The sequence below is a fragment of the Rhodopseudomonas infernalis genome, from assembly GCF_022271405.1.
GTDB classification, from domain to species: Bacteria; Pseudomonadota; Alphaproteobacteria; order Rhizobiales; family Xanthobacteraceae; genus Rhodopseudomonas; species Rhodopseudomonas infernalis.
In genome coordinates, this window is the sequence record NZ_JAJNAL010000007.1 from 55,601 (window position 1) to 162,994 (window position 107,394).

106 protein-coding genes, 1 tRNA gene and 1 pseudogene (1 of these 108 running past the window's edge) are annotated in these 107,394 nt (G+C 65.3%); 43 read left to right on the plus strand and 65 right to left on the minus strand.

From position 1 onward, the window contains the following. A protein-coding gene (locus tag LPW26_RS06980) for an alpha/beta fold hydrolase (RefSeq protein ID WP_238733756.1) crosses the window boundary here: on the plus strand, positions 1-61 show its final stretch. Its footprint begins 887 nt before the window's first position; 61 of the gene's 948 nt are visible here — the last part of the coding sequence; its start codon lies off the left edge, out of view; the stop codon is at positions 59-61. A 201-nt stretch (positions 62-262) separates the two neighbouring features. Here the strand turns inward: LPW26_RS06980 and LPW26_RS06985 are convergent, their stop codons facing one another. Continuing rightward, positions 263-1,207: a septal ring lytic transglycosylase RlpA family protein gene (locus LPW26_RS06985; RefSeq protein ID WP_238733758.1), complete on the minus strand. Its 945-nt coding sequence runs from the start codon at positions 1,205-1,207 to the stop codon at positions 263-265. A 245-nt stretch (positions 1,208-1,452) separates the two neighbouring features. On the opposite strand from LPW26_RS06985, the gene LPW26_RS06990 reads away from it, so the two are divergent. After that, positions 1,453-2,631, plus strand: coding sequence for an AI-2E family transporter (locus tag LPW26_RS06990; protein WP_238733760.1), 1,179 nt, complete (start codon positions 1,453-1,455; stop codon positions 2,629-2,631). Here the strand turns inward: LPW26_RS06990 and LPW26_RS06995 are convergent. The 5 genes from LPW26_RS06995 to LPW26_RS07015 all read right to left on the minus strand — a co-directional run bounded on the left by LPW26_RS06995 (position 2,615) and on the right by LPW26_RS07015 (position 6,093). Next, the gene (locus LPW26_RS06995) at positions 2,615-2,917 is read right to left on the minus strand and encodes an antibiotic biosynthesis monooxygenase family protein (protein WP_238733762.1); all 303 of its coding nucleotides are present in this window, start codon (positions 2,915-2,917) and stop codon (positions 2,615-2,617) included. The genes LPW26_RS06990 and LPW26_RS06995 overlap by 17 nt on opposite strands. Positions 2,918-3,081: 164 nt before the next feature. Next, entirely contained in the window at positions 3,082-4,317 is a 1,236-nt protein-coding gene (locus LPW26_RS07000) for a GGDEF domain-containing protein (RefSeq protein ID WP_238733764.1), read from the minus strand. Between the two features lie 250 nt (positions 4,318-4,567). Further along, positions 4,568-5,044 carry a 30S ribosomal protein S9 gene (gene rpsI / locus LPW26_RS07005; RefSeq protein WP_238733766.1) on the minus strand — a complete coding sequence of 159 codons (477 nt, stop codon included), beginning with the start codon at positions 5,042-5,044 and terminating at the stop codon, positions 4,568-4,570. Between the two features lies 1 nt (position 5,045). Beyond that, positions 5,046-5,510 carry a 50S ribosomal protein L13 gene (gene rplM, locus LPW26_RS07010; protein ID WP_238733767.1) on the minus strand — a complete coding sequence of 155 codons (465 nt, stop codon included), beginning with the start codon at positions 5,508-5,510 and terminating at the stop codon, positions 5,046-5,048. Between the two features lie 154 nt (positions 5,511-5,664). Next, complete coding sequence (locus tag LPW26_RS07015) at positions 5,665-6,093, minus strand: PaaI family thioesterase (protein ID WP_238733922.1); 429 nt, start codon at positions 6,091-6,093, stop codon at positions 5,665-5,667. A gap of 88 nt (positions 6,094-6,181) precedes the next feature. Here LPW26_RS07015 and LPW26_RS07020 point away from each other — a divergent pair, with 88 nt between their 5' ends. From LPW26_RS07020 to LPW26_RS07035, 4 genes are all read left to right on the plus strand, one after another. Beyond that, entirely contained in the window at positions 6,182-7,009 is an 828-nt protein-coding gene (locus LPW26_RS07020; protein WP_238733768.1) for an enoyl-CoA hydratase, read from the plus strand. A gap of 128 nt (positions 7,010-7,137) precedes the next feature. Beyond that, positions 7,138-7,722 (plus strand): CoA-binding protein, encoded by a 585-nt coding sequence (locus tag LPW26_RS07025; protein WP_238733924.1) that lies wholly within the window; start codon positions 7,138-7,140, stop codon positions 7,720-7,722. A 91-nt stretch (positions 7,723-7,813) separates the two neighbouring features. After that, positions 7,814-9,094, plus strand: a complete 1,281-nt coding sequence (locus LPW26_RS07030) for an O-acetylhomoserine aminocarboxypropyltransferase (RefSeq protein WP_238733769.1) — start codon at positions 7,814-7,816, stop codon at positions 9,092-9,094. Positions 9,095-9,129: 35 nt separating this feature from the next. Continuing rightward, positions 9,130-9,735 carry a TMEM175 family protein gene (locus LPW26_RS07035; protein WP_238733770.1) on the plus strand — a complete coding sequence of 202 codons (606 nt, stop codon included), beginning with the start codon at positions 9,130-9,132 and terminating at the stop codon, positions 9,733-9,735. On the opposite strand, the gene LPW26_RS07040 is transcribed toward LPW26_RS07035, so the two are convergent. Beyond that, positions 9,723-10,811, minus strand: a complete 1,089-nt coding sequence (locus tag LPW26_RS07040) for a COX15/CtaA family protein (RefSeq protein ID WP_238733772.1) — start codon at positions 10,809-10,811, stop codon at positions 9,723-9,725. The two genes, LPW26_RS07035 and LPW26_RS07040, sit on opposite strands and share 13 nt — an antisense overlap. A gap of 108 nt (positions 10,812-10,919) precedes the next feature. Here LPW26_RS07040 and LPW26_RS07045 point away from each other — a divergent pair, with 108 nt between their 5' ends. Continuing rightward, a complete protein-coding gene (locus LPW26_RS07045) occupies positions 10,920-11,129 on the plus strand; it encodes a DUF2842 domain-containing protein (RefSeq protein ID WP_238733774.1) in 210 nt (69 codons plus the stop codon). Here the strand turns inward: LPW26_RS07045 and LPW26_RS07050 are convergent. After that, positions 11,123-12,166 (minus strand): polysaccharide deacetylase family protein, encoded by a 1,044-nt coding sequence (locus LPW26_RS07050; RefSeq protein ID WP_406677178.1) that lies wholly within the window; start codon positions 12,164-12,166, stop codon positions 11,123-11,125. The genes LPW26_RS07045 and LPW26_RS07050 overlap by 7 nt on opposite strands. Before the next feature lie 125 nt (positions 12,167-12,291). Here LPW26_RS07050 and LPW26_RS07055 point away from each other — a divergent pair, with 125 nt between their 5' ends. Further along, complete coding sequence (locus tag LPW26_RS07055) at positions 12,292-13,530, plus strand: GNAT family N-acetyltransferase (RefSeq protein WP_238733779.1); 1,239 nt, start codon at positions 12,292-12,294, stop codon at positions 13,528-13,530. Positions 13,531-13,630: 100 nt separating this feature from the next. Here the strand turns inward: LPW26_RS07055 and LPW26_RS07060 are convergent, their stop codons facing one another. Beyond that, positions 13,631-15,955, minus strand: coding sequence for a GumC family protein (locus LPW26_RS07060; RefSeq protein WP_238733781.1), 2,325 nt, complete (start codon positions 15,953-15,955; stop codon positions 13,631-13,633). A 293-nt stretch (positions 15,956-16,248) separates the two neighbouring features. Between LPW26_RS07060 and LPW26_RS07065 the strand changes: the two genes are divergently transcribed. Together LPW26_RS07065 and LPW26_RS07070 are read left to right on the plus strand one after the other, a co-directional pair. After that, positions 16,249-17,385 (plus strand): glycosyltransferase family 4 protein, encoded by a 1,137-nt coding sequence (locus LPW26_RS07065; protein WP_238733783.1) that lies wholly within the window; start codon positions 16,249-16,251, stop codon positions 17,383-17,385. Positions 17,386-17,486: 101 nt separating this feature from the next. Beyond that, positions 17,487-19,040 (plus strand): undecaprenyl-phosphate glucose phosphotransferase, encoded by a 1,554-nt coding sequence (locus tag LPW26_RS07070; RefSeq protein WP_238733784.1) that lies wholly within the window; start codon positions 17,487-17,489, stop codon positions 19,038-19,040. Positions 19,041-19,226: 186 nt separating this feature from the next. Here LPW26_RS07070 and LPW26_RS07075 read toward each other — a convergent pair whose 3' ends face one another. The 3 genes from LPW26_RS07075 to LPW26_RS07085 all read right to left on the minus strand — a co-directional run bounded on the left by LPW26_RS07075 (position 19,227) and on the right by LPW26_RS07085 (position 21,220). Continuing rightward, positions 19,227-20,021: a DUF169 domain-containing protein gene (locus LPW26_RS07075; protein ID WP_406677149.1), complete on the minus strand. Its 795-nt coding sequence runs from the start codon at positions 20,019-20,021 to the stop codon at positions 19,227-19,229. Positions 20,022-20,025: 4 nt separating this feature from the next. Further along, positions 20,026-20,163 (minus strand): hypothetical protein, encoded by a 138-nt coding sequence (locus tag LPW26_RS07080; RefSeq protein ID WP_238733785.1) that lies wholly within the window; start codon positions 20,161-20,163, stop codon positions 20,026-20,028. Between the two features lie 88 nt (positions 20,164-20,251). Further along, positions 20,252-21,220, minus strand: a complete 969-nt coding sequence (locus LPW26_RS07085) for an SDR family NAD(P)-dependent oxidoreductase (protein WP_238733786.1) — start codon at positions 21,218-21,220, stop codon at positions 20,252-20,254. A gap of 221 nt (positions 21,221-21,441) precedes the next feature. On the opposite strand from LPW26_RS07085, the gene LPW26_RS07090 reads away from it, so the two are divergent. Then, a complete protein-coding gene (locus LPW26_RS07090; protein WP_238733787.1) occupies positions 21,442-21,759 on the plus strand; it encodes a hypothetical protein in 318 nt (105 codons plus the stop codon). 125 nt (positions 21,760-21,884) lie between these two features. Here LPW26_RS07090 and LPW26_RS07095 read toward each other — a convergent pair whose 3' ends face one another. The 3 genes and pseudogenes from LPW26_RS07095 to LPW26_RS07105 form a co-directional block, all read right to left on the minus strand. After that, the gene (locus LPW26_RS07095) at positions 21,885-23,531 is read right to left on the minus strand and encodes a tetratricopeptide repeat protein (RefSeq protein WP_238733788.1); all 1,647 of its coding nucleotides are present in this window, start codon (positions 23,529-23,531) and stop codon (positions 21,885-21,887) included. Positions 23,532-23,740: 209 nt separating this feature from the next. Further along, complete coding sequence (locus tag LPW26_RS07100) at positions 23,741-24,172, minus strand: hypothetical protein (protein ID WP_238733790.1); 432 nt, start codon at positions 24,170-24,172, stop codon at positions 23,741-23,743. A gap of 233 nt (positions 24,173-24,405) precedes the next feature. Continuing rightward, positions 24,406-24,633, minus strand: a pseudogene (locus tag LPW26_RS07105) (hypothetical protein); the annotation flags it as partial. A gap of 347 nt (positions 24,634-24,980) precedes the next feature. Here LPW26_RS07105 and LPW26_RS07110 point away from each other — a divergent pair. The 3 genes from LPW26_RS07110 to LPW26_RS07120 all read left to right on the plus strand — a co-directional run bounded on the left by LPW26_RS07110 (position 24,981) and on the right by LPW26_RS07120 (position 27,337). Continuing rightward, positions 24,981-25,793 (plus strand): amino acid kinase family protein, encoded by an 813-nt coding sequence (locus tag LPW26_RS07110; protein ID WP_238733792.1) that lies wholly within the window; start codon positions 24,981-24,983, stop codon positions 25,791-25,793. A gap of 9 nt (positions 25,794-25,802) precedes the next feature. Beyond that, positions 25,803-26,633, plus strand: coding sequence for an amino acid kinase family protein (locus tag LPW26_RS07115; protein ID WP_238733794.1), 831 nt, complete (start codon positions 25,803-25,805; stop codon positions 26,631-26,633). Between the two features lie 170 nt (positions 26,634-26,803). Then, a complete protein-coding gene (locus tag LPW26_RS07120; protein WP_238733796.1) occupies positions 26,804-27,337 on the plus strand; it encodes a hypothetical protein in 534 nt (177 codons plus the stop codon). 95 nt (positions 27,338-27,432) lie between these two features. Here LPW26_RS07120 and LPW26_RS07125 read toward each other — a convergent pair whose 3' ends face one another. From LPW26_RS07125 to LPW26_RS07135, 3 genes are all read right to left on the minus strand, one after another. Next, complete coding sequence (locus LPW26_RS07125) at positions 27,433-29,709, minus strand: TonB-dependent siderophore receptor (RefSeq protein WP_238733798.1); 2,277 nt, start codon at positions 29,707-29,709, stop codon at positions 27,433-27,435. A gap of 225 nt (positions 29,710-29,934) precedes the next feature. Next, entirely contained in the window at positions 29,935-33,177 is a 3,243-nt protein-coding gene (locus LPW26_RS07130) for an efflux RND transporter permease subunit (protein ID WP_238733799.1), read from the minus strand. A 125-nt stretch (positions 33,178-33,302) separates the two neighbouring features. Then, positions 33,303-34,502, minus strand: a complete 1,200-nt coding sequence (locus tag LPW26_RS07135) for an efflux RND transporter periplasmic adaptor subunit (protein ID WP_238733800.1) — start codon at positions 34,500-34,502, stop codon at positions 33,303-33,305. 201 nt (positions 34,503-34,703) lie between these two features. Here LPW26_RS07135 and LPW26_RS07140 point away from each other — a divergent pair, with 201 nt between their 5' ends. The 3 genes from LPW26_RS07140 to yghU all read left to right on the plus strand — a co-directional run bounded on the left by LPW26_RS07140 (position 34,704) and on the right by yghU (position 37,709). Then, positions 34,704-35,291: a TetR/AcrR family transcriptional regulator gene (locus LPW26_RS07140; RefSeq protein WP_238733801.1), complete on the plus strand. Its 588-nt coding sequence runs from the start codon at positions 34,704-34,706 to the stop codon at positions 35,289-35,291. A gap of 267 nt (positions 35,292-35,558) precedes the next feature. After that, positions 35,559-36,719 carry a GGDEF domain-containing protein gene (locus tag LPW26_RS07145; RefSeq protein ID WP_238733802.1) on the plus strand — a complete coding sequence of 387 codons (1,161 nt, stop codon included), beginning with the start codon at positions 35,559-35,561 and terminating at the stop codon, positions 36,717-36,719. A gap of 117 nt (positions 36,720-36,836) precedes the next feature. Beyond that, positions 36,837-37,709 (plus strand): glutathione-dependent disulfide-bond oxidoreductase, encoded by an 873-nt coding sequence (gene yghU / locus LPW26_RS07150; protein ID WP_238733804.1) that lies wholly within the window; start codon positions 36,837-36,839, stop codon positions 37,707-37,709. A 245-nt stretch (positions 37,710-37,954) separates the two neighbouring features. On the opposite strand, the gene LPW26_RS07155 is transcribed toward yghU, so the two are convergent. The 4 genes from LPW26_RS07155 to LPW26_RS07170 are packed head-to-tail and all read right to left on the minus strand — an operon-like array spanning position 37,955 to position 39,966. Next, positions 37,955-38,341: a group III truncated hemoglobin gene (locus LPW26_RS07155; protein WP_238733806.1), complete on the minus strand. Its 387-nt coding sequence runs from the start codon at positions 38,339-38,341 to the stop codon at positions 37,955-37,957. A 31-nt stretch (positions 38,342-38,372) separates the two neighbouring features. Further along, positions 38,373-38,963, minus strand: a complete 591-nt coding sequence (locus tag LPW26_RS07160) for an NADPH-dependent FMN reductase (RefSeq protein ID WP_238733807.1) — start codon at positions 38,961-38,963, stop codon at positions 38,373-38,375. A 55-nt stretch (positions 38,964-39,018) separates the two neighbouring features. Further along, complete coding sequence (locus LPW26_RS07165) at positions 39,019-39,516, minus strand: MOSC domain-containing protein (RefSeq protein WP_238733809.1); 498 nt, start codon at positions 39,514-39,516, stop codon at positions 39,019-39,021. A 54-nt stretch (positions 39,517-39,570) separates the two neighbouring features. Beyond that, a complete protein-coding gene (locus LPW26_RS07170; RefSeq protein ID WP_238733811.1) occupies positions 39,571-39,966 on the minus strand; it encodes a hypothetical protein in 396 nt (131 codons plus the stop codon). Here LPW26_RS07170 and LPW26_RS07175 point away from each other — a divergent pair. Beyond that, positions 39,947-40,420, plus strand: a complete 474-nt coding sequence (locus LPW26_RS07175) for a hypothetical protein (RefSeq protein WP_238733813.1) — start codon at positions 39,947-39,949, stop codon at positions 40,418-40,420. The genes LPW26_RS07170 and LPW26_RS07175 overlap by 20 nt on opposite strands. A 76-nt stretch (positions 40,421-40,496) precedes the next feature. Continuing rightward, a complete protein-coding gene (locus LPW26_RS07180) occupies positions 40,497-41,138 on the plus strand; it encodes a CPBP family intramembrane glutamic endopeptidase (protein ID WP_238733815.1) in 642 nt (213 codons plus the stop codon). 177 nt (positions 41,139-41,315) lie between these two features. On the opposite strand, the gene LPW26_RS07185 is transcribed toward LPW26_RS07180, so the two are convergent. Further along, positions 41,316-43,178 (minus strand): potassium transporter Kup, encoded by a 1,863-nt coding sequence (locus tag LPW26_RS07185; RefSeq protein ID WP_238733817.1) that lies wholly within the window; start codon positions 43,176-43,178, stop codon positions 41,316-41,318. Between the two features lie 283 nt (positions 43,179-43,461). Beyond that, a complete protein-coding gene (locus LPW26_RS07190; protein WP_238733926.1) occupies positions 43,462-44,259 on the minus strand; it encodes a tetratricopeptide repeat protein in 798 nt (265 codons plus the stop codon). A 216-nt stretch (positions 44,260-44,475) separates the two neighbouring features. Here LPW26_RS07190 and LPW26_RS07195 point away from each other — a divergent pair, with 216 nt between their 5' ends. Next, positions 44,476-44,649 carry a DUF1328 domain-containing protein gene (locus LPW26_RS07195; RefSeq protein ID WP_238733819.1) on the plus strand — a complete coding sequence of 58 codons (174 nt, stop codon included), beginning with the start codon at positions 44,476-44,478 and terminating at the stop codon, positions 44,647-44,649. 237 nt (positions 44,650-44,886) lie between these two features. Continuing rightward, a complete protein-coding gene (locus LPW26_RS07200) occupies positions 44,887-45,186 on the plus strand; it encodes a hypothetical protein (RefSeq protein WP_238733821.1) in 300 nt (99 codons plus the stop codon). A gap of 121 nt (positions 45,187-45,307) precedes the next feature. Here the strand turns inward: LPW26_RS07200 and LPW26_RS07205 are convergent, their stop codons facing one another. The 3 genes from LPW26_RS07205 to LPW26_RS07215 form a co-directional block, all read right to left on the minus strand. Then, positions 45,308-45,928, minus strand: coding sequence for a GNAT family N-acetyltransferase (locus LPW26_RS07205; RefSeq protein WP_238733823.1), 621 nt, complete (start codon positions 45,926-45,928; stop codon positions 45,308-45,310). 261 nt (positions 45,929-46,189) lie between these two features. Next, positions 46,190-46,588 carry a PaaI family thioesterase gene (locus LPW26_RS07210; RefSeq protein WP_238733825.1) on the minus strand — a complete coding sequence of 133 codons (399 nt, stop codon included), beginning with the start codon at positions 46,586-46,588 and terminating at the stop codon, positions 46,190-46,192. A 103-nt stretch (positions 46,589-46,691) separates the two neighbouring features. Continuing rightward, on the minus strand, positions 46,692-47,975 hold the full coding sequence (locus tag LPW26_RS07215) for an ArgE/DapE family deacylase (protein WP_238733827.1): 1,284 nt from the start codon (positions 47,973-47,975) through the stop codon (positions 46,692-46,694). A 125-nt stretch (positions 47,976-48,100) separates the two neighbouring features. Here LPW26_RS07215 and LPW26_RS07220 point away from each other — a divergent pair, with 125 nt between their 5' ends. Beyond that, positions 48,101-48,361 (plus strand): DUF6719 family protein, encoded by a 261-nt coding sequence (locus LPW26_RS07220; RefSeq protein WP_238733829.1) that lies wholly within the window; start codon positions 48,101-48,103, stop codon positions 48,359-48,361. A 36-nt stretch (positions 48,362-48,397) separates the two neighbouring features. Here LPW26_RS07220 and LPW26_RS07225 read toward each other — a convergent pair whose 3' ends face one another. Further along, a complete protein-coding gene (locus LPW26_RS07225) occupies positions 48,398-48,814 on the minus strand; it encodes a hypothetical protein (protein ID WP_249785086.1) in 417 nt (138 codons plus the stop codon). A gap of 22 nt (positions 48,815-48,836) precedes the next feature. Next, positions 48,837-49,010, minus strand: coding sequence for a hypothetical protein (locus tag LPW26_RS07230; RefSeq protein WP_238733832.1), 174 nt, complete (start codon positions 49,008-49,010; stop codon positions 48,837-48,839). A gap of 558 nt (positions 49,011-49,568) precedes the next feature. On the opposite strand from LPW26_RS07230, the gene LPW26_RS07235 reads away from it, so the two are divergent. Further along, on the plus strand, positions 49,569-49,790 hold the full coding sequence (locus tag LPW26_RS07235) for a hypothetical protein (protein ID WP_238733834.1): 222 nt from the start codon (positions 49,569-49,571) through the stop codon (positions 49,788-49,790). Between the two features lie 106 nt (positions 49,791-49,896). On the opposite strand, the gene LPW26_RS07240 is transcribed toward LPW26_RS07235, so the two are convergent. Continuing rightward, positions 49,897-50,445 (minus strand): CreA family protein, encoded by a 549-nt coding sequence (locus LPW26_RS07240; protein ID WP_238733836.1) that lies wholly within the window; start codon positions 50,443-50,445, stop codon positions 49,897-49,899. Positions 50,446-50,758: 313 nt separating this feature from the next. On the opposite strand from LPW26_RS07240, the gene LPW26_RS07245 reads away from it, so the two are divergent. The 3 genes from LPW26_RS07245 to LPW26_RS07255 all read left to right on the plus strand — a co-directional run bounded on the left by LPW26_RS07245 (position 50,759) and on the right by LPW26_RS07255 (position 54,094). Next, complete coding sequence (locus tag LPW26_RS07245; RefSeq protein WP_238733838.1) at positions 50,759-52,318, plus strand: L,D-transpeptidase family protein; 1,560 nt, start codon at positions 50,759-50,761, stop codon at positions 52,316-52,318. Positions 52,319-52,523: 205 nt separating this feature from the next. Beyond that, the gene (locus tag LPW26_RS07250; protein WP_238733840.1) at positions 52,524-53,486 is read left to right on the plus strand and encodes a polysaccharide deacetylase family protein; all 963 of its coding nucleotides are present in this window, start codon (positions 52,524-52,526) and stop codon (positions 53,484-53,486) included. 38 nt (positions 53,487-53,524) lie between these two features. Next, entirely contained in the window at positions 53,525-54,094 is a 570-nt protein-coding gene (locus LPW26_RS07255) for a dihydrofolate reductase (RefSeq protein ID WP_238733842.1), read from the plus strand. Here the strand turns inward: LPW26_RS07255 and LPW26_RS07260 are convergent. The 3 genes from LPW26_RS07260 to aspS all read right to left on the minus strand — a co-directional run bounded on the left by LPW26_RS07260 (position 54,091) and on the right by aspS (position 59,161). Continuing rightward, positions 54,091-54,537 carry a DoxX family protein gene (locus tag LPW26_RS07260; protein ID WP_238733844.1) on the minus strand — a complete coding sequence of 149 codons (447 nt, stop codon included), beginning with the start codon at positions 54,535-54,537 and terminating at the stop codon, positions 54,091-54,093. The genes LPW26_RS07255 and LPW26_RS07260 overlap by 4 nt on opposite strands. 324 nt (positions 54,538-54,861) lie before the next feature. Next, positions 54,862-57,171, minus strand: coding sequence for an NADP-dependent malic enzyme (locus tag LPW26_RS07265; protein WP_238733846.1), 2,310 nt, complete (start codon positions 57,169-57,171; stop codon positions 54,862-54,864). 217 nt (positions 57,172-57,388) lie between these two features. Beyond that, a complete protein-coding gene (aspS, locus tag LPW26_RS07270; RefSeq protein WP_238733848.1) occupies positions 57,389-59,161 on the minus strand; it encodes an aspartate--tRNA ligase in 1,773 nt (590 codons plus the stop codon). 259 nt (positions 59,162-59,420) lie between these two features. Here aspS and LPW26_RS07275 point away from each other — a divergent pair, with 259 nt between their 5' ends. The 3 genes from LPW26_RS07275 (at position 59,421) to LPW26_RS07285 (ending at position 63,109) form a co-directional block, all read left to right on the plus strand. After that, a complete protein-coding gene (locus LPW26_RS07275) occupies positions 59,421-60,899 on the plus strand; it encodes a protein adenylyltransferase SelO (RefSeq protein ID WP_238733850.1) in 1,479 nt (492 codons plus the stop codon). A gap of 111 nt (positions 60,900-61,010) precedes the next feature. Continuing rightward, entirely contained in the window at positions 61,011-62,189 is a 1,179-nt protein-coding gene (gene rnd / locus LPW26_RS07280; protein WP_238733851.1) for a ribonuclease D, read from the plus strand. Next, on the plus strand, positions 62,186-63,109 hold the full coding sequence (locus LPW26_RS07285; RefSeq protein ID WP_238733852.1) for a bestrophin family protein: 924 nt from the start codon (positions 62,186-62,188) through the stop codon (positions 63,107-63,109). Before rnd ends, LPW26_RS07285 begins: the two co-directional genes overlap by 4 nt. Positions 63,110-63,124: 15 nt before the next feature. On the opposite strand, the gene ppx is transcribed toward LPW26_RS07285, so the two are convergent. The 4 genes from ppx to LPW26_RS07305 all read right to left on the minus strand — a co-directional run bounded on the left by ppx (position 63,125) and on the right by LPW26_RS07305 (position 68,352). Next, a complete protein-coding gene (ppx, locus tag LPW26_RS07290) occupies positions 63,125-64,630 on the minus strand; it encodes an exopolyphosphatase (protein WP_238733854.1) in 1,506 nt (501 codons plus the stop codon). Between the two features lie 12 nt (positions 64,631-64,642). After that, positions 64,643-66,844, minus strand: coding sequence for an RNA degradosome polyphosphate kinase (locus LPW26_RS07295; RefSeq protein WP_238733856.1), 2,202 nt, complete (start codon positions 66,842-66,844; stop codon positions 64,643-64,645). Between the two features lie 157 nt (positions 66,845-67,001). Then, a complete protein-coding gene (locus LPW26_RS07300; protein WP_238733858.1) occupies positions 67,002-67,679 on the minus strand; it encodes a P-loop NTPase family protein in 678 nt (225 codons plus the stop codon). A gap of 43 nt (positions 67,680-67,722) precedes the next feature. Next, complete coding sequence (locus LPW26_RS07305) at positions 67,723-68,352, minus strand: CDP-alcohol phosphatidyltransferase family protein (protein WP_238733860.1); 630 nt, start codon at positions 68,350-68,352, stop codon at positions 67,723-67,725. Positions 68,353-68,532: 180 nt separating this feature from the next. On the opposite strand from LPW26_RS07305, the gene purM reads away from it, so the two are divergent. Together purM and purN are read left to right on the plus strand one after the other, a co-directional pair. Continuing rightward, positions 68,533-69,606, plus strand: a complete 1,074-nt coding sequence (gene purM / locus LPW26_RS07310) for a phosphoribosylformylglycinamidine cyclo-ligase (RefSeq protein WP_238733861.1) — start codon at positions 68,533-68,535, stop codon at positions 69,604-69,606. Positions 69,607-69,610: 4 nt separating this feature from the next. Next, a complete protein-coding gene (purN, locus tag LPW26_RS07315; RefSeq protein ID WP_319942165.1) occupies positions 69,611-70,261 on the plus strand; it encodes a phosphoribosylglycinamide formyltransferase in 651 nt (216 codons plus the stop codon). Positions 70,262-70,318: 57 nt separating this feature from the next. Here purN and LPW26_RS07320 read toward each other — a convergent pair whose 3' ends face one another. Then, complete coding sequence (locus LPW26_RS07320; RefSeq protein ID WP_238733862.1) at positions 70,319-70,522, minus strand: cold-shock protein; 204 nt, start codon at positions 70,520-70,522, stop codon at positions 70,319-70,321. A gap of 540 nt (positions 70,523-71,062) precedes the next feature. On the opposite strand from LPW26_RS07320, the gene LPW26_RS07325 reads away from it, so the two are divergent. Next, positions 71,063-71,842, plus strand: a complete 780-nt coding sequence (locus tag LPW26_RS07325; protein ID WP_238733864.1) for a Crp/Fnr family transcriptional regulator — start codon at positions 71,063-71,065, stop codon at positions 71,840-71,842. Between the two features lie 86 nt (positions 71,843-71,928). Here the strand turns inward: LPW26_RS07325 and LPW26_RS07330 are convergent, their stop codons facing one another. After that, the gene (locus tag LPW26_RS07330; RefSeq protein WP_238733866.1) at positions 71,929-72,759 is read right to left on the minus strand and encodes a TerC family protein; all 831 of its coding nucleotides are present in this window, start codon (positions 72,757-72,759) and stop codon (positions 71,929-71,931) included. A gap of 71 nt (positions 72,760-72,830) precedes the next feature. Continuing rightward, positions 72,831-73,253, minus strand: a complete 423-nt coding sequence (gene ndk / locus LPW26_RS07335) for a nucleoside-diphosphate kinase (protein WP_238733868.1) — start codon at positions 73,251-73,253, stop codon at positions 72,831-72,833. Positions 73,254-73,417: 164 nt separating this feature from the next. Between ndk and LPW26_RS07340 the strand changes: the two genes are divergently transcribed. Next, a complete protein-coding gene (locus tag LPW26_RS07340) occupies positions 73,418-75,295 on the plus strand; it encodes an ABC-F family ATP-binding cassette domain-containing protein (protein ID WP_238733869.1) in 1,878 nt (625 codons plus the stop codon). Positions 75,296-75,598: 303 nt separating this feature from the next. Here the strand turns inward: LPW26_RS07340 and LPW26_RS07345 are convergent. The 7 genes from LPW26_RS07345 to LPW26_RS07375 all read right to left on the minus strand — a co-directional run bounded on the left by LPW26_RS07345 (position 75,599) and on the right by LPW26_RS07375 (position 80,468). Further along, positions 75,599-75,676, minus strand: a tRNA-Pro gene (locus tag LPW26_RS07345). A 95-nt stretch (positions 75,677-75,771) separates the two neighbouring features. Beyond that, positions 75,772-76,569 carry a MerR family transcriptional regulator gene (locus tag LPW26_RS07350; RefSeq protein WP_238733870.1) on the minus strand — a complete coding sequence of 266 codons (798 nt, stop codon included), beginning with the start codon at positions 76,567-76,569 and terminating at the stop codon, positions 75,772-75,774. A 15-nt stretch (positions 76,570-76,584) separates the two neighbouring features. Next, positions 76,585-76,968 carry an integration host factor subunit alpha gene (locus tag LPW26_RS07355; protein WP_238733871.1) on the minus strand — a complete coding sequence of 128 codons (384 nt, stop codon included), beginning with the start codon at positions 76,966-76,968 and terminating at the stop codon, positions 76,585-76,587. Between the two features lie 135 nt (positions 76,969-77,103). Beyond that, positions 77,104-78,081: a beta-ketoacyl-ACP synthase III gene (locus LPW26_RS07360; RefSeq protein WP_238733873.1), complete on the minus strand. Its 978-nt coding sequence runs from the start codon at positions 78,079-78,081 to the stop codon at positions 77,104-77,106. Then, complete coding sequence (gene plsX, locus LPW26_RS07365; RefSeq protein WP_238733875.1) at positions 78,081-79,139, minus strand: phosphate acyltransferase PlsX; 1,059 nt, start codon at positions 79,137-79,139, stop codon at positions 78,081-78,083. Before plsX ends, LPW26_RS07360 begins: the two co-directional genes overlap by 1 nt. A gap of 220 nt (positions 79,140-79,359) precedes the next feature. Next, on the minus strand, positions 79,360-79,911 hold the full coding sequence (locus LPW26_RS07370; protein WP_238733876.1) for a YceD family protein: 552 nt from the start codon (positions 79,909-79,911) through the stop codon (positions 79,360-79,362). Positions 79,912-79,928: 17 nt separating this feature from the next. Next, on the minus strand, positions 79,929-80,468 hold the full coding sequence (locus LPW26_RS07375; RefSeq protein ID WP_238733877.1) for a ubiquinol-cytochrome C chaperone family protein: 540 nt from the start codon (positions 80,466-80,468) through the stop codon (positions 79,929-79,931). 99 nt (positions 80,469-80,567) lie between these two features. Between LPW26_RS07375 and LPW26_RS07380 the strand changes: the two genes are divergently transcribed. Further along, positions 80,568-81,044 (plus strand): outer membrane protein assembly factor BamE, encoded by a 477-nt coding sequence (locus LPW26_RS07380; RefSeq protein WP_238733878.1) that lies wholly within the window; start codon positions 80,568-80,570, stop codon positions 81,042-81,044. Positions 81,045-81,166: 122 nt separating this feature from the next. Beyond that, positions 81,167-82,162: a Bug family tripartite tricarboxylate transporter substrate binding protein gene (locus LPW26_RS07385; RefSeq protein WP_238733879.1), complete on the plus strand. Its 996-nt coding sequence runs from the start codon at positions 81,167-81,169 to the stop codon at positions 82,160-82,162. 191 nt (positions 82,163-82,353) lie between these two features. Here the strand turns inward: LPW26_RS07385 and LPW26_RS07390 are convergent, their stop codons facing one another. The 7 genes from LPW26_RS07390 to LPW26_RS07420 all read right to left on the minus strand — a co-directional run bounded on the left by LPW26_RS07390 (position 82,354) and on the right by LPW26_RS07420 (position 88,888). Beyond that, positions 82,354-83,223: an alpha/beta fold hydrolase gene (locus tag LPW26_RS07390; protein WP_238733881.1), complete on the minus strand. Its 870-nt coding sequence runs from the start codon at positions 83,221-83,223 to the stop codon at positions 82,354-82,356. A 3-nt stretch (positions 83,224-83,226) separates the two neighbouring features. Then, positions 83,227-83,382 carry a hypothetical protein gene (locus LPW26_RS07395; RefSeq protein WP_238733882.1) on the minus strand — a complete coding sequence of 52 codons (156 nt, stop codon included), beginning with the start codon at positions 83,380-83,382 and terminating at the stop codon, positions 83,227-83,229. A 65-nt stretch (positions 83,383-83,447) separates the two neighbouring features. After that, positions 83,448-83,981 (minus strand): REP-associated tyrosine transposase, encoded by a 534-nt coding sequence (locus LPW26_RS07400; RefSeq protein ID WP_238733883.1) that lies wholly within the window; start codon positions 83,979-83,981, stop codon positions 83,448-83,450. Between the two features lie 159 nt (positions 83,982-84,140). Next, positions 84,141-84,383, minus strand: a complete 243-nt coding sequence (locus LPW26_RS07405; RefSeq protein ID WP_238733884.1) for a DUF2171 domain-containing protein — start codon at positions 84,381-84,383, stop codon at positions 84,141-84,143. A gap of 239 nt (positions 84,384-84,622) precedes the next feature. Beyond that, on the minus strand, positions 84,623-86,743 hold the full coding sequence (locus LPW26_RS07410) for a sodium-translocating pyrophosphatase (RefSeq protein WP_238733886.1): 2,121 nt from the start codon (positions 86,741-86,743) through the stop codon (positions 84,623-84,625). A gap of 228 nt (positions 86,744-86,971) precedes the next feature. Continuing rightward, positions 86,972-87,943 carry a thiamine-phosphate kinase gene (gene thiL / locus LPW26_RS07415; protein ID WP_238733888.1) on the minus strand — a complete coding sequence of 324 codons (972 nt, stop codon included), beginning with the start codon at positions 87,941-87,943 and terminating at the stop codon, positions 86,972-86,974. 363 nt (positions 87,944-88,306) lie between these two features. Beyond that, on the minus strand, positions 88,307-88,888 hold the full coding sequence (locus tag LPW26_RS07420) for a TetR/AcrR family transcriptional regulator (protein ID WP_238733890.1): 582 nt from the start codon (positions 88,886-88,888) through the stop codon (positions 88,307-88,309). Between the two features lie 561 nt (positions 88,889-89,449). On the opposite strand from LPW26_RS07420, the gene LPW26_RS07425 reads away from it, so the two are divergent. Beyond that, complete coding sequence (locus tag LPW26_RS07425) at positions 89,450-90,034, plus strand: DUF308 domain-containing protein (RefSeq protein WP_238733891.1); 585 nt, start codon at positions 89,450-89,452, stop codon at positions 90,032-90,034. A gap of 253 nt (positions 90,035-90,287) precedes the next feature. Continuing rightward, on the plus strand, positions 90,288-91,076 hold the full coding sequence (locus tag LPW26_RS07430; RefSeq protein ID WP_238733892.1) for an alpha/beta fold hydrolase: 789 nt from the start codon (positions 90,288-90,290) through the stop codon (positions 91,074-91,076). Positions 91,077-91,201: 125 nt separating this feature from the next. On the opposite strand, the gene egtD is transcribed toward LPW26_RS07430, so the two are convergent. After that, positions 91,202-92,185, minus strand: coding sequence for an L-histidine N(alpha)-methyltransferase (egtD, locus tag LPW26_RS07435; protein ID WP_238733893.1), 984 nt, complete (start codon positions 92,183-92,185; stop codon positions 91,202-91,204). 45 nt (positions 92,186-92,230) lie between these two features. Continuing rightward, a complete protein-coding gene (gene egtB, locus LPW26_RS07440) occupies positions 92,231-93,484 on the minus strand; it encodes an ergothioneine biosynthesis protein EgtB (protein WP_238733894.1) in 1,254 nt (417 codons plus the stop codon). Between the two features lie 279 nt (positions 93,485-93,763). On the opposite strand from egtB, the gene grxD reads away from it, so the two are divergent. The 4 genes from grxD (at position 93,764) to LPW26_RS07460 (ending at position 96,582) form a co-directional block, all read left to right on the plus strand. Further along, positions 93,764-94,090 (plus strand): Grx4 family monothiol glutaredoxin, encoded by a 327-nt coding sequence (gene grxD, locus LPW26_RS07445; protein WP_238733896.1) that lies wholly within the window; start codon positions 93,764-93,766, stop codon positions 94,088-94,090. Further along, positions 94,087-94,629, plus strand: coding sequence for an O-acetyl-ADP-ribose deacetylase (locus LPW26_RS07450; protein ID WP_238733930.1), 543 nt, complete (start codon positions 94,087-94,089; stop codon positions 94,627-94,629). Before grxD ends, LPW26_RS07450 begins: the two co-directional genes overlap by 4 nt. 47 nt (positions 94,630-94,676) lie before the next feature. Further along, positions 94,677-95,957 (plus strand): serine hydrolase domain-containing protein, encoded by a 1,281-nt coding sequence (locus LPW26_RS07455; RefSeq protein ID WP_238733898.1) that lies wholly within the window; start codon positions 94,677-94,679, stop codon positions 95,955-95,957. A 325-nt stretch (positions 95,958-96,282) separates the two neighbouring features. Then, the gene (locus LPW26_RS07460; protein ID WP_238733900.1) at positions 96,283-96,582 is read left to right on the plus strand and encodes a hypothetical protein; all 300 of its coding nucleotides are present in this window, start codon (positions 96,283-96,285) and stop codon (positions 96,580-96,582) included. Between the two features lie 86 nt (positions 96,583-96,668). Here the strand turns inward: LPW26_RS07460 and LPW26_RS07465 are convergent, their stop codons facing one another. From LPW26_RS07465 to rpe, 8 genes are all read right to left on the minus strand, one after another. Continuing rightward, a complete protein-coding gene (locus LPW26_RS07465) occupies positions 96,669-97,736 on the minus strand; it encodes a threonine aldolase family protein (RefSeq protein ID WP_238733902.1) in 1,068 nt (355 codons plus the stop codon). 394 nt (positions 97,737-98,130) lie between these two features. Beyond that, complete coding sequence (locus LPW26_RS07470; RefSeq protein ID WP_238733904.1) at positions 98,131-98,349, minus strand: hypothetical protein; 219 nt, start codon at positions 98,347-98,349, stop codon at positions 98,131-98,133. Positions 98,350-98,691: 342 nt separating this feature from the next. After that, positions 98,692-99,309 (minus strand): 30S ribosomal protein S4, encoded by a 618-nt coding sequence (gene rpsD, locus LPW26_RS07475; RefSeq protein ID WP_238733906.1) that lies wholly within the window; start codon positions 99,307-99,309, stop codon positions 98,692-98,694. 246 nt (positions 99,310-99,555) lie between these two features. Then, on the minus strand, positions 99,556-100,338 hold the full coding sequence (locus LPW26_RS07480) for an acyltransferase (RefSeq protein ID WP_238733908.1): 783 nt from the start codon (positions 100,336-100,338) through the stop codon (positions 99,556-99,558). A 5-nt stretch (positions 100,339-100,343) separates the two neighbouring features. After that, positions 100,344-100,733: a cupin domain-containing protein gene (locus LPW26_RS07485; protein ID WP_238733910.1), complete on the minus strand. Its 390-nt coding sequence runs from the start codon at positions 100,731-100,733 to the stop codon at positions 100,344-100,346. A 53-nt stretch (positions 100,734-100,786) separates the two neighbouring features. Beyond that, positions 100,787-101,581 (minus strand): glutamate racemase, encoded by a 795-nt coding sequence (murI, locus tag LPW26_RS07490; protein ID WP_238733911.1) that lies wholly within the window; start codon positions 101,579-101,581, stop codon positions 100,787-100,789. A 394-nt stretch (positions 101,582-101,975) separates the two neighbouring features. Beyond that, a complete protein-coding gene (gene purB, locus LPW26_RS07495) occupies positions 101,976-103,283 on the minus strand; it encodes an adenylosuccinate lyase (protein WP_238733912.1) in 1,308 nt (435 codons plus the stop codon). 458 nt (positions 103,284-103,741) lie between these two features. Continuing rightward, complete coding sequence (gene rpe, locus LPW26_RS07500; RefSeq protein ID WP_238733913.1) at positions 103,742-104,440, minus strand: ribulose-phosphate 3-epimerase; 699 nt, start codon at positions 104,438-104,440, stop codon at positions 103,742-103,744. A 302-nt stretch (positions 104,441-104,742) separates the two neighbouring features. Here rpe and LPW26_RS07505 point away from each other — a divergent pair, with 302 nt between their 5' ends. Next, entirely contained in the window at positions 104,743-105,483 is a 741-nt protein-coding gene (locus LPW26_RS07505) for an EF-hand domain-containing protein (protein ID WP_238733914.1), read from the plus strand. On the opposite strand, the gene LPW26_RS07510 is transcribed toward LPW26_RS07505, so the two are convergent. After that, complete coding sequence (locus tag LPW26_RS07510; RefSeq protein WP_238733915.1) at positions 105,473-106,468, minus strand: P1 family peptidase; 996 nt, start codon at positions 106,466-106,468, stop codon at positions 105,473-105,475. The two genes, LPW26_RS07505 and LPW26_RS07510, sit on opposite strands and share 11 nt — an antisense overlap. A gap of 143 nt (positions 106,469-106,611) precedes the next feature. On the opposite strand from LPW26_RS07510, the gene LPW26_RS07515 reads away from it, so the two are divergent. After that, complete coding sequence (locus LPW26_RS07515) at positions 106,612-107,346, plus strand: cytochrome c biogenesis CcdA family protein (protein ID WP_238733916.1); 735 nt, start codon at positions 106,612-106,614, stop codon at positions 107,344-107,346. Positions 107,347-107,394: the final 48 nt, after the last annotated feature.

Consider the following 107,394-nt stretch of genomic DNA (forward strand, 5'->3'; position numbering starts at 1 on the left):
GCAGGAGAAACCGGCCGAAGTGAATGCGGCGCTGATCGAGTTCCTGAAGCAGGTGAGCTGAGCGCTCACCAACACGCAGCTGACGCGACGAGGCACGAGCCTCTCCCCCCGTCATGCCCGGGCTCGTCCCGGGCATCCACGCCTTGCTGGCGGAAATGCAGGACAGGCGTGGATGGCCGGGACAAGCCCGGCCATGACGAAGGCTTCAATGTGGCAGTGACTATCGAACGTCCTCAGACGTGACCAAATTTATCGAGGCGGTCTAGTACAAACCCCGGGCCGACAGCAGGCTGCCGATCTCGTCCTTGGCGCGCGGCGCGCTTGCGACCGGCTGCGGCTCGGCCGACGCGTAGTTGCCGTCCTGGTCGTAGGACACGGCGCGGGTATTGCGGGCCAGGGAGCGGCCGCTGCTGCGCGAGCGCGAGGCGGAGATTTCCGAGGTGGCGCTGACCGAGGCGACGTCGACCGCAGTGTTGCCGAGGGAGTAAGGGCGCCCTTCCGGCATCGGAACGTCGCCACGAATGGCGTGGCTTGCGACTCCGCCACCCTGCATGTCAGGCACGAAGGCGCGGGCCGAAGCGATCCGCACCGAGGATGGCGCCGGCGCCGGCTCGTTCATGCGCAGGGTCGCCAGAAGCTGGCGGTCGTCGGAGCCTTCGAGCGGTGCCCGGCCGACATATTCGACCCGCACGCGGGCTGTGCCTTTGTGTTTGAATTCAAGAAGTTCGGCGGCTTTGTTCGAAACGTCGATGAGCCGGTTGCCGTGATACGGACCGCGGTCATTGATACGCACGACCAGCGAGCGGCCGTTGCTCAGATTGGTGACGCGCGCATAGGACGGAATCGGAAGGGTCGGATGCGCCGCCGACAGCGACGCCATGTCGAACACTTCGCCATTGGCCGTCAGCCGGCCATGGAAGTCGTTGCCGTACCAGGACGCCAACCCTTCGGCACGGTAGTTGGCGTCTTCCTGCGGGACGTAGACCCGTCCGGCGACCGTATAAGGCTTGCCGACCCGATAGGTGCCGCCGCCTTTGGGTACCGGCTCGCCCGGGCCGACGACGCGCGGGCTCGACGAAACACCGTATTTCGGATCGACGCGGCTGAGCGTACCGTTCTGGGCGCAGTTGGCCAGAGCCAGACACGCGCCTGCAGCGGCAACCGCTCGTGCGGCGCGGCTCAACGAATCTCGCTCGCGAGTCCCCATAGATCCCCAAATATCATGATCATGGTCTGCTGCCCAATTCGGACCTGCACGAGCCACGAGATCGCCACCACCCCACAACGGCAGCGAAGCGTGACCATATCGCAGAGCGAACAAGGCGAAAATGGGGAGACCGGCGGTATGGTTAATGCGGTGATACGTTTCGCGGGCCTCGCGACGCGCACGGCTGTGCTTGCGTCGCAGGCGATTTGACGGAATGCTCGGGCGACCGTGCAGAGGAATCGTCCGTGACCATCCCCGTTCTCGATCGCGTCCAGAACCGCAACGACCTCGCATGGGCGATCGCCGTCGGCGGCATCAGTACCGTGGCGTTCGGCGCCCTGCTCTACGCGTCCTGGCATTTTGCCGGCACGTTGTTCCTGATCTTCGCCGGCATCCTGTTCGGGGTCTTCCTCAATGCGCTGACCGACCTGCTCGGCAAAGTCGTCGGCGGCCCGCACGGTGCGCGCCTCACTCTGGTGTGCTTCCTGCTGGCGGCGGTGTTTGTCGGTATCGCGGCGCTCGGCGGCAGCACGATCGCCCAGCAGGCGACCGCACTGTCGGGCACGATCAAGACCCAGATCGTCAACGTGAAGACCTTCCTCGAGCGCCAGGGCGTCGACACCAGCTTCATGGAACTCAGTCCGGCCATCAACGCTGCGAATACTGCCAATGCCGGCAGCACCGCGGCCGAGCCGCAGCCGGCGCCGCAGCCGCGCAACCTGCCGAGCGCCGGCGAGATCGCCTCGGGCGGCGGCGCCATCGTCAGCCAGACGCTGAAGCTGATCCTCGGCACCATCGGCGCTGTCGGCAATTTCTTTATCGTGCTGTTTCTCGGCCTCGCCTTCGCGGCGCAGCCGGATGTCTATCGCCGCGGCCTCGAACGCGTCGCTCCGTTGCGCTATCGCCCGCAGGCCAGCGCCATCGTCACCGACACCGGCGACATGCTCAAGCGCTGGCTGCTGGCGCAGCTGATCACGATGACGGCGGTGTTCGCGGTGACGGCGACCGGGCTGACACTGATCGGGATTCCCGGGGCCTTCATCCTCGGCATTCAGGCCGGACTGCTGGCGTTCATCCCGACTGTGGGCGCGATCCTCGGCGGGCTGATCATCGTGCTCGCGGCGATCGCCTCGGGGTGGTTTGCCGTGGTCAGCGCCTTCGTCCTGTTCCTGGGCGTGCACGCGCTGGAGAGTTACATCCTGACGCCGCTGATCCAGCGTCAGGCCATCGACATTCCGCCGGCGACGCTGTTCGCGATGCAGATCCTGCTCGGCATCATCTTCGGCCTGTGGGGCCTGGCGATGGCACTGCCGCTGATGGCCATCGGCAAGGTGGTGATCAATCACCTCCGTGCCGAGAGCCCGGGACAGGATGTCGTGACGGCCGCGCCGCCGATCGTGCTGGCGTCTAGCCCGGAATCGTAACCACCGTGCTGGTGTGCTCGACCTCCGGCGGCGCCGCGAAGTAAGCGCTGACCAGGCCGCGCCATTCGGCGAAGTTCTCCGAGCCGCGGAAGTCCACCGTGTGGTTCTCCAGCGTTTCCCATTTCACCATCAGCCGGTAGCGCTGCGGCTTCTCGATCGAGCGATGCAGCTCGAAGCCGTGAAAGCCCTTGGAGCGGCCGAACGCGGCGCCGGCTTTGGCGACGGCGGCCTCGAAGTCGGCTTCGCTGCCCGGCTTGATGTCGATCTGGGCGATTTCGGTGATCATGCGCGCTCCCTTGCGTTTCGTGAGGCACGAGCCTTATCGCACCCCGCGCCGCAAATGAAGCCGGCCCCCGTCATTGCGAGCGTAGCGAAGCAATCCATGCCACGGGCGGGGCGTTGGATTGCTTCGTCGCTGCGCTACTCGCAATGAAGGCGACTTTTCGCGCCTTACGCGCCCATGCTGATCGCGTTGCGGACCACCACCTGCTGACGCGACTCGGGTTGCTGCGCGGCGCGGCGGCGGCCCTGCTCCAGCGACAGCGGCTCTTTGGCCGTCGCCACGACGCGATTTCGGCCGCCGCGCTTGGCCTGGTACAACGCGGTGTCGGCAGCGGCGAGCAGCACGTCGATTTCGATATCGGCCGGCCCGCCGGCGACCCCAATGCTGACAGTGGTGGCGATGGGGGCGCCGTCGATCTCGAGGCCACAATTCTGGAAGGCTTCGCGCACCCGCTCGGCGGCGGTCATCGCTTCCTCGACCGAGCACGGCAGCAGCGCGGCGAATTCCTCGCCGCCGATCCGACCACAGAGATCCGACATCCGCAGCGACCCGGAGACGACGGTGGCGAACAACTTGATGACCTCGTCACCGGCCGGATGGCCGAAGCGATCGTTGATAGACTTGAAGTGATCGAGATCGAAAATCATCACCGTGACCGGCCGGCCCGCCGCCCCTTCGCGCTCGATCATCCGCGCGGTGGCTTCCGAGAAGCCGCGGCGATTGAACAGCCCGGTCAGCGGATCCAGCGACGCCGCGGTCTTGTGGGCCCGCACGGTGCGCTCCGAGACCAGCATGAAGATCACGAACACGGTGCCGACGGCGTACAACACCAATTCGATCGCGAAGATCAGCACCCAGACGTTGTTGACGGCGTCGCCCCCCTGCATCGGCAGCAGCTCGGCCAACACGATCGGCAGCATCAGCACGGCGCCGTGCAGCAATGGCACCAGCATCGCCGCCCACGGCCGCTTCATGGTCTTGCGGCGCTCGGCGAACAGCTGCTCAGCGGTGAGCGCCGCATAGATCGCAACGATACCGGCGCCGATAGCGACGCGCAGCCAGCCGGATTCCGCCGGCAGGCTGAACACGGTCGCGAGCCAGGCGACGGCCCCCAGTACCAGCCCCGGCCAGATCGGCTTCAGACCGTGGAATACGCGGGCGGCATTCCACACCATGCCGCAGGCGATGAAACCAGCGCTGGCAAGCGCCAGCACGACGACGTCCGGCGCGACCAGTCTAAGAATCTGCCACTGCGCGACCGCCGCTGCTCCGAGCAGATAAGCGTATCCCCACCAATTCAGCGCCGGCAGTTTTTCCTGTCGGCCAAAGTAGAGAAGCATTCCCCCGAGTAGCGTGCAGATCAGCGTTGCAACCAGGAATAACGTCGAAAAATCGAGCGACATGATGCGAAGTCCAGGCAAGTCCAGTGAGCAGGCTGCAACGCGGGAGTGTTGTCGAGATGCCCCGTAACTTCCGCAATCTCGCTGCACCGCATTGAAATCGCGTATGCGAAACACGTCGCTTTTGAAGGCCTAGTTTCCGCAAATCTGATGCAAATTGCAGTATCAGCCGGGGGAAGTGACTGCGTGGCGCATCACAAACAAAAAGGGCGCCCCGAAGGACGCCCTTTCCGCAAAATCGAATGAAGCCAGATCAGCGCTTCGAGAACTGGAAGGACCGGCGGGCCTTCGCCTTGCCGTACTTCTTACGCTCGACGACGCGCGAGTCGCGGGTCAGGAAGCCGCCCTTCTTGAGGACGCCGCGCAGCTCCGGCTCGAAATTGGTGAGCGCCTTGGAGATGCCGTGACGAACCGCACCGGCCTGGCCGGACAGACCGCCGCCGGCGACGGTGCAGACCACGTCGTACTGGCCAGCACGCGCCGCGGCGACCAGCGGCTGCTGGATCATCATGCGCAGCACCGGACGGGCGAAGTAGACTTCCACTTCACGCGCATTGACGGTGACCTTGCCGGCACCCGGCTTGATCCAGACGCGGGCGACCGCGTCCTTGCGCTTGCCGGTAGCATAGGCGCGGCCCTGCTTGTCGACCTTCTTGGTGTAGGTCGGCGCGTCCGGAGCCGAAACTTTCAGCGACGAGAGCTGATCGAGGGACTGCATGGTTTCGGACATCTTATGCGGCCCTCATGTTCTTGCGATTCATCGCGGCGATGTCGACGGTCTCCGGCTGCTGAGCTTCGTGCGGGTGCTCGGCGCCCGCGTAGACGCGCAGATTGCCCATCTGGACACGGCCGAGCGGGCCGCGCGGAATCATCCGCTCGATCGCCTTCTCAAGCACGCGCTCCGGGAAGCGACCTTCGAGGATCGCCTTCGCGGTGCGCTCCTTGATGCCGCCGATGAAGCCGGTGTGGTGATAATAGACCTTGTTGTCGCGCTTGCGACCGGTCAGCACCACCTTGGCAGCGTTGATGATAATGACGTTGTCGCCGCAGTCGACGTGCGGCGTGTAAGTCGGGAGGTGCTTGCCGCGCAGCCGCATCGCGACCAGCGTGGCGAGCCGGCCGACCACGAGACCAGTGGCGTCAATAATGACCCACTTCTTCGTGACTTCGGCGGGCTTGGCCGAAAACGTCTTCATGAGAATTGATCCATGACAGGGGGAAATTCGGCGCAGGACGCCGGACTTGCGCGCTTGTAGATAAGCAGGGCGTTCGCGTCAATCCCCCAACATCCGGAAAAACCCTTCGATATCAGAGGGTTCTAATTATGGTGCAATAATACCGCCAAAAAGGTCAAGTCATTGGAATGGAGTAGGTCGACGTGACATGGGCAATCGGATCGGGCGACGTGCCGGACAGCAGCGAGACCTCACCGACGGCGAGCCGCTTGCCGAGCTTGAGCAGCCGCGCCACGGCGACCACATCCTGAGCGGGCTGGCCTTTCCGCAGGAAATTGATGTTGAGATTGGTCGTGACGGCGAGCGCGACCGGACCGATCGCCGACAGCAGCACGACGTACATAGCGAAGTCCGCCAGGGCCATCAGCGTCGGGCCCGACACTGTTCCACCCGGCCGCAGCATGCGATCGCTGTAGCGCTGCCGTAACAGGGACGTGCGACCATCGGCCGACTCGATCGAAATATCGCCGTGGCTGAACGCCTGCGGGAACTCGCGCTGTAGAAATTCCTCGAGTTCGGCTACGCTCATTCTCGCATGTGTCATGTCGTTCCCGCCCTGCTCTCGCTTCGACGGTTTTGTTACAATAAGGTGACGCTCGTTCCCAGCGCTGGATTCTCGTTCGGATGATTTCATGACAGCCTTGCCGGTCATTGCGACGCCGACTTCGTCGCCCATTCTGCTGCGCGAAACGATCGACGGCGGTGTTGCGGTGCTGACGCTGAATCGTCCCGCCGCGCGAAATAGTCTGTCGCTCGAACTGATCGCCGATCTGCAGGCCGCGCTCGATCTGATCGCGCGCGACGATGGCGTCCGCGCCGTGGTGATCGCCGCGAACGGTCCAGCCTTTTGCGCCGGCCACGATCTGAAAGAACTCACCGCGCATCGCAATGACGCCGACCGCGGTCGCGCCAGCTTCAGCCGGATCATGACCGCCTGCAGCACGATGATGCAGGCGATCGTTTTGTCGCCGAAACCGGTCGTCGCCGCCGTGCAGGGCATCGCCACGGCCGCGGGTTGCCAACTGGTCGCGAGCTGCGATCTCGCGGTCGCCTCCGAGCAAGCCGGCTTTGCCACGCCGGGCGTCGATATCGGCCTGTTTTGCTCGACCCCGATGGTTGCGCTGTCGCGCAACGTTCCGCGCAAGCAGGCGATGCATATGCTGCTGACCGGCGAACCCGTGCCGGCCGCCGAGGCGCATGCAATCGGCCTCATCAACAGCGTCGTGCCCCACGGCACCGAGCGCGACGCTGCGATCGCGCTGGCGCAGAAGATCGCCCGTAAATCCTCGCACACCATCAAGATCGGCAAGGAAGCGTTCTACAAGCAGGCCGAACTCAGCCTGGCCGACGCCTATCACTACGCCGCGCAAGTGATGACCGAGAACATGATGGCGCAGGACGCCGAAGAAGGCATCGGCGCGTTTCTCGAGAAGCGCGAGCCGGAGTGGAAGGACAAGTAAGTCCTCCTCGGCTCGTCATGCCCGGCCTTGTGCCGGGCATCCACGCCTTCGGGCGTTGACGTAGGAAGAAGGGCGTGGATGGCCGGGACAAGCCCGGCCATGACGACGTCAAACAGAACGGCAACTTGATGAACCACGACACCTACGCCGACACTTACATCCGCCAGATCCTCAACGGCGTGAAGACGATCGCGATGGTGGGCGCGTCGCCGCAGAATGTGCGGCCGAGTTACTTCGCGTTCAAATATCTCGCCGAGCGCGGCTACGACATGATTCCGATCAACCCCGGCCAGGTCGGCAAGAGCCTGCTCGGCAAGCCCTTCGTCGCGTCGCTGCGCGACATCGACCGGCCGATCGACATGGTCGACATCTTCCGCGCCTCCGCGCATGTGATGCCTATCGTCGAGGAATCGCTGGCCTTGGTGCCGCAGCCGAAAGTGATCTGGATGCAGCTCGGCGTTCGCAACGACGAAGCCGCGGCGCTTGCCGAGGCCGCTGGCGTCAAGGTGGTGATGAACCGCTGCCCGAAGATCGAGTACGGCCGGCTGTCGTCGGAGATCTCGTGGATGGGCGTCAATTCGCGGACGCTCAGCTCCAAGCGTGCCCCTGCCCCGATCAAGGGCATGCGTCTGTCGCTCGATCGTGCAAGTCTTGCGGGAGCCGATACCGCCGCGTCCGACCGTGCCGTGCGCGAGCGCGGCGATGGCAGCTAAGGGAGCGATCGCCGCCGAGCTTGCTTGACCTTCCGCCGGGTTGCGCTCAGATAACGCGAAATCATCAGCCCAATCGACGGAGGGATCGACCATGACCGAACGAAGCCCGGGATTTGCCACGCTCGCGATCCACGCCGGCGCGCAGCCAGATCCGACCACCGGGGCACGGGCGACGCCTATCTATCAGACCACGTCCTTCGTCTTCAACGACGCCGACCACGCCGCGTCGCTGTTCGGGCTGCAGGCCTTCGGCAACATCTACACCCGCATCACCAACCCGACGACCTCGGTGCTCGAGGAGCGCGTCGCCGCGCTGGAAGGCGGCACCGCCGCGCTTGCCACGGCGTCCGGCCACGCCGCGCAACTCGTCGCCCTGCAGCAGCTGCTGCAGCCCGGCGACGAATTCATCGCCGCGTGCAAACTCTATGGCGGCTCGATCAACCAGTTCACCCACGCCTTCAAGAGCTTCGGCTGGAACGTGGTGTGGGCCGATCCGGACGATCTGCCGAGCTTCCAACGTGCAGTCAGCCCGAAGACCAAGGCGATCTTCATCGAGTCGATCGCCAACCCGGCCGGCAGCATCACCGACATCGAGGCGATCGCCGAGGTTGCCCGCAATGCTCACGTGCCGCTGATCGTCGACAACACGCTAGCGACGCCCTATCTGATCCGCCCGATCGACCACGGCGCCGACATCGTCGTGCATTCGCTCACCAAGTTTCTCGGCGGCCATGGCAATTCGCTCGGCGGCATCATTGTCGACGCCGGCACCTTCGACTGGTCGAAGGATGGCAAGTACCCGATGCTGAGCGAGCCGCGTCCGGAATATCACGGGCTGAAGATCCAGGAGACGTTCGGCAATTTCGCTTTCGCGATCGCCTGCCGCGTGCTCGGCCTGCGCGATCTCGGCCCGGCGCTGTCGCCATTCAACGCCTTCATGCTGATGACCGGCATCGAGACGCTGCCGTTGCGGATGCAGAAGCATTGCGAGAACGCCAAGGCGATCGCCGAATTCCTGTCGACGCATAAAGCGGTGTCGTCGGTGAACTATTCGGGCCTGCCGTCGAGCAAGTACAACGCGCTCGCCCGCAAATACGCGCCGAAGGGCGCCGGCGCGGTGTTCACCTTCGGCCTCAAGGGCGGCTATCAGGCAGGCGTCGATCTCGTCTCCAACCTGAAGCTGTTCTCGCATCTGGCCAATGTCGGCGACACCCGCTCGCTGATCATCCACCCGGCCTCGACCACGCACAGCCAGCTCGACGACGCGCAGAAGACCGCTGCGGGTGCTGCTCCCGACATGGTCCGCGTCTCGATCGGCATCGAGGACAAGGAAGACCTGATCGCGGATCTCGACGAGGCGCTCGGCGGCTGACGCCGGGCGATGGCCGAAGCGGCCGGGAGGCGGCAATGAGTATCGGCCATCTGGAAATGCGCAGGATCGAGCAGCTCAGCAACACCATTTTCGGTGTTGCCATGACGCTGCTGGCCTATCAGGCGCCGCGTGAGAAATTCACCGGCGCCGATCCGCAGTGGCGCGAGATCTGGCACGTCTACGGCGCCTACATCTCGACCCTGCTGCTCAGCTTCATCGTCGCGGGGATGTTCTGGTACAGCCACCAGCGCCGCCTCGCCTATGCGTCGCACGGCAACCGCGCCGAGGTTGTGTTCAACCTGTTCTTCCTGCTGTCCATCATCCTGCTGCCGGTGACCTGCGGGCTGTACGGTAACAACTACGACTCGCCGAACGTCACGATGCTGTACAGCATCAATCTTTTACTGATCGCGCTGTTCAACACCGTGCTGTGGGCGATCGCCGCCGCGAAGCGAAACGACTGGCCGACGTTGCTGGCGCCGTCGTTTTCGCTGGTGCTGTTCATCGTCGCGCTGGCGGTGTGTCTGATCGACCCGCATTGGCCGAAATTCGTCTGGCCGGTCGCGTTTCTCACGCCGATCCTCAGCGCCTGGGTCGAGCGGCGACGAGGCCGCGATATCGGCGCCGATCAGCTTGGCTGACCGACCGGCACCGGCGCCGCACGTGGCGAGGTGTGCAGCCGCGGCACGGTGAGCCGTTCGACCTGCAGCACTGCCAGCGTCAGCACGACGATGCCGACCGCCTGATGCCCGAGCGCGAGCCCGATCGGCACCTCATGCAGCAGCGTCAGAATGCCGAGCAGCGCCTGCAGCGACAGCGCGCCGAACAGCCACAACGCTCCCGTCGCCACGCGCCCGGCCCGCGCCCGCACCGCATCGATCGCGTGCCAGGCCGCCAGCGCCCACAGCGCATAGGCCATCATGCGGTGATCGAACTGCACGGTGAGATGGTTGTCGAACAGGTTCTTCCACCACGGCGTCTCGAACCACAGCCGGTCCGCCGACGGGATCAGCGCGCCATCGATCAGCGGCCAGGTGTTGAACGTCCGCCCTGCCCGCAGCCCCGCGACCAGCGCGCCGAAAAACAGCTGTATCAGCGTCATCGCTAGCAGCGCGGTCGCGGTGATCTTCAGCCGCGCCGCAGCGACGACCGGCGCGCGATGCGACAACCGCCGCAGCGTCCAGACGATCGACGCGAAGATCACCAGCGCCAATGTGAGATGGATCGCGAGCCGCACCTGCGACACTTCGGTCCGCTGCGACAGGCCGGACGCCACCATCCACCAGCCGACCCCACCCTGCAGCGCGCCGAGCCCGAAGATCGCCCACAACGCCCGCTTCCACTCCGGGGCGATCGCGCCGCGCCACAGGAACCACAGGAACGGCAGCAGATAGGCGATGCCGATCACGCGGCCGAGCAGCCGGTGGCTCCATTCCCACCAGAAGATGGTCTTGAACTCGCCCAGCGTCATGCCGGCGTTGAGCTCGCGATATTGCGGGATCTGCTTGTAGCCGTCGAACGCGGCGTGCCATTGCGCATCGGTGAGCGGCGGCAGCGTCCCGGTGATCGGTTTCCACTCGACGATCGACAGCCCCGATTCGGTGAGCCGCGTCGCGCCGCCGACCAGCACCATCACGGCGATCAGCGCGGCGACCAGCATCAGCCAGACACGGACGGCGCGAATACGGGGCGGACGGACTGCCGCGGCTGCGGTCATAAAGCATACCTTGAACAGATTTTGGCGGACCTTATAGTCCGGCCGCATTCGCGCGCAAAGCGCCGCGAGGCCGCATCAAGCGCGTGTGACCGGGACCTGCCGACCGCTATGAACATCCGCACCCGAAAACTGATCGGAACCATCGTGCTGCTGGTGATCGCGATCGTCTGGTCGCTGACCGCAATGGCGATCGCGCAGGCGCCGGTGATCGCCGAATCAAGATGGCTGCAACTGATCTATTACGTGGTCGCGGGTCTCGGCTGGGTGCTGCCGGCGTTGCCGGTCGTCAGCTGGATGTCGCGGCCCGATCCTCAGTAGCGGCGCCCGAGCTGCGCCGCCGCCCCCGGCATCAAGCCCGACAATACCACGCGTAGCCCACGTAGCGACCGACGTCGGCCGTCCCAGGCGATCCGCGGCAGCAGCAGCGCCGACGCTCCCGGCCCGATCACGCCCGGAATCGATGTCATGGCGGAGGCATAGCCGGCCTGTGCCACCAGTTGCTCGTCGCGGCGGGTGAAGCTGCCGCGCTCGCCATAGGGATAGGCGAAGTGATTGGCCTCCTGGCCGAGCGCCGCATGCAGCACGGCGCGGCCCATCGCGATCTCGCGCTGTGCGGCGGCGTCGCCGATATTGGCGAGCCGCGGATAGTTCACCGTTGCGCTGCCGATCGTCACCCTGGGATCGGCCGCGAGCCGTGACAAATCCTCCCAGCTCATCACCGCCTCGCGCGTCAGCCGGCCGACGTCGACGCTGTAGCGTTTACACAGATCGTGGATCGCGGCGCTGAGATCCGCAGGCGGCAGCGCGCGCAGCCACGTCCCGAGAAAACGAAACACGCGATACTTGTCATCGGTGGCGGCGGTGTCGAAATGGCGTTCGGCATGATCGATCACCAGCGCGATGCGATCGTGGCCGGCGATCACTTGTTCCAGCGCCATCCACCACGCCTCGCCGAGTCCATCCGGAAATGCCGTCGGCGTGAATACTGCGAACGGCGCCTTGTGCCGCGCCAATACCGGATGGCCGTAAGTCATCAGGTCGCGCGATCCGCCATCGAACGTCAGGCAGACGAACGGACCCGGACCGCTCGGCAACGCCATTCGTTGCAGCACGTCGTCGAGCGAAATCACATCGCAGTTCCAGCGCCGCAACTTGCGCAGCAGCCGGTCGAGAAACTGCGGAGTCACTTCGCGACTGCGGAGCGGCTGGAACTTGTCTTTGCGGGTCGGCCGCACCCGCTCGAAGCGCAGGATCACGCCGCGTCCGCCTCCGCGGGCCTGGGCGAGGCGCGCGAGGCCGCTGAAATAGGCAAATTCGAATCCTGTCGACGCAAACCACCCATTCGCTGACAAGATTCGCCTCCGGGCGTGACGGCGCCCTCCTGCCCCGTTTCCTCAGGTACCATTACTGTTTGTTGATGTTTATTTGTAAAGGTCCGCGACTGCGAAAGTGATAAAACGTTAACCTCAGGGATCTCCGGATGGCGACGACGGCCGTGCTGAGCAAGGCACGATCCCCGACCGAGGCCACCTTGTCGGTGCAGCCCGGACGGATCGCACGCGTCGAAATCCTGCGCGACATGGCAGCGGCGGAACCGATCTGGCGGCTGCTTGAAGAGCCCGAACAGTTCTCGACCCCCTATCAACGCTTCGATCTTCTCAACGCCTGGCAGCGCCAGGTCGGCTGCGCCGATGGCATTGAGCCTTTCATCGTGGTGGCGAGCGATGCCGAGCGCCGCCCGATGCTGCTGATGCCGCTCGGATTGCAACGCCGGTTCGGCGTGCGCATCGCCAGCTTTCTCGGCGGCAAGCACCCGACCTTCAACATGCCGCTGTGGCGCCGCGACGTGGCGTCGATGGCGGATTCGCGCGACATCGCCGCGCTGATCGCCGGGCTGCGCGGCGTCCCGGACGGCGCCGACGTGCTGGCGCTGTGTCAGCAGCCGCTGCGCTGGCGCGACCTGTCCAATCCGCTGGCACTGCTGCCGAATCAACCCTCGGTCAACGACTGTCCGGTGCTGCGGCTCGAGCCCGGTGCGCCGGCGAGCGACCGGATCAGCAACTCGTTTCGACGCCGCCTGAAGAGCAAAGAGAAAAAGCTGCAGGCGTTGCCCGGCTATCGCTATGTGCAAGCGACCACCGACGCCGACATCGATCGCCTGCTGGATGCGTTTTTCCGCATCAAGCCGATCCGGATGGCGGCTCAGAAGCTGCCCAACGTGTTCGCCGAACCCGGCGTCGGGGATTTCGTCCGGCAGGCTTGCCACGCCGAGCTGGCGAGCGGCGGGCGCGCCATCGACATCCATGCGCTGCAGAGCGACGACGAGATGATCGCGCTGTTCGCCGGCGTCGCCGACGGTCATCGCTACTCGATGATGTTCAACACCTACACGCTGTCGGATGCGGCGCGCTACAGTCCGGGCCTGATCCTGATGCGGTCGATCATCGATCACTACGCCGAGCAGGGTTATCGCCGGATCGACCTCGGCGTCGGTTCGGACGATTACAAGAAGATGTTCTGCAAGGATCTCGAGCCGATCTTCGACAGCTACGTCGCGCTGTCCGCCCGCGGCCGCCTTCCCGCCGCTGCGATGGCCGCTGTGGCGCGCACCAAACGCGCCGTCAAGCAAAGCCCGGCGCTGAAGCGGATGGCGCAGAAGCTTCGCGGCGCCCTGCAACGCAAGGGCTCGGCTGCATCGGCTGACGAGTCAGCGAACTAACAACCCACGACCACATCTCGTCATGCCCGGCCTTGTCCCGGCCATGACGGAAGTGGATGTGCAACTGAGCCGATCGGGCGAGGCGCGCAGCGCGCACTCATCACGCCGCGACGGTGTGCCGGGAGGTCTTGGCCAGATCGGCCGGCCGGACTGTGGCGGTCAGCATCGTAACGTCGGAGAAGCCGACCGCTTTCAGTTGCTCGGCCATCCTTGCGCGGGCGTCGGCCGGCGTCGTCGGGGCCGGCACCACCACGGCCTGCGCGTCGGCGGTGAGGAGTTCGGCGGGCAGATCCGCCGCGGTCCCGGCGTCGAGCAACACGTGATCATAGACGCGTCGCAGCGCGTTCAGCGCCACGATCAGCCGTTGCGACTGCAGCAAGGTGCGGTCGAAGCCGGGGCGGCCCGCGATGACGAGGTGTAGAGCGCTGCTGCGATCGCGGGTGATCACTTGTCCGAACGACGCTTCGCCCTGCATCAGCTCGGCCAGCCCCGGCGCGGTCGGATCGGCGGACGCGGCCTTCAGCATGTCTGACGATTCCGACAGATCGATCAGCACCACCTTGGCATCCTGCGCCAGCCGACGCGCCAGCGTCAACGCGGTCGCGGTAACGTTGTCGTTCACGCCGGTGCCGAGCACGGTGACCTTGCGGGCCGCGTCGCCGGCCGTGCGCAGCCGCTGCGCCAGCGCGTCGAGATCGTCCTGTGCGGGCGCCGATTCGGCGACCTGCTCGCGCGGCGGCTCGGGGATCACGACGGGCTCGGTTATGACGGGCGCTGCTGGCGTGGTCACGGGCGCGGCTGCTGCAGCCGGCGCGACCAGCACCGGCTCAACCGCCGGTGTCGTCGCGACCACAGCGCGCGGCTGCGTCATGCGCAGCAGTTCGCCGGTCGCGATGCTGCCGGCGCTCAGCACCAGCGCCGCCAGCGTGGCGATCAGCACGATCGGCAGCTTCTTCGGATAGGCCGGCGTGTTCGACACGATCGCGCGCGAAATGATGCGGCCATCGGCCGGAGCCTGATCGATGGTCTCGCGGGTGGTCGCCTCGCGATATTTCGCCAGATAGGATTCGAGGAGATCGCGCTGCGCCTTGGCTTCACGCTCCATCGCACGCAGCTGCACGTCCTGACCGTTGGTCGAAGACGCCTGCTTCTTCAATTGCTCGAGGCTGGCGGTGAGACTTTCGACCCGGCCGCTGGCGATCCGCGCGTCGCTTTCGAACGAACGCGACAGCTTCATCGCCTCGTCGCGCAGCTGCCGATCGAGATCGCTGAGCTGCGCGCGCAGCTCCTTGATCCGCGGATGGTTGTCGAGCAACGTCGACGATTGTTCGGCAAGCTGGGTGCGTAGCATCACGCGCTGCTCGGACAGCCGGCGGATCAGCTCGGAGTTGAGCACCTCGGAGGCCTCGATCGGCCGGCCGCCCTGCAGCATTTCCTTGATCAGTCTCGATTTCGATTCGGCGTCGGATTTCAGCGCGCGGGCGTTGCCGAGCTGCGTGTTGAGTTCGCCGAGCTGCTGGTTCGACAACGTGGTGTTGTTGGTGCCGACGAACAGGCTCGACTTGGAGCGGAAATCCTCGGCCTTGGATTCGGCGTCGGCAACCTTCTGACGCAGCGATTCGATTTCGCCGGACAGCCACTGCCCCGCCGAACGCGCCTGTGCCTGGCGCGCATTCTGCTGCAGCACCAAGTAACCGTCGACGATCGAGTTGGCGACGCGCGCGGCGAGTTCCGGATCGCGCGATTGGAATTCGACCACCATGACCCGCGACTTGTCGACCGCGTAGGCGGTCAGCCGGTCGTAATAGGCGTCGAGCACGCGCTCTTCCGGCGTCATCGAAAACGGATCGCGGCCGATGCCGAACAGCGCCAGCATCGATTTCAGCGGATTGATTCCCTGCAGCACGGGGTCGAATTCCGGCCGCTCGGCGAGCTTGTTCTTCTTGATCACGTCGAGCGCGAGTTCGCGCGACAGCAGAAGCTGCACCTGGCTGGTGACGGCTTCCGGATCGATGACGTTGCGCTGTTCCTCGCGCTCGCCGCTCGGCCGCAGGAACACGTTCTCGCGGCCGTCGATCAGAATGCGGGCTTCCGACTTGTAGCGCGGCGTAATCAGGTTGACGACCGCAAGCGACAGCACCAGCGCGAGCAGCGTCGGCCCGATGATCAGATGCTTCTTGCGGGCCAGCGCCCGCCCGATCAACCGCACGTCGATGTCGCCGTTGGTCGGCGGCACGATCGCGGCGGGCGGCTGCTTAGTGCGTTTGATAATCGGCTCGTCGGTGACCGCGCGGCTGAACACCGGTTCCTGCGTTGTCACCTTGACTCGCTCGGCCTTGGACGGCGGTACCGCTGATCGGGCGGACGTCGCGTTTTCGCTGCGCGCCGTCTTGTCTTTCGTCCGACGCCAAAACGCGAACCGCATCTTCCACTCCTACTTGACGCGACGAGCCGGTCTCGTGATGCTCGATTACAAACGATTAAGGTTGCTGGGGCGTTAAAATCGACTCCTTTGCCGGGAACTCGCGGCGTCTCGCGATACCGACTCACTGATTGTTAACCACGAAAGCCCTTAATCGGAATCAAGAATTTTTCTCCGGACCATGCCGATGCCCCACCTTCCCGCCCTCGTCGACTCGACCGGCGCGCATGCGCGCGGCTGCATCGCGCGCCGTCCGACGACCGCCCGGCCGCGAGTCGGCCGCTGGCATTGCTGACATGGCTTCGAACCCGGATCAGCCGCTGCGTATCGTCCATGCCGTCCGCGCGCCGGTCGGTGGCATTATCCGCCATATTCTCGATCTGGCGAACGGCCAGGCCGAGCGCGGCCACCATGTCGCGCTGATCACCGACAGTCTGACCGGCGGCGAGCGCGCAACGGCCGCGCTGGCCGCGATCGCTCCGCGGCTGAAGCTGGGCGTGTTTCGGCTACCGATCCGGCGCGAGCCGTCGCCGAGCGACCTGTGGATCTGGGCCCGGTTTGCGCGGCTGATTGCCGAACTCAAGCCTGACGTGCTGCACGGCCACGGTGCCAAGGCCGGCGTATACATCCGCATCGTGCCGAGGCCCGCCCACACGATCCGCGTCTACACGCCGCACGGCGGCTCGCTGCACTATCCGACCTCGACCACGAAGGGGCAGCTCTACAGCCGCATGGAACGGCTGTTGATGAACCGTACCGAGCTGTTCCTGTTCGAAAGCGAATTTGCGCGCCGCACGTACGAGCAGATGATCGGCCAGCCGCAAGGCTTGGTGCGCTGCGTGTTCAATGGCGTGACGGCCGGTGAGTTCGACCCGATCCGGCTCGCACCGAATGCCAGCGACGTGGCGTATGTCGGGGAGTTCCGCAAGATCAAGGGGGCAGACCTGTTGATCGACGCGGTCGCCCGGCTGCGCGCCGAGGGGCGCCCCGTGACTTTGACGCTGGGCGGCGACGGTGAAGAGTCGGAAACGCTGCGGGCACAGGTGAGCCAGCTCGGGCTCGACCAGGCCGTCCGCTTCAGCGGTCACGTCAGGGCCCGCGACGGTTTCGCCCGAGGCCGACTGCTGGTGGTTCCGTCGCGTGGCGATTCGATGCCGTATGTGGTGATCGAGGCGGCCGCCGCGGGGGTGCCGATGGTCGCCGCCAATGTCGGCGGCATCCCGGAGATCTTCGGCCCCCACCACGCCGACGCGCTGTTTGCGCCGAACGACCCCGCCACGATGGCCGCGGCAATCCGCGTCGCGCTCGACGATCTGCCGGCCGCGCAGGAGCGCGCCCGGCAGCTGCGCGAGCGGATCTTCCTGCATTTTTCACAGAAGGCGATGGTCGAGGGTGTGCTGGGGGGCTACCGGGACGCCTTCGCGCGCGGCTGAGTCCACAATTTGCTAACGTTTTCTTGCCACTTTAGGATTAAACGCGTCATGGGGTAGTTCGCGCGCGGCCAGGTCGTGCGCAATGACAATGGACACGCGACGTGGAACCGATCACTGGACGCGCCATGATCGAAGCCGCCGCCGTGAGCGCGGCGCATCTTGATCCGAACGGTCCGATGGTGGAACGGCGCAAGCGCCTGTCGCCCGCGGCTCTGGCCGTGGCCAACCTGAAAGTGCCCCGCGCCTACTCTCCGGTGGTGATCGCCGGTATGGTCCGGCTGATCGATTTCGTGCTGATCGCGAGTGTCGGCATCGTGCTGTATCTCGGCTACGTCGCCCGCCGCGACGGCGTGCATTGGGAGTACATCGCCGCGATCCTGGCCATGACGGTCGCCACGCTGATCAGTTTTCAGGCGGCCGATCTCTACGAAGTTCAGGTGTTCCGCCGCACGCTGAAGCAAATGACCCGGATGTTCTCGACATGGACGTTCGTGTTCCTGTTGTTCATCGGCGCGTCGTTCTTCGCCAAGCTCGGCGGCGAGGTCTCCCGCGTGTGGCTGTCGTCGTTCTTCCTGCTCGGCATCGTCGCGCTGACGATCGAGCGCCTGATCATCCGCAATCTGGTGCGGCATTGGGCGCGCGAGGGGCGGCTCGATCGCCGCACCATCATCGTCGGCGCCGACGAGAATGGCGAGAAGCTGATCCGTGCGCTGAACGCACAGCAGGACGACGACTCCGACATTCGCGTGCTCGGTGTGTTCGACGACCGCAACGATTCACGCTCGCAGGATATTTGCGCCGGCATCCCGAAGCTCGGCAAGATCGACGACATTCTCGAATTCGCCCGGCGCACCCGCGTCGATCTGGTGCTGTTCGCGCTGCCGATCTCGGCCGAGACCCGCATCCTGCAGATGCTCAACAAGCTGTGGGTGCTCCCGGTCGACATCCGGCTGTCGGCGCATACCAACAAGCTGCGCTTCCGTCCCCGCGCCTATTCGTATGTCGGCAATGTGCCGACGCTCGACGTGTTCGAGGCACCGATCACCGATTGGGATCAGGTGATCAAGCAGTTGTTCGACCGCGTCGTCGGAGCGCTGATCCTGCTCGCCCTCGCGCCGGTGATGGCGCTGGTGGCGCTCGCGGTGAAGCTCGACAGCCCCGGCCCGGTGCTGTTCCGGCAGAAACGGTTCGGCTTCAACAACGAGCGGATCGACGTCTTCAAGTTCCGGTCGATGTATCATCATCAGGCCGACCCGACCGCCTCCAAGGTCGTGACCAAGAACGACCCGCGCGTCACCCGCGTCGGCAAGTTCATCCGCCGCACCAGCCTCGACGAGCTGCCTCAGCTGTTCAACGTGGTATTCAAGGGCAATCTTTCGCTGGTCGGCCCGCGGCCGCACGCGGTGCAGATGAAGCTGCAGAGCCAGCTGTTCGACGAGGCCGTCGACGGCTACTTCGCGCGTCACCGCGTGAAGCCCGGTATCACCGGCTGGGCCCAGATCAACGGCTGGCGCGGCGAGATCGACAACGAAGAGAAGATCCAGAAGCGCGTCCAGTTCGATCTGTACTACATCGAAAACTGGTCGGTGCTGTTCGACCTCTACATCCTGCTGAAGACGCCCTGGGCGCTGATCAAGGGCGAGAACGCTTACTGAGGCTCCTCTGCTCCACCGCCCTCTCCGCGAGTCATTCCGGGGCGCGAGCGAAGCTCGCGAACCCGGAATCCCGAAATGTTCTGCGACTCAGTTGTTTCCACAACTGCGAGATTCCGGGTTCGCGCTTCGCGCGCCCCGGAATGACGGCGCGCGGTGATACACTGCGGCTGAGTGACGCCCGCGCCGTTACGTCTTCGCGTACGACACGCCCATCCCGGCGCGTACATCGGCCTGGATGCCGTAGGGGGCGATGGGATAGCGGAGGCCGTTTTTCGCGAGGTGCTTCATGCCGTCGATCGCCTTGGCGAGATGCGCGGGCTTCAGGGCCATCAGCATCTCCTCGTCCGGCACGCCGCCATAGCGGCGTTCGGCGAAGCACGGCAGCGACAGGCTCGGCTCGCCGGTTGTCAGTGCCCTGCCCCAGCTGTCGGCGCAGGCGGTCTCGCCGACCACGCCCCAGTCGAACTTCTTGTAGCCGACATATTGCAGGCCGTTGATCAGGATGATCATCTGGCCCGGCGTCGCATAGACCAGGCAGATGTCCGGCGGATCGAGCCGGCCGCTGGCGAGCGGCGACACCGCCATCGCCTGATACTTGCCGAACGGCACCACATCGAGCGCATGCTGGCGCTTGCTGGCGTCCTCGGCCGTGCCGTGCCAGACGCCCACATAGGACTGCCCCGACAGCCATTGCTCGTCCTGCGGCGCGAGCCCGATCACCGCGCGACATTGCGCGCCGACCAAATCGGCGGCCGTGATACCAACCGTCCAGCCGAGCCGCGACGCCATACTGACGATCTGGTCTGTGGTGTGGATCGCGTTCGGCCGCCGGATCTTCGGGATCGCCTCCATCTCGGCGGCGGTCGCGAACATCTTCATGCCGATCACCGTCGTCTTCAGCCGCAGCAGCGCGTTGAGATCGGCCACCATCGCGGCGAAGTCGAACGACTGCGGAGCCTCGGGAGTCATTCCATCAGACATTGATCTACATCCCCACTTCGACCGCGCGTCCGGTCGGGATCTTGAAATAGAGGCTGGCATTGTCGGCCCAATTCGCCATGCCGAGCGACAACGTCAGAAATGAACTTTGCCGCTTGCGGGGTGACGTTGGCGCGTCGCTCATGAAAGGTCCTCAAATACTCGGCGTCATCGCTAGCTATATTCGAAGACGTGCCGGGAACGACGAGCAGCCTTGCCGCGAAGCCTGGGCGCTACCCGAGCCGCCATCCGACCTCGGTAGCGAAGCTCTGGTAGAAGTCGAGCTCGTAGGCGCGCTCTGGGGTTGAACGCACGCGCTGGTCGAGCAGATGCGCGTCGTCACCGACCAGGATGCGCCATCGTTCTGATCTCACGCCGTCCAGAATGATCCGCGCCGCGGCGGCGGCGCTGGTCGGCGCGTCCTCGCGGAAACTGCGCGCCCGCTCTCGCGCCATCGCGCGGATCTCGTCGTCGGACAGCTCGGTCTCGACCACGCCGGCCGCGCGCATCCGCACGCGCGCCGCCGCGATCTCGTCGGCGCAGAGGTCTTCCCCGGCATCACTGATCTGGATCTTGCGCGAGTTGGCGACGATCGAAGTGCCGATATGGCCCGGCATCACCACCGAACATTTCACATGCGGCGCGTTCAGCCGCAGGTCCGCGATCAGCGCCTCGGAGAACCCCTTCACGGCGAACTTTGCGGCGCTGTAGGCGGTGTGCGGCGTGGTCGGGCCGATCGAGGCCCAGAAGCCGTTGACGCTCGAGGTGTTGACGATGTGCGCCTCGTCGGCGGCGATCAGCATCGGCAGGAAGATCCGCGTGCCGAGATACACGCCGCCCCAGCAGATGTTGAAGGTGCGCTCCCATTGCTCGCGGCTGTTGGTGATCATGCTGCCACCGCCGCCGATCCCGGCATTGTTGAACAGCAAGTGGATATGCTCGGTGCGATGCTGGGCGGCGACCTCGTCGCGGAAGCGCGTCAGCTGGTCCTCGATCGCGACGTCGGCCAGATGCGTGGTGACGCGCAGGCCCTGTGGCCGTCCATCGGCCTCGCACAGCGCCTTGGTTTCGACCATCGCCTCGGCCGAGACGTCGCACAGCGCGACGTGGCAGCCCTCTGCGACGAGCTGGCGGGCGAGCTCGCGGCCCATCCCGGTGCCGCCGCCGGTGATCACCGCAATCCTGCCGGCAAAGTCCCTCATGCCGCGTCTCCCATCCCTGTTGTTCTGGCGCGCCGCGGTTCGAGCCGCGGCTGCGATAACGCAGCATAAAGGGCGCGGCGCAGCGAAGTCCATCGCCACGGCCATGCGATCGCCGGGGGGCGGCCGTTCGTCGTCAGGCGCAATCCTGACAGCGCCGCTGCTTCCGCGCCCCGCGGAATCGGCCTAATCTCACGCTTTCATCGTGTTCGAGGAGCGTGACGATGCTGGCAGCCACCTTTCAGACCGCGGCCTTCCTGTTCCTGCTGCTGATCGCGTTGTTGGTTGTGGCGGTGGTCATCGGCTTCACGGCGCCGCCGGTCGGCAAGCTGGCGCGGTCAGGGCTCACCACGGTGCTGCTGTATCTCGCCGCCGAACTCGCTGCGCTGTTCGTCGCCGTTTGGCTGGTGGTGCAAGTCAGTGAGTTCGAACTGCTGCCGGTCCTGATCTCGCTTGCGATCGCCGCCGTCGTGTTCGCACCGCAGCTGGTCGCCAGGATCCCGCTGCCGGCAGCGTTCACCGGCTTCTTCGGCAAAAGCTAATCGCAGAGATAGCCAACGCCACAGTCCGCCTCGCCCACGAGCGGACGCTCCCCGGCCTGGCTCTGACAGCCGCCCTCCTCGCGAGGGCGGTTTGTTGTTGGAGAAGCGGGTCTCCGGCGCCTCGGTCAGCGCCGCGCAACGCCCTGAACGATAGCCCCAAACAGCTGCATCATCTGTTGCTGGTTCATCTGATCGATGCGGGCCTGCTCGGCTTTCTGCAGCTCTACGGCGAGAGCACGTTGCGCGCCTGAGTGCCCAAGTTCTGTCGCGCGGTTCAACAACGTCAACTTGGCCTGATCCGCGTTGGGAGTCGCCAAAAGCCCCTTTTCGATCAGGTCGAACAGGCTCACCATCGAGTCCGCATCTTCCAGACTGGCCCCTCGCTTGAACAACGCGATGGCGGTCTGAAGATCCTTGCGATCGTATAGATACATTCCGCCGAGATTGTCGAAAGCCGCAGGATAGTTTGATTGGACGAGACGGGAAAAGATATCGAAGGCTTCTTTCCTGTCTTTCAGCTGCGTCGCCCGGCCGAGTTCATATTGATACCTCAGTTCGCCCGGAAATGTCGCGACGGCCTTCGCGCAAGCCTCAAGGGCCGCGGCGACCTGCTGCTTCAGGAGTTCGAACGGCACTCCTGAGCCGGCGCGACGGGGGTCGGTCGGATTTCCTGCTAGTCGATCGCAATCGTCTCCGCTCTGACGCTGCTGGCGGGCCTCTTCGGCAGCCGCCTCCCGCGCCTCGCGATCGCGTTGGGCCGCCTCTCGCGCCTGCGTCGTCTCGCGTTCGACCCGTGCGCGTTCCTCTAATGCGCGTTGTTCTTGCTCCGCCTTTTTGCGCGCAGCCTTGGCGTCAATCAGTTGGTTCCAATCCGAAATGACATCGCGGGTAACGATCTTGAGGGCGTCGCCAGATCGCGGGTGGAAGCCGGGTCCGTCGTAGAACTCATAGTCGCCGGAGGGATCGCGCCAGAACCACACCCTCGCAGCGCCAGTGGTGGCGTCATAGAAGCCGTAACGGACGGGGTCCTCAAGCCGAAGCGGCACACGGCGGACGACTTTTGCATTCTGCTGGCGCCATGCCTCCACGATGTCGCGGTCGATCGGAACCAGTTCCTGACCGGTTTGCGGATGGAAGCCCATCAGGTCGAACAGCTGAATTTGCCCTTGGCCGGATTTCGAGTACCAAACGACGGGCTCGCCCGTCGTGGGATCGAAGAATGTCGGATCGACGTCTGAAATGAGCGTCGGCCGATGTCCCCTCTGATACTCGTCGATCTTTTCGACGATTTGCGGCGTCAAGGGCCGGCATTCCCTTCCCGTCTCGGGATCGATTCCGGACCTATTCATCTTCTTGATGCTCGTCCGCGTCATGACGTAGCATTTTTCGGCCACGCCATTCTTGCGAAAATTGGAATCGATCCTGCCGATCAGCAGCGCGTGGCCGACGACGAGAATCAGCATTCCGCCTAGGCCGATCCAGCGCTTGGTACGTGAGAACGAGAAGGAAAGACCAGCAAGGACCACGACTGCGGCGAAGCTCGTCCAGATGGCAGCCCGCGTAAAACCCGCGTTGAGGTCATAAACATCGGCGATTTCTTCAGCGTAGGAACGGGCCACGTAGTAGTAGATCGCCTCGTTGAAAAGCCACAACAACAATCCGCCGACCAGCAAGGCCGCGAGAGCGACAATCGCGATCTGAGTAACAGTGTTGAAACGTCCGAGGAAAAGCGATGCGCCACCGCGGACGCCTTCAATCAATTTCACCGCCAAGAACCCCGAGTCCGGAAATCAAAACACTAATATAATTCGTATGAATGATAGTTGGTGCTGCCGAGCACTGTCAAAGACATATTCGCGCGTGCCCACACCCGCGCAAATAACGACGGGACAGCCACCAACAGATACCGCCATCAGTGCTCAACGTCGTTCGTTCGACGAAGCTGCGGGCTCACCGGCCAAGGACGGCAACGCGCGATCAACTAGCGCCGGGCTCGGCCGATGGTGCCGGCGACGATCTGCATCGTGACGCCGATCAGCCACGCGGCCAGGATCATGCCGGTCCAGGCCAAATGCGGCGCGATATGCAGCACCACGAGTGTCACCGAGGCGAACGCCGCCAACGTCGCGCAGAACGTCCCCACCGCGCTCAGGAATTCGGCCGCATCGATGCCGCCGCGTGCCTCGTGCTCGGCATCGGTTTCGCCGGGATGGAACGGCAGTGGCGGGATGTCGATCCCCAGATAGAATCCGACGAACCCGACCGCCATCATGGCCAGCAGGAAAGCGACCGTGGTCAGCGCCCCGATGCTGGTGCCGACATGGGCGCCGACGAACAGCCCGCACGCCGCGCCGGCCATCGCCAGGCCGGAGCGTTCCAACAGGTGGGCGGCCTTTCGCACACGCAAGCGCATCGATTGCAATCTCCTGACGGCGCGAACGCGACGGTGTCGAATCTTATGACATTCCGATGAACCGGGAAAGACGCAGCCGCGGCGGCCGGTGAAGCCGCCGGGCCTCCCTCGCCGCGTGAGCGGGTGCTCGGTATCCTATCGTCGCCCTCGCCGCGGGGCCCAGCCGCAGCATGCCACAGCCTTCGCCTGCTCCCTCCACCGCCCGCGCCGATGGCCTGGCTCGGGCGAGGCGGTCAGACGTTGAACGTCGTCGACACCAGATAGGTCCGCGGCCCGCCGATGGCGACCAAGCCGCTGTAGGTAGACAAGTAGTAGCCGAAGTTCTCGACGTTCTCGATCGCCGCGCGGACAAAGATCGGCTTGCCGTTCCACGGCCACAGGAAGGTGTAGCGCGCGCCGAGATCGAACCGCGTCCAGGCTGGGAGCACTTGGGTGCTCGCGGCGTTGGCGTAGGTCTTGCCCGCCGCTCGCGACCTGGCCGCCGCAGAGCTCGGCGGCAGCGCGCCGAGCATCCCGGTGAACGGTGTCAGCTACGGCACGGGCTCCGCGCCCCGCGCCGACCGTCGTCAGGTACGACTATATAACGCCTTGTGATTGCTCACCATTATAGGGATATACCGGATTGACGCTCCCGTCCGTACCCGACAGGTTGCCACGGTTCCCTGATGAGGGGCCGCGCAACGTGCCGGGCAAGATTTGCATGTCCGGCTCACCGTTCCGGCGTCACTTTGACAATCCCTAGAGCCATTTCGGAGGACCGCATGACCGCCGTGACGGCTCGATCTGCCTATCGAAAGGACCATTCTTTATGACCACCCCGACAGCGGAGCTCGAAGCGCTCCTGATGCAGCGATCGCTGACCGATCCGGAGCTGCTCGCTGCAACCGAAGCGGCAGCCGATTACCGCATTCTGCCCGACGCCACCGTAATCAAGATCGGCGGACAGAGCATGATCGATCGTGGCCGCGCCGCGGTCTATCCCCTCGTCGACGAGATCGTCGCAGCGCGCAAGAATCATAAACTGCTGATCGGCACCGGTGCCGGTACGCGCGCGCGGCATCTGTATTCGATCGCGGCAGGGCTGAACCTGCCGGCCGGCGTGCTGTCGCAACTCGGCGCCTCGGTGGCGAGCCAGAACGCCGAGATGCTCGGCCAACTCCTAGCCAAGTACGGAATCTCCTCGGTCGGCGACGCGGGCCTGTCCGCCGTCCCGCTGTATCTGAAGGAAGTCAACGCCGTGGTGTTCTCTGGCATGCCGCCCTACGGGCTGTGGATGCGTCCCGCAGCGAACGGCGTGATCCCGCCCTATCGCACCGACGCCGGCTGCTTCCTGGTCGCCGAGCAGTTCGGCTGCAAGGCGATGATCTATGTGAAGGACGAAAACGGCCTCTACACCGCCAATCCGAAGACGGCGAAGGACGCGACATTCATTCCGAAGATCTCGGTCGACGAGATGAAGGCCAAGGGCCTGCAGGATTCGATCCTTGAATTCCCGGTGCTCGACCTGCTCAAGGCGTCACGCCACATCAGCGAGGTCCAGGTGATCAACGGCCTCGTCCCCGGCAATCTGACCCGCGCGCTCGCAGGCGAGCACGTCGGCACCATCATCACCGCGAACTGAGGAACGACCATGGCTGATACCAATCACATCAAGCACGTCGCCTCGCCGCTCGCGCGCCAGACACTGCTCGACAATGACCTCACCCGTCCCGTCGCCGGCAAGCGCCCGATCCGCATCCTGCCCTGGCTGCAAGTGGTAAAGATCGGCGGTCGCTCGATCATGGACCGCGGCGCAGAGGCAATCCTGCCGCTCGTCGACGAGCTGCGTTCGCTGTTGCCCGAACATCGCCTGCTGATCCTCACCGGCGCTGGAATCCGGGCGCGGCATCTCTACAGCGTCGCGCTCGATCTCGGCTTGCCGGTCGGCAGCCTCGCACCGCTCGCCGCCAGCGAGGCCGGGCAGAACGGCCACATACTCGCGACGCTGCTGGCTCCGGACGGAGTTTCCTATATCGAGAAACCGACGGTCGCGAGCCAGCTCGCCATTCACCTCACCGCCACCCGCGCGGTGGTGGCGAGCGCCTTCCCGCCCTACCACAACCACGAATTCCCCGGCGCCCGCATCCCGCCGCATCGCGCCGACGTCGGCGCTTTCCTGCTTGCCGACGCGCTCGGCGCGGCGGGGCTGACTATCGTCGAGGATGTCGACGGCATCTACGACATCGATCCCAATGCGCCGGCCGGCGACACCGCGCTGATGATGCGCGAGACCAGCTACGCCGACCTCGCCAAGCACGACGGCACGCTGCCGCTCGACCGCGCGCTGTTCGACGTGATGGCCAACGCGCGTCATATCGAACAGGTCCAGGTGGTCAACGGCCTCAAGCCGGGCCGGCTGACCGCCGCGCTGCGCGGTCAGCACGTCGGCACGCTGATCAAGACCGGCGCTCAACCGGCCTGAGCAAACATCCGGAAGCGCGCCGGATCCCGTTCGGCGCGCTTCCATCCCGCCTTGCTTTTGCTATCCTGCACGCAGCCGCGCCGTAAGCGCTGGCCGCGTCTCAGGAACGAGGGTTCCGACCATTTGCAAACCCGGCCGCGCTTTGCGCCGCCGAAGGTTGGAGCCGTATCATGCCGATCGCCCTCATGCGGATCGCCCTTCGGCGAACCGCGATCATTTCGCTGGGTGTTGGATTGTGGAGCAGCGTCGCCGCGGCAGCAGAGCCGAGCGGCTGCGCGGCTTTCAAATGGCCGGCCGAGCGCGAACGGGCAGTTCTCGGCGCCCGCGACACAACCCAGGCCGCCTCGGGCTCTGAACTCGCTTCACTGCCGGCGATCGCGATCACGCTGTCGCTGCGGCCGAGCGCGGACGCAGCTTTGCCGACCCCGCCGGAGCGGCCGTCGCCGGCCGAGCGGTTCGCCGGCTTTGTCCGCATCAAGCAGATCGGGAAGCCTGGCCTTTACACCGTCGCGCTGTCGAGCGGCGGATGGGTCGACGCGGTGCAGAACGGTCATCTGCTCCGGCCCGCCGATTTCAGCGGAGCCACCGATTGCAATGGCCTCCGCAAGCTGGTGCGCTACCGGCTCGTCGCCGGCGAGCTATCGCTTCAGTTCAGCGGCGTCGGCGCGAACGCCATCAGGCTCGCGATCGTCCCGGCCGATTGACCGGCACGCGGTCAATCCATTGTTGGCAACGTCGGCCTCGGCGCAACGAGCGTCACCTCGTCGGCGCAGGCTCAAGCCCAATCGCGGTCGCCATACTACCAGCGGTAGCGCAGCGTACCGATCACGGTTCGGCCCTGACTGAGATAACAGAAGCCGGCGTTGCACACCGCGATCTGTTCGTCGGCCACATTGTTGGCATTGACCGAAGCCTGGAAGCCGGCGAACTGCCGCGCCAGCTTGCCGAGATCGTAGCGCATCGCCAGATCGACCAGCGTGTAGCCGGCGTTGCGATCGGTGTTGGCGTTGGAGGTCCAGGTCGAATCGATGTAGCGCACGCCTGCGCCGAGCCCAAGTCCGTCCAGCGGACCGTTCAGGAAGGTGTAGTTCAGCCAGCTCGACGCGGTGTGCTTCGGCGTCACCGCCGGCACCTTGTTGAGCTCGCTGGCGACAGTCGTCTTGGTGATCTCGGCGTCCGCGAAAGTGTAGGCCGTCACCGTCTCGAGCTCCGGCGTCAGCCGCGCGCGGGCCTCGAGCTCGACGCCCTGGACGTGAATCTCGCCCACGGAGGCGTAATAGGCGATGCCGTTGACGTAGCCCGACAGCTTGGCGGCGTTCTTCTCGCGGAGGTCGTAGACCGAGGCGGTCAGCAGCACGTCCGGGCGCGGCTGATACTTCACGCCGCCCTCGAACTGCTCGCCCTCCGACGGCGCCAGCACGCTGCCGTCGATCGCCATCGAGGTCGACGGCTGGAACGAGGTGGCGTAGCTGACATAGGGCGCGACGCCGTTATCGAAATGATACAGCAGCCCGGCGCTATAGGAGAACGCCGCGTCGTTACGCTGTCCGGTGACGGCGTTGGTGTAGGTGTTGATGCGAGTCTGATCGGCCCAGTCGTGCCGGCCGGCGAGCGACAGGTGCCAGCCGCCCATCTGCATCTGGTCCTGCACGTAGACGCCGACCTGCTGCTGCGTCGCGCGCGAACCCGAACTGTAGTCCGGCGTGGTGCCGGCGACGCCGTAGGTCGGATTTCGGATGTCGAGCGCGTAAGCCGTCAGCGCGCTGCTGTAGCCGAGCTTGAAGTCCCAGACGTTGTGGTCGTAGTTGACGCCGGTCAGCACCTTGTGGGCAACCGGGCCGGTGACGAAATCCGCCTGCAGCGCGTTATCGGTCTGCCAGCTCGTCTGATCGTCGCCGACCGCATAGGCGGCGCGGTTGTAGATCGGCGTGGTCGCGTTGGCGAAGCTGCCGCTGAGGTAACGCGACTCGGTATGGAGCGAGCCGAACCGGGTATGCTGGCGGAAGGTGAAGACCTCGTCGAAGCGGTGCTCGACCTTGTAGCCGACCTGAGCCTGGGAAAGCTTGAGATAGTCGTAGGATGGGTCGCTGGAGCGCAGATACTGGCCGTTGACGGTCAGCAGCTTGCCGTTGCGATTGATCGCCGCGACGCTCGCGTCGGTCTCGTCCTTCTGTCCCAACGCATAAGCGGTGATCGTGGTGTCCACAGTCGGACGCCAGGTGATCGACGGCGCGAGCAGCAGCCGCTGGTCGGCGACATCGAAATTGGTGTTGCCGCTTCGGGCGACGCCGACGAGCCGATACAGCAGCGACTTGTCGGGATTGGCGGCGCCGCCGATGTCGAACGCGGTCTGGAAGCGGTCGAACGTGCCGGCCTGTACGGCGATCTCGTTGACCTGATTTGCGACAGGGAATTTCGAGCGGCGATCGACCAGACCGCCCGGCACCGACTGGCCGTACAGAACGGCGGCCGGCCCCTTGATGATCTCGACGCTGCCAAGCTGATACGGCTCCGTTCGGAAGGTCGAGAAGCCGGCGGGATACTGCTTCAGCCCGTCGCGGAAGTCGCCGAGCGTGGTCGTCGCGAAGCCGCGGATGTAGATCTGGTCGAAGCGCGGGTCATAGCCGTAGCCGCCGGTGGTGACGCCGGCCGAATAGCGCACCGCTTCGGGGATGCTGGTGACGCCGCGATCGTCGAGCTCCTTGCGGTCGACGACGCTGACCGACCGCGGCGTGTCAATCAGCGGCGTATCGGTCTTGGAGGCCGAGCTCGACGTGCCCGCAACGTAGCTGTGGCTGCCCGGATAGATTCGGTCGTTGACCGAAAGCGACGGCGTCGACGCGATCTGGCGCGACGGTTGCGGCGCGCGAGCGGATCGCGCGTTCCGTGCAGCCGCCCGCGCTGGCCGGGTCGCTGCGCTGCGCGCCCGTTGTTGCTGCTGCGGCGCGTCGACCGTGACCGCAGGCAGATTGGATTGCGCATGCGCGCTGTCCGGAAGGTCGGTCGCCAACGCGATGAGGCTGACCGTGCAAAGCAGGGCAGCCTGCTTCGTCGCTTTTCTTGTTCGAACGTCCATGTCCACAAATCCGATGATGCTGCTGGCGTGCCAGCGTCATCGGTCGTGTAAACTCAGTCGGATCGTCGCGCACGACTTGAGGAATAGAATTCATCCAGAGAAGTCGCTGCGGGACAGCGACATCTTGAAATAATCGCGCGACGATTTGTCCCGCCGCTTCGGATTAGAATCGTTCGGAAATGACGGCGACGACACCAACAAGCAAGCTGATCACGCAGCTTGCGCCTACTCGTGAGGCATCGGCACGCGCTCCGAGCGAGGTTCTGGCTCGGGCGCGTGCGATGCGTGCGGCTGTGTCGGGGCATCGACGACAGTCGCCTCCCCGTGCTGAGTGAGCGGCCGGTTGCCGGCGAGCGCGCGGAGCAGCACGTAGAACATTGGTGTGAAGAAGATGCCGAACGCGGTGACGCCGATCATTCCGGCGAACACCGCGACGCCCATGGCGTGGCGCATTTCGGAGCCGGCGCCGGTCGAGGTTACCAGCGGCACGACGCCCATGATGAACGCCATTGAGGTCATCAGGATCGGCCGCAGCCGCAGCCGGCTGGCCTCGATCGCCGCCTGGATCGGCTTGCGCCCGGCGAACTCCAGTTCGCGCGCGAACTCCACGATCAGAATCGCGTTCTTCGCCGACAGGCCGACCAAAACGATGAGTCCGATCTGGGTGAAGACGTTGTTGTCGCCTTTGCTGATCCAGACGCCGAACATCGCGGCCAGCAGCCCCATCGGCACGATCATGATGATCGACAGCGGCAGCGTCAGGCTTTCGTACTGTGCGGCGAGCACCAGGAACACCAGCAGCAGCGCCACCGGGAACACGATCAGCGACGAATTGCCGGCGATGATCTCCTGATAGGTCAGCTCGGTCCATTCATAGGAAACGCCCTTGGGCAGCGTCTCCTTGGCGACGCGGGCGATCGCATCCTGCGCCTGCCCGGTGGAGAAACCGGGCGCGGCGCCGCCGCTGACGTCGGCGGTGAGGAAGCCGTTGTAGCGCATCGCCCGCTCCGGCCCGGCGCTCTCCTTGACGCGTAGCAGCGTCGCCAGCGGAATCATCTCGCCCGAGTCGGAGCGCACCTTGAGCTGGCCGATGTCGTCGGCACGCGCCCGATACTTGGCGTCGGCCTGCACGCGCACCGAATAAGTGCGTCCGAAGCGGTTGAAGTCGTTGACGTAGAGCGAGCCGAGATAGATCTGCATGGTCTCGAAGATCGACGTCACCGGCACGTTGAGCTGCCGCGCCTTGGTGCGGTCGACGTCGGCATACAGCTGCGGGACGTTGATCTGGTAGCTGGTGAACAGCCCGGCCAGCTCCTTCTGCTCGGATGCCTTGCCGACGAACGCCTTGGTGGCGTCGCTCAGCGCCTCGTAGCCGAGGCCGGCGCGGTCCTCGATCTGCAGCTTGAAGCCGCCGATGGTGCCGAGGCCGGCGACCGGCGGCGGCGGGAACATCGCGATGAAGGCGTCCTGAATGCCGGCGAACTTCTGGTTCAGCGACATCGCGATAGCATTGCCGCTCAGCGACTTGTCCTTGCGCTCGGCGAAGTCCTTCAGGCCGATGAAGACGATGCCGGAGTTCGACGAGTTGGTGAAGCCGTTGATCGACAGACCCGGAAACTGGATCGAGTTCTCGACGCCGGGCTCCTTCTGGGCAATCTCGCCCATTCGGCGGATCACTTCCTCGGTGCGGTCCAGCGTGGCGCCGTCCGGCAGTTGCGCGAAGCCGACCAGATATTGCTTGTCCTGCCCCGGCACGAAGCCGCCCGGCACGGCGTGGAACAGCCAGCCGGTGACGCCGACCAGCACGAGATACACCGCCATGCCGATTGTGCGCCGCGAGATCACACGCTTGACGCCGCCGCCATAGGCTTCCGAGCTGCGCGTGAAGAACCGGTTGAAGCGCACGAAGAACCAGCCGAGCGTCCTGTCCATGAAACGCGTCAGCGCATCCTTCGGCGCGTCATGGCCCTTCAGCAGCAGAGCAGCCAGCGCCGGCGACAGCGTCAGCGAGTTGAACGCGGAGATCACCGTGGAGATCGCGACGGTCAGGGCGAACTGCTTGTAGAACTGCCCGGTGAGACCGCTGATGAAGGCGAGCGGCACGAACACCGCGACCAGCACCAGCGCGATCGCGATGATCGGCCCTGTCACTTCGCGCATCGCCTGATAGGCGGCCTCCTTGGGATTGAGCCCGCGCTCGATGTTGCGCTCGACGTTCTCGACCACGACGATGGCGTCGTCGACCACGATGCCGATCGCCAGCACCAGCCCGAACAATGTCAGCGCGTTGATTGAAAATCCGAAGACGTGCATCACCGCGAAGGTGCCGATCACCGACACCGGCACCGCGATCAGCGGGATGATCGACGCCCGCCATGTCTGCAGAAACAGGATGACGACCAGCACCACCAACGCCACGGCCTCGAGCAGCGTGTGGATCACGGCTTCAATCGAGGCGCGGACGAACTGGGTCGGGTCGTAGACGATGTCGTAGTCGACGCCGTCCGGCATGTTGTCCTTGAGCTCCTTCATCGTCCTGCGGACGTTGTCGGAGATCTGGATGGCGTTGGAGCCCGGCGACTGGAAGATCGGAACCGCGACCGCGGACTTGTTGTTGAGCAGCGAACGCAGCGCATAATCGGCCGCACCGAGTTCGATCCGCGCAACGTCGCGCAGCCGCACCACTTCGCCGTTGTCGCCGTTCTTGACGATGATGTCGCCGAATTCGTCCTCGGTCTGCAACCGCCCCTGGGCGTTGATCGAGAGCTGCAGATCGAGTCCCGGCTCGCCGGGCGAACTGCCGACCTGCCCGGCCGCCGCCTGGACGTTCTGGGCGCGGATCTCGCGCACCACGTCGCTCGGCGACAGGCCGCGCTCGGCGACCTTCTGCGGGTCGAGCCAGATCCGCATGGAGTAATCGCCCGAGCCGAACAGCTGCACCTGGCCGACACCCTCGATCCGCGCCAGCCGATCCTTGACGTTGAGCACCGCGTAGTTGCGCAGATAAGTCATGTCGTAACGGTCGTTCGGCGACATCAGATGCACGACCATGGTGAGGTCGGGCGAGCTCTTGATGGTCGTGACGCCGAGCGCGCGCACTTCGGCCGGCAGCCGCGGCTCGGCTTGCGACACGCGGTTCTGCACCAGCTGCTGCGCCTTGTCGGGATCGGTGCCGAGCCGGAAGGTGACGTTGAGCGTCATGCGGCCATCGGTGGTCGCCTGGCTGCTCATATAGAGCATGTTCTCGACGCCGTTGATCTGCTCCTCGATCGGCGTCGACACCGTTTCGGCGATCACCTTGGGATTGGCGCCGGGATAGTTGGCGGTGACCACGATGGTGGGCGGTGCCACTTCGGGATATTCGGAGATCGGCAGCACCGGCAGCGATAGCAGGCCGGCGAGAAAGATCACCGCCGACAGCACGCCTGCGAAGATCGGGCGATCGATGAAAAACTTGGAAAAATTCATGGCTGTGTCCGTATCGATCCGCTGGTTCGCGGGCGCAGAAATCCTGGCGCGACCGAGGCGTCGGCCGCGCGGCTGTCGATTGTGACGTGAGGGATCAGGTCCCGCGCTAGCGGGATCAGGATCGGTTAGTTCTGTGCGAGCGCATTGCCGGTCGTGGCGCCGGCGCCGTCCATCGCCACCGTCTCGGGCTTGATGGTCGCGCCGGGCCGGACCCGCTGCAGGCCGTTGACGACGATGCGCTCGCCTTCCTTCAGCCCGGAGGCGACGATGCGCATGCCGTCGACCGATGCGCCGAGCGTCACTTCGCGATACTCGGCGTGGTTCTCGGCATCGACTACCATCACGAATTTCTTGTTCTGGTCGGTGCCGACCGCGCGCTCGCTGACCAGCAGCGCCGGCTCGGGCTTGGGCTGGCCCATCGACAGCCGCGCGAACTGGCCTGGCATCAGCCGGCCCTCGGCATTGTCGAACACGGCGCGCACCCGCACCGTGCCGGAGCGCGGATCGACCTGGTTGTCGACGAACTGCATCTTGCCTTTGACGGGCGCCGAGTCCGCGCCGGTCGTCATTTGCACCGGGATCCGGTCGATCGCGCCCGGCGTCTTCTCGTCGGCCAGCGTCTTCAGCGCGCGGGCGACAACCTGCTCGTCGGCATTGAAGCTGGCATAGATCGGATTGACCGAGACCAGCGTTGTCAGCAGCGGCGAACTCGGCCCGGCAGCAATCAGATTGCCGACTGTGATCTCGACCTTGCCGATCCGGCCCGCCACGGGCGCACGGATCTCGGTGTAGCTGAGGTTCAGCTCCGCGGTCCGCAACGCGGCCTCGGCGGTCTTCACATTGGCTTCCGCCTCGCGATAGGCGTTGAGGCGGTTGTCGACCTCGCGCTGGGTGATGCTGGAGCTCGAGAGCTGCTGGCTGCGCTCGACATCCGCCTTGGTGAACACGACGCGGGCGCGCGCAGCGGCCAGCTGGGCCTGCGCCCGGTCGACCTCGGCGGCGTAGAGCGACGGATCGATGATCACCAGCAGGTCGCCCTTGTTGACCAGCGCGCCCTCGCGGAACCGGATCTCCTGCACGGCGCCGGCGACACGCGAGCGGATCTCGACCCGTTCGATCGCCTCCAGGCGCCCGGAGAACTCTTCGGATGGCGTCGTCGCCTTGGACTCCACAGTCGCGACCGAGGCTGTCACCGCGGGCGGCGGCGCGGCCGGCCCGGCCTGCGCCGCCGTGCGGTCGATCAGCGCAGCGCTACCCGCCAGGGCAGCCGAGATCGCCACAATGCCTGCGCCGAGCGTTACGTTTCGAGCGAAAGTCTTGGCCATCGTGATTCCCATTCACCGTCAGCGAGCTTGCTAAAAGCCCTGCAAATTCAGTAACTCACCCGTGCAACCAGCGTCCCATGCAGGAACATAATACCACGCTGCAGTGCACATATCCATACCGTCCGGTATAAATGGACGCTCGACATCCGCTGTCAAGAGACTTATCTACCGTTTGGTAGAAAACTGTGGAGGTGCTTCAAAATGGCCATCGGCCGACCCCGCGAATTCGACGTCGACACGGCGCTCGACCTCGCTCTGCACGTGTTTTGGCGCAAGGGGTACGAGGGGACCTCGATGTCCGACCTCACCGAGGCAATGGGCATCACCAAGCCGAGCCTGTACGCAGCGTTCGGCAACAAGGAAGATCTGTTCCGCAAGGCGCTCGATCGCTACGTCGATGGCCCCGGCGGCTACTATCAGGCCGGCCTGGAGAAGCCGACAGCGCGCGAGGTGGTTGAGCACATTCTGTTTGGCGCTGCCGATGCGATGACCGATCCGGACAACCCCGGTTGTCTCGCCGTGCAGGGCGCGCTGTGCTGCGGCGAAGCTGCAGAAACCATCAAGCAGGAATTGGCCGCGCGCCGCGCCAAGTCTGAACAGCAACTATGCGAGCGGCTCGGCCGGTCGATCGCCGAAGGCGACCTGCCCGCCTCGGCCGATGCCGGCGACCTCGCCCGCTACGTCTCCGCGATCCTGCAAGGCATAGCCGTCCAGGCCGCCGGCGGCGCCTCGCGCGATCAGTTGCGCAAGCTCGCCGACATGGCGCTCCGCAGCTGGCCGCCGGTCTGAGCATCGCCCTCCGCCCTCGTCATTCCGGGGCGTGACGCGCAGCTGCGCGAACCCGGAATCCGGCAGCTATTGAGCGCCCTCTTGGTCGATCGGCAGAGATTCCAGGTTCGGGCTGCGCGGGCCTCGAAATGACCGGGGGAGAGCTTGCAGCTCACAAGCGGTCAGGTCTTGTTCATTGACCGAGCGTTAACACTGCCGTGTCGATAGTGCGCCGCCGCGTCCTTGTTGCCATTGATTGTTAGGAACTCGCGACGAATGGTGCCGCGTATGCCGCTCTCGTTGTTCACCAGGTTCTTGCATCCCGATCCGCGGATTCGCCGCGAACTGGTCGAGCTGCTCTACTCGTCGTTGCCGCAGGTCGCGGCGATCGGCGTCACCTCGGTGACCGGTGCTGTGGCGCTGACGCTGATCAGCGGCGACATCGGCTATGCGGTGATCTCGGCGGCCATCGCGATTTTTGCCACCGCGCGGGTATTCTCGTTGCTGCGCTACAAAGCGCGTGCGGCGAACTTCAACGATGCCGATGTCGTGCGTTGGGAATTCCTCTACGCGGCAGGTGCCTCGGCCTTCAGCCTGGCGCTCGGTGCGCTGTCGTTCCGCGCGCTGTGGCTCGGCGACGCAGCGGGCGCGTGGATCGCGTTCGGTCTGGCGATGTCGTATTGCGTCGGCATGGTGTCGCGCGCGGCGATCCGGCCCTGGATCATTCTCACTGCGTCCGCCATGCTGCTGATCCCGATCAGTACCGCCGGTCTGATGCGTCCCGAACTCGCCTACAAGATCGGCGCCGGCATGCTGGTGCTGTTCTGGCTGACACTGCGCGAAGCTTCCAAGCATCTCAGCGCCGCCTTCATCGAACGTCTTGAAGCCAAGCATCGGCTGTCGCGTCAGGCGACGCACGATTTCCTCACCGACCTGCCGAACCGCGCCGGCTTCCTCGAAGCCTTGGCCGACATGCGCGGCAGCTTCACGCTGATCGCGGTCGATCTCGATGGCTTCAAGCCGATCAACGACCGTCACGGCCACCATGCCGGCGACGATCTGCTGCGCCAGGTCGCCGCGCGGCTCAAAGCGTGCGCAGGCTCGGACGGCATAGCTGCGCGTTTCGGCGGTGACGAGTTCATGCTGCTGAAGCCGATCACGGAGGGAGACCCCGGCCGCGACGAGGCGCTGCAGCTTGCGCGTGGCGCAGTGCTGGATCTGTCGACACCGTTCCTGCTGTCGGATCTGCCGGTGCGGATCGGCGCCAGCGCCGGACTGGTGATCAGCGACGGCACCACGGCACATACCACGACGCAACTGCTCGAGCGCGTCGACCGTGCGCTGTATGCGGCCAAGCGTTCCGGCGGCGGCTGTGCGCGGCCGGAAGCGGACGCCGACCACCCGGTCACATCGACTGCTGCAACGCAGGGCGGCTTGTCGGCCGCGTAGCGCGGCGGCGCGATCACGCGTCTTTGCAGAGCGCCGATCGCCCCCCGCCCCTTGCAAAGCATGGCGGCTTCGCCATTGTTTCCCAACCCGCAACGACAAGAGCAACCGGAGCCGCTGATGACCGACGCCCCCTATACGCCGCCGAAAGTCTGGACCTGGGACAAGGAGAACGGCGGCAAGTTCGCGTCGATCAATCGCCCGATTGCCGGCCCCACGCATGACAAGGAGCTGCCCGTCGGCAAGCACCCGCTCCAGCTCTATTCGCTGGCGACGCCGAACGGTCAGAAGGTCACCATCATGCTCGAGGAGCTGCTGGCGCTCGGCCACAGCGGCGCCGAATACGACGCCTGGCTGATCAAGATCGGCGACGGCGATCAGTTCTCGTCGGGCTTCGTCGAGGTCAATCCGAACTCGAAGATTCCGGCCCTGCTCGACCGCTCGGCGAACCCGCCGATCCGCGTGTTCGAGTCGGGCTCGATCCTGCTTTATCTGGCGGAGAAGTTCGGCGCGTTCTTGCCGACCACGCCGGCGGGCCGCACCGAATGCCTGAACTGGCTGTTCTGGCAGATGGGCAGCGCGCCGTATCTCGGCGGCGGCTTCGGCCATTTCTACGCCTACGCGCCGGAGAAGTGGGAATACCCGATCAACCGTTTCGCGATGGAAGTGAAGCGGCAGATGGACGTGCTCGACCGCCGTCTCGGCGAGACCGCGTATCTCGCCGGCTCCGAATACAGCATCGCCGACATCGCAGTGTGGCCGTGGTACGGCGGCCTCGCCAGCGGCTGGCTGTACGGCGACAGTGCGACCTTCCTCGACGTCGCCAGCTACACCAACGTGCAGCGCTGGACCAAGGCGATCGCCGACCGCCCCGCCGTCAAACGCGGCCGCATGGTCAACCGCGTCTCCGGCGATGCCTCCACCCAACTCCACGAACGCCACGACGCCAGCGACTTCGACAGCAAGACGCAGGACAAGATCGGCGCGAAGTAAGCGCGGGACCAATCGTCCCCAATCAACCGGGTGACGAACGGAAGCACCGCCCCTCCCCGTCATTCCGGGATGCGCTGCGCAGCAGCGCAGGCCCGGGATCCATAGGCCTCGGACTCGCGTTGGAATTTCTGACGGCCGGCGACGTGTCGAACAGCTGATACTGGTGGTTATGGATTCCGGGCTCGCGTTTCGCGCGCCCCGGAATGACGAGAGGTCGATGAGTAACGAACGACGATCGCTAACTACTACACACTATGCCTCGGCCCCGCGACACGGCCCTGCGTCGTCGCGATCCCCATTTCGAAACTGTCGGCGATGCGGCGGGCGCGGATGATGAAGGCGGCGGCGACGTCGGGTGCGAACAGTTCGGTAGCCGTCGCCTCGAACAATTTCAGCCAGCGGTCGAAATGCGCGGGTTCGAGGCCGAGCATCAGATGCGGCCGCATCGGCCGACCGCCGTAACGGCCGGTCTTGAGCAGCATCGACGACCAGAAATCGCTGATCTGCGCGATGTGATGATCCCAGTCGGCGACCGCGCGATTGAAGATCGGACCGATCTCGTCGTCCTCGCGCGCCCGGGCGTAGAAGGTGCGAACGAGCTGGGCGATCTCGGCTTCGGTGATGTCGTGCATGGCGAATATGTAGGGTGCGACAGGCCCGCGCTCAATAAGGCGGTTTGACCTTGGCGCGCTGCGCCTTCGCGGCGTCGGCCCACCAGGCGAGATCGTCGGCGAAGCGCGGGAACGCGCGCGCCAGCGACTTGCCGCCGTCGCCGATAGGCGCGCCGCTGTCGTCCAACGTCTGCGCGATCGGCCCGACCCCGAGCGTCGACGAGATCACCACCATGCCCATCTCGCTCAGCGTACCATGCCATGCAGTGGCGGCACGCACGCCGGAGAAACGCCCGGCCGAATAGCTGGCGATCGCGGCCGGCCGCCAGAACCACTCGTCGAGAAAATGATCGGTGAGGTTCTTCAGGCCCGGCTGGACTCCCCAATTGTATTCGCCGGTGACGAACACGAAGCCGTCGGCGCCGCGGATCTTGTCGGCGAGCGCCTGCATCGCGGCCGGCGCCTCGCCCTTGGGATATTCCTTGTACATCCGGTCGAGCATCGGCAGGCCGATCGCCTTTGCGTCGATCAATTCGGCGTCGTCACCGCGTTCGCGTAGTTGCGCGACCAGATAGTTGGCGAGGCGGATCCCCATCCGGTCGGAGCGATACGAGCCGTACAGCACGAGCAGACGGAGAGACATCGGCGAACTCCCTGGTGTTCCTCGGCGCCGCGCAGATGCGGCGCCCGCATCCATCCTAAACGCGCTCGACCGGGTCGCCGATCCGCACCGTGCCGCCCTCGACCACGCGGGCCGTGATGCCGCCGCGGCCACGTATGGCATTGTAGCCGCCGACTCCGAAGGTCGCTTCCATTTTGCTGCACGGTGCGCACTCGCCGGATCCTTCCAGCAGCGCCGCTCCGATCCGGAAGCGCTGCCCCTTCAGGGCGACGAGATTGATGCCGCGGGTCACCAGATTCCGGCGCAGCAGTTCCGGGGCGACGCTGTCGCGGCCGAGGAACGCCGCAATGGCGGCGAGGTCTTCGGCGGCGATCAGCGTGACCTGCCGGGCGCCGTCGCGGGTCGTGCGATAGCGGTCGCCGACAATGCCGGTCTGCGCGATCAGCGTCGCCTCCTCCGGCAACGTCATCGCGGCGTGGCGCGCCGGACGCAGGCCGATCCATGTCAGGAGGCCCGGCCGCATCGGAGCGGCGATCAGCCTGCCGAGCGGTGTGTCAGGTGAAAGCCCGGTCATGCCGCCTGCAAAGCTGTTGCCGGCCGCGAATCGGGTTGTGCGGCTTGCAAGCGCTCAGGTCTTCGGCGGCTTTGGAAGGGCGTCGGCGAAGCCGTTGTAGCAGGCCAGTCGCTCGTCCTGTTCCTTGGTGAAGCGGCAATCGGCGACGGCCTTGGCGGTGACCTGCTTGGCGCCCTTCTTCGGTGCCTTCGGCTTCGGCGGGAAGATCGCGTCGTAGCAGTCGAGCCGCTCTCTGCTGCCGTCCTCGATCTCGAGGCAGGCCTGCAACTGAGACGCGACTGAGGGTTTTCCGGACTTGTCCTGCTTGGCGCCGTCGGTCTTAGCCATCTTGTCGCCGCGCGGCTTGACCTGCACCAGCGGCCGATCGCCGACCATCGGCGGAGTGCCCGCATTTTGCGCCAGCGCTGCGCTCGAAGCCAGCAGCGCAACCATGACCATCATCGTTTTCATCGAGATCCCCGTCGAATGCGCTCAGCCGTGCGCGACCGCAACCAGCGTTTGCTCAAAACCGTCAGCTACCTCAAATCCGAGCGCCGCGGCGACGTCAAGCGCATTGCCGAACCGCAGCTGCGGTTTCACACCGCACCCCAGCTCAGCGTGCAAATTGAGGCGACTTTGCGGCCATGGAACCCTGAGCCGACTTCTGGAAACGGCCGCGTATCTGAGGTATCAGGCAGGTATGAGACTTGTGCTGATCGCCCTCCTGCTCGCCACCTCGTTACCGGCCGCTTACGCCGCCGATGACAAACGTCCGGCTGCCAAGCAAACGACGTTTCCGAAACAGGCGAGAGGCAATCCGTGCACGGTCTACGGCCCCGGCTTCGTCCAGGTCGAAGGCGGTAGCACTTGCGTCCGGATCGGCGGCGCCCTCGACGTCGGGGCCGGAGTCAGCAGCCGGCGCTGAGTCAGCCTGCCCTTTCAGATCGTCGGCTGGCGCGGATGTGACTGGCATCATCTGGCGAAATGCCGATGATGCACCGATGACAGATTTGCGACAGGGTGCGCGCGCCGCAGCCGATATCCCCAGCTTCGTGACACGCCCGCTGCTACCGCTGGCCGGGCTGGCACTGCTGCTTGCCGCGCCGGGGCTGGCGATCCAGTTCGGATTGCTGCCGTTCGGTTATCGCATGCACATCCTCATTCTGGTGTCGGGGCTGTGCGTCGGGCTCTGCGTCTGGGCCGGCGTGTCGTTCGCGGAGCTCGGCTTCGGCAGGCCGCATCAATGGCGGCACTGGCTCGGCTGCGCCGCGGTCACCGGCGCGATCGCGGCGGTGATGCTGCTGCAGACGCAAATGTTCGCGTTCGATGCCAAGCCACCGGCCTGGCTCAGCTTCGCGCCGTTCTACGTACTGGTGTCGAGCCCCTGCCAGGAAGTGGTGTGCCGCTCGATTCCCAAACTCATCACCGACCGGCTGGCGCGCGGCGGTTGGGCCTATGTGCTGTATTCGGCGGCGATGTTCTCGCTGATCCACCTCTGCTACGGCGATCCGGCGCTGTTGCTGAATACCTTTCTGCTCGGGCTGGTGTGGGGCGCCGCCTATCTGTGGATGCGCAATATCTGGCCGCTGATCGTCTCGCACGCGGCGATCGGCACCCTCGCCTTCGCGCTCGGTCTTGCCTGAACGCAAAGGCTGTCCTGGCAGGGCTCAGCGGCCACCGATCAGCGCATGGGCCGGCAGACGCTGCAGACAGTCGGGATAGCCGACGCTGCCGACCGCATATCTGCTGACGGTGGACTGCGCGCAATTACGTGGAAGAGTCTTTAGCGCCGCGGCAACCGCTCCGCCCTCGCATCTGAATCAGATTTCGAGCTGCGTGCCCAGTTCGACGACGCGGTCGGTCGGGATCTTGAAGAAGGTCGTCGCCCGCGTGGCGTTCAGCGTCATGAAGGTGAACAACCGCTCGCGCCACAGCGCCATGCCGGGATTGAGGCTCGGCACGAAGGTCTCGCGGCTGAGAAAGAACGAGGTCGACATCATGTTGAACTCGTGCCCGAACTGCTTGCACAGCGCGAGCGCCGCGGGAACGTCCGGCGTCTGCATGAAGCCGTAGCGGATGATCAGGCGATGGAAGCCGTCTCCGATATCGGTCATCAGCACCCGCTCGCTGTCGGGCACGTAAGGCGTTTCTGCGGTCATCACCGTCGCCAGCACCACGCGTTGATGGACGGTCTGGTTGTGCTTGAGGTTGTGCAGCAGCGCCGGCGGAACGCCGTCGGTCGCGGCGGTCAGGAACACCGCCGTGCCGCGCGCCCGCGACACGTTCGGGCCGAGTGCGCGTAGCACGACGTCGAGTGGCACGGCCTGCTTCTTCAATTGCTTGCGCACCAGCGCGCGGCCGCGCCGCCATGTCGTCAGCACCGTGAACGAGATGAAGCCGATGAACAGCGGAAACCAGCCGCCCTGCGCCACCTTGATGATATTTGCGGCGAAGAATGCGAAGTCGACGGCGAGCAGCGTGCCGATCACGGCGATCACCAGCGCCATGTTCCAGCGCCACAGCAACGCCATCACGAACGACACCAAAATGGTGTCGATCATCATCGTGCCGGTGACGGCGATGCCGTAGGCTGCAGCCAGATTGCTCGACGACTGGAAGCCGATCACCAGCGCCATCACGGCGAGGTACAGCGTCCAGTTGGTGAACGGCACGTAGATCTGGCCCGCTTCCTCGCCCGAGGTGTGAACGATGGTCATGCGAGGCAGCAGGCCGAGCTGGATTGCCTGCCGTGCGACTGAATAGGCGCCGGAGATCACGGCCTGCGAAGCGATCACCGCCGCGGCCGTGGCGAGCGCCACCATCGGCACCACCATCCACTCCGGGCCCATCCGGAAGAACGGATTCTGGATCGCGCTGGGATCGTGGATCAGCAGCGCGCCCTGCCCGAAATAGTTCAGCAGCAGCGCCGGCAGCACCAGGCCAAACCAGGCCAGCCTGATCGGAAACCGGCCGAAATGGCCCATGTCGGTGTACAGCGCTTCGCCGCCGGTCACCGCCAGCACGACCGAGCCGAGCGCGTAGAAGCTCATCAGCGGATGCCGGAACACGAATTCGAACGCGTAGACCGGATTGATCGCCAGCAGCACGTCCGGCGAGCGCACGATGTTGGCGACGCCGAGCACGGCGAGTGCGACGAACCACAGCGTCATGACCGGGCCGAACAGCCGCCCGACCAGCCCCGTTCCGCGTGACTGGATCGCGAACAGCCCCGTCAACACGACTGCTGTAATGGGTACGACGTAGAGCTTCAGGTCCGGCGTCACGACTTCGAGGCCTTCGACCGCGCTGAGCACCGAAATCGCCGGGGTGATCATGCTGTCGCCGTAAAACAAAGCCGCGGCGATCACGCCCAGCATCATCAGCGGATAATGCACCCGTCGGCCGCGCGTCAGCTCGGTGACCAGCGCCAGCAGCGCCAGACTGCCTCCCTCGCCGTGGTTGTCGGCACGCATGATGACGATGACGTATTTCACCGTGACCAGCAGCATCACGGTCCAGAACACCAGCGACAGCACGCCGAAGATATTCTCCGGCGTCACCGCGATCGGGTGATGGCCGGCGAAGGTTTCCTTCAACGCGTAGAGCGGACTGGTGCCGATGTCGCCGAACACCACGCCGATCGTGCTGATCAGCAGGCCGACATGGGTCTTTTGCTGGCTCATAACTCGCCCTCTGGCGCGATCGATTGTTCGGCGGGGGCACAGGGCGCGCGCCGCTCGTGTTCGACGCCGCAATCCGAACAACGCACCGGCCGAGCCTGTAGGCCGGCGTCCGATCCCGATCCCGCGTTTCTATTCATAGCGGCCGTGCTCTGTTGTTGACCTGGATCAGACGGCGCCGGCTCGGACAGGCGGCTACGCCGACGATCCAGACGGTCATCCCGATCACTCGCTAGCAGATTTTCAAGTCAGGACGGAATGCCCCGAAGAGGATGCTCCAAACGTCCTAGAAGCACAGATTGGTCACAAGCTTCCCCTGCTTGTCCTTAATCGCGTACGGGCAGTCCGCCCGCTTCAGCGCCGCCGCGGCATCGGCGTTGCCGAGGGCCGCAGCCTTCTCGTAGAATCCCTTGGCAGCGCCTGCATCCTTCGGGCCGCCGCGGCCAGTCTGAGCGAATGCACCCATCCGCTCCAGCGCGCCGGCATGGCCCTGCGCCGCTGCTTTGTCAAACAGCGCCCGAGCGCCGACGTCGTCCTTGGCGCCGCCAATGCCTTCCGCCAGCATCAGGCCGAGCTGATATTGCGCCTCCGCATTGGTCTCCGCACCCTTGGCGAGCAGCGCGCGGGTCTTGACCGGATCCGACGAACCGCCGCCGCCGAGCGCGGCGAGATTGCTGATGCCACGCGGATTGCCGGCTTCCGCCGCCTTGGCGAACAGCTGTCGCGCCTGCGCCTCATCCTTGGTCACGCCAGCGCCGGTCGCATAGGCGACGCCGAGTTCGACCATCGCCGAGGTGCTGCCCTTCGCCGCCGCCTTACGGAACGCTGCGAGCGCCTCCGCCGGCTGTTGGTTCGCCGCATAGGCGCGGCCGAGCGCATACATCGCGCGACGGGACCCGGCCGATGCTGTCCGGCAATATTTGATCGCGGTTTCGACGTCGCCGGCCGCGATCTCCGCCGCGCCCTTGATGCCTGCGGGCTTGTCGGGATCCGCTGGATCAGCTGCGATCCGGTCGCACAGCACCAGATCAGCGGATTGCGACAGAGCGACTGACGCTGACACCGTCAACAGCAGGGTCGACATCGCCAAAGATCGCGTGATCGAATTCCAGATCTTCATTGTCGTCTCATCGTCCCTCGGCGCGCCGGGTGCCGCGGCGGCAATCTAGCCGATCACCCTCGCGCTTCAAACCGTGCGACGGCGCTAAGCATGCCACTCATCGGGCGATCTCCACCGTGAATTGCGGAACCTTGGACCGCTCTCCTCGTTCAAGCAGCATAATTCACGAGGAACACATCGATGACGATCTTGAAATGGGCCCTGATTTTTCTGGTGATTTCCGTGATCGCCGGCATCTTCGGCTTCACAGGCATTTCGGCCGCGTCCGCCGACTTGGCTCGGATCCTGTTCTACATCTTCGTCGTGATCTTCATCGTGCTGCTCATTCTCGGCTTCACGATCTTCAAAGCCTAGAGCTACCCTTCGGATCCCAGCGTGCTGCCCCTCCCCCGCCGTGCGACGCATGGCGGGGTTCTCACTATGAGACTACCACCTTAGGCTGCCGCGCAGTTTCAGTGAAACCGTCCTGGCTTGATCTGCCGCAATCACGACTGATCAATTTCGACCAAGGTGGCACACAGACGCACTGATTCGATATTGCAATGCAGCATCTGCTCAACTACGTATCGCATCAATACATTGGGGCGAGTCATGAGCGGCGAAGACTGGAATACGAAGTATGGTGTGCGGCGCGTGAGGCGCGATCCTCCGACCCTGGAGGAAGCGATCTTCGCTGCCATGGGCATCACCGACGACGTCGAGTCACAGGCCGAGATCGCAGCCTCGCTGATGGGCCTGCCGATCGAGCAGGTTCAGAGCGAAGTGCGCAAGGCCGGCCGCGCCGCCGCCCGTACCACCCGGGTGATCACCGGAGAGCAAGGCAGCCAGCGTTCGGTCGTGGTCGAACGCCGCGTCTCCCGTCGCATCATCGGCAACGACAAGCGGATCTGAGCGCGGCACGCACGCGCGCGGTCGTTGATTGTCCAGACGAACGATCAGACGTGAAAAAACGCCGCATGCTGAGCACGCGGCGTTTTCGTTTGTGCAATCGGAGTAGCGACGGAGTAGCGGTTTAGGCCGCGCGGCCGAGACCCGACATTCTCAGAAACAGATTCCAGCACGCCTGATTGAAGTCGATCAGCGCGCTGGCGGCGCCGGCAGGGATTTCGATCGTCGGGCCGTTTTCTTGCGTCGCTTCCTGGTTCAGGTCGATCGTGCCGGTCGACTCGCCCTGACGGAAGGTCAGGTGCGCGCCGAACTTGTTGGCGAGCGCGCGCATCGCCTGGTTCTGCGCGCCGGTGGTGATGCGCAGATTTTCGTAGCCAAGCGACCGCGCCACTTCCATCAGCTGCTTGAACAGGATGCTGCCGATGCCCTTGCGACGAAGATGGGCTTCGACGCTGAACGCGATCTCAGGCAGACGGTCGGTCGACAGGTCCGGCTGATGTAGTTCCGCGGCGGCATGCACCGCCCCGTCTTCGCCGAAGAACGCGATGATGATCGTGCCGTCGCCGCCGCATTTCATGGCATAGCGGTCGATGAAGCCCTCATCCGCATAGCCGTTGAAACGATCGCGTCGACTCTCCGCATCCAGCCGCAGAAGATGGTCCCTCAGCAGCGGCAGCTCTTGGTTGATCAGCGATCTGATCGTGCCTTTCGACCCGGTGAGATCGGCGATGAGAGCGTCGTACATAGATTCATCTCCTTTGGGGGACGACCCTCAAGGAGGCGTTCGATTCCCTAGACCAAAGATGTATTGTGCAATGCACAATGATATTCAAGATCAAATGGCGTCGCACCAGCGATCGACCGGCCTTCGGCCACCGAACATTGCTAAATGTTCTTAAATTCAAGCTGCTTAACAAACCTTGAGCGAACGCAAACCCTGGCCCCGAAGGTGTTGTTGCACCGCACCCTAGGGATGCTACGGAGGCTGCGCGGGGGCTTCGCGGTATCAAAGAACCATCTGCGTCTGGGTGACGAGACCGACCAGCCGCCCCTCCTCGGTTTCGATTCGGGTCTGCCAGACCTGGGTCCGTTTTCCCCGGTGCACCGGGGTGGCGATGGCCCGGACCGTGGTGCCGGCTTTTGCGGCGGCAACGAAGTTGGTCTTGCTCTCCAGCGTGGTGGTTCCCTTGGCGTCGGCCGGCAGGTTGATGAACGTGGCGGTCGCGCCGACGGTGTCGGCCAGCGCCATCACGGCGCCGCCATGGATCGCATCGCCGAGCGTGCACAGATCCGGACGCACCAGCATGGTGGCAACCACACGATCCGCCCCCGCCTCGATGAACTCGACACCCATCAGAGCCGCAAACGGCAGCGGCCGTGATTTGATCATCTCGAGCGGCGTCATCATCCCTCCGTCGGCCCGCGTCTGGCGCGCGAGCTCTGTTTCGTTGTGGTCGGCAGCCGCACGAGCCTAGTTGCCGGCGGCGGATCGGCAATGACCTCGCAGGTTATTGCGCCGGCTCGACTCCGCACCATTCGGCGATGAACAGCGCGGTGGCCTTGGTCGACTGCCGCAGCGAGTCGAGGTCAATGTACTCGTTGAAGCCGTGCATCGCCTCGCCGCTGGCGCCGAAGCACAGGCTCGGGATGTTGTAGTTCAGCCCGTAAAAGCGGGTGTCGGTGAGCGCCGTGAACACCAGGTCCGGCGTCGCCCCGCCATAGACGGCGTCATAGGCCTTGCCGAACGCGGCTTCCGGCTCGGCCGAGTTGGTCAGCTCGTAGCCCTCGGACAGAAAGCCCGACCACTCCACCTGCGGCGGATTGTTGGAGAGGAAGCGGTGGTCGCGCGACGCCGCCGCGACGCAGGCGAGGATCTCGGCCTGATGGTCGGCGATCGACCAGCCCGGCAGCACAGCGATCCGGCAATCGACATCGCACCAGGCCGGCACGCTGGACGCCCAGTCGCCGCCTCTGATGATGCCGGGGTTGAAGTTGATCGGATGCGTCAGCGTCTTGAAATGCGTGTCGCTCGCCGCGCGGCGATTCCACTCCGCCTCGAGCGTGCCGAGCGCTTCGATCAGGTGATACGCGGCGGTGATGGCGTTGGAGCCGGAGCCGGCGGTCGCGACGTGCACCGGATGGCCGCGGACCTTGAGGCGAAACCAGATCACGCCGACCTGAGAGCGGACCATCTTGGCGCCGGTCGGCTCCGGGATGAAGCAGGCATCGGCACGATAGCCGCGCTGCAATGTCGACAGAGCGCCGACGCCAGTGCTTTCCTCCTCGATCACCGACTGGAAATGGATGCGCCCGGTCGGCCGAAGGCCGGCGGCCTTGATGGCGTCGAGCGCATAGAGCGCGCCGATCGTGCCTGATTTCATGTCGCAGGCGCCGCGGCCATAGAGCCGGCCGTTCTTCACCACCGGGTCGAACGGCGGCGTGTCCCACATGTCGAGCGGCCCGGCCGGCACCACGTCGCAATGGCCCTGCAGGATCAGCGAACGGCCACTCGCATTGCTCGGCCGATAGGTGCCGACCACGGTGCGCGCCTTGGAGAAGTCGTGCTCGATCGGACCGAAGCCGCGCAGATCCTTGAGGTCGTCGACATCGATATGCCAGTCGTCGACTTCGTAGCCGCGCTGCCGCAGCAGGTCGCCGATCATGTCCTGGCAGGGCCCCTCGGCGCCGCGCGTGCTCGGGATCGCGACGAAGTCTCGGGTGGTGGCGAGCTGGGCATCGAAGCCGGCATCGACGGCGTCAAGGATTCGGCGTTGAACATCGTTGACGCTCATGCGATTGCGGCTCCGCTGTTGCCCTGTCCGGAGGTGTGATCAAACCACAGATCGCCAGAATTGCCAGACAGTTTGTCCGCGCCGCGAATCGAGCCACGTTGCACGCCGCGCGTGAAGGAGATCACATGACTGACGTTCGTGTTGTTGGCTGGCCGTGCGCCTTGCTGGTGATCGGTGGATTGGCCCTCGCCTCGCTGACGACGGCCGCGGTGGCGCAGCAGCAGACGGTGTCGCGTGAACAGGACATCGGCGAATTGCGGCTCGGTCAGAAGATTCTGGTGGATGACGGCTCCTGCCCGGCCGGCCAGATCCTCGAAGTCACCGGCGCCAATCTCACGGCGAACGGCGTCACCCGCGTTCGGAAATGCGTCCCGCGGCGGCGCTGAGCCGCTCCCCTCCGGAGACTGCCGACGCCGACCGCTTCAGCGCTGCAGATCGGTGCGGTGGCCGACCGCTTGCTCGGCCGGATCGAACATGCATTGCAGCGCCGGCTTGGCGATCTGACTGAAAGTGGCGCTGATCTGTGCCTGCTTGGCCGGCGGGATCCACTCGGCATCGATGGTCGGGACGCCGCGTTCGCGCATGCCGCGCAGCAGCGCCTCGCGCAGATCGCTGTCCTGCACCGCCGCGGCCGCGTGATCATGCAGGCAGCCGCAGACCGCGACCGGATGCGCCCAGCGACCGGCCATGTGCGCCGTGCACTGGCGGATGAATTCCATCCGGGCGTCGGGGAGATTCCAGAAGGAGCGCGCCTGGGCCTGGGCGCCGCCTCCTGCGGCGAGCAGCACGCCGACGGCGAGCAACAGAAAGCGGCACGATGTCGGCAACCGACCGATCATGGGATAGCTCACCGCGGCGTGCTCACTGTGCCGCGCAGGTGAGCTGCTCGGCGTCCGGCGCGTTCGGTGCACTGGGAAGCGTGGCATCCAGATAAGTGAACGTTCCGATGCCCGGCAGGCTGCCTTCCGACGATCCGGCCATCGACGCACCGCTCACCAGGAAGGCGCAGGCGAGGATCAGGCTCAAGGTTCGCATATCGCGTCTCCGACTCAGTCTTGGCAGCTCGGCTGCCTTGTTGGTTGGACTGATAGACCCCGCGTGTTTCGCTGCCGCTGCACCCGCACGTAAAATGGTTTCGTCGGAACCGAATTGTTTCGTCGCGTGACCTCGTGACGAAACACAGCTGACACCGGGCCCTTCAGGCCGATGGGCCGAGCCACCCCGGCCGCTGCCTGTCCGAAGAACGAGGGCATTGACATCAACCTGTCATCGCCTGGTGTTAGTCGAGCGAGGCGCGAGAGCATCCGTCTGCCAGAGGTGCGCGTTGCGTCAGGGCATCGGCCGGTTCCGCAAGATTGTATTAAACTTGTTCGCATCGAGCGCTTGGTTCGGAGGGACATCCGCCGCTACACAGCAGCGACGGCATACGGACACGCTCTGGCGAATGGTGTCCGATCGCGCGCAGTTGCGGTGAAGCTCACCCGGCGGGCGATTCAAGGCCGTCAGGCCCCAATATCTTGGCTCTCGGCGTCGCGCCCGATGCAACGATTTTAGGCGTCGCGCGTTTTTATTTACATCGTGGAGGAACAACAAATGAGCAGCGAGGCACGCGTGCCGGTATCACCGGCGGATCGCAATAAGGTCGCCCCTGTCATTGGAGCCCAGCCAGTGAGGAAGAGCGGCTTGCCCGGCGAGATGGCTCTGCAGAATCTGTTCGGTCATCCGGCCACGCAGTCGATTCAGCAGGGTCTGGTCCGCCTCGTCGGCCACCGGGCGCCAGTGCGCCCCGGCCCCACTGGCCGCACCGCGACCTGATCTTCCAACCGACCACAACGAAATGGAGCGACCGACGCCGGTCGCTCCATTTGATTCATAGCGTCTGATTCATAGCGTCTGATTTAGAGCGTCAAGTTCCGAGCTGTTACTTGAAGAAGTCGCCGCATTTCTGCACGACCTGATCGGCGGCGCCCCACGGCATGATCGGTACCGACGACGTCGAGTTCTTCGGCGAGCCTTCGATCAGCCGGTCGGAGTACACCATGTAGACCAGCACGTTGCGCTTGGCGTCGCAGCCGCGGACGATCTGCATCTTCTTGAAGAACATCGAGCGCCGCTTGCTGAACATGTCGTCGGCCTGCTCCAACTTCTCCTTGAAGCGGACCGGGCCGATCTGCCGGCACGCCAGGGAGATGTCCGAAACCTCATCGGCGAGGCCGAGCCATCCCTTGAAGCCCCCCTTCTCCGGCACGGTAAAGTGGCAGGCAACGCCTTCGATCTCAGGATCGTCGATTCCATAAGTGGCAAGCCTGTCGTTGGGGCTGAGCAGCTTGAAGACGGTCGACCGGCGGAAGATCAGGTCCGGGTCATCGGCGGCCTGAGCCGAGGCGCAGGCGATGCCCGTCAGAACCAGACCGGCGAGAGCGACAGACTTCAGGCGATTGAAAAGCGCGGGGGTGTGACGACGTGTCATCCGAATCTCCGTAGGATCTGTCAGCCATGTGGGGATCAACAAACGTTGTGAAAGATGCCGGCCCACTTCGACTCTCGTTTAACTCGCTGTGAAGCTTTTTTGTTAGGCTTTCCGCAAATGCGCGACGAATACCGCGCCGGCGCTGGTGAACGGGTTTCTCGCCAGCAACACTAATCTGAAATTCGCCTCTCAAAGATTCGGGGACCTGCGCGTGCGCCTGGAACAGTCATCGCTTTCATCACGACCGGCCCCGCGTACCGCCGAAGGCGAAGTCACATCCGGGACGATATCGCGATCGGCATCCGTCGCGGTGATGCGTGCAGGACTTCTGACCGCGGCCGGCGTGTTCGCCCTCACCTCCCATGCGGAAGCCTCGACGTGGTGGTGGCCGGAAGACGATACCGCCGTGTACGACACCCCCGCACCGCCGCCGCCGAAGCGGGCGCCGCGCAAGCCTCTGAATATCGACGCGCGCCAGGAGAAGCTGATCGAGAAGCAGACCGCCAAACCGCGCGGGCCGATCCTGATCTCGGTGTCGATCGATGAGCAGAAGCTGCGCGTCTACGACGCCAACGGCTTTTTTGCCGAGTCGCCGATCTCGACCGGCATGCGCGGCCACGCCACGCCGATGGGCGTGTTCAGCGTCATCCAGAAAAACAAATGGCACCGCTCCAACATCTACAGCGGCGCACCGATGCCCTACATGCAGCGGGTGACTTGGTCGGGCATCGCGTTGCATGCCGGCGTCGTGCCGGGCTATCCGGCGTCGCACGGCTGCATCCGGATGCCGAACACGTTCGCGATCAAGATGTGGGGCTGGACCCGGATGGGCGCGCGCGTGATCATCACGCCAGGTGACGTCACCCCGACCAATTTTACCCACGCGCTGCTGACCGGAAAACGGACCCCACCGCCGGAAGCGGCGCCGATGGCGTCCGACCCGCAGAAGCCCGCGACGTCCTCGAAATCCGACAAGGCCGCCGCAGCTGAACCGACCGCGCCGACGTCGGGCGAGCTGCGCGCCAGCATCCTGCACGATGGCGAGGTCAGCCCGGTCAAAACCGCCGATGCGAGCGGCGCGCACCCGGACGCCGCCATGGTGGTTGCCGACGTGGGGCACTCGGCTTCGGATGCACCTGCTGCGGACAAGAAGCTGACGGTCGTGGCAGCCGCGTCGGACGACGCCGATCCGGCGACGACTGCCTCGGTCAGCAAGCCCGAGCCGGCCAAGCCGGACGCCGCAAAGCCGCAGACGGCGCAGTCCGCTGCGGACGAAAATACGCCATCGGTCAATGACAAAGCGCCGTCTGCTCAGGCACCGGATCAAGCGGCTGGCGATGCTGGCGCCAAGGACGCCACAAAGGATGCGGCAAAGGATCAGTCCCGCGCCACGGAGCCTGCCGTTGCGGCGACGCCCGAACTGCCCGCGGCCAAGCGTGGCGGCGGACAGATCGCCATGTTTGTCAGCGCCAAGGATCAGAAGCTCTACGTGCGTCAGAACATGACGCCGCTGTTCGACGTTCCGGTCACCATCGCGGCAGGCGAACGGCCGCTCGGCACACACGTCTTCACCGCTGAGCTGGCGAAGGACGACAGCGTGCGCTGGACCGTGGTCACGCTGCCGGCGCCGCGCCGCAGTGAGGAGCTGAGCAGTTCCCGTCGTACCAAGAAGGCTTTGGCGCCGGTTGTGAATGCGGCATCCGAGGTCGAAGGCCCTGCCGCGGCCCTTGATCGGCTGACGATCCCGCCGGAGGCGATGGCCCGAGTCGCGGAAGCGATCTCCACCGGTTCGTCGCTGATCGTGTCCGATCAAGGGATCAAGGCCAGCGGTGAAACCGGTCAGGGAACTGATTTTATCATCAGCCTGCGCTAGTTCCGGACGACCGTACCGATCACCGGCAACAACGCTGTGTCCGCCGCGCCCGCGATCCGCGCGAATCTGCGGGCAACTCGGCGCGGGCGGCGAATAACCGTTGCCGGGGCCGCTTTCCTGCCTCTACGCTGACGCCAACAGGCGGAAGCTATCGCTGCTTGGCGGGGAACGCTGGGCAGCGTACGGCGGCGGAAGGATGACGGGGATGCGGATCGCCACAGGTGTTCTGGTTGCAAGCGCGGTGTCTCTCAGCGCGATCGGTGTCGCCTGGTCGCAGGCGGCGCCAAAGGCCGCCGCCCCCGCTCAGGCCGCTGCACCGGCCGCCACTCCCGCTCCCACGCCTGCTGCGACTCCTGCGCCCGCGCCGGCCCCGGTCAAGCAGGCTTGCGCCAATCCGGACGCGCTCGGCGTCGGCCGCATCGTCGAGATCGACACCACAGGCGGTCCGGGGTTTGGTTTCGAGCATTTCAAGCAGCTCGACTTCCTGCGCGACAAGGAAGTCGTGCTGACCTTCGACGACGGCCCGTGGCCGGTGAACACGCCGGCCGTGCTCAAGGCGCTGGCCGACCAGTGCACCAAGGCGATCTTCTTCCCGATCGGCAAGCACGCCACCTATCACCCGGAGATCCTCAAGCAGGTCGCGGCGGCGGGGCACACCGTCGGCGCCCACACCTGGGCCCACACCAATCTCGGCAACAAGAAGCTCACCGACGACCAGCGCAAGGACGAGATCGAGAAGGGCTACGCCGCGGTGAAGTGGGCACTCGGCGCCGCACCGTCGCCGTTCTTCCGTTTCCCGGCCCTGCAGCATCCGCCCGAGATGGTCACCTATCTGGGTACGCGCAACATCGCGATGTTCTCCTGCGATCTCGACTCGTTCGACTTCAAGGCGCGCAAGCCCGAGCAGGTCGTCGACACCGTGATGAAAAAGGTCGACCGCCTCGGCAAGGGCATCATTCTGATGCACGACTTCCAGAAGAGCACCGCCGAGGCGTTGCCCGAACTGCTGCGCCGGCTGAAGGCCGGCGGCTACAAGGTGGTGCAGATGCGTGCCAAGGCGCCGGTGGTGACGATGGCGAAGTACGACGAGGAACTCGCCAAGAGCAACGCGCTGCCGACCGTCAGCTCGCGGCCGGTCAGCTCCGTCGTTCAGACCATCTCCGAGTAATCGGGTAGCGGCTTGATCATTTGCTTCCTCGAGGCCCGATGACGGGCACGCCGGCGCTGCGCATCGAAGGCTTCGTCATCGTCTCCGGCGAGGGCAATCTGGCGGATGCCGCCGGCGTGATGCCGGATGTTCTGAAATTCGAGGGCGATCAGCGTTTCTTTGCCGACGCGCTAGACCGCGCAGCGCTGATCGTGCACGGCCGCAATTCATTCGAGGACCAGCCAGCTTCGCCGCGCCGCAAGCGGCTGCTGATCACGCGGCAGGTCGCGAGCCTCGGCTCCGATCCGACCAATCCGAACGCGGTGCTGTGGAATCCCGCCGGTTGCTCGTTCGATGAGGCGCGGGCCCGCACGGGTGTCGAAGCGGGAATGGTCGCGGTGATCGGCGGACCGGACGTCTTCGCGATGTTCTACGATCGCTACGACACGTTCTGGCTGTCCGATGCGCCGCATGTTCGCTTGCCCGGTGGCCAGCCGTGCTTCCCGGGCGTGCCGGCGCAGACGCCGCAGCAAATTCTCACCGCTCACGGGCTCGTCGCCGCGGAGCGGATCGTGCTGGACGCAGCTCACGACGTCGGCGTCACGCCTTGGCGGCGCGCGACTGGCTAGACGTCATTCGTCGTGACGACGGTCGTCGTCCCGCGGCCGATGCCGGCGATGATGAACAGCGCGCCGATCAGCGACAGGTTCTTCAGCGCGGCGATCAGATTGGTCTGCGCGTCGATGCCGGACTGGTTCCAGAAGTCGTGGTAGTAGAAGATCGTCGCCGCGACGAACAGCGCCAGCACCAGCGCGAAGAATCGCGCGCCGAAATTCAGCGCAATCATCAGGCCGCAGATCAGTTCGACAGCCCCCGCCCCGATCGCCAGCATCTGGGCGAACGGCATGCCGGCCAGTCCCTCGAGCTGCGACGTGTAGGTGGAGAGCATCTCCGGCACGCCGATCTTCTGCGTCTTCTCCGTCGTCGCCGCCAGATCGATCAGCTTGGCGGCGCCGGAGAAGATGAACAGCACGGAAAACAGGAAGCGCCCGAGAGACACGAAAGCAGGCATGGTCGACCCCACTGGCAAGCGAAAGCGGTGCAGACCGCTCGCCGAGTATGAGGAGTCGCCCGTCGCTTTTCAAACGGTCAGATCGCGTACCGAAGGTTTACGCACCGCGAGTTGATGTAAGCGCGCTGGCGCTGGTTATGGCTGGCGAGCTCAACCACTCCACGCCGGTCATCGCCCGGCTCGTCCGGGCGACCCAGTATTCCAGAGCGGCTGCGGTGATGATCAGCAGCGCTCTGGAATACTGGGCCCTCCGCTTTCGCGGAGGGCGACGGCTGAATGTAGTGTTGGCGCAGTGCCTCGCTTCATTGCGCGCCGGCGTCGATCTCAGGCAAACAGCGTCCGCTGATGTCGCCCTGCCCGTTCCTGCGCCTCCACGACCGCGACGGCGGTCATGTTCAGAATGCCGCGCGGCGTCACCGACGGCGTCAGGATGTGTGCCGGCCGCGCGGGACCGACCAGGATCGGGCCGACCGGCAGCGCGTCGGCCAGCACCTTGATCATCTGATAGGCGATGTTGGCGCTGTCGAGGTTCGGCATGATCAGCACGTTGGCACCGCCCTCGAGCCGGGAATGCGGCAAGATCATTTCGCGGGCGCTTTGCACCAGCGCGCTGTCGCCCTGCATCTCGCCGTCAGCCTCGATCTCCGGGTGACGCTCGGCAAGCAGCGCTGTCGCACGTCGCACCTTCAGGGATGAATCGGTCGGATAGCTGCCGAAATCCGAATGCGACAGGAAGGCGATCCTCGGCTTGATGTTGAAGCGCTGGACATGCACCGCCGCGAGCGCCGCCACTTCGGCCAGTTCCTCGGCGGTCGGGTTGGGACGCACCTGTGTATCGGCCAGGAAGATCGCGCCCTTGCTGGTGATCATCAGCGCCAGCGCCGCATAGTCCGAGACACCGGGTAGCAGACCGATGACGTCACGGACATGACGCAGATGGTTCATGTAGCGGCCGTCGAGGCCGCAGATCATCGCATCCGCCTCGCCGCGGGCCACCGCGAGCGCGGCGATCACGGTCGAGTTGGTGCGCACCACCGTACGCGCGGCCGCCGGCGTCACGCCGGAGCGACCGGCGATGTCGACATAGGACTGCACGTAGGAACGATAGCGCGGATCGTCCTGCGGGTTGACGAGGTCGAAGTCCTCGCCGGCCCTGATCGACAGGCCGCTCCGCTTGATCCGCGCCTCGACCACCGCCGGACGGCCGACCAGGATCGGCCGCGCCAGCTTTTCCTCGAGGATCGTCTGCACCGCGTGCAGCACGCGCTCGTCTTCGCCTTCGGCGTAGATGACGCGCACGGGCTGCGCCTTCGCCTTGGCGAACACCGGCTTCATCACCAGGCCGGAGCGGAAGGCGAAGCGCTCGAGCTGCGCGTAGTAATCGTCGAACGAGGTGATCGGCCGCGTCGCCACGCCCGAATCCATCGCCGCCATCGCCACCGCAGGCGCGATGCGCAGGATCAGCCGTGGATCGAACGGGCTCGGGATCAGCGAGCCGGCGCCGAAGCCGAGCACTTCATCTGTGTCGAGCCCGGCCGCCACCGGATCGGCCGGCGGATCGCGAGCCAATTGGGCGATCGCGTCGACCGCAGCGATCTTCATTTCCTCATTGATCGCCGTGGCGCCGACGTCGAGCGCGCCGCGGAAGATATACGGAAAGCACAGGACGTTGTTGACCTGGTTCGGGAAATCCGAACGGCCGGTGCAGATCAGCGCATCGGGACGCGCCTTGCGGACTTCGTCCGGCATGATCTCCGGCGTCGGATTGGCGAGCGCCATCACCAGCGGCTTCTCGGCCATCTGCTGCACCATCTCGGGCGTCAGCACCTTCGGACCGGACAGGCCGAGGAAGACGTCGGCGTCGGGGATCACTTCGGCCAGCGTCCGCTTGTCGGTCTTCTGCGCGTAGACCTCCTTCCAGCGGTCCATCAGCACGTTGCGGCCTTCGTAGACCAGGCCTTCGAGATCGCAGACCCAGATGTTCTCGCGCTTGGCGCCGAGCGACACCAGCAAGTTGAGACAGGCGAGCGCCGCCGCGCCGGCGCCGGCGGTGACGATCTTGACCTCGGAGATATCCTTGCCCTTCAGCAAAAGCGCGTTCTTGACCGCGGCGCCGACGATGATCGCAGTGCCGTGCTGATCATCGTGAAACACCGGGATCTTCATGCGCTCTTTGAGCTGCGCTTCGATCTCGAAGCACTCCGGGCCCTTGATGTCCTCGAGATTGATACCGCCGAACGTCGGCTCCAGCGCCGCCACGGTCTCGACCACGCGCTCGATCGTGTCGGCGGCGAGCTCGATGTCGAACACGTCGATGTCGGCGAACTTCTTGAACAGAACCGCCTTGCCTTCCATCACCGGCTTGGACGCCAGCGGCCCGATGTTGCCGAGGCCCAGCACGGCGGTACCATTGGTGACCACCGCGACCAGATTGCCGCGCACGGTGAGATCGGCCGCCTGCGACGGATCGGCCGCGATCGCATTACACGCCGCGGCGACGCCCGGCGTGTAGGCGAGCGCCAGATCGCGCTGGTTGGCGAGCGGCTTGGAGGCGTGGACCTCGAGTTTGCCGGGGCGCGGCGAACGGTGATAAGCGAGCGCCTGGGATTGCAGATCTTCAGAATTGGACGCCATGAGGTCTCCGAGCGGCCTCGCCGACAATGCGTCGTCGAATGTGCCGCTATCCTATCAGCAGTCGTTGATACCAATTTGTCGCTCGCATGTCCCGTCGTTCCGGGCATACGCGTCATCACGCCTACGCAACGTCGTCACGTCCTGGTTGCAGCGCGGCTCTGGACACGCCGATGCCCGCGACAGGCGCGGGCATCTCGAATCCGAGCAGGCGGCCCCCTCACTCTTCTTGCAGATTGAGCCGGATGTGCAGCTCGCGCAACTGCTTCGGCGCCACCTGCGACGGCGCGCCCATCAGCAGGTCCTCGGCGCGCTGGTTCATCGGGAAGAGCGAGATCTCGCGCAGGTTCGTGGTGCCGCACAGCAGCATCACGATGCGATCGACGCCCGCCGCCATGCCGCCATGCGGCGGCGCGCCGTATTGGAAGGCGCGGTACATGCCGCCGAAGCGATCGATCACTTCCTGTTCGCCGTAGCCCGCGATCTCGAACGCCTTCACCATCGCCTCGGGACGATGGTTGCGGATGCCGCCCGATGCGATCTCATAGCCGTTGCAGGTGATGTCGTACTGGAAGGCTTTGATCGTCAGCGGATCCTGCGACGTCAGCGCGTCCATGCCACCCTGCGGCATCGAGAACGGGTTGTGCGAGAAGTCGACCTTCTTGTCGTCCTCGTTGTACTCGTACATCGGGAAGTCGACGACCCAGGCGAGCGCGAACTGATCCTTGTCGACGAGATTGAGCTCCTCGCCGACGCGGGTGCGCGCGAGGCCAGCGAACTTGACGAACTTCGACGGATCGCCCGCGACGAAGAACGCCGCGTCGCCGGCCTTCAGGCCGAGCGCCGCGCGGATCGCTTCGGTGCGCTCGGCGCCGATGTTGTTCGCAAGCGGACCGGCGCCCTCGCCGCCTTCACGCCACATGATGTAGCCGAGGCCCGGCTGGCCTTCGCCCTGCGCCCACGAGTTCATGCGGTCGCAGAACGCGCGGCTGCCGCCGCCCGGTCCCGGGATCGCCCAGACCTGGTTGCGCTCTTCTTCGAGCATGCGCGCGAACACCTTGAAGCCCGAGCCGCGGAAGTGCTCGGAGACGTCCTGCATCTCGATCGGGTTGCGCAGGTCCGGCTTGTCGGTGCCGTATTTGCGCATGCTGTCGGCGAAGGCGATGCGCGGCCAGCCCTTGGTGACGCGCTTGCCCTTGGCGAATTCTTCGAACACGCCAGTGATCACCGGCTCCATAGCGGCGAACACGTCGTCCTGCGTGATGAAGCTCATCTCGACGTCGAGCTGATAGAACTCGCCGGGCAGACGGTCGGCGCGCGGGTCTTCGTCGCGGAAGCACGGCGCGATCTGGAAGTAGCGATCGAAGCCCGACATCATCAGCAGCTGCTTGTACTGCTGCGGCGCCTGCGGCAGCGCGTAGAACTTGCCGGGATGAATGCGCGACGGCACCAGGAAGTCGCGCGCGCCTTCCGGCGACGACGCGGTCAGGATCGGCGTCTGGAATTCGAAGAAGCCCTGCTCCTTCATGCGCCGGCGCATCGAGTCGACGATCGCGCCGCGGGTCATGATGTTCTGGTGCAGCTTCTCGCGGCGCAGGTCGAGGAAGCGATAGCGCAGGCGCACGTCTTCCGGATAATCCTGCTCGCCGAACACCGGCAGCGGCAGTTCGCCGGCCGGCCCCAGCACCTCGATCTCGGTGATGAAGATTTCCACCTGCCCGGTCGGCAGATCCGGATTCTCGGTACCCCCGGGGCGGCGGCGCACACGGCCGTCGATCCGCACCACCCATTCGGAGCGCAGCTTCTCGGCATCCTTGAAGGCGGGCGAATCCGGGTCGGCCACGCACTGGGTGATGCCGTAATGGTCGCGCAAATCGATGAACAGCACGCCGCCATGGTCGCGGATGCGATGGCACCAGCCGGACAGGCGAACGGTCTGGTCGATATCGCTGTCGCGGAGCGCGCCGCAGGTATGGGTTCGGTAACGGTGCATGGAAATCCCGGAAAAGCCGTCTTTGGGCAGAATCGAGTGTCCGCAGGCCTGCGGAGAGCGTCAGGGTTTACCCGAGCAGCCCCCCCGCGGCAACCAGATGAAACCCGCGCGGGACGTGGTTTTGTGCGGCACGGCGGCCGGCCGCGCAGGCGCCGGGCCCGGCGGCCTGAAAGGCTGAGCGGTGGCGCAGGCCGCCATATTGAAACCTGACAGTTTCCAGCCGATTGTTTGAAGGCGAACCATTCTTATCTGGTGCCGGATGACCATCCATTTCCCGTTCGACAATAGCTACACCGCCCTGCCGGAGACGTTCTTCGCGCGCGTGGCCCCCACTCCGGTCGCCGCGCCGCGGCTGGTGAAGCTGAACCGCCCGCTGGCCGAACGGCTCCGCCTGGACGCCGACTGGCTGGCCAGCCCGGAAGGCACGGCGGTTCTCGCCGGCGCCCGCGTGCCCGAGGGCGCGGCGTCGATCGCGCTGGCCTATGCGGGCCACCAGTTCGGCCAGTTCGTGCCGCAGCTCGGCGATGGCCGGGCGGTCCTGCTTGGCGAGGTCATCGACAAGGACGGGGTTCGCCGCGACATCCAGCTCAAGGGCTCCGGCCGCACGCCGTTTTCGCGAATGGGCGACGGCCGCGCCGCGCTCGGCCCGGTGCTGCGCGAATATATCGTCAGCGAAGCGATGGCGGCGCTCGGCGTCCCGACCACCCGCTCGCTCGCCGCGGTGCTCACCGGCGAACAGGTGATCCGCGATCCGATCCAGCCCGGCGCCGTGCTGACCCGAGTCGCATCGAGCCATATCCGGGTCGGCACCTTCCAGTTCTTCGCCGCCCGCGGCGACCGGGATGCGGTAAGGGCGCTGGCCGACCACGTCATCGCGCGCCATTATCCGGACGCCGCACAGGCCGAGGCGCCCTATCTGGCGCTGCTCGAGGGCGTGATCGCCCGCCAGGCCGAGCTGATCGCGCGCTGGATGATGATCGGCTTCATCCATGGCGTGATGAACACCGACAATTGCTCGATCGCCGGCGAAACCATCGATTACGGCCCGTGCGCCTTCATGGACACCTTCGATCCCAAGACGGTGTATTCGTCGATCGACCAGATGGGCCGCTACGCCTATGGCAACCAGCCTCCCATCGCGTTGTGGAACCTGACGCGGCTCGCCGAGTGCCTGGTGCCGCTGCTGGCGGACGACGACGACAAGGGCATCGAGATCGCCCAGACGGCGCTCGGCGTCTTCGCGGAACGCTTCAACACCGCCTATCTGGCGCGGCTCGCCGCCAAACTCGGCCTGGCGACCGTGCAGGACGAGGATCCGCAGCTATGCCAGGACTTCCTGGCGGCGATGGCCCGCGGCCGGGCCGATTTCACCCTTGCGTTCCGCCGTCTCAGCGACGCCGCCGGCGATCCATCGGATCTCGGCACGGTTCGGGCTCTGTTCGAGGATCCTGCCGCGTTCGACGAATGGGCGCCGCGCTGGCAGCAGCGGATCGCAACCGAGGAGCAGAATAATACCGATCGGCAGGCTGCGATGCGCGCGGTCAACCCGGCCTACATTCCGCGCAACCATCAGATCGAGGCGGTGATCAGGGCGGCCGTCGACCAGAACGATTTTGCGCCTTTCGAGCGGCTGCTCGAAGTTTTGGCCAACCCCTTCCGGGAACTGCCGGAATTCGCCCGCTATGCACAGCCGCCGCAGCCCCATGAGGAGGTGTTGCAAACCTTCTGCGGAACTTGATCGGCGCACGCTGAGCGTGTCTAGTGCTTCGGATTCGATGGCTTTTCGGGCAAACGGCAGTCTGCCGCCCCTGACCCCCAGGCCGGTTTTTCCGAAACGCGACAGAGTTTAATGGACCTGATTTCCACCACCGAGCAGCTCGCCAGCGCCTGCGCCCGCCTCGCCGCCTTCCCGGTCATCACCGTCGACACCGAGTTTTTGCGCGAGACCACCTACTACCCGCTGCTCTGCGTGGTGCAGCTGGCCAGCGCAGACGAAGCCGTCGTGGTCGATACGCTCGCCCCCGGCATCGACCTGACGCCGTTCTTCGATCTGATGTCGAACGAGAACGTGCTCAAGGTCTTCCACGCGGCGCGCCAGGACATCGAAATCGTCTGGCACCGCGCCGGCATCGTGCCGCATCCGATCTTCGACACCCAGGTCGCCGCCATGGTGCTGGGCTATGGCGACAGCATCGCCTACGACCAGCTGGTCGAGCGCATCACCGGCCATCGCCCGGACAAGACCCACCGGTTCACCGACTGGTCGCGCCGCCCGCTGACCGACGAGCAGCTGCACTACGCGGTCTCCGACGTCACCCATCTGCGCGACGTGTTCGCCGCGTTGGACGCGGACTTGAAGAAGCGCGGCCGCAGCGACTGGGTCAGCGAGGAAATGGAAGTCCTGACCTCGCCGAAAACCTACGACTTCGATCCGGGCAGCGCCTGGGAGCGGCTCAAGACCCGCGTGCGCAAGCCGAAAGAGCTGGCCGTCCTGATGGAAGTGGCCGCCTGGCGCGAGCAGGAAGCGCAGACCCGCGACGTGCCGCGCTCGCGCGTGCTCAAGGACGACGCGCTCGGCGACATCGCCACCCACGCCCCGACGTCGCTGGAGCGGCTCGCGACGCTGCGTTCGCTGCCCAAGGGCTTCGACCGCTCCAAATGGGGATCGGACATCGTCGCCGCGGTCCAGCGTGGCCTCGCGCGCGATCCGGCGACCCTGCCGAAGATCGACAAGCCGCGGAATAACTCCAACGGCGCCGCGATCGTTGAACTGCTCAAGGTGCTGCTGCGGATGACCTCGGAGCGCCACGCCGTCGCCGCCAAAGTGATCGCGACCGTCGACGATCTCGAACAGATCGCCGCCGACGACAAGGCCGAAGTCGGCGCGCTGCGCGGCTGGCGGCGTGAGCTGTTCGGCGACTCCGCGCTGGCCCTGAAGCATGGCCGCCTGGCGCTGGCGATCGAGAAAGGCCGAGTCACCCAGGTCGACCGCACCGCAAACGTGACGGGGCCAAGCGCCGATCGATGATCGTTCGAGCGCAGCCCAATCTGTTTCAACTCTTCTTCCTGGTTCGCGGTTCGGTGGTGCAGCGGATCTATCCGCAGGCGCTGTTCATCGCCGGCCTGTCGATCGTGGTGGTGTGGGCGCATCACGCCTATCCGGGCCTGGTCTCGGACTTCAACAGCGCGCCGTTCGCCGTGCTCGGCATCGCTCTGTCGATCTTCATGGGTTTCCGCAACAACGCCTGCTACGACCGCTGGTGGGAAGCGCGGCGCCACTGGGGTGAACTGATCTGCCTCAGCCGCACCTTGTCGCGGCAGACGCTTCTGCTGACCGAATGCGACAGCGACGGCCGCGCCGCGCGGACCGCTCTGCTCACCCTGGCGATCGCCTTCGCCCAGGCGCTGGTGCTGCATCTGCGCCCTGGCAGCGACGTCGGCAAAGTCACTCGCCATCTGTCGCCGGAGCTGCTCGCCCGCTACCGGGCCAGCCGCAACGCCCCCGAGGTGCTGCTCGCGGCGATGCAGGCCGAGCTTGTCGCGCTGCATCGCGACGGCAGGCTTCGCGACATTCCGTTTCAGATGCTGGACCGGACCATCGGGCAAATGGCGATGGTGCAGGCCGCGTGCGAACGCATCCGCTCGACGCCCGTGCCGTTCGGCTACACGCTGCTGCTGCACCGGACGGCTTATGTGTTCTGCCTGCTGCTTCCGTTCGGCTTCGCCAACACGCTGGGCTGGCTCACGCCCTTCGCGACGGCGCTCGCCGCCTACACGTTCTTCGGCCTCGATGCGCTGGGCTCGGAGCTCGAGGAGCCGTTCGGGCAGTTGCCCAACGATCTTCCGATCGCCGCGCTCGCGGACACGATCGAAATCAATCTGCGCGAGGCTCTCGGCGAAACCGAGCTGCCGCCGCTGCCGGCCCCGGTCGACTACATTCTGGTCTGACGTCCGGGCGCGACCTCAGCGCCGAACGATACTTCCCGTTCGCCCGACCATGCGGGCGAGCTGCTTGAAGCGACTGCCGACGCGGTCGGCGACGAGGTCGACCAGCCGGTGCTCGAAGACCAGCAACAGCTTGCGCTCGCTGGTGCGGAATTGCGTCGCCGGCAGCACGCCGGGCCGTGCCGCACTGATCAGATGCGCGACGCGGAAGGCCGCGCCGAGCAGCCGCGCCCGCTCGTCCATCGCCTGCGTGACCAGCTCGCGCACCGCGGTCGGTGGTTCGTTCTGTTCGCTGAAGCCGGCGTAGCGATAGAACACCGACAGCGCCATAAAGGCGCGCTCCTCATGGGTGACGTCGCCGAAATTGCCGTTGGTGATCAGCGACAGCGTCTGCTCGCCGCGGTGATCGGGATGCACCCGCCAACCGATATCCGACATCAGGCAGGCGGCGTGACGCAGCCGGCGCTCGCCTTCGATCTCGCGCACCTTGGCAATCCGGAACAGCCGGTCGGTCCAGTCGATCAGCTCTTCGGCATGACGAGCCGAGCGCGACAGCAGCTTGTTGAGGTCCTGTGCGGCACAGATCAGGCCGTCTTTGGCGCGCTCAGCGGCGGGCAGCTGTTCGAACAGCAGCCCCTCGCGGACACCGTAGGTCGAGAACACGATGGTCTTCGGCTTCGCCACCTCGATGACGAATTCGAGCACGAGCGCCGCATAGGCGAGCAGCGGCCGCCGCGCGTCGGCGACAAGATCAAGGTCGGCGAGCTGATTAGCTGCCACCAACGCACGCAGCCGACGCGCGAAGCGGAGCGCTTCAGCCGCAGGGATCGCGTAGCCGTGCATCACCTTGAGCTGATAGCCGCTCTGCGCAATGTGGATCCGCGCCAGCGCACGCCAGGTGCCGCCGACCGCGTAGAACGACCGCCCCCGCGCCGCCTTCAGCGGCAGCGCGCCGGCCAGCGCCTCCTTGGCGATCTTCTCGGCGCGCTTCAGCGACTTTTGCGAAGCGTCCTGCAACGCCAGGCTGCCGAGTGGCAGCGTCACACCCTTGCGAACCTGGTTGCCGCGAACGTCGATCAGCTCGAGCGAACCGCCGCCGAGATCGCCGACGATGCCGTTCGGCTTATGAACACCGGAGATCACGCCGAGCGCCGAGAGCTTGGCCTCGCGCGGGCCCGACAGGATCTCGATCGAGACGCCGCAGATTCGCTCCGCGGCGGCGATGAAGTCCGGCCCGTTGCTGGCGTCGCGGCAGGCGGCCGTGGCGATGGCGGACACCCGGCCGACCTTCATGACCCGGATCAGCGCACGAAACCGGCGCAGCGCGGTCAACGCCTTGTCGACGGCGTCGGGCGCCAGCAGCCCGGTGCTCTGCACTTCACGGCCGAGGCCGCACAGCGCCTTTTCGTTGAACACCGTGATCAGGTTGCGCGCCAGCGCCTCGTAGACCACGAGACGCACGGAATTCGAGCCGATGTCGATCACGGCGACGCTGGTGTCGCGCTTCAGCGCCCGCTTATTCAACGTCGCTCTTCCTCAAGCGGACGTGTTGCGCTCCGACCGGCGCGTGAGGCGCCGGGGCGAAGATTCCTTGAGCGACTTTCCACGGCCGGACAGACTCGGATTTGTCATGAAGTAATTGTGGACGTTGAAGGGCTCCTCGCCCTTGGCAATCTTCATACGCGTCGATGATCCGTCCGGCAACAACCGCCAGCTCTGCTCGGTATCCTTCAGGTTCGCCACCATGATCTGCTCCAGCACCTGCTGGTGCACGGTCGGGTTCTGCAGCGGGCACAGAATCTCGACGCGGCGGTCGAGATTGCGCGGCATCATGTCGGCGGACGAGATGTAGACCGACGCCTTCGCGCTCGGCAGGCCGTGGCCGTTGCCGAAGCAATAGACGCGGCCGTGTTCCAGGAAGCGGCCGATGATCGATTTGACCCGGATGTTCTCCGACAGGCCGGGCACGCCCGGACGCAGACAGCAGATGCCGCGAACAACCAGGTCGACCGAGACGCCGGCACGCGACGCTTCATACAGCGCGTCGATGATCTCCGGATCGACCAGCGCGTTCATTTTCAGCCAGATCGCCGCGGGCTTGCCGTGGCGGGCGAACGCCGTTTCGCCCTCGATATGCTCGATCATCCGCTTCCGCAGCGTCAGAGGCGAGACCGCCATCTTCTCGATGTCGCTCGGCTCGGCGTAGCCGGTGATGTAGTTGAACACCCGTGCGGCATCCCGGCCGATGATCGGGTCCGACGTGAAGTACGACAAGTCCGTGTAAATACGCGCCGTGACCGGATGGTAGTTGCCGGTGCCGGTGTGGACATAGGTGGTCAGGCTGCCGCCCTCGCGGCGGACCACCAGCGACAGCTTGGCGTGGGTCTTGAGCTGCAGGAAGCCGTACACCACCTGCACGCCGGCGCGCTCGAGATCGCGCGCCCAGCGGATATTCGCTTCTTCGTCGAACCGTGCTTTGAGCTCGACCAATGCGGTGACCGACTTGCCGGCCTCGGCGGCTTCGGCGAGCGCACGCACGATCGGCGAGTTGTTCGAGGTGCGGTACAGCGTCTGCTTGATCGCGACCACATCCGGATCGCGTGTCGCCTGCTGCAGGAACTGCACTACGACGTCGAACGATTCGTAGGGGTGGTGAACGATCAGGTCTTTCTGGCGGATCGCCGCGAAGATGTCGCCGCCGTGCTCGCGCACGCGCTCCGGATGGCGTGGCACGTAAGGCGGGAATTCGAGGTCGGGACGATCGACGCGGGTCAGCTGCGACAGCTCGTTCATCGCCAGCACGCCGTCGACCAGCAGCACTTCGTCGTCCGATGTCGTCAGCGCACGCTGCACGAAGGCGCGCAGCTCCTCCGGCATGGTGGCATCGACTTCGAGCCGGATCACCGAGCCGCGGCGGCGGCGCTTCAAGGCGGTCTCGAACAGCCGGACGAGGTCCTCGGCCTCTTCTTCGATTTCGAGTTCGCTGTCGCGGATTACCCGGAAAGAGCCCTGCCCCTTGACCAGATAACCTGGAAACAGCCGACCGATGAACAGCGAGGTCGCCTGCTCCAGCGTGATCAGCCGGACCGACTGGTCCTTGCCGTTCGGCGGCAGGCGAATGAAACGGTCGATCTTGCCCGGCATGCGGATCAGCGCGTTCATCGCCCGGCCATCGGTCACGCGCGCCAGCTGCAGCCCGATGGTGAAGCCGAGGCTGGGGATGAACGGAAACGGGTGTGCCGGATCGATCGCCAGCGGCGTCAGCAGCGGGAAGATATTGTGGAGGAAATGGTCCTCGATCCAGGCGCGCTCGGACTTGCTGCAGTCGCGGCCGTCGAGCAGCAAGATGCCGTTCTCGGCCAGCACGCCGCGCAGGTCACGCCAGATCGCCTGCTGATCGGCGGCGAGTCGTGACACCGCCTCGTTGATAAGCACCAGTTGCTCGGCCGGGGTTAGCCCATCGGGGCTGCGCGCTGTGATGCCTTCGCGAACCTGCGCCTTGATGCCCGCGACGCGGACCATGAAGAATTCATCAAGGTTGTTTGCAGAAATTGACAGAAATCGAACGCGTTCGAGCACCGGATGGAGCGGGTTGACCGACTCTTCCAACACGCGACGGTTGAAATGCAGCCACGACAGTTCTCGATTGATGAATCGCTCCGGGCCCGCCGCGACGACTGAGGCCGGCTCGGCCTCACCCTTTTTCTCTTCGATGACAATGACTTGGTCGGAATCCATGAAAATTAGGTCCAGCCTGGTTGGGAAGTGACGTGCCGGTAGGCGGTGCGGCGAGACAATGCTGCATTCGCAAGACGTTTCCATGACAATGATGGACCAGGCGATCGGGCCGTCAAGCCGAAGCGGCGGCCAGGTTGCCGCAGTGCTGCGGGCCCGGTCAGGCGTCGCGCAGCAGCTCGGCGGCGAGCGCCCGTGTCACCGGCCGACCGAGCCGGAGCGCTTCGGTATCCAGAAGCTCCACCGTGCGCCGCGCGGCCGCGAAGGAGCGGTCGATCCGCTTGGCCAGATAGCCGACCAGATTGGCGTCGATGCTCATCTGGCGATCGGCACAGAACTTGACGATCAGCGCCCGAAACAACGCATCGTCGGGTGCCAGCAGATTGACCACCGGCACGGCGCGCAGCCGCGAGCGCAGGTCGCGCAGCTCCGGCGGGAATGCCGACGGCGCCAGCCGCGCTGTGATCAGAACCGAGGCCTCGTCCTCGCGCGCCAGATTCATCAGATGAAACAGCGCCCGCTCGTCGAAGCTGCCCGGGATCAGGTCTTCGACCACCAGCGCACCGGTGGCGAGCTCGCCAGGCACGTCGGCCGGAGTCAAGGCCTGCGCGGAGGTCGAGCGGGCCCCCGCCTGCTCGGCCCAGATCGCCGCCAGATGGCTCTTGCCGCTGCCCTCGGGGCCGACCAGCAGCATGATGCGATTGGGCCAGTCCGGCCAGCTCTCGATCAGCTTGAGCGCGGCGGTATTCGCCGTGCCCTCGAGAAAATCCTCGCGCGACAGGCTTTCGGCGTGCGGCAGGTCCAGAGCAAGCTGTCGAGGTTGTACGCGGACTGCCACGGGAAGTGCTCCATGCCGGCGCTCTGCGCAGCCGGCCGACGCGTCAGCGACCAGGTTCGATCGTACTCATGTGCCGCGTCCACTCCACGAGATAGAGGGAGACCGAAACCAAGGTCAAGACCGTGACCAGTCCCATCAGGATAACGTCGTAGGGCGCGGGCTCGATGCCGAAGCCGAGCGTACCGAGCACCAGCGCCGCGAACCCGACCTGGGCCACCGTGTTCAGTTTCGACACCATCAGCGGCTTCATCGGCACCGGCTTGCCGAACAGCCACGACACGATCACGGCGCCGACAATCATGATGTCGCGCGACACCACCAGGATCACCAGCCAGCGCGGGATCGCGCCCCAGATCCCGAGTGCGACATAGATCGAGACCAGCAGGGCCTTGTCAGCGAGCGGATCGAGCAACGCGCCGAGCTCGCTCGCCATGTTGAAGCGCTTGGCCAGGAAGCCGTCGACCGCGTCGCTTACCCCTGCGACGATGAAGATCGCGAAAGCGATTGCCATTTCGTTCGACGCGATCGCCCAGACAATGACCGGCACCAGCAGGATACGAACAAGCGTAATAATATTCGGAATGCTCACACGACGGTCCCGGCTTGCACCCCAGATGCGGCCAAACTCTCGAAGTTTCCACGGCACCCGGGGCCGGTTGTCTACATAGACCATGCAGGGTCACCTTGCGAGCCATTGCGCGCCGGCGAAATCCGACGTAACCACCCCAAACTATCGCCCGGGCGCGGACAAGCGGGACTTAGGTCTAGCGCAACCGGCGGAAACCATCGGCGGCGGCTTGATGCCGGGCGGCACGCTTGCCCCGCGCAGCGCCTTTTTCTGCAGGAGCCGGCCATGACCGAGCGCAAGCACGGCCTTACCTATGCCGATTCCGGCGTCGATATCGACGCGGGAAATCGTCTCGTCGACCTGATCAAGCCGATGGTGCGGGCGACCGCGCGCGCCGGCGCCGATTCCGAGATCGGAGGCTTCGGCGGCTTGTTCGATCTGAAGGCGGCGGGGTTCAAGGACCCGGTGCTGGTAGCGGCCACCGACGGCGTCGGCACCAAGGTCAAGGTCGCGATCGAGGCCAAGCTGCACGCCGGGATCGGCATTGATCTGGTGGCGATGTCGGTCAACGACCTCGTCGTCCAGGGCGCGGAGCCGCTGTTCTTTCTCGACTACTTCGCCTGCGGCAAGCTCGATCCGGAAGCGACCGCCGAGATCATCGCCGGCGTCGCCGAAGGCTGCCGTGAATCCGGCTGCGCGCTGATCGGCGGCGAGACCGCCGAGATGCCGGGCCTCTACAAGGACGGCGATTACGACCTCGCCGGTTTCGCGGTCGGTGCAGCCGAACGCGGCACGCTGCTGCCCTCGCGCGACATCGCCGAAGGCGACGCGGTGATCGGCCTCGCCTCCTCCGGCGTCCATTCCAACGGCTTTTCGCTGGTCCGCAAGATCGTCGAAAAGTCCGGCCTGGGTTACGACGCGCAGGCGCCTTTCTCACCGGTGATGACGCTGGGCGGCGCGCTGCTGGCGCCGACCAGGCTGTATGTGAAGTCGTGCCTGCACGCGATCCGCACCACCGGTGCGATCAAGGGCCTGGCGCATATCACCGGCGGCGGCTTCACCGACAACATTCCGCGGGTGCTGCCGAAGCATCTCGGCGTCGGCATCGACCTGCCGCGGCTGCCGGTGCTCCCGGTGTTCAAGTGGCTCGCCGAACAAGGCGATATCGCCGAACTCGAACTGCTGCGCACCTTCAACTGCGGCATCGGTATGATCGCGATCGTCAAGGCCGACGCCGTCGAGGCCGTCACCGAGGCGCTCACCAGCACCGGTGAGAGCGTCCACCTGCTCGGCCAGGTGATCGCCGCCCAGGGCGAACACCGCGTCGTGTACGACGGCCACCTCGATCTGTCCTGGTAATCCGGTGAGCAAGCGTCGCGTCGCCATCCTCATTTCCGGGCGCGGGTCGAACATGGCCGCGCTGATCGAAGCCGCCGCGGAAGACGGGTTTCCGGCCGAGATCGCCGTCGTGATCTCGAACACAGCGAGCGCCGGCGGTCTGGCGATCGCGCAGCGCAGCGGCATCGAAACGCTGGTGATCGAGAGCAAGCCGTTCGGCAAGGATCGCGCTGGCTTCGAAGCCGTGCTGCAGGGCGCGCTCGACCAGCGCGGCATCGAGCTGATCTGCCTCGGCGGATTCATGCGGCTGTTCACCGCTGACTTCGTAAATCACTGGAGCGGACGGATGCTGAACATCCATCCGTCGCTGCTACCGTCGTTTCCCGGCCTCGATCCGCACGGCCAGGCGTTGCGCGCCGGGGTGAAGATCTCCGGCGCCACAGTGCATTTCGTCATCGCCGAGACCGACGCCGGTCCGATCGTCATGCAGGGCGCGGTGCCGGTGCATGACGACGACACCACGGACGAACTGGCCGCACGCGTACTCGCCGTCGAGCACCGGATCTATCCGAAAGCACTCGAGCTCGTCGCATCCGGCCGAACGCGTTTCGAGGGCGACCTCTGCAAATCGACGTCGAACACCATCACCGATCAAGCATTGATCGTTCCGGTGTAACGCGAGCACGTTGGGCAGATCGCGTCCTGAGCTGCGGTCCGCTCAGCAGCCGAGCTGTCAGGTCACCTTCAAATTCTCAGCCGATGCCTTGCCACGGTTTTCGACGAGTTCGTACTCGACCGTCTGATTTTCATTCAGGGTGCTGAGTCCGGCGCGCTCGACGGCCGAGATATGGACGAATACATCCTTGTCGCCGGTGCTCGGCCGGATGAAGCCGTACCCCTTGGTCGGGTTGAACCATTTGACGGTGCCCTTCTGCATCGGCTGTCTCCTGTCTGGACATAAAAAAAGACGCGGCCGCGATCTGCGTGCCACGCCACAAACGGCGATCCCGAGGCCTGCCGACGTTTGGTCTCAGACTTCGAAGTCCCAGATTTCCAAGCTTCCAAGTCGCGAAACATCGACGTCAAATGGGCCCAACCCGATTGCGCATGAATTGCAACACGATTTTTCAAGCTTAGCAAGCCTTGCGAGTGCTGCAGAAATAAGCGCCGCATAGTTGCGTCGCTTAGTTGAACTGATCACTTGATCGGCGCTGACAACTTGTTGCTTTGCGGCGAGCCGCAAAGCCGATCAATTTAGAGCCGTTCTGATCGAAAAACAGGCGCGGCGGCCTGATGCTTCAAAACACCCAAGATGGGTGCAGCGCCGCATGTGGACAGGTTCCATTGCATGCGACAATTTTGAACACTCGCTACGATGTTCATGCACCGTACAGTTGACTACTGTCCGCGCTGAATCGGCTGAGCCGGTTCCCCTTCGCCCCACCACTCACCCGCGCGCAAGGAGACCGTTCTGATCGTGTCCAGCGAAATCAACAATGCCCCCATCCCGGTGAAGAACCGCGTTCTTGCGCAGCTCGCTCCGGATGACCTGCTCGCCCTGCAACCGATGCTGCGGCCGATCGATTTCCGAGGGCGCGCGGTGCTGCAGGAAGCCAACCGTCGCATCGAACACGTCCACTTCATCGAGCAGGGCTTGGTGTCCCAAGTCGCCGGCAGCCGTACCGATTACGTCGAGACTGCGATGGTCGGCGTATTCGGATACGTGGGCGTGCCCGTCGTGCTCGGGAACCCCATCGCGTCGCAACGCTCGATCGCTTCCATGCCGGGAACCGCGCTGCGCATCTCGGCAGAAGACCTCACGGCCGTACTCGCGGATCGACCGCACATCCGCGAGCACCTGCTGCGCTACGTTCAGGCGCTGATCGCGCAGAACACTCAGAGCGTGCTGTGCGCCGCACGACACGAGATCAATCAGCGACTGGCGCGCTGGCTGCTTCTGGCTAACGACCGCATCCAGACCGACGTCCTGCACATCACCCACGAGCTGCTCGCCGCCAGCCTCGGGGTGCGCCGCGCCAGCATCACCAACGCGCTGCTGCAGTTCGAGGCAGAGGGGCTGGTGCAGAAAACCCGCGGCGCAGTCCGCGTCACGGACCGCGCTGGCCTCGAAGGCCGCGCCTGCGATTGCTATGGCGTCGTGCGCGACGCCTATGCGTGGACGCAGACGACGCATGACGGGCACGCCCATGACGGCTGCAGCCACAGCCACGATGAGATCATCGCCGGCACGGCCTGACGATTAGGCCCGCGTCGTCGCCGACGTGGGCCTTCGCAGCCATCGGTGGATCGCAGAAACGCCCGCGCTCGCGGGCGTTTTGCGTATCAGGACGGCGTTGCGGCGGCGTTGTTGTCGAGCGAAATGCGCCGCCAGATCGTGCCGGCGATCAGCACGAGCACAGCCCCGCACAGCGCGAACAGATATTCGCCGACATGGCCGGGCACCCCGAAATCGGTGACCAGTCCGATCGTCCGGAACAGCTGGTCGATATGAGCGCCCGGGCCATCGAACGTCAGCATCAGCGGTTGGATCGCCGGATCGGTCGCGATCACCTCGCCCGCGATCCAGCCGAGCAATGCGGCGCCGAACCAGACCAGCAGCGGCAACTTCTCCAGCACCAGCATGATCAGCGCTGCGCCGGCGACGATCAGCGGCACGCTGATGGCGAGGCCGAGGATCAGCAGCGGCGCACTGCCATTGGCGGCCGCCGCGACGGCGATGACGTTGTCGAGGCTCATGATGATGTCGGCGACGACGACGATCTGCACCGCGTGCCACAAGTGCTTGCCGGACTTGACGCTGTCCTCGTCTTCGTTTTCGGGCACCAGCAGCTTGGCGGCGATCACCAGCAGCGCCAGACCACCGATCAGCTTGAGATACGGCCACTCCATCAGAGTGGCGACGATGCCGGTGAAGATGATGCGTAACAGAACAGCGGCGCCGGCGCCGAGGATCATGCCCCACAGCCGATGCTGGGCATTGAGGCCGCGGCAGGCAAGCGCGATCACCAGCGCGTTGTCGCCGGAGAGCAGCACATTGATCCAGATGATCTTGCCGACGGAAAGCCAGAACGCAGGCTGGTGGATGTCGCTTTTGAACTGGGCGACCAGACCCGACAGGGTCGCGGGATCAAAGATGCTCAGAACCCAGTCCACAGCCCCTCACCGCGCTGGAAAAATGGCCGCGGCCGCCCTGAGCGGTCCGCGACCATGGTGCGTCACAACGTTCAGCCGACGATTTCGTTGCCGGCGAAGAACTGCGCGATTTCGATAGCGGCAGTTTCCGGAGCGTCCGAACCGTGCACCGAGTTTTCGCCGATCGACTTGGCGTGGACCTTGCGGATGGTGCCGTCAGCCGCCTTCGACGGATCGGTCGCGCCCATCACGTCGCGATACTTCGCGATGGCGCCTTCGCCTTCGAGCACCTGCACGACGACCGGGCCGGACGTCATGAAGTCGACCAGCTCGCCAAAGAACGGGCGTTCCTTGTGCACCGCGTAGAAGGTCTCGGCCTGGCCGCGGGTCATGTGGATCCGCTTCTGCGCCACGATGCGCAGACCGGCCTTTTCGATCAGGGCGTTGATCGCGCCGGTGATGTTACGCTCGGTCGCGTCGGGCTTGAGGATCGAGAAAGTCCGCTGAATCGCCATGGAAGGTCCTTGAAAGCTAGGGCTGAAGGGAGTTGCGCGGCTTATATCGACGCCGCTGCGGTCCGGCAAGCCGCGGGCGTCCTCCGCACCGGCAGAATCGTGCCGGACTTCACATTCGCCGCCTCACCGGTTGCCTTTGGCGGCCGTCCCGGTCAAAACGCGCCATGCTTACCCTCTCCGACATTTCGGTCCGGATCGCCGGACGGCTGCTGATCGACCAGAGCACGGTGCAGATCGCGCCGGGCGCCCGGGTCGGCTTCATCGGCCGCAACGGCGCCGGCAAGTCGACGCTGTTTCACGCCATCCGCGGCGAGCTGGCGACCGAGACCGGCCGCATCACCATGCCGCCGCGCTGGACCGTGGGCAGCCTGGCCCAGGAGGCGCCCAACGGCCCGGAGACGCTGATCGAGGTGGTGCTGAAGGCCGATCTCGAACGCCACGCGCTGCTGGAGGAGGCAGAGACCGCGCACGACCCGCACCGCATTGCCGAGATCCAGACCCGGCTGGTCGATATCGATGCGCACTCGGCCCCTGCCCGCGCCGCCGCGATCCTCAGCGGCCTTGGTTTTTCCGCAGAGGACCAGTTGCGGTCCTGCTCGGAATTTTCCGGCGGCTGGCGGATGCGGGTCGCACTGGCGGCGACGCTGTTCGCGGCGCCCGATCTGCTGTTGCTCGACGAGCCGACCAACTATCTCGATCTCGAAGGCACGCTATGGCTCGAGGATCACCTCGCCAACTATCCGCGCACGGTGATCGTGATCAGCCACGACCGCGATTTGCTCGACACCTCGGTCAACGAGATCCTGCATCTCGATCGCGGCCGGCTGGTACACTTCCGCGGCACCTACTCGGCCTATGCGGAATTCCGCGCCAACAAGGAAGCGCTCGACGCCAAGAACGCCAAGCGCGAGGAAGCGCGGCGCAAGCACCTGCAGGAATTCGTCGACCGCTTCAAGGCCAAGGCCTCGAAAGCGCGTCAGGCGCAGTCGCGCGTCAAGATGCTCGAAAAAATGAAGCCGGTGACGCGGCTGGTGAGCGACGACGTGCCGGACATCATCTTCACCCCGCCGGAGAAGACGCTGTCGCCGCCGATCCTCGCGGCCGACAACGTCACCGTGGGTTACGATCCCGCGCATCCGGTGCTGCGCAACGTCACGCTGCGCGTCGACACCGAAGACCGCATCGCGCTGCTCGGCGCCAACGGCAACGGCAAGTCGACCCTGGTGAAGCTGCTCGCCGATCGGCTGGCGCCGTTCTCCGGATCGGTGACGCGCGCCGACAAGCTGTCGGTCGCGTACTTCGCTCAGCATCAGCTCGACGAACTCAACCCGGACGGCTCGCCCTACGACCACATCCGCCGGCTGATGCCGGACGCGCCCGAGAGCAAGGTCCGGACGCGGGCCGGCACCATGGGGTTCTCCGGCAAAGCCGCCGATACGCTGGTCAAGAGCCTGTCGGGCGGCGAGAAAGCTCGCCTGCTGCTCGGGCTGGCGACGTTCTTCGGCCCGAACATGATCATCCTCGACGAGCCGACCAACCATCTCGACATCGACAGCCGCGCCGCGCTGGCCGAGGCGATCAACGACTTCCCGGGCGCCGTGATCATGGTGTCGCATGATCGCTATCTGATCGACGCCTGCGCCGATCAGCTCTGGGTCGTCGCCGATCACAAGGTCAAACCCTATGACGGCGACCTCGACGATTATCGCCGCGCCGTGCTGTCGTCGCGCAGCGGCCGCCCCGCGCGCGACACCAAGGAGCGCAGCGACGGCGGCGCTGTCGCCAAGCCCGCGCAGCCGCGGCCGAAGAAAACGGTGCCGCTGAAGCAGCAGATCGCCGACGCCGAATCCGAGATCGAACGCATCACCGCCATCATCGACAAGATCGACGCCGCCCTCGCGCTGCCGGATCTGTTCACCCGCGATCCGAAACAGGCCGCCCAACTATCAACCGCCCGCGCCAACGCCCAGGCCGCGCTGCATAAAGCCGAAGAGAAATGGCTCGCAGCCAGCGCCGCGCTGGATGCGCCGCAGGGGTCGTAACAAGAGCCGGCCAGCAAACCGCAGGAATTATGGAGTCTGGCCTGACACTCGGTCGTTGCGAGCGGCCCGAACCTCACGCCGCGTCATGCCCGGCTTCGTGCCGGGCATCACGCCTTGCAGCGTTAGCGCCGCAAAGGCGTGGATGGCCGGGACAAGCCCGGCCATGACGGAGTTTGTGAGCTTATCGAGTGATCTAGAAAGTCGCGGAGAGGCACTTCGAATTTTGGGTCGGACTCTCAGGACGGCGCCCGCGCGGATCGCGCGTTTTGCGCCAGCAGACGTCCGCAACCGACGATCTGCAAATGGTCGGAGCGAAAGGATTTGAACCTTCGACCCCTAGTCTCCCAGACTAGTGCGCTAACCGGGCTGCGCCACGCTCCGATGCCGTTTCGGCCCTGATGCTGTAGCGGCGAATGGCCGGCGGCGCAAGGCGGCTGGCATCAAATCGAAGGTCCAAACGGGTCGAAACCGGCGACCTAGCCGTCCTTCATGACAGCGTCGAGCGCTTCGCGGCAGGCGATCAGGTCCTGCAGCACGGCGCGCAGCGGTGCGAGGTCGACGGCCGGCTGCCGTGGCGGCGTGGCGCGGGGCTGCGGCGGGCCGAGCGGCGGCTTCAGCCGCGCCGGCAGTGGGTGATCGTCGTCCTCGTCGTCGTGAGACCGGAAGGCCGGGATATCATCCGGCTCGTCAAGAACCGACGCGTCGAAGGGGGGGTCGCCCAGGGCCGGCTCGTCGAGCTCGGCATCGCGCGTGGCCGCGCCAAACCTCGGCTCGTGCCGGTCCGCGGGGTGCGACTCCGGCCGCGCGGGACGGCTCGGCGCAGGCGCCGGCGCGGCGCGCAGATCCGGCTCCGCCATTGCGGCGTGCAGGTCGAGGCCCTCGTCCTCGCCCTCATAGTCGTCATCGTCGAGATCGATGCCGTGGCCGGGCGCGGGTTCGTAGTCCTCCTCCGCAAAGCTGCGGCCAATCGCTTCCTCGACTGCCCCGAACGTCGCGCTGGCCTCGCTGTCGGCGAGGCGCTGCACCGACTTGATGCCGTGCTCCTTGAGAATGCGCTGGACGCCGCGGATGGTGTAGCCTTCGCCGTACAGCAGACGGCGGATGCCCTTGAGCAGATCGACATCGTCGGGCCGGTAGTAGCGCCGGCCGCCCGATCGCTTCATCGGCTTGATTTGCGAGAACCGCGTCTCCCAGAACCGCAGCACATGCTGCGGAATGTCGAGCTCGGCAGCGACTTCGCTGATAGTTCGGAATGCATCCGGCGCTTTGTCCAAATGCAGTCTCCTTCGTCAGGTGCCGGCCGACCCGGACGCCGTCTCGGACTTGTCGTCCGCCGTGGCGTTCGCCGATGACGACATGGGACTACCCGCCGCGCCGTTGGCGTTGATACGTTGCTTGAGGATCGCGGACGGCTTGAACACCATCACACGCCGCGGCGAGATCGGCACTTCGGTCCCGGTCTTCGGATTGCGGCCGATCCGCTGCCCCTTCTGACGCACCAGAAACGAACCGAACGATGACAGCTTCACCGTCTCGCCCTTTTCCAGGCAATCGGTGATCTCCTTCAACACCAGCTCGACAAATGCCGACGACTCCGTGCGCGACAGACCGACCTTTTGGTAGACGGCCTCGCATAGATCGACACGTGTGACTGTTCTTCCGGTCCCGCTCATCGCCCGCCCCGCCTTACGGCGAAATGAAAAAACCCGTGCTGAAACTAGGAGGTTAACAAGCGGCGGTCAACCTCCGGCAGCATTCAGAATAGCACGGAACGCAATGGAAATGCTGTTAAAACTTTACACGCGCAACTACCAGCGGAGCAGTGCAGCACCCCAGGTGAAGCCGCCGCCCATGGCTTCCAGAAGCACCAAATGCCCCTTCTGGATGCGTCCGTCGGCAACAGCGGTGGCCAATGCGAGCGGAATCGACGCCGCCGAGGTGTTGCCGTGGCGGTCGACGGTCATCACCACCTTCTGCGGCGCAATATGAAGTTTTTGCGCCGAGGCATCGATGATGCGCTTGTTGGCCTGATGCGGAACGAACCAGTCGACATTGTCGGCGCTGGTGCCGCTGGCGTTGAAGGCGTCGACGATCACACCGGTGATCATGCCGACCGCGTGCTTGAACACTTCGCGTCCTTCCATCCGCAGATGGCCGGTGGTCTGCGTGGTCGACGGGCCGCCGTCGACATAAAGCTTGTGCTTGTGCGCGCCGTCGGAGCGCAGATGCGTGGTCAGCACGCCGCGGTCCGCCGAGGTGCCCCACCCGGTCTGCGCTTCAAGCACGATCGCACCAGCGCCGTCACCGAACAGCACGCAGGTGCCGCGATCATTCCAGTCTAGGATCCGGGAGAAGGTTTCGGCACCGATCACCAGCGCGCGCTTGGCAGAGCCGGCGCGCAGAAAGTTATCGGCCGTCGCCACGGCGAACACGAAGCCCGAGCACACCGCTTGAAGATCGAACGCGACACCGTGATGAATCCCGAGCGCAGCCTGAACCTGGGTCGCGGTCGCCGGAAAGGTGTGGTCGGGCGTCGAGGTCGCCAGCACGATCAGGTCGATCGATTGCGCATCGACGCCGGCATTGGCGAGTGCGGCCTCTGCGGCCTTGGTCGCGAGGTGCGAGGTGTATTCGCCTTCGGCCGCGATGTGGCGCTCGCGGATGCCGGTGCGCTGCACGATCCATTCGTCGGAGGTGTCGACCTTCGCGGCCAATTCGGCGTTGGTGAGGACCCTCTCGGGAAGATAGGCCCCGCAGCCCAGAACAACCGAACGAACCACAGTCACTAGACAGCCTCCTGCGCGGTCGGCGCCATGACCAGCGCGCCAGCGTTGCGATTGAGCGTTTGATTGATCTTGGTCAGGAGATCGTAGCGGACCATGTCATAACCAACATCGACCGCATAGGCAAAGCCGTCTGCGCTGGTTCCACCGTGGCTCTTGACCACGATTCCGTTAAGACCAAGAAACACGCCGCCATTGGACTTGTTGGGATCCATCTTGTCGCGCAGCGCCTTGAAGGCATCGCGCGCGAACAGATAGCCGATCTTCGAGCGCCAGGTCCGGGACATCGCGGCGCGCAGATATTCGGCGAGCTGACGCGCGGTTCCTTCAGCGGCCTTCAGGGCGATGTTGCCGGAGAAGCCTTCGGACACGATCACGTCGGCGGCTCCCTTGCCGATGCCGTCGCCTTCGACGTAGCCGATGAATTCGAAGCGCTGCGACTGCATCGCGCGCAGCAGTTCGGCGGCCTCGCGAATCTCTTCGCCGCCTTTGATCTCTTCGACGCCGATGTTGAGCAGACCGACGGTCGGGCGCTCGAGATCGAACAGCACGCTGGCCATTGCGGCGCCCATCACCGCCAGCGCCTTGAGGTGCTGCGCGTCGCCGCCGATCGTCGCGCCGAGATCGAGCACCACCGAATCGCCGCGCATCGTCGGCCACGTTGCGGCGATCGCAGGACGGTCGATGCCCGGCAGCGTTCGCAGACAGAACCGCGCCATTGCCATCAACGCGCCGGTGTTGCCGGCCGAAACGGTGACGTCGGCATCGCCCTTCTTCACCGCTTCGATCGCCTGCCACATCGACGATTTGTAGCGGCCGCGCCGCAGCGCGACGCTCGGCTTGTCGTCCATCGCCACAGCGACGTCGGTGTGGATCACCTTCGCGACCTTGCTCAGCGCAGGCTGCGCGGCCAGTTCCTTGTTGATCGCGGCACTATCGCCGAACAGCAGAAACTCGGCGTCAGGATGCCGGCCGAGCGCGATCGCCGCGCCAGGCACGACAACCGAGGGACCGAAGTCGCCACCCATGGCGTCCAGTGCGATTCGAACCTTCTGGGGCATGCCAGTACGGAGACCCGTTCGCTCGCGGTCAGAAGCGCTCGACCGCAACTTGATAATGCCCGAAGGCACTTAAGCGTGCAGCGCTGCACGCCTGATCGGGCCGGACAATAGCCGTTCTCGGCTCCGATACAACATCTTGACCGGGCAGATTTAAGTCGCATTCCACGACGGCAAACTGCAAAGCAGCGGCGAATCCACGCCCTTCAGACAACGACAATCGCTAATCGCCCTTCGAGCCGGGCTTTGCCGACGTCTTCAAAGCACTCAGCGCTGCGAACGGATGTTCGTCTGGTTCGTCCGCTTCGACGATCGCCTCGAACACCGCGTCGGGCTTGCGCGGATAGGGATCGACTCCGAGAAATAAAGCGTCGGCGGCCACCCGACCAAGGTCGATCACACCGCGGTCGATCGCTTCCGGTGGATCGCCGGGGGCGGGCTCGCCGTCGTCGTCGACGGTCTCTGACAATTCGCGAATCTGCTCCGGCGGCAGAAACATCAGGTCGACGGTCTCGTCGATCGTGCTCTGCATCGGCTCGAGGCTCACCACGCAGGTCTGGCCGATGCTGGCCCGCACCCGGCCGGTGACATGAATGCGGCTGCCGCTCAGCGGCGTCAGATCGAACGACGCTTTCGCCGAGGTGACGTCATTGAGTTGACCGAGCACCGCTAGCCCGGCGCGCTCCGCCTCGTTCGCCTCGATCTCGCGATGCAACCCGTTGGCTGGAATATGCATGACCACCACGGGTGCACGCCAGGGATTATCGCCGCTCATCGTCTGTCCTTCCGGGCTCAGGCAGCCGGCAGCGCGGGAAACCGCAATTCGCCGGCACGCAGTCTGGACGGCTCAACCGCGTCGAGCGTCTCGATAGCTTGTCGCACATAGGATGTCAGCCGACGCGCATTTTCAATATCGGCGCCGTCGAGAACGTTCCGGTTGAGCGCGATCGCCAGTGCCTCGTCGCCTTCGGTCATTGCCAGATCGTACGCCGCCGAGCGGCCGTAGAACGCCTCGCCGAACGCCTGCATCCGCTTCGGCACCGTGAGATCGCCGACGCCGAGTTCGCGCAGATTGGCATCGAGGTCGCTGCAGAAATAGTCGAACAGCGCCTGCGCGAAAGTCGAAGCGTCCTGAACCGCCCGACCCCGCCGCAGCACCAGCCACAGATGCACCACGATCATCTCGAATCGACCGTTCACTGTGTCGGCGACGCCATACTGCTGGTAAAACGCCGGCGCTCGCGCCTGCGCCACGATCATGCCATAGATCGTCTCGATGGTGCCGCGCGACGGCGTCCGGGGCGGACGGAAGTGGTTGAACGGCCAGATCATTGCGGGTTCCTGACGCGGGCCCTTCGGGGATTGCAATCGGTATGCCTGCCCGGTACGTCAACGCCTTGCGCGATGCAAGGGGATGGAGCCTGCTTTCGGATGAGACATTCGATCGAACGAAGCCGTCGCGGCGGCCTGCGCGCGGCGGTCCGGCGCGGCATCGGTCCGGCGCTCGCGCTGGGGCTGCTTGGTGCCGGCCTGTCGGCCTGCACCTCGGAGCAATTCCAGAAGGGCTACATCATGCCCACTGGCGCGCTCGAACAGATTCCGATCGGCGCCAGCCAGGATCAGGTTCTGATCGTGATGGGCACGCCCTCCACGGTCGCGACGCTGAACGGTGAGGTCTTTTACTACATTTCGCAGCGCGCGGAGCGCCCGGTGGCGTTCATGCCGCAGAAGGTCATCGATCAGCGCGTCGTCGCGATCTACTTCGACCAGAATCGCCAGGTCCGCCGCATCGCCAATTACGGCCTGCAGGACGGCAAGATCTTCGATTTCGTCAGCCGCACCACGCCGACCTCCGGTCAGGAGATGAGCTACCTGGCGCCGCTGTTCAGGCTGATCAGCTTCCGCTGACGCAGGCGCGCCCACCGGGCGCGCGAAAGACGATGCCGAGGCGCCGCTGGCAAGCGGCGCTTGCCGGTGTGGATTCGGGCCTTTACGCTTCCTGAAACGATAAAACTCAGGGAGCCAACGCCGTGACCCAGCTTTCGCGCCGCCGCGTGCTCGGCGGAGCCGCCGCTCTGTCCGCCGCCGCCATTCTGCCCCGCTCCGCGCTCGGCGACTGGCGGCCGACCGAAACCATCCGAATCATCGTGCCCGCCGCCGCTGGCGGCTCGACCGATGTGATGGGCCGGCTGCTCGGCCAGCATCTGCAGGCAGCGTGGGGCCAGTCGACCGTGGTCGAGAATCGCTCCGGCGGCGGCGGCACCATCGGCACCGCCGAGGCCGCGCGGCAGAAGGGCGACGGCCACACCATCCTGGTCGGCAATCCCGGCCCGAACGCGATCGCCTACAGCATCTTCAAGAACCTCAGCTACAAGCCGGATCAGCTGTTGCCGGTCTCCAACATGATCCGGATCCCCAACATCGTCTGCGCGCATCCGACGACGGGGCTGAAGTCGATCCCGGAATTGATCGCCTATCTCAAGACCAATCCCGACAAGCTGACCTGGGGGTCGTCCGGCGTCGGCCAGAGCCCGCATCTCACCGGCGCCTGGTTCCTGCAGCTCACCGGGCTGAAAATGACCCACGTTCCGTTCCGCGGTGCCGGCCCGGCGCTCCAGGCGGCGCTCGGCGGCGATATCCAGATTCTGTTCGACAATCTCTATCCCAGCCTGCCGCAGGTGCAGGACGGCAAGCTCAACGGCCTCGCCGTCACCACCACCGAGCGCAGCGAACAGGCGCCGCAGCTGCCGACGGTGCGCGAGAGCGCTCCCGAGCTCGACAAGTTCGAGGTGTCATCCTGGTTCGGCGTATTCCTGCCGAAGGGCGCCTCACCGGAGATCGTCACCGCGCTCAACGAGCAGATCAAGCGCGTGCTCGCGCGCGACGACGTCAAAAAGAACATCGCCGCCATGGGCGCCCGCCCCGACTACGGCACCCCGCAGCAATTCCAGCAATTCGTCGAAGCCGAAACCTTGAAGTTCAAAGGCATCATCGACCGCGAGGGATTGCAGATGGAGGTGAAGTAGTGCGAGCCGTGTTGAAAGTCGGCTTTCATTGAACGGGCCGCTTCTCGGCGTCAGCCCGTCATTGCGAGCGAAGCGAAGCAATCCAGCGCCACGCACGGAGCTGGATTGCTTCGTCGCTTCGCTCTTAGCAATGACGGGTTAGCTGCGAACGAAGACCCCACGCGAAATGCTTAAGGAAACTGCGTCTCCCGTCACGCGAACCCCTTCTCCCGCGCCCACTCCGCGATCAGCTCGTTGACGCGCTCGGGCGCGTCCTGCTGCACCCAATGCGAGACGCCGGGCAGCGTGCGGAGCGTGAAGTCGGCGACGTGCTGCTCGTTGCCTTTCGTCAGTGCGATGTCGAGCGCGAGATCGTCCTCGCCCCAGATCATCAGCGTCGGCACCGTCAGTCTCGGATGCGTGCCGGCGCCGCCGCCCAGCGCTGTCATGTTGGCGCGGTAGTAATTGATCATCGCGGTCGCCGCGCCGGGCTCGATCGCGTTGCGGCGATAGATCTCGATCTGCGCGTCGGAGATCTTGCCGCTATGCTGGCGAAACATCCGCGCCAGCGGCTTGCCGAGCTCCCGCGTCATCAGCCACTCCGGCAGCCACGGCAGTTGGAAGAACGCGACATACCAGGACTTGCGCTTCTGCTTCCAGCCGTCGGCCAGCACCCGCGCGAACACGTCCGGATGCGGCGCGTTGAGGATGATCAGCGCATCAAGCGCGACCTTGCCGCGCAGCGCCGTCTGCCAGGCGATCACCCCGCCCCAATCGTGCCCGATCAGGATCCTGCGCCGGCCGCCGAGCGCCGCAAACAACTCCGCGACGTCGTCGGTCAGATGATCGATGTGATACGCGGCCTTGCCGCTCGGCCGCGTCGTGCCGCCATAGCCACGTAGATCGGGCGCTGCGACGTGCCATCCGAGCCCGGCCAGGAACGGCAGTTGCCCCGCCCACGACTGCCGCGCTTCGGGGAAACCGTGAAGCAGCAGCGCCGTCGTGTCGCCCTCGCCGGCTTCATCCACAGCGAAGCTGAGGCCATTGGCGGCGAGCGTCGTGGTGCGGATCGCGGCCGTCATCGATCAGCCCGACTTGTTCATCTTCTTGATCTTCGCGTCCGTGGTCTCGATCGAACTCGCCAACTCCAGAATCGCCTTCGACAGAAGCTCGACAGCCTCCTTCTGATCCTGCGCCTTGGCGGCCCGCAGTGCGTAGTTCTTGGCGGATGACAGCGACATTCTGTGCCCCTCTCTCTGTTATTCTTTGTACGATGGGTTGAGCGCAGCGAAACCCATCACCAGCCTCACCGCTCTCCGAATCCTTGCGGCACGTCGCGAACGTCTCCACCCCAATCGGCCGGGTAGATTCCTTCGCGCACCATGGCGCCGAAGGACGAATACGGCCAATCGCGCGCGCTGCCTACATAGCCGTGTTTGACCGGATTAAAATGGATGTAATCCGCGTGAGCTTCGAAATCGCGCTCGTCCCGCAGCGTATGCTCCCAGAACCGGCGCTGCCAGATGCCGCGCTCGCTGCGGCTCGCCCGACTCGCGGAGATCGACTCGACCGCAGGCTGAGCCCGCGAGAACGCCGCTTTGATCAAGCGCCAGCGGAGCGAATAGTCCCGATCGCCGTCCGGAAGTGTCCAGATAGAATGCAGATGATCCGGCAGAACGACAATCGCATTGATCGCGAAGGGATGCCGGTCGCGCGTGTAGCGGAATGCTGCCCGCAGTCGATCAATGTTCTGCGTCAGCAGCACTGAGCGCCGGTCGGCGATAGCGACCGTGAAGAAGAAGCAGCCGCCAGGGATGAAATTGCGCCGGTATGCTGTCATGCCGGGCCTATGTGATGGGTTTCGCTACGCTCAACCCATCCTACGAAAAAATTCGCTCGCGAGAACTCTCGCCTTTGACGCCTTAAACGGAAATCCCCCCGCGGCTTGCACCGCGGGGCTCTCTCTACATCTGCCTTGTTCGCCGATGAGAACCGGGACCTATTTCTCTTCCTCCATCGACACCGCGACGTCCGCGTTGGCCGACAGCCGGACCTTGTCGCCCTCGACCTCCGCCACCAGGCCGCCGTCGATGAAGTGATGGTGGCCCTTGTGGCTGCCCTCGCCGCTGTCCTTCTTGGTCAGCTTGATCCGGTTGCCCTCGACCTTGTCGACGGTGCCGACATGAACGCCGTCGGCGCCGATGACTTCCATATGTTCCTTGATATCGCTCACGCCGCTCATGTCTCGATCCTTATGAAAACTCGGGCACGAGTAACGCGCCGGGTTCCGATAGGTTCAGTCGCTGGGGCATTTGGGTTTGTGCGGTCCGTAGCCCGGATGAAGCGAAGCGTAATCCGGGACGGCGCCCGTGACGTCTCCCCGGATTTCGCTTCGCTGCATCCGGGCTACAGGCACTCAATCAAACAAAAACCCCGCGGCTCGCACCGCGGGGTTTGTTTCTCGATCAATCGCCTGAAGCCTCAGTGTGCCAGGATCGCCAGCAGCAGCAGGGCCACGATGTTGGTGATCTTGATCATCGGGTTCACGGCGGGACCGGCCGTGTCCTTGTAGGGGTCGCCGACGGTGTCGCCGGTCACGGCCGCCTTGTGGGCGTCGGAGCCTTTGCCGCCGAAATGGCCATCCTCGATGTACTTCTTGGCGTTGTCCCAGGCGCCGCCGCCCGAGGTCATCGAGATCGCGACGAACAGGCCGGTGACGATGACGCCGAGCAGCATCGCGCCGACCGCCGAGAACGCCGCCGACTTGCCGGCCGCGCCGCCGCCCGCGATCGCAAAGATCGCGAAGTAGACGAAGATCGGCGACAGCACCGGCAGCAGCGACGGGATGATCATTTCCTTGATCGCCGCCTTGGTCAGCAGGTCGACCGCCTTGCCGTAGTCCGGCTTGTCGGTGCCCTGCATGATGCCCGGCTTCTCGCGGAACTGACGGCGCACTTCCTCGACGATCGCGCTGGCTGCGCGGCCGACCGCGGTCATGCCCATCGCGCCGAACAAATACGGCAGCAGGCCGCCGAACAGCAGGCCGACCACGACGTAGGGGTTGTTCAGCGAGAAGTCCGGCGCGACGCCGATGAAGTAGGGGTTTTTGGCGGCGATGAAGAACTTGAGATCTTCATTATAGGCCGCGAACAACACCAGCGCGCCGAGACCGGCCGAGCCGATCGCGTAGCCCTTGGTGACCGCCTTGGTGGTGTTGCCGACGGCGTCGAGCGCGTCGGTGGCCTTGCGGACTTCCTTCGGCAGGCCGGCCATCTCGGCGATGCCGCCGGCGTTGTCGGTGACCGGGCCGAAAGCGTCGAGCGCCACGACCATGCCGGCCAGCGCCAGCATCGTGGTGGTGGCGATCGCGATGCCGAACAGGCCGGCGAGGCTGTAGGTGATCAGGATGCCGGCGATGATCACGATCGCGGGCAGCGCGGTCGATTCCATCGAGATCGCGAGGCCCTGGATCACGTTGGTACCGTGGCCGGTGACCGAGGCTTGCGCAATCGACTTCACCGGGCGGAAGTCGGTGCCGGTGTAGTATTCGGTGATCCAGATGATCAGGCCGGTGACGGCGAGACCGACGATGCCGCACAGGAACAGTGACATGCCCGTGTAGGCGACGCCCGGCAGTGCGCCGAAGCCGACCAGCCAGTAGATCGCGCCGGCAACGCCGAACAGCGACAGCACGCCGGTGGCGATCAGGCCCTTGTATAGCGCGCCCATGATCGACTGCGACGGGCCGAGCTTGACGAAGAAGGTGCCGATGATCGAGGTGATGATGCAGATGCCGCCGATCGCGAGCGGCAGCGTCATGACGTTCTGCAGCTGGGTCTTGTCGGCCGCGCCGAAGAAGATCGCTGCGAGCACCATCGTGGCGACCGCGGTCACCGCATAGGTTTCGAACAGGTCCGCCGCCATGCCGGCGCAGTCGCCGACGTTATCGCCGACGTTGTCGGCGATGGTGGCCGGGTTGCGCGGATCGTCTTCCGGAATACCGGCTTCGACCTTGCCGACGAGGTCGCCGCCGACGTCCGCACCCTTGGTGAAGATGCCGCCGCCGAGACGGGCGAAGATCGAGATCAGCGAGGCGCCGAAGCCGAGCGCGACCAGCGCATCGACGACGGTACGGCTGTTGGCCGCCAGACCCGCGAAGTGGATCAGATAGATGAAGTAGAGGGTGACGCCGAGCAGCGCGAGACCGGCCACCAGCATGCCGGTGATGGCGCCCGCCTTGAAGGCGAGTTCGAGGCCGCCAGCCAGCGAGGTGGTCGCCGCCTGCGCGGTGCGGACGTTGGCGCGGACCGAGACGTTCATGCCGATGAAGCCGGCGGCGCCCGACAGGATCGCGCCGATGGCGAAGCCGATCGCGACCAGCACGCCCAGGAAGTAAGCGAGCAGCGCGAAGATCACCACGCCGACGATGGCGATGGTCATGTATTGGCGCTTCAGATAGGCCTGCGCGCCTTCACGCACCGCAGCGGCAATTTCCTGCATCCGCGCGTTGCCCTGGTCGGCGGCGAGTACCGAAGAGGTCGCCCACGCAGCATATACGATCGCAAGCGCTCCGCAGAGCACGATCACCCATAAAGCTGTCATTCCTGATGCCTCAGTCCCGAGTTTCACCCCCGTGCCTGCGACGCGGGAGCGACGCGGGCGCGCAACAAGATGGCATGCCCTCTTCCCGGAGCAGCCTCAAATCGGTGCGAACCTTGCCGCAATCACGGTTGCTCCGCAATCGCTGCGAACGGATGAAAGCAGGCTTTTCACGTCGCTCCCGAGCAATTCCAGAATGGTCGGGAGCTTTCGATTACCTATCACTAAGCATCAGAAATGACTGAACGACTGGGCTGTCAACAATACTTCACAGGCGTCGCCGTCGAACCACCGCGGCGCACCATTTCCGTCTGCTGCGGTGCCGATGACGGCGCATGCGACGCCTAGTCGTTGCGCCGCAGCGAGGAACTGATCGAGTCGATCTGGTGCAACGCCGCAAAGTAGTTCGTAGTCGTCACCGCCGCTGAGAATGCGTTGCAGTGCAGCAGTGCCGTTGCTGATCATTTGATATGCAGCTGCTGACAGCGGCACCGCCGCGGCGTCGAGCGTCGCGGTCACTCCGGAGGCGGCGCACATCTTGGCGAGATCGCCGGCGAGTCCGTCCGAGATGTCCATCGCTGCACGGGCATGCCGGCGCACCACCTCGGCCAGCGCCGAGCGCGGTTGCGGCTCGCGGTAGCGACCGACCAGGAAAGCCCGGCCCGCTTCGTCGGCCGCCGTGGCCCGCCCCTGCAACACGTCGAGCCCAAGCGCGGCGTCGCCGATGGTGCCGCTGACCACGATCCGGTCGCCCGGCCTGAGCGCATCGCGCCGGACCATCGCGCCGGGTGGCACGCGGCCGAAGGCGGTGACCGAGATCATCATCGGCCCCGGCGTCGAGACCGTGTCGCCGCCGAGCAGCGGGCAACCATAGGCCGCGGCGTCAGCGCCGAGCGCTTCGGCGAACGGCGCGAGGAACGACTCATCGGCATTACGCAGCGCCAGCGTCAGCAGGAAGCCGGCGGGCGTCGCGCCCTTGGCGGCAAGATCGGACAGGTTGACCCGCAGCGCCTTGCGGGCGATCGCCGCCGGCGGATCGTCCGGCAGATAATGCACGCCCTCGACGATCGCGTCGGTGGTCAGCACCAGATCGCTGCCGGCCGCCGCCAGCACCGCGGCGTCGTCGACCAGCCCACGCGCACCGGGGTCGGTCGCGAGCGGCTTGAAGTAACGGGCGATCAGATCGTCTTCACCGGAGGGCATCGAAGTAACAACCTCGCCGTCATTGCAGCTATGTTGTCCAGGGCACGGCGCGCTCCCTCTCCCGCTTGCGGGAGAGGGCTGGGGTGAGGGCGACGCGAGCAGCCACTCTCGGCCTCGCGGAGGCGGGGGGGGGCCCCCCCCCCCCCCCGCGGGGGGGGGGGGCGGCCCCCCCCCCCCCCCCCCCCCCTCCCCCCGGGGGGGGGGGGGCGGAGCCGCGAGCACGGCGAATGAACTCTGCGCCACCCCACCCCGCTCGCTGCGCGAGCGACCCTCACCCTCCAGGGGAGGGTGGTCCTCGCGGCGTCAGCTTGTTTTTCGATGAGATCGTCCCGCCATGACGAAAGTTGTGCAATGAGGTCTCGCCTATCGTCCGCACAGCCGATCGATCAGCGGGTTGGTGATCGTTGCAAACATCTTCGGCTCGCCATAGGCGCGAGCCGACAGCATCGCGCCGTGCACGGTCGCCATGAACAGTTCGGCCTCGGCGCGCGGCGTTTCCGTCAGAGTGAGGCTGCCGTCTTTCTGGCCGCGCTCGAGCGCCGATTTCAGCCACGCCGACAGCGAGCGGAAATGCGCCCGCACTTCGGCGGCAACCTGTTCGGGCAGCACGGGGAGTTCTGTCGCCAGCAGCGCGCAAACGCAGAACGGCGCGCTGCCGTCCTTGATGCAGGCGGCCCAATAGCCGGTGTAGCGGCGTAGCTGCGTCGCCGGGTCGGGCGCCTCGCGCGCCAGATGCGCCAGCCCGGCGGCGGCGTCCTTGCGATATTGCGCGACCAGCTTCTGCACCAGCTCGGCTTTGGTCGGGAAATGGTGATGAATGCTCGGCTTACGGATGCCGACCGCGTCGGCGATGTCGGCATAGCTGAAGCCGTTATATCCGCCCGCGATGATCAGGCCGCGCGCGCATGCGAGGATCTCGTCGGCGGTCGTCGATGCTGCGGTCATGCAGCTGTATACCTTCTAGTTGGTAGAATGTCCAGTTCGGCCGGAGTTGACCCAGCCCCACGCAAGTCATCCCGGGGCACGCGCAACGCGCGTGAACCCGGAATCCCGCAGCGTTCTGCGGCTCTGTCGTGTCCACAACATCTGGATTCCGGGTTCGCTCGCAAGCGCGAGCGCCCCGGAATGACGGGGCAGGGCCTCAAAGGCGCACGCCGCGGGCGCTTTTCGAACGCGCCTTCAACGCGGCGTTCACGGCTTGGGTGATTAACCCGTTCAAACAACGGCTCTCGATCAGCCCCACGCACGTCATTCCGGGGCACGCGCAACGCGCGTGAACCCGGAATCCCGCTGCGTTCTGCGGCTCTGTCGTGTCCACAACGTCTGGATTCCGGGTTCGCTCGCAAGCGCGAGTGCTCCGGAATGACGGGGGTAAGGACTCAGGCGCGAGCGCCCCGCGTGGTCGTCATCAAGCAAACGTCATCAAGTGCCCCCCATCTGCCAGTTGCCGGTTCGTCTACCGACTAGTAGGTAGACATTGCACTCATCATTGCTAGGAGCTTTCAGATGGCCCATGACAATTCAGCGATCTCGTCGACGACAGCCTCGGCTTGGCTGAAGCGCTATTACTATGTCCGCGCTGCGTTTTCCCTGATCTGGGTGGCGCTCGCCTTCACGGTCGCACGCCAGGCCCCGCAGCTCGCCGCGGTGATGCTGATCGTTTATCCGGCGTGGGATGCCGGCGCGAATTACGCCGATGCGGCGCGCAACGGCGGGCTGCTGGCCAATCCCAGCCAGGCGCTCAATCTCGTCGTCAGCGCGCTGACGACGCTGGCCGCGGTCGTCGTGCTGAATCACGGCATGAACGCCGTGCTGGCGGTGTATGGCGCCTGGGCGATTGTTGCGGGCGTGCTGCAGCTCGTCACCGGCGTGCGGCGCTGGACGAGCGGCGGGCAGTGGCCGATGATCCTCAGCGGCGCGCAGTCCGCGCTCGCCGGCGCATTCTTCATCCATGCGGCGAGCGGCGACAAGCTGCCGAGCATCACCGACATCGCGCCTTACGCGGCGTTCGGCGCGTTCTACTTCCTGGTCGCCGCGGTCTGGCTCACCGTCAAGGACCTGCGCCGCCGAACGATCCACGTCCGCGCGTAGAGCAGGGCGCCAGTCGATCCGCACTCGCTTATGACCGAACCGATGAGCGGCCAGCGCTACCCTATATGTCTGGCCGCCAATTCGATCGGTGAAACGGAGCCTGCAACATCGTCATTGCGAGCCGCACCCGGATCGGCTTCGCGCTGTCCGAGCACAGGCTCCGCGGCCAAGCCATCCAGGAACGGCATCAATATGCGCCCTCTGGATTGCTTCGCTTCGCTCGGAATGACGGTGAGGACACTCGGAGACCCAAATGATTGTTGATCGTCGTGTTGTGACTTCGTCGCTGCTGGCCGTCGCCGCATCGGCCGTGCTGGGCGGCGCGCGGGCCGCGGAGATGGCAGAGAAGCCCGGTGCCGCTGCCGGGGCGCGCAACGTCGTGCTGGTCCACGGGCTGTTCGCCGACGGCTCATCCTGGTCCGAGGTGATCCCGCGGCTGCAGGCGCGCGGGCTGAATGTCACGGCGGTGCAGAACCCGCTGACCAGTCTGCCCGACGCGGTCGCCGCCTGCGAGCGGGTGCTGGCGCGCCAGGATGGTCCGACCGTGCTGGCCGGCCATTCGTTCTCCGGCATGATCGTCACCGAGGCCGGCGTGCATCCCAACGTCGCGGCGCTGGTCTACGTCGCGGCACGCGCGCCCGATGCGGGCGAAGATTACACCGCGCTCGCCAAGACTTATCCGGCGGCGCCGGCGTCGGCCGGGATCGTGTTCGATGGCGACGAAGGCCGGTTGACCGAGGAAGCTTTCCTGCGCGACTTCGCACCGGATCTGCCGCTGGATAAGGCCAAGGCGCTGTACGCCGTGCAATGGCCGTTTCACAAAGCGCTGCTGGCCGGCAAGACAAACCATGCCGCCTGGCGCGACAAGCCGAGCTACTACGCGATCTCCAAGGACGACCGCGTCATCAACCCGGACCTGCAGCGCTTCATGGCCAAGCGCATGAACGCCAGCGCGATCGAGCTCGCCGCCAGCCACGTCTCGCTGCTCAGCCATCCGCAGGAGATCAGCGAGTTGATCCTGAAGGCGGCCGGCCGGACGTGAAGTCGTGCGAGCCGCCCTCACCCCAACCCTCTCCCGCTTGCGGGAGAGGGTTGGGGTGAGGGCGACGCTGGCACTGCGATCGCCTTCAACACGACGTAAGTAATCGTCTATAAGCCCGATCGCGCTCAGCTTGCCTGCAGCGCGTGGACCGAGAACAGCCCGCTGTCGTCCATCCAGCTCTGCTGCAGCGACCAGCCGGCTTGCTCGGCCAGCGTGCGGAAGCGGGGGAGGCTGTATTTGTAGCTGTTTTCAGTGTGGATAGTCTCGCCGGCCGTGAAGGCGAAGCGTTCGCCGAGGATGCGGACGGTCTGGTCGCGCTGGCTCACCAGATGCATCTCGATGCGGTGCTGATCGCGATTGTAGATCGCCCGATGTTCGAACGTCCGCAGGTCGATATCACCGCCGAGCTCGCGGTTGATCCGCGCCAGGAGATTGAGATTGAACTGCGCGGTGACGCCGGCCGCGTCGTCATAGGCCGGGACCAGAAGCTTCTCGTCCTTCTCCAGATCGACGCCGACGATTAGCCGGGCGCCTTGGCTCAGACTGTCTTGGCCGAGAATGTCGCGGAAGGTGCGTAGCAGATCCGCCGCTTCGTGGGGCTCGAAATTGCCGATGGTCGAGCCGGGGAAGAAGCCCACCTTCGGCAACTCGCGCACGTCGTCCGGCAGGGCGAACGGCGCGGTGAAGTCCGCTGCGACCGGATACACCGCGAGCTCCGGGAAGTCGGCGCACAGCTCCTCGGCCTGCGCGGCAATGAAGTCGCCCGAAATATCCACCGGCACGTAGGCGGTGACCTTATGGGCGCCGAGCAGCAGCCGGATCTTGGTGGTGGCGCCAGCGCCGAATTCGACCAGCGCGGCGTCCGGCGGAATCAGCGCGGCGATCTCGCCGGCGCGGGCGCGCAGGATGCCGAGTTCGGTGCGGGTCGGGTAGTATTCCGGCAGCTTGGTGATGCCGACGAACAGTTCAGAGCCGAGGTCGTCGTAGAAGTACTTCGGCGGCAGCGATTTCGGCGATCGAGACAGGCCGTCCAGCACGTCGTTCGCGAAGCTCTGCGTCTGCGGATCGAGCTGATGCGCTCGGGCTTGCACGGCAACGTGCATATTCATGGGCAGTCTCCCGGGTGCGCCCGTGGCGCTTGTCGTTGATGGATCTCAGACGTCGTATTCGGCGAGCCGGAGTCCGGTGAACTGCCAGCGGTGGTGCGGATAGAAGAAGTTGCGATAGGTCAGGCGGCTGTGGCCGTCCGGCGTGACGCAGGACGAGCCGCGCAGCACCAGCTGATTGACCATGAACTTGCCGTTGTATTCGCCGAGCGCGCCCTCGATCGCCTTGTAGCCGGGGTAGGGCGCGTAGGCGCTGCGGGTCCACTGCCAGACCGTGCCGAACGCGTCCGCAAGCTGACCGGCGCGCGCGGCGACTTCCCATTCCATCTCGGTCGGCAGATGCTTGCCCGACCAGCGCGCGAACGCGTCGGCCTCGTAGTAACTGACGTGGCAGACCGGCGCGTCCGGATCGATGCTCTGTAGGCCGCCGAGCGTCATGATCCGCCACGCGCCGTCCACTTGCCGCCAATGGCCCGGCGCTTCCCAGCCCTCGCGCTCGGCGCAGGCGAAGCCGTCCATCAGCCACAGCGTCGGGGTGCGGTAGCCGCCGTCGGCCATGAAGGCCAGCCATTCGGCGTTGGTCACCAGGTGCCGCGCCAGCGTCACCGGGCCGACCAATGCGCGGTGCGCCGGCTTCTCGTTGTCGAAATGGAAGCTGTCGCTGGCGTGGCCGATCGAATGGATGCCCTCCGGCAGATCGACCAGCGCATCGCCGCCGCGATCGGAGGCGGGCAGCCGCCACGCCGGATCGTAGGCCGGCGGGATCGGGTTCTGCGCGAAGGCATGCAGGATGTCGGTCAGCAGCAGCTCCTGATGCTGCTGCTCGTGATTGAGCCCGACTTCGACCAGCGGCTCCAGCTCGCGCAGCTTGGCGTCGTCCGCCTCGGCGAACAGCTTCAGCATCGCGGCGTCGACGTGCCGGCGATAGGCGGCGACGTCGTCGACGCTCGGCCGCGTCAGCAACCCGCGCGCCGCCCGCGTGTGCCGGGGACCGGCGGAGACGTAATAGGAATTGAACAGATAGGCATAATCGGGGTGGAAGACCTGGTAGCCCGGCTGGTGCGGGCCGAGCAGAAATTGTTCGAAGAACCAGGTGGTGTGCGCACGGTGCCATTTCGCCGGGCTGGCGTCCGCCATCGACTGCACCACCTGATCCTCGGGGCTGAGCGGCGCGGCTCGCCGTTCCGTCTCCTGGCGCACGGTCAGAAACGCCGCCGACAGGCGGGCGACGAGAGTCTGCGGCGGCGGGGACGATTCAGCAGGAACAGCTACAGAAGCGGCGGCGGAGGACAGATTCGACACGAGCGACTCCGGTTTGCGAGAAAACGCTGCTTCTGGGAAGCGGTTCCGAGATTTGCCAAATAGGTGCTCGCGACGCGATTGGAAGGCGGGGGCGAGTCCGCAGTCTGTCCCTCAGCAACCCTGAGGGCGCCCCGGCGCAGCCGGATTGTTGAGCCAAATCAGACCGTCAGCCGGTCTGACTGGCATTTTACTTGGGCTGCGAACGGTTTTCGCGATACATATATGATGGACTGATCCGGCCGCTGGTGGTCAGCCGGCCGCGCCGCAAAGGGACTCGCCATGAGCATCGAGCAATTCATCGACAATGAAGTGAAGGCCAACGACGTCGTGCTGTTCATGAAGGGCACGCCGCAGTTTCCGCAGTGCGGCTTCTCCGGCCAGGTGGTGCAGATCCTCGATCACATCGGCGTCCCCTATAAGGGCCACAACGTCCTTGAATCGACCGAGCTGCGCGACGGCATCAAGCAGTTCTCGAACTGGCCGACCATTCCGCAGCTCTATGTGAAGGGCGAATTCGTCGGCGGCTGCGACATCGTCCGCGAGATGTTCCAGGCCGGCGAGTTGCAGAAGCTGTTCGCCGACAAGGGCATCAAGGTCGCGGCCTGAGCAGTTTTGTACGTTTGAGCGGGGCGGCGACCCTCGAGGTCGTCGTCGCCGACATCACGACGCTCGCGCTGGACGCGATCGTCAACGCCGCCAATAGCTCGCTGCTGGGCGGCGGCGGGGTCGACGGCGCCATCCATCGCGCCGCTGGCCCGCAGCTTCTGGCCGAGTGCCGTGCCCTCGACGGCTGCGCCACCGGCGATGCCAAGATCACCAAAGGTTACGGGTTGCCGGCGCGGCATGTGATTCATGCCGTCGGGCCGGTGTGGCATGGCGGCGGTTCCGGCGAGGATGCGGCGCTGGCCTCGTGCTACCGCCGGGCGCTGGAATTATGCGCACAGCATGGCCTTGCGTCGGTCGCGTTCTCGGCGATCTCGACCGGCGTTTACGGCTTTCCCCCGGAACGCGCCGCGCCGCTCGCGGTCGCGACTTGCCTCGAGACGCTGGGCACCGTGCCCGCCATACGCCGTGTGGTGTTCTGCTGCTTCTCGGAACCGAGCGCCGCGCTGCACCGGGCTGCGCTGTCGGCGGCTCTTGATTAGTTGACCGCGGCCGCTACCATCCGTCCAGCTCATATCTGGAGGACTGGATGATCCTGCGTCGCGCCGCGCGTCTGCTGTTAACCGGAGCGCTCGCAGCGCTGATTGCCTCTCCGGCGATTGCCGAAGGCAGCTTCGATCCGCCGCCCACCGCGAAGTTCTCCCAGGAGAAGCTCGGCCGCATCGACGCGTTCTTCAACAAGATCATCGAAGAGGGCAAGATTCCCGGCGCGGTGGTGTACATCGAGCGCGGCGGCAAGCCGGTGTATCATAAGTATTTCGGCGTCCGTGACGTCGCCACCAAGGCGCCGATGACCGACGACACCATCTTCCGGCTCGCCTCGCTGACCAAGCCGTTCACCGCCTTCGCGGTGATGAAGCTGGTCGACGACGGCAAGATCAAGCTCGACGATCCGGTTTCCAAATACATCCCGGCCTTCGCCGACACCAAGGTCGGCGTCGAGAAGACCAAGGACAACGGCGAGAAGTTTCTCGATTTCGAAGCGCTGAAGCGACCCATCAAGATCAGCGACCTGTTGCTGCACACCTCCGGCATCACCTACGGCTTCTACGGCGACAACCTGGTCCGCAAGGCGATCGCCGCGGCGAAGATCTACGACGGCGATCCCAGCACGGCCGAATTTGCCGATCGCATCGCCAAGGTGCCGCTGCAGGAGCAGCCCGGCACGCTGTGGGACTACGGCAATTCCTACGAGGTGCTCGGCCGCGTCATCGAAGTCGCGTCCGGCAAATCGTTCTACGAGTATGAGAAAGAGAAACTGTTCGATCCGCTGGGCATGAAGGATACCCGCTATTATCTGCCGACGGACGAGCAGAAGGCGCGGATGGCGCAGCCGATGCCCAACGATGCCGACTTCCGGGTCGGACGGCCGAGCCGCCCGGACATCGTCAAGCAGTGGGAGTCCGGTGGCGGCGGCCTGACCTCGACGCCGCACGACGTGATCCGGTTCGTGCGGATGCTGCTGAACAAGGGCGAGCTCGACGGCAAGCGCTATCTCAGCGAAGCGACCTTCAAGGACATGACCACCGATCAGATCGGCCCGTCCTCCGGCGTCGCGCGCGATTACTTCTACTTCCCCGGCGACGGCTTCGGCTACGGCTACGGCCTCGCCGTCCGCACCGACGCCGGCAACGCCAAGCCGCCGCCGCCCGGCTCGCTCGGCGAACTGAAATGGGACGGCGCCAGCGGCTGCTACTTCGTGGTCGATCCCAAGCTCGACATGTTCTTCGTGCTGATGGAGCAGACCCCGTCGCAGCGCCAGCCGGTGCAGCGGGAGCTCAAGAAGCTGGTGTACGAGGCGCTGGAATAGCCCGCCCGACCAACCGAGCGGCGGCCCGGTTGGCGACCGACCTTTCCACGAGTCATTCGGGGGCGCGCGCAGCGCGCCCCCGGAATCTCTGCGGCGGGGTGCGGGTCAGATTCCGGGTTCGTCCGCCGCGGCGCGGCGGCCGCCCCGGAATGACTCGGGGAGGGGTGGGGGCGTATCGCCATGGGCTTGGTAGGCGCCGCTCTTCGGCGCGGGGAATTATGAAGTCGGGCGTCGGGTCGCCGGAACTTTGCTCGCGTCTTTGTGTTCCGAATTGACGCTGCGGCAATTTGCAGCCACCGTTCGCGGGCAACCGAAAAGGAATCACATGACCTACAAGCAGCCCGGCCGTCAGGGCCTCGTGTCTCGTGTTCTCGCCGCGGTGGTGCTCACCAGCATCTACGCTTTCAGCCTCGTCGGCGCGACCGCGCTGATCACCGGCGCCTCGACCACCTCGGCCTCCGCGCAGCGCGGCGACTGGGGTCGCGGGCGCGGCCGGGGCTATCGCGGTGGCCGCGGCTACGGCCGGGGTGGCGGACGCGGCTATGGTGGACGTGGCGTGCGCGGCCCGGTTCGCGGTCGTGGCGCCTGCGTCGTCAACGCCGCCGGCGTGCGCATCTGCCTGTAAGACTGTTCGATCTGAACTGACGCGGTGGCCGGGCTTGTCCCGGCCATTTGCGTTTTCGGGCCAGCGTCGGCCTGGCGCTCGATCGCCTACGCGGCGCGCAAAATCTCCCGCACCAGCTCCAAGGTCTCGTCGATCATCGCCCGGCTGACGTCGAGATGCGTGCAGGCACGGATGCGGTCGTCCATCATCGCCAGCAGCACGCCGCGAGCGCGCAGCCGCGCCACCAGCTCGGCGCCCGGCACGCCCGCGCCGTCCGGCCGGAAGAACACCAGATTGGTCTGCGGCTCCTGCACCTCGACGCCGGCGAGCTGCGCCAGCCCGGCGGCCAGCGCCCGCGCGTTGGCGTGGTCCTCGGCGAGCCGCTCGACATGGTAATCGAGCGCGTAGTTGCACGCCGCGGCGATCACGCCGGATTGCCGCATCGATCCGCCGAGCCGCTGCTTCCAGCGCCACACCTCGTCGATGAAAGCGCGCGAGCCGGCCAGCGACGCGCCGACCGGCGCGCCCAGCCCCTTGCTGAAATCGATCCACACCGAATCCCAGCCGGCGGTCATGTCCTTGGCGGCGATGCCGGTGGCGACAACCGCGTTCATCAGCCGCGCGCCGTCCATATGGGTCGCGAGCCCGGCCGCCTTGCCGTCCGCCGCGATGGCATCGAGCGTCGCCTGCGGCCAGATCGTGCCGCCGCCGATATTGGCGGTCTGCTCGACACTCACCATGGTCTGCGGTGGCTCGTAGCGGTTTCTCGGATGCAACGCGGCGCGAAATGCGGCGAGCGAGAACATCCCGCCGTCGCCGTCGAGCGGCGTGATTTGGAAGCCGCCGAGCGCCGCATGCGTGCCGCCCTCGCGCGACAGGATATGCGCGGTGCGATGCGCGATGATCTCGTCGCCCGGCCGGCAGGTCGCCAGCGTTGCGGTGACATTGCACATCGTGCCGGACGGCAGAAATACCGCCGCCTCCTTGCCGAGCAGCGCGGCGACGCGCTCGTTCAGCGCGTTGGTGGTGGGATCATCGCCGATCTGCTCGTCGCCGACCTCGGCCCGCGCCATCGCCTCCAGCATCGCCGGCGTCGGCCGCGTCTGGGTGTCGGAGAGCAGATTGATACGCACCGGCGGCGCGGACGGATCAGGGAGGGAAGGGGTGTAGGACATGGCCGCAAGTTACCATAACTGTCATGCGGCGCCGAACTTCAACGAAGCGGGCAATATTGTCGAGCTTGTCTACTCCTGGTCCATCAAGCTGTAGAGGCGAACCGCGAGGTCGACAGAAGTCCCGAACAACAACCACGCTGCTCGTTCATCACCAAAGCCCGATCGAATTGTTTCAGAGAGAGGAATGCCTAGAATCCACTGACCTACAAGGCAAACTACCAAAGTGTAGAGAAATATACTTTGAAGGATCCATGCTGTAACCCGTCCATGTGCGATCTTGCGGTTCTTGTCGCGATGATTGCCGAGCGAACGAAGCCAAAGAAAGCACCCGAAGCCAAACGCTATCGATGCGAGTGAATTCGCAAAGACATTCCATATATTGGGCATTTTGTTTTTAAGATCTGCTGGCGATCAAACCAAGCGTAACCGCGATCATTCCGCCAACTAAAGGTATTAGAGGCGAGCCGACGTCTATGCTCAAAATTGGATCAATATAGTGTTGAAAGCAGGCGACTAGAAACGCTCCGAGGGCAAACTCCATGCCCAGCGTGCCAAACGATTGCGTCCGTTTTTGCCTTGTTTCTTTAATTACCATTGGAACTTCAGCTAACATGCTCATTCGTGCGCCCCGGAAGTCTGCAATAAATGTTGTGAACGAATGCCTTCTTTACTCTCAAGTGCAACTACTAGGGTAGCGCAACTAAAAATTGTAAACGAGGGTTGTGTATAGTCAACTCGTGCTGAAACTAGGGAGTGTAAATTTTGATTTACGTCAACCAGGACAATGCAGGTTGCAAGTGCGAGTCAATTGATCAAAATCAAAATGACCACTCTAGTTCCAAATTTCCACTCAATAACTCGGCATCAGTCCCCAAACAAAAAGGCCCCGGCGAACCGGGGCCTCGATGCATCGGACTGAGCAGCAATCAGTACGAAGAAAGCAATTCCGTCGCGCTTAGCGCGAGTAGAATTCGACGATCAGATGCGGTTCCATCTGGACCGCGAACGGCACGTCGGACAGGGCCGGCACGCGCGCGAACTTCGCGGTCATCTTGTTGTGGTCGACTTCGATGTAGTCCGGCACGTCGCGCTCGGCGAGCTGGCTGGCTTCCAGCACGATCGCGAGCTGCTTGGACGATTCCTTGACCTCGATCACGTCGCCGACCCGAACCTTGTAGCTCGAGATGTTGACGCGCTTGCCGTTGACCTTGATGTGGCCGTGATTGATGAACTGGCGCGCCGCGAAGATCGTCGCCACGAACTTCGAGCGGTACACCACCGAATCGAGACGGCGCTCCAAGAGGCCGATCAGGTTCTCGCCCGAATCGCCCTTGAGGCGGGTCGCCTCGACGTAGATGGAGTGGAACTGGCGCTCGGAAATGTTGGCGTAATAGCCCTTAAGCTTCTGCTTGGCGCGCAGCTGCACGCCGAAGTCGGACAGCTTGCCCTTGCGGCGCTGGCCGTGCTGACCGGGGCCGTATTCGCGGCGGTTGACCGGGCTCTTCGGGCGGCCCCAGATGTTCTGGCCCATGCGGCGGTCGATTTTATACTTGGCTTCACTGCGCTTTGTCATCGCGTCCTCGGTTTGCATAGCCATCGCGACCGCGATGGCGTTTTTCAGTCGTGGATGAGGAAACGCGCCCTCCTGTGCGGCCGGAAAACATCCTGCCGCCGACAGATCCGGCCCCAAAGCTGAGAGGGGTGGACCACGGGTCGCGAAACACAACGCGGGCCGAAAGGCCCGCGCTGTTGGCGGGGTTCTAGGGAGAAACCGCCCGGATGTCAATTCGGCGACAGGGCAGGGAACGGCCCGCGGGCCTCAGGCCCCGACCGCCCGCACCGGCGGCTTGTCGGTGGCCGGGCAATACATCGCCTGCAATTCGCCCGCGATCGTGGTGTTCAGCACCTGCTCCAGCCGGGTCATCGCCCGGGCGATCGGAGCGGCATCGATCAGCCGGTGGTCGAAGCGGATTACCATGTCGAAGCGGCCGTCCTCGTGCAGCCGGCCGTAGCTCAGCATGTAGGGACCGGGGCTGATCGGATAGAGATCGCCGGCGCCGAGCGCCGACACCGATGACAGCCCGACGCTGCCGAAGAAATTGGCCCGCTGCCGGGCCAGCGCCAAGCCGCCCCACCACACTATCCGGCGCAGCGGCCAGGGCAGGGCGCTGATCCGCAGCAGCTTGCGGAACATCGGCACCTCGCAGATCGACGCGGTCTGCGCCTCGCGGATCAGCGCATCGACGCAGCGCAGCGACAATTCGTCGGCGCCGACCACCTTCTGCATCAGCACGCAGTCCTCGCCCTCGACCGTCCGGGCGATCGCGATCATCGCGACGCTGCGCGGCAGCTCGTAGAGGTGAGGGAATGGGAAATCGACCACCAGCGTACGCAGCATCGGCTGCTCGCGCGCCACCACGGCCCAGGCTTTGGCGACGATCGCCGCGAAGCCGGGCGGCGATGCCAGCCGGTCGCGCGCCAGCCCCAGCGGCGTCAAATTCAGCGAGCGCTGATAGGTGATCAGCGGTACGCCTTGCGACGCCCGCATCAGATCGGCGATCAGCCTTCGCCGCAGCGAGAGGATTCGGAGTTTTCCGCGCACTTTGGCTACGGCGCCGGAGTGGCGAGCGGCTTGGTCTTGTCGACCACCCACACCGCCATCACTTTGGCGGCGCCGCCGCCATGCGCCGCGGCGTCGTGCACCACGCCCGCGGGAATTGAGTACGAGTCGCCGGCCTTCAGATGTTTATCGGGCTGACCGTCGATGCTCATCAGCGCTTCGCCTTCCAGCAGATAGCCGGTCTCGATGCCGGGGTGGGTGTGTCGGCCGATGCGGCCGCCGGCCGGGAGTTCCGCGAGGCCGCTGACCGTCACATAACCGTCCGGGAACTCGACCTTTTGCAGTGGTGTCCGCTTGATACCACTCGTCGGCTGCTGCGCGTAGGCTGCGCTTGCGGCCAGGGTCACGGCGAGCGCGATCCAGAGTTTGTTGGTCATGTTAGTCCTCCCTGCCTGAGAAAGTAGCAGTGCGGGAGGCTGACGGAAAGCACTCAGGCCGGAACTCGGCCTCCGAAATAAGGTGTGAGGGCGGCTGACAGCCGGTGCCGGCGTCCTGAAGTGAACACCATCTCGGCTCCGGGCTCTTCGGTCTGGCCGCTGCCGGCGCCGAGCAGGCTGACGACGCGGCGGGCGATCGCCGGCGCCGGGTCGATCCAGTCGACCGGCCAGGGCGCCAGCCGGACCAGCCGGTCGAGCAGCAGCGGATAATGGGTGCAGGCCAGCACGATGGTGTCGGTGCGGCTGCCCGGCCCGTCGCCCGCGACGAAGCACGGCGCGATCTCGGCTGAGATCGCCGCGTCCGGCACGCTGGTGCCGTCCAGCGCCGCTTCCGCCAGCGCGGCGAGATGCGCCGAGCCGACCAGCTTGACGTCGCAGCCCTGGGCGAAATCGCGGATCAGCGCGCGGGTGTATTCCCGCTTCACGGTGCCGCTGGTGCCGAGCACCGAGACGCGCCTAGTCTTCGACGCCGCGCAAGCCGGCTTGATCGCCGGCACGGTGCCGACGAACGGCACCTTGTAGGCAGCACGCAGATGCGCCAGCACCAGCGTCGAGGCGGTGTTGCAGGCGATTACCACCAGATCCGGCGCGTGCGCCTCGATCAGCTCGCCGATCAGCGGCACCACCCGGCCGATGATCGCCTCCTCGCTGTGCTGCCCGTAAGGGAAGAATGCGTCGTCCGCCGCATACGTATAGCGCGCATCCGGCCGCGCCCTGACGATCTCCCGCAGCACGGTGAGTCCGCCGAGGCCGGAATCGAAGACCAGAATGTTCGGATGCCCAGACACGCGGCAGATCTAGCGCAGTTTGGTTAGTTTTCGGTTGTCTTTTGCGCGAGGCTGCGTTGCGGCAGGCGGGACGATCCGAGCCTCGCCGTCATTCCGGTTCGCCGCGCAGCGGCGAACCCGGAATCTCGCAGCGTTCTGCGACGCTGTCATCTCCACAACATCTGGATTCCGGGTTCGCCCGCAAGAGCGAGCGCCCCGGAATGACGGAGGATGGTGCGGCATAGTCGGATGGCAGTCGGGGGAATGTCGGTCAATCCCTCTCCTGGTCATTCCGGGGCGCGCGCCCTTCGCGCGCGAACCCGGAATCTCGAAGTGTTCTGCGTCTCCGTCGTTTCCACAAGCGCCCCGGAATGACGAACGAGAGAACGGCGTCCGCCTCGGCTCTCGTCCGCCCTCAGCTCTCGCCGAACACCCGCTTGAAGATCGTGTCGACGTGCTTGAGGTGATAGCCGAGGTCGAATTGTTCTTCGATTTCGGCGTCGGTCATGTACTTCTTCATGTCCGGATCGGCCTTCAGCAGCGTCAGGAAGTCGCCTTCGCCGCGCCACACCGGCATGGCGTTGCGCTGCACGAGCTTGTAGCTCTCTTCGCGCGAGCAGCCCTTCTGGGTCAGCGCGGTGAGCAGGCGCTGCGAATGGATCAGGCCGCCGAGGCGGTCGAGGTTCTTCGCCATGTTGTCCGGATACACCACCAGCTTCTCGATCACGCCGGCCAGACGATTGAGCGCGAAGTCGAGCGTCACGGTGGAGTCCGGCGCGATCATGCGCTCGGCCGAGGAGTGCGAGATATCGCGCTCGTGCCACAGCACGACGTTCTCCATCGCCGGCATCGCATAGCTGCGCACCATGCGGGCGAGGCCGGTGAGGTTTTCGGTCAGCACCGGGTTGCGCTTGTGCGGCATCGACGACGAGCCCTTCTGGCCCTCGGAGAAGTACTCCTCGGCTTCGAGCACTTCGGTGCGCTGCAGATGGCGAATTTCCGTGGCGAGCCGCTCGACCGACGAGGCGATCACGCCCAGCACCGCGAAGTACATCGCGTGGCGATCGCGCGGGATCACCTGCGTCGACACCGGCTCGACCGCGAGGCCCATCGCCTTGGCGACGTGTTCTTCGACGCGCGGATCGATATGCGCGAAGGTGCCGACCGAGCCGGAGATCGCGCAGGTCGCGACTTCCTTGCGGGCGGCGATCAGGCGCTCCTTGGCGCGCGAGAATTCCGCATAGGCGTAGGCCATCTTCAGGCCGAACGTCACCGGCTCGGCGTGGATGCCGTGCGAGCGGCCGATCGACGGCGTCATCTTGTGCTCGAACGCGCGGGTCTTCAGCGCGGCGAGCACCCTGTCGAGATCGGCCAGCAGGATGTCGGCGGCGCGGGTGAGCTGGACGTTGAAGCAGGTGTCGAGCACGTCCGACGAGGTCATGCCTTGATGCACGAAGCGCGACAGCGGGCCGACGAATTCGGCCAGATGCGTCAGGAAGGCGATGACGTCGTGCTTCACCTCGCGCTCGATCTCGTCGATCCGCTCGACGTCGAACGCCGCGTCCTTGCCCTTGGCCCAGATCGTCTCCGCCGCTTCCTTCGGAATCACGCCGAGCGCCGCCTGCGCGTCCGAGGCATGCGCCTCGATCTCGAACCAGATCTTGAAGCGGGTCAGCGGCTCCCAAATGGCAGCCATTTCCGGACGGGTGTAGCGCGGGATCATCGGCGTCTCGTGATGTCAGGGGAATTAAGGCCGCGCTTTAGCAGATCGGGCGGGCAGCGGCTAGGCGGGGGGGAAGGGGAAGGCAGCGGGAAGGAGAGGGAGGCGGGGACGGGGGCGGGGCGGGCAAGGACCCCGCGTTCGTCATTCCGGGCTCGCCGCTGCGCGGCGCTCCGGACTGGCGCAAGGCCCGTAGCCTCGATGAAGCGAAGCGCAATCGAGGGCCAGCTGAGCGACGCCTCCAGCCCAGGACGCAGGGTTCAGGCGCTGCCCCGGATTGCGCTGCGCTCCATCCGGGCTACAGGCCTTGAGGGAATTCCCACCTCGCGACGAAGCAGTGCGCTTGCGCCACCACCCGCCGTCATCGTCCGGCTTGATCGGACGACCCAGTATCCCAGCGCGCCCGTTGCTCCGCGGCCTATAATGGATGGTACGAACTGGGTCGTCGCAGGTCGAGCGGCCTAAACCACTTCGCCTCTTGCGCTCATCGCCGCATTCCTGATCCCCGCGATGTTCGCCTTGTACGCGTCCAGCGTCCCGCCCTTGAACACAGCGCTGCCCGCGACCAGCGCATTCGCTCCGGCGGCTGCCAGTTCACCCGCGACCTTGTCACTCACGCCGCCATCGACTTCGATGTCGATCGGCCGTCCGGCAACCATCGCGCGGATCGCTTTGATCTTCTCCACTGCGCTCGGGATGAAGGCCTGGCCGCCGAAGCCGGGGTTGACCGACATCACCAGCACGAGGTCGAGGTCGTCGAGCACGTATTCGATCACGGACGGATGCGTTCCGGGGTTGAGCGAGACGCCGGCCTTCTTGCCGAGCGCGCGGATCGCCTGCAGCGAGCGGTGCAGATGCGGGCCGGCTTCGGCGTGGACGGTGATGTGGTCGCAGCCGGCTTTGGCGAAGGCTTCGAGATAGGGGTCGCACGGCGCGATCATCAGATGCGCGTCGAAGATCTTCGTGGTGTGCGGCCGCATCGCCTTGATGACGTCGGGGCCGTAGGAAATGTTCGGCACGAAATGGCCGTCCATGACGTCGAGATGGATCCAGTCGGCGCCGGCCTGATCGACAGCGCGGACTTCTTCGCCCAGCCTGGAGAAATCCGAGGCGAGGATCGACGGCGCGATGGCGAGCGGGCGGGGCGCGAAGGGGGACATCGGCGGTTTCCTGGTCGTTTTGCTGATCATGTCCGGCGCCGCATGGCGTGACCGAGCGCCGAGGGCCGATTCCGCTAACACGCGAAACCCGGCCTCGCAATGCGGAGCCGCATGGCGCGCGGCCGCAGATGTGCTCGGCAGGTTCTGCCGGTGCGGCAGAAATTTCCCCGGACACGGCGCCGCGCCGCGGTGAAAACCTCAGCGTTTCCAGTGTGTCGCGCCTTGGCATGGCGGTTGCTCGAGGGAGGCAGGACGCGTGTGAGGAGTTGCCGCCGTGGTGCGGCGCTGAATGGAGAACGGCCATGATTCCAGCCCTTGGCGCGATCGGTGCACTATCCGGACTGCTCAGCGCGCTCAGCTCGTCGAGCTCCTCGACCAAGACCACCAGCCTCAGCAATCCCTTCGAGCCATCCAGCGCCAAGTCGAGCGACAGCAGTTCGCTGAGCACGCCCGCCAGCGGCGGTTCGTCGGCATCGGGCGGGCTGTCGCCGGAACTGATGCAGGCGCTGCTCGCCGCGCAGCAGGGCCAGTCGGCCGATCCGACGACGACGAAAGAGAAGAGCCGCGATGCCGCGCTGAAGGACCTGTTCGCGCAGCTCGACGGCAATGGCGACGGCGCGATCAGCAAGGGCGAATTCGAAAGCGCGCTCGGCGCCGGCGGCACCAACACGGCGAATGCCGACAAGGTATTCGCCAAGCTCGATACCGATGGCGACGGCTCGGTCAGCGCCAAGGAATTGGCGGCGGCGCTGCAGAGCAAGAAGAAGGCGCATCACCACGACGGCTCGCAACAGGCCGGCAACGGCTCGGGCGATCCGCTGCAGGCGTTGACTGGCGCGTCGTCGACCAGCGTCACCAATTCGGACGGCACCGTCACCACCTCGGTGACATATGCCGACGGCTCGAAAGTCTCGATGACCTCAGCCGCCGGCGCCAGCAGCTCCAAGGCGAGCTCGTCGTATAATTTCGTCGAGCAATTGATCCAGCGCCAGGCCAATCAGGTTCAGTCGGCAGCGACCTCGACGGTGTCGATCAAGGCGTGAAGCGATCGCGCCATGCCGGCTGCGCATCGCTGAACGGCAGGCGGGTCGCCTCGTAGACGCCGCGTGCGATCGCGCGGGCGACGGTGTTGGCGGCGATCGCGCCGAGTTCGGTCAGGCCGGCCAGCGGATCGACCGGCTTCTGGCCGGTGGCGGCGGCAAATACCACGTCGCCGTCGAGCGGCGCGTGCACCGGATAGATCGCGCGCGCGAATCCGGTCTGCGCCAGCATCGCCAGCCGCTTCACCTGGGTCTTGGTCAGCACCGCATCGGTGACGACCGCGACCAGCGTGGTGTTCTCGGCCGTAGCGGCGGCCGCGCCCTTGAGCTGAATTTTCAGATGCTCCGGCGTGAACGGATTCGGCAGGCCGCAACCGCCGAATTCCTTGCCCTGTTCGAACGGCGCCGACCAGAACCACGGCCCGTCGCCGATGGTGACGCTGCCGATTGCATTCACCGCCGCAATCGCGCCGACCGTGATGCCGCCGGGCGTCATCGCCGACGCCGAGCCGAGGCCGCCTTTGTAGTTCGCCGTGGTGGCACCGAGCCCAGCGCCGACGCTGCCGAGCGCGAAGTCCTCGCTCGCGGCCTGCGCCGCCGCATAGCCGAGGTCGCGATAGGGTGAGAATCTGCCCCACGCCTTGTCGCCGCCATTGAGCATGTCGAAGATCACGCCGCCGGGCACGATCGGGATCGTCGCGGTGCCGATCGCAAAGCCGCGGCCCTGCTCGGCGAGCCAGGCCTGCACGCCGCCGCCTGCATCGAGCCCGAAGGCCGAGCCGCCCGACAGCGTGAAGCCGTCGACCTGTTCGACGGTATTGACCGGCTCGAGCAGCACGCCGTCGCGAATCCCCGGTCCGCCGCCGCGCACGTCGATCGAGGCGACCGCTGGCTGATCGAACAGAATGGCGGTCACGCCGGAGGCGAGCTTGGCGTCGTCGGCATGGCCGACGCGAACGCCGGCGACATCGGTGATGAGGTTCTTCAAGGCTTATCCGTGGATCTGGCGAGGTGAGGAGCGCATCTTCGGCCTAAACACTTGGTCGAAGCAACCCTCACGGGGCGATCACAAGGCGCGGAACGTTGCCGCATCGCCTTGCGTCGCCCAGGCGCGGCGGTGCATGTAGCCGCATGATCCACGACGTCTCGATCCCTGCGGCGCTGATTGCCGGCCTGGTCAGCTTCCTGTCGCCCTGCGTGCTGCCGCTGGTGCCGCCGTATCTGATCTATCTGACCGGCGCGACCATCGAGCATGTCGCCGCCGACGAATCCGAACGGACCTCGAAGCGCGCGGTGATGATCTCGGCGCTGATGTTCGTGCTCGGCTTCTCGACCGTGTTTGTCGCGCTCGGCGCCAGTGCGAGCTTGGTCGGCGGGCTTATCCGCGCCTGGTCGGCCGAACTGGCGATCGTCGCCGGCATCGTCATCATCCTGATGGGCCTGCACTTCCTCGGCCTGACGCGGCTCAACATCCTGATGCGTGAGGGCCGGCTGCCGATTCCCAAGCCGGTCGGACTGTGGGGCGCCTATGTAATGGGCCTCGCCTTCGCGTTCGGCTGGACGCCGTGTATCGGCCCGATCCTCGCGGCGATCCTGTCGGTGGCGGCGGCCGAAGCCACGGTGGCGAAGGGTGCGGGGCTGCTCGCGATCTACTCGCTCGGCCTCGGCGTGCCGTTCCTGCTCGCCGCGCTGATGATCGAACAGTTCTCCGGCCTGTTCGCCCGGATGAAAAAGCACCTCGCGACAGTCGAGCGCGCGATGGGCGTCCTGATGATCCTGACCGGCATCGGCTTCCTCACCGGCGCCGTCAGCGACGTGAGTATCTGGCTGCTGAACACGTTCCCGGCGCTGGGGAATATCGGTTAGTTCGCGCTGACTTTGTTCCGCATCGCCATCCTCACTATCAAACGTCAT

What these genes read in the sequence shown, in the direction of transcription:
- LPW26_RS06985 (WP_238733758.1), bottom strand. Translation starts at nt 1,207, where the DNA reads ATGGGGACTCGCGAGCGAGATTCGTTGAGCCGCGCCGCACGAGCGGTT.
- LPW26_RS06995 (WP_238733762.1), bottom strand. Translation starts at nt 2,917, where the DNA reads ATGATCACCGAAATCGCCCAGATCGACATCAAGCCGGGCAGCGAAGCC.
- LPW26_RS07000 (WP_238733764.1), bottom strand. Translation starts at nt 4,317, where the DNA reads ATGTCGCTCGATTTTTCGACGTTATTCCTGGTTGCAACGCTGATCTGC.
- rpsI (WP_238733766.1), bottom strand. Translation starts at nt 5,044, where the DNA reads ATGTCCGAAACCATGCAGTCCCTCGATCAGCTCTCGTCGCTGAAAGTT.
- rplM (WP_238733767.1), bottom strand. Translation starts at nt 5,510, where the DNA reads ATGAAGACGTTTTCGGCCAAGCCCGCCGAAGTCACGAAGAAGTGGGTC.
- LPW26_RS07015 (WP_238733922.1), bottom strand. Translation starts at nt 6,093, where the DNA reads ATGACACATGCGAGAATGAGCGTAGCCGAACTCGAGGAATTTCTACAG.
- LPW26_RS07020 (WP_238733768.1), top strand. Translation starts at nt 6,182, where the DNA reads ATGACAGCCTTGCCGGTCATTGCGACGCCGACTTCGTCGCCCATTCTG.
- LPW26_RS07025 (WP_238733924.1), top strand. Translation starts at nt 7,138, where the DNA reads ATGAACCACGACACCTACGCCGACACTTACATCCGCCAGATCCTCAAC.
- LPW26_RS07030 (WP_238733769.1), top strand. Translation starts at nt 7,814, where the DNA reads ATGACCGAACGAAGCCCGGGATTTGCCACGCTCGCGATCCACGCCGGC.
- LPW26_RS07035 (WP_238733770.1), top strand. Translation starts at nt 9,130, where the DNA reads ATGAGTATCGGCCATCTGGAAATGCGCAGGATCGAGCAGCTCAGCAAC.
- LPW26_RS07040 (WP_238733772.1), bottom strand. Translation starts at nt 10,811, where the DNA reads ATGACCGCAGCCGCGGCAGTCCGTCCGCCCCGTATTCGCGCCGTCCGT.
- LPW26_RS07045 (WP_238733774.1), top strand. Translation starts at nt 10,920, where the DNA reads ATGAACATCCGCACCCGAAAACTGATCGGAACCATCGTGCTGCTGGTG.
- LPW26_RS07055 (WP_238733779.1), top strand. Translation starts at nt 12,292, where the DNA reads ATGGCGACGACGGCCGTGCTGAGCAAGGCACGATCCCCGACCGAGGCC.
- LPW26_RS07060 (WP_238733781.1), bottom strand. Translation starts at nt 15,955, where the DNA reads ATGCGGTTCGCGTTTTGGCGTCGGACGAAAGACAAGACGGCGCGCAGC.
- LPW26_RS07065 (WP_238733783.1), top strand. Translation starts at nt 16,249, where the DNA reads ATGGCTTCGAACCCGGATCAGCCGCTGCGTATCGTCCATGCCGTCCGC.
- LPW26_RS07075 (WP_406677149.1), bottom strand. Translation starts at nt 20,021, where the DNA reads ATGTCTGATGGAATGACTCCCGAGGCTCCGCAGTCGTTCGACTTCGCC.
- LPW26_RS07080 (WP_238733785.1), bottom strand. Translation starts at nt 20,163, where the DNA reads ATGAGCGACGCGCCAACGTCACCCCGCAAGCGGCAAAGTTCATTTCTG.
- LPW26_RS07085 (WP_238733786.1), bottom strand. Translation starts at nt 21,220, where the DNA reads ATGAGGGACTTTGCCGGCAGGATTGCGGTGATCACCGGCGGCGGCACC.
- LPW26_RS07090 (WP_238733787.1), top strand. Translation starts at nt 21,442, where the DNA reads ATGCTGGCAGCCACCTTTCAGACCGCGGCCTTCCTGTTCCTGCTGCTG.
- LPW26_RS07100 (WP_238733790.1), bottom strand. Translation starts at nt 24,172, where the DNA reads ATGCGCTTGCGTGTGCGAAAGGCCGCCCACCTGTTGGAACGCTCCGGC.
- LPW26_RS07110 (WP_238733792.1), top strand. Translation starts at nt 24,981, where the DNA reads ATGACCACCCCGACAGCGGAGCTCGAAGCGCTCCTGATGCAGCGATCG.
- LPW26_RS07115 (WP_238733794.1), top strand. Translation starts at nt 25,803, where the DNA reads ATGGCTGATACCAATCACATCAAGCACGTCGCCTCGCCGCTCGCGCGC.
- LPW26_RS07120 (WP_238733796.1), top strand. Translation starts at nt 26,804, where the DNA reads ATGCCGATCGCCCTCATGCGGATCGCCCTTCGGCGAACCGCGATCATT.
- LPW26_RS07125 (WP_238733798.1), bottom strand. Translation starts at nt 29,709, where the DNA reads ATGGACGTTCGAACAAGAAAAGCGACGAAGCAGGCTGCCCTGCTTTGC.
- LPW26_RS07130 (WP_238733799.1), bottom strand. Translation starts at nt 33,177, where the DNA reads ATGAATTTTTCCAAGTTTTTCATCGATCGCCCGATCTTCGCAGGCGTG.
- LPW26_RS07135 (WP_238733800.1), bottom strand. Translation starts at nt 34,502, where the DNA reads ATGGCCAAGACTTTCGCTCGAAACGTAACGCTCGGCGCAGGCATTGTG.
- LPW26_RS07140 (WP_238733801.1), top strand. Translation starts at nt 34,704, where the DNA reads ATGGCCATCGGCCGACCCCGCGAATTCGACGTCGACACGGCGCTCGAC.
- LPW26_RS07145 (WP_238733802.1), top strand. Translation starts at nt 35,559, where the DNA reads ATGCCGCTCTCGTTGTTCACCAGGTTCTTGCATCCCGATCCGCGGATT.
- yghU (WP_238733804.1), top strand. Translation starts at nt 36,837, where the DNA reads ATGACCGACGCCCCCTATACGCCGCCGAAAGTCTGGACCTGGGACAAG.
- LPW26_RS07155 (WP_238733806.1), bottom strand. Translation starts at nt 38,341, where the DNA reads ATGCACGACATCACCGAAGCCGAGATCGCCCAGCTCGTTCGCACCTTC.
- LPW26_RS07160 (WP_238733807.1), bottom strand. Translation starts at nt 38,963, where the DNA reads ATGTCTCTCCGTCTGCTCGTGCTGTACGGCTCGTATCGCTCCGACCGG.
- LPW26_RS07165 (WP_238733809.1), bottom strand. Translation starts at nt 39,516, where the DNA reads ATGACCGGGCTTTCACCTGACACACCGCTCGGCAGGCTGATCGCCGCT.
- LPW26_RS07175 (WP_238733813.1), top strand. Translation starts at nt 39,947, where the DNA reads ATGACCATCATCGTTTTCATCGAGATCCCCGTCGAATGCGCTCAGCCG.
- LPW26_RS07170 (WP_238733811.1), bottom strand. Translation starts at nt 39,966, where the DNA reads ATGAAAACGATGATGGTCATGGTTGCGCTGCTGGCTTCGAGCGCAGCG.
- LPW26_RS07180 (WP_238733815.1), top strand. Translation starts at nt 40,497, where the DNA reads ATGACAGATTTGCGACAGGGTGCGCGCGCCGCAGCCGATATCCCCAGC.
- LPW26_RS07185 (WP_238733817.1), bottom strand. Translation starts at nt 43,178, where the DNA reads ATGAGCCAGCAAAAGACCCATGTCGGCCTGCTGATCAGCACGATCGGC.
- LPW26_RS07190 (WP_238733926.1), bottom strand. Translation starts at nt 44,259, where the DNA reads ATGTCGACCCTGCTGTTGACGGTGTCAGCGTCAGTCGCTCTGTCGCAA.
- LPW26_RS07195 (WP_238733819.1), top strand. Translation starts at nt 44,476, where the DNA reads ATGACGATCTTGAAATGGGCCCTGATTTTTCTGGTGATTTCCGTGATC.
- LPW26_RS07200 (WP_238733821.1), top strand. Translation starts at nt 44,887, where the DNA reads ATGAGCGGCGAAGACTGGAATACGAAGTATGGTGTGCGGCGCGTGAGG.
- LPW26_RS07205 (WP_238733823.1), bottom strand. Translation starts at nt 45,928, where the DNA reads ATGTACGACGCTCTCATCGCCGATCTCACCGGGTCGAAAGGCACGATC.
- LPW26_RS07210 (WP_238733825.1), bottom strand. Translation starts at nt 46,588, where the DNA reads ATGACGCCGCTCGAGATGATCAAATCACGGCCGCTGCCGTTTGCGGCT.
- LPW26_RS07215 (WP_238733827.1), bottom strand. Translation starts at nt 47,975, where the DNA reads ATGAGCGTCAACGATGTTCAACGCCGAATCCTTGACGCCGTCGATGCC.
- LPW26_RS07220 (WP_238733829.1), top strand. Translation starts at nt 48,101, where the DNA reads ATGACTGACGTTCGTGTTGTTGGCTGGCCGTGCGCCTTGCTGGTGATC.
- LPW26_RS07225 (WP_249785086.1), bottom strand. Translation starts at nt 48,814, where the DNA reads ATGATCGGTCGGTTGCCGACATCGTGCCGCTTTCTGTTGCTCGCCGTC.
- LPW26_RS07230 (WP_238733832.1), bottom strand. Translation starts at nt 49,010, where the DNA reads ATGCGAACCTTGAGCCTGATCCTCGCCTGCGCCTTCCTGGTGAGCGGT.
- LPW26_RS07235 (WP_238733834.1), top strand. Translation starts at nt 49,569, where the DNA reads ATGAGCAGCGAGGCACGCGTGCCGGTATCACCGGCGGATCGCAATAAG.
- LPW26_RS07240 (WP_238733836.1), bottom strand. Translation starts at nt 50,445, where the DNA reads ATGACACGTCGTCACACCCCCGCGCTTTTCAATCGCCTGAAGTCTGTC.
- LPW26_RS07245 (WP_238733838.1), top strand. Translation starts at nt 50,759, where the DNA reads ATGCGTGCAGGACTTCTGACCGCGGCCGGCGTGTTCGCCCTCACCTCC.
- LPW26_RS07250 (WP_238733840.1), top strand. Translation starts at nt 52,524, where the DNA reads ATGCGGATCGCCACAGGTGTTCTGGTTGCAAGCGCGGTGTCTCTCAGC.
- LPW26_RS07255 (WP_238733842.1), top strand. Translation starts at nt 53,525, where the DNA reads ATGACGGGCACGCCGGCGCTGCGCATCGAAGGCTTCGTCATCGTCTCC.
- LPW26_RS07260 (WP_238733844.1), bottom strand. Translation starts at nt 54,537, where the DNA reads ATGCCTGCTTTCGTGTCTCTCGGGCGCTTCCTGTTTTCCGTGCTGTTC.
- LPW26_RS07265 (WP_238733846.1), bottom strand. Translation starts at nt 57,171, where the DNA reads ATGGCGTCCAATTCTGAAGATCTGCAATCCCAGGCGCTCGCTTATCAC.
- aspS (WP_238733848.1), bottom strand. Translation starts at nt 59,161, where the DNA reads ATGCACCGTTACCGAACCCATACCTGCGGCGCGCTCCGCGACAGCGAT.
- LPW26_RS07275 (WP_238733850.1), top strand. Translation starts at nt 59,421, where the DNA reads ATGACCATCCATTTCCCGTTCGACAATAGCTACACCGCCCTGCCGGAG.
- rnd (WP_238733851.1), top strand. Translation starts at nt 61,011, where the DNA reads ATGGACCTGATTTCCACCACCGAGCAGCTCGCCAGCGCCTGCGCCCGC.
- LPW26_RS07285 (WP_238733852.1), top strand. Translation starts at nt 62,186, where the DNA reads ATGATCGTTCGAGCGCAGCCCAATCTGTTTCAACTCTTCTTCCTGGTT.
- LPW26_RS07295 (WP_238733856.1), bottom strand. Translation starts at nt 66,844, where the DNA reads ATGGATTCCGACCAAGTCATTGTCATCGAAGAGAAAAAGGGTGAGGCC.
- LPW26_RS07305 (WP_238733860.1), bottom strand. Translation starts at nt 68,352, where the DNA reads ATGGTCTATGTAGACAACCGGCCCCGGGTGCCGTGGAAACTTCGAGAG.
- purM (WP_238733861.1), top strand. Translation starts at nt 68,533, where the DNA reads ATGACCGAGCGCAAGCACGGCCTTACCTATGCCGATTCCGGCGTCGAT.
- LPW26_RS07320 (WP_238733862.1), bottom strand. Translation starts at nt 70,522, where the DNA reads ATGCAGAAGGGCACCGTCAAATGGTTCAACCCGACCAAGGGGTACGGC.
- ndk (WP_238733868.1), bottom strand. Translation starts at nt 73,253, where the DNA reads ATGGCGATTCAGCGGACTTTCTCGATCCTCAAGCCCGACGCGACCGAG.
- LPW26_RS07340 (WP_238733869.1), top strand. Translation starts at nt 73,418, where the DNA reads ATGCTTACCCTCTCCGACATTTCGGTCCGGATCGCCGGACGGCTGCTG.
- LPW26_RS07355 (WP_238733871.1), bottom strand. Translation starts at nt 76,968, where the DNA reads ATGAGCGGGACCGGAAGAACAGTCACACGTGTCGATCTATGCGAGGCC.
- plsX (WP_238733875.1), bottom strand. Translation starts at nt 79,139, where the DNA reads ATGCCCCAGAAGGTTCGAATCGCACTGGACGCCATGGGTGGCGACTTC.
- LPW26_RS07370 (WP_238733876.1), bottom strand. Translation starts at nt 79,911, where the DNA reads ATGAGCGGCGATAATCCCTGGCGTGCACCCGTGGTGGTCATGCATATT.
- LPW26_RS07375 (WP_238733877.1), bottom strand. Translation starts at nt 80,468, where the DNA reads ATGATCTGGCCGTTCAACCACTTCCGTCCGCCCCGGACGCCGTCGCGC.
- LPW26_RS07380 (WP_238733878.1), top strand. Translation starts at nt 80,568, where the DNA reads ATGAGACATTCGATCGAACGAAGCCGTCGCGGCGGCCTGCGCGCGGCG.
- LPW26_RS07390 (WP_238733881.1), bottom strand. Translation starts at nt 83,223, where the DNA reads ATGACGGCCGCGATCCGCACCACGACGCTCGCCGCCAATGGCCTCAGC.
- LPW26_RS07395 (WP_238733882.1), bottom strand. Translation starts at nt 83,382, where the DNA reads ATGTCGCTGTCATCCGCCAAGAACTACGCACTGCGGGCCGCCAAGGCG.
- LPW26_RS07400 (WP_238733883.1), bottom strand. Translation starts at nt 83,981, where the DNA reads ATGACAGCATACCGGCGCAATTTCATCCCTGGCGGCTGCTTCTTCTTC.
- LPW26_RS07405 (WP_238733884.1), bottom strand. Translation starts at nt 84,383, where the DNA reads ATGAGCGGCGTGAGCGATATCAAGGAACATATGGAAGTCATCGGCGCC.
- LPW26_RS07410 (WP_238733886.1), bottom strand. Translation starts at nt 86,743, where the DNA reads ATGACAGCTTTATGGGTGATCGTGCTCTGCGGAGCGCTTGCGATCGTA.
- thiL (WP_238733888.1), bottom strand. Translation starts at nt 87,943, where the DNA reads ATGCCCTCCGGTGAAGACGATCTGATCGCCCGTTACTTCAAGCCGCTC.
- LPW26_RS07420 (WP_238733890.1), bottom strand. Translation starts at nt 88,888, where the DNA reads ATGACCGCAGCATCGACGACCGCCGACGAGATCCTCGCATGCGCGCGC.
- LPW26_RS07425 (WP_238733891.1), top strand. Translation starts at nt 89,450, where the DNA reads ATGGCCCATGACAATTCAGCGATCTCGTCGACGACAGCCTCGGCTTGG.
- LPW26_RS07430 (WP_238733892.1), top strand. Translation starts at nt 90,288, where the DNA reads ATGATTGTTGATCGTCGTGTTGTGACTTCGTCGCTGCTGGCCGTCGCC.
- egtD (WP_238733893.1), bottom strand. Translation starts at nt 92,185, where the DNA reads ATGAATATGCACGTTGCCGTGCAAGCCCGAGCGCATCAGCTCGATCCG.
- grxD (WP_238733896.1), top strand. Translation starts at nt 93,764, where the DNA reads ATGAGCATCGAGCAATTCATCGACAATGAAGTGAAGGCCAACGACGTC.
- LPW26_RS07455 (WP_238733898.1), top strand. Translation starts at nt 94,677, where the DNA reads ATGATCCTGCGTCGCGCCGCGCGTCTGCTGTTAACCGGAGCGCTCGCA.
- LPW26_RS07460 (WP_238733900.1), top strand. Translation starts at nt 96,283, where the DNA reads ATGACCTACAAGCAGCCCGGCCGTCAGGGCCTCGTGTCTCGTGTTCTC.
- LPW26_RS07465 (WP_238733902.1), bottom strand. Translation starts at nt 97,736, where the DNA reads ATGTCCTACACCCCTTCCCTCCCTGATCCGTCCGCGCCGCCGGTGCGT.
- LPW26_RS07470 (WP_238733904.1), bottom strand. Translation starts at nt 98,349, where the DNA reads ATGTTAGCTGAAGTTCCAATGGTAATTAAAGAAACAAGGCAAAAACGG.
- rpsD (WP_238733906.1), bottom strand. Translation starts at nt 99,309, where the DNA reads ATGACAAAGCGCAGTGAAGCCAAGTATAAAATCGACCGCCGCATGGGC.
- LPW26_RS07485 (WP_238733910.1), bottom strand. Translation starts at nt 100,733, where the DNA reads ATGACCAACAAACTCTGGATCGCGCTCGCCGTGACCCTGGCCGCAAGC.
- purB (WP_238733912.1), bottom strand. Translation starts at nt 103,283, where the DNA reads ATGATCCCGCGCTACACCCGTCCGGAAATGGCTGCCATTTGGGAGCCG.
- rpe (WP_238733913.1), bottom strand. Translation starts at nt 104,440, where the DNA reads ATGTCCCCCTTCGCGCCCCGCCCGCTCGCCATCGCGCCGTCGATCCTC.
- LPW26_RS07505 (WP_238733914.1), top strand. Translation starts at nt 104,743, where the DNA reads ATGATTCCAGCCCTTGGCGCGATCGGTGCACTATCCGGACTGCTCAGC.
- LPW26_RS07515 (WP_238733916.1), top strand. Translation starts at nt 106,612, where the DNA reads ATGATCCACGACGTCTCGATCCCTGCGGCGCTGATTGCCGGCCTGGTC.